Origin of the sequence: Fructobacillus evanidus (assembly GCF_963580165.1) — a bacterium.
GTDB classification, from domain to species: domain Bacteria; phylum Bacillota; class Bacilli; order Lactobacillales; family Lactobacillaceae; genus Fructobacillus; species Fructobacillus evanidus.
The window spans coordinates 115,343-230,685 of record NZ_CAUZLM010000002.1; the positions used below are offsets into that span (position 1 = coordinate 115,343).

Genomic DNA, 115,343 nt, shown 5'->3' on the forward strand with positions numbered 1-115,343 from the left:
AACCAACAGGGTTGGCATCCAGGAAGTAAAGGTATACTGGACCAAATTAATGGCGCTGACCGCAACAATCGCTACCAGCAATCCCCGCTTAATACTGGTTGCTTGTTTGGCCGGTTCTTCTACCATGCTTTGATTGGTGTGGTTTGTCAGGCCATCACGGTCCTGATTTAACTGGTCAATAATAACCGCTGCTTCCTGATAGCGTTTCTTAGAAATCAACCACCGTGGTGATTCTGGAAAACCACGACGGACAATCCAGAGTAATAGGGATAACCCACCAACGATGACAAACATCATCCGCCAGCTATAATGTGGAATCACATAAGCCGACAATAACAGGGTCAATGGAGCGGCCGAATTGGCGATCACCGATACTAAACCAGACCATTTTCCCCGACTAGCAATCGGTGCAAATTCATTAACCAATGAAAAGCCAGTTACGATTTCGGCACCCAAACCAATGGCGGCCAGAAAGCGCAGGACAATCAAGGTCCAAATATTTGGTGAAAGAGCAGCCAAGAGGGTCATTGACCCAAAAAGTAACAAGTTACTTTGATAAGCAATTCGGCGCCCAAAGTGGTCACCAATATAGCCAGCTAACAAGGAACCAAAGAAGAGCCCCATGAAACCAGCAGAGAGAAACATCGAACCCTGTGCCAGGGTTGCAAAGTGATTTTTCAACAAAACGGAATTAACGGCACTCACTAAGTAGACATCCGCCGCATCCAAGATCATCCCGGCAGCGACTAAAGTAAAAACCTTATAAAACAATGGGCTAGCACTACTGGTGTTCATCCGATTTTCTAATTGACTAACGCTTACTTGATCCATGGCTGCCCCCTTACACCAGCACCTGGCGCTGGTCTTCGTATGCCTGAATTTGGTCTGCATACTTCATGGTCAAATCGATATCATCTTCACCCTTTAAGAATTTTTCCTTCCACTGGGGGTTAATATCAAAATGAAAGTGACGATCGGCCATGGCAACGACCTGGTTAACGAGGTCGATTGTGATAGTTTCATCCGCAGCGACCGTCATCAAAATATCGCGGTCTGCCTTTGGCAACACAATCGGCAAGAGGCCATTTTTCGTCGCGTTCATATAAAAAATATCGGAAAAACTCCCAGCAATGACGGCCCGAAAGCCAAAATCAGTCAAGGCCCAAACGGCATGTTCCCGCGAGGAACCACTGCCAAAGTTATCGCCGGTAATTAAAATTGAAACGCCCTGATGGTCTTTTTGATTCAAGACAAAGTCTGGATTCTTTTGGCCATCAGCAAGGTAACGCCAATCCCAGAAAAGGTACTTGCCAAAGCCCGTCTTTAAAATATTTTTCAAAAATTGCTTGGGCAAAATCAAATCAGTATTGACACTATTAGCATCAATAACGGCTGCCCGTCCCACTTCTTTTACGAATGACTGCATCTTAGACCCCCATTGCCGATTCGGCTGTGTCATGAATCTTGGTAATATCCACAAAGTGACCGGCAATGCCGGCGGCTGCCACCATTGCTGGTGAAGCAAGGTGCGTCTTGGACCCCTTCCCTTGTCGACCAACAAAGTTTCGATTCGACGTTGAAGCGGCATGCTTGCCGGCTGGGATTTTATCCTCATTCATCGCCAGACAGGCTGAACAGCCAGGTTCGCGCCACTGGCAGCCCGCGTCCACGAAAATTTGCGCCAGGCCATCTTTCATTGCCCGATTGCGAATGGCCCGGCTGCCCGGCACAATCCAGGCCGTGATGTTTGGTGCCAGATGCTTGCCTTTCATGATCTTGGCAGCCTCTACCAAATCCTCGTACCGCGAATTCGTGCAAGAACCAATGAAAATATAATCAAGTGGGATTTCCTCGGCAGCCATCCCCGGATGCAAGCCGATATAGTCGTAGGCCGCCTGGTCGTCTGAATTCAAAATGGCCGGCGTCTTTTCATCAACAGCCATGGCCATTCCTGGATTGGTTCCCCAGGTCACCATTGGTTTCAAATCACTAACATCAAATTCAATCAAACGATCAAAAGCTGCTTCATCATCCGTTTTCAGTTGTGACCAAACTTCCTTGGCCTTTTCCATGTCCTTTGGCGCCCGCTTGCGGCCCGCCACATAATCAAAGGTGGTTTGGTCTGGTTGGACCATCCCGGTCTTCGAACCAGCCTCGATGCACATATTGCAAATCGTCATCCGCTCTGGCATCGACAAGTTTTCAATCGTCTCACCAAAGAATTCAATCGCATACCCAGTGCCAAAGGAAACCCCGTACTTGGCAATCAAAGCCATAATCAAATCCTTGGCATAGGTATTGGCGGGCAAGTGCCCAGTAACTTTAATGCCCATGGTTTTTGGTTTCATTTGCCAAATCGTTTGGGTGGCCATCACATGTTCAACTTCCGATGTACCGATTCCAAAGGCAATGGCACCAAAAGCACCATGGGTAGCGGTATGGGAATCACCGCAAACAATCACTTTGCCCGGTTGTGTCAGTCCGAGTTCTGGGCCAACAACATGGACAATCCCCTGGTCCTCATCCCCCACGGATGCCAAATCAACACCAAAGTCCTGACAATTTTTTCCCAAGGTGGCCATCTGCAACCGTGACATTTCGTCTTGGACGCTCTCAAGGTTCTTGGTAGGCACATTGTGGTCCATCGTCGCAAAGGTTAAATCAGGACGACGCAAGCGTCGGTTACTCGTCCGCAGTCCATCAAAGGGTTGCGGTGACGTCACCTCATGCACGAGGTGTAAATCAACATAGAGCAACTGTGGTTGCCCCGGTTCACCAGCGATGACGTGTTGGTTCCAAATTTGATCAAAAAGTGTCTGGCTCATGAGAAGACCCCCTCTTGCATCGCATTCATCACTTGCTCAGTCACCTCTTTGGTGGTCAATGTCCCACCCATATCAGGTGTTACCTGTCCCCGACGGATAGTCAACTCGACTGCTTCATCGATTTGCTTGGCTAATTTTTCCTGGTGAAAACTTTGGGACAACATTAGAGAAACTGTTTTAATCATCGAAATCGGGTTGGCAATCCCCTGACCGGCAATATCTGGCGCCGAACCATGAATTGGTTCGTACATTTTTGGACCGGTTGCACCAGCAGAGAGCGATGGAATCTGACCAATCGTGCCAGTAATTTGAGCAGCCTCATCGCTTAAAATATCACCGAACAAATTTGGGGTGATCAATACATCAAACTGGGTTGGATCCGCGACAATGGCCATTGCGGTGGCATCAACATAGCGGTAATCGACCATCACTTCGGGGTAGCGTTGCGCCACGGCTTGGCCAACTTCCCGCCAGAGCTTTGAGGTCGCCAGCACATTGGATTTATCAACAACCGTCACGTGCTGACGACGACTTTGCGCCAAGTCAAAGCCATAAACCATGATGCGCTCAATTTCGGAGCGGCTATAGTACATCGTGTCGATTGCCTGATCAAATGTTTTTGACCGTGGTTCGCCAAAGTAAGCACCAGAGGTTAGCTCGCGAACAATCACGAAGTCTGTTCCGCGGACAATCTCGGTCTTCAATGGCGATTGGTCAATTTGTGAGTCGGCAACCACTGTTGGCCTGACGTTAGCAAAGAGTCCCAACTCAGACCGTAGTGCCAACAAACCATCTTCCGGCCTTTTTGGACAGGCATTCCACTTTGGTCCACCAATGGCACTCAACAAAATGGCATCGGCACGCTTGGCTTGGTTAATCGTGTTGTTTGGCAATGGTTCACCAACCTGATCAATTGCTTGACCACCAAAGGGCAAAAATTCTGTTTCATAAGTAAAATCAGTTCCCTGAGTCACAGCGGCCAAGACATCCAAGCCAGCAGCCATGATTTCTGGTCCAATACCATCACCTTCAAAGACAACAATCTTTTGACGAGCCATCATTTTGCCACCACCCCTTCTGCTACTTCCTGTTCAGCTAAGGCAATCAACTGGTCGTCGGAAACGATGCTAACCTTTTCTGCTAGGGTCTTAAAGGCTGGGAAAAGATGGGCGATATTTTCAATCGGCATCTCATAGCCCAATTCTTTCAATTTGGCTGAAACAGCATGTGAACCAGACAATTTACCCAATGGCATGGAGGCACTGGCGCCAACCATGGCTGGTGACAAAATTTCGTAGGTTGCAGGGTTTTTCAAATACCCATCCTGGTGAATGCCTGATTCATGAGCAAAGGCATTCCGACCAACAATCGCCTTGTTCGCCGCAATTTTGACCTTCGAATAACTTTCGACTTGGTGGGCAATTTTAGTGGCTTGTTGCAAGTTCAAGCCAATCGCTTGCTGGCAGTGGTCATGGCGAACCTGCAATGTAACTGCCGCTTCAATCAAGTCAACGTTACCGGCTCGTTCGCCAATCCCATTGATGGTCCCTTGAATTTCTGTTGCGCCATGGGCAACTCCTGCCAAGGCATTGGCATTGGCCAAGCCCAAATCATTGTGCGTATGGGTTGACCAGGCGACCTGATCAAAAGCTTTAACATGGTCATGAAGGTAATCAAATAATTCACCATATTCTTCTGGCAAATCATAACCAACCGTATCTGGAATATTGATGGTCGTGGCCCCAGCCGCAATCGCAGCGTCAATACTTTCGACCAAGTAGTCCGGTTCCGTCCGAGTGGCATCTTCTGGTGAAAAGATGACCTTGTCGACGCGACTCTTGGTGTAGGCAACGTCCTCTTGAATCTTTGCAATAATTTCTGCCTTGGACATCTTTAACTTGGTCTCACGATGAATTGGCGAAGTCGCGATAAAGACATGAATCGTTTGGTGCTTGGCCTTCTTTGTGGCAGCAATCGCAGCATCAATATCTTTTTTCACCATGCGGGCTAGGCCTACCACTTCTGCCTCTTGAACCGCCTCACTCACAGCTTCAACTGCTTCAAAGTCTTCCGCAGATGCTGCCGGGAAGCCGGCTTCAATGGCATCAATGACAAAGTTTTCGAGGCTTTTGGCTAAAGCGACCTTTTCGTCAATCGAGAAATTCACACCGATTGTTTGTTCCCCATCACGTAATGTTGTGTCATAAAATCTAATCTGGTTTTTCATACTCTTCCCTCACTTTGTGAATAAAAAAACGGGCTAATCAAAATGACTAGTCCGCAAAGAGAAAAAAATGAATTGCCGTGGCTAGCCATTAGGATGTCCCCCCTAACAGCCAGCTAAAAACCTTGGCTCGTTAGGGGTTGCCCAACAAGCCAAGCAAGTTTGCGCTGTGCATGGTCTTAACAATCATTACGCCTTGGTTCTTCATGATTTTTCTCCTCCCTTAGATTCGTTATAATCATGATAATACCTTGCTCATTAGATTTCAATTAAAATATTAAGTTTTTATCATTATTTTCTAACTCAGGCCTAACATGGCCTTGGCATATGGAGACATCCTTTCAACCGACCAAGCCGGTTCCCAACGATATTCAATCTTAACTTCCTCGACACCATCAATAATTTTCAAGGCATCGGCGACCATTTCTTCTAAAGTGCCCATAATTGGACACCCAATCACGGTCAAGGTCATATTGACCAGGCACAGCCCCTGGTCATTTAAATCAATTTCATTAATAAAGCCCAAATTAACGACATCCACACGAAAGTCCGGGTCAATCACCTGACTCAAGGCCAACATGATTTCTTCTTTTTTTCCTGCATCCATTTTTTAACCCACCGATCCACTCATTTCAAACTTCATCAAACGGTTCAACTCCACCGCGTATTCCATCGGCAGTTCTTTGGTAAATGGTTCCACAAAGCCCATGACAATCATTTCGGTTGCCTTTTCAGCCGAAATTCCCCGGCTCATCAGATAATAAAGCTGGTCTTCAGAAACCTTGGAAACTTTAGCCTCGTGCTCCATGGAAACATTTCCGTTCAAAACAGTGTTATAGGGAATGGTATCTGCGGATGATTGGTCATCCACCAAGATAGTGTCACATTCGACGTGGGCAAAAGAGCCGGCCGAATCGCGACCAAATTTCACCGTTCCCCGGTAATCTGTTGACCCACCATCATGAGCAATGGACTTGGACACAATCGAAGAGGACGTATTGGGTGCATTATGAATCATCTTGGCACCAGAATCTAAGTTCACGCCCGCACCGGCAACAGCAATCGAAAGCATGGTCCCTCTGGCTCCCTGGCCATTCAAATAGACCGAAGGATATTTCATCGTTGTCTTTGAGCCAAAGTTCCCATCGACCCATTCCATTGTGGCGTTTTCCTCGGCCGCTGATCGCTTCGTTTCCAGTGAATAAACGTTATACGACCAGTTTTGAATGGTCGTATAGCGGCAATAGCCATCCTTTTTTACAATCACTTCCACCACGGCCGCATGTAGAGAATCCTCCGAATAGGTTGGTGCGGAGCAACCCTCGACATAGTCAACATGGGCACCCTCATCGACAATAATCAACGTGCGTTCAAACTGCCCTTCCTTTTCCGTGTTAATTCGAAAATAAGACTGGATCGGTGTCGTGACATGAACGCCCTTTGGTACATAGATAAAAGTTCCCCCGGACCAGACGGCCGAGTTTAAGGCAGCTAATTTATTATTGGTGGGCTTCACCAATGAACCCAAGTATTCTCGAACCAGTTCTGGATATTCCTGCACAGCCGTGTCGGTGTCCGTGAAAACAATTCCCGTCTTCTCAAACTCCTCTTTCATCCGGTGGTAAACCACTTCGGACTCATACTGGGCAGACGAGCCGGCCAGCCACTTTCGTTCGGCCTCTGGAACACCCAAGCGCTCAAACGTATCCTTTAATTCCTGGGGGACATCGTCCCAATCGCGGTATTTCCCGTTGGTTGGCTTGTTATAGTAATAGATTTCGTCAAAGTTCAGTTCAGATAGGTCCGGACCCCAATCCTGCATCGGCATCTTCAAATAGGCCTGGTAAGACTGAAGGCGAAAATCAAGCATCCAATCGGGCTCATTTTTCTTAGCCGAAATTTTACGAATAATGTCCTCATTTAGTCCCTGCCCAGTCGAATAGACCGCCTGGTAGTCATCGTGAAAGCCATGAGCATACTCCTCGTCGGCCCCGATGGCCGCCCGCGTTCGCTGCAGGTCGTCTTGTCGATCGATTTCCATTCTTACTCCCCCTCAATCTTAGCTATTAAATCAGTCGCCGCATGGCTGGCGAGAGTGGCGCACTTTAATCGGGTTGGAAACTGACGAACACCGGCCAAAGCCGACAATTCACCAAGGTCAACATCCTGAGCTTGCCCATCTTCAGACTCAACTGATTGGCTTTCGCCGGTCAAAAGGCCACCCTGGTCCTGACCCTGGCTCTGATCCGCCGTTAATAATTCAGAAAATGCCGCTAATTTTTTCCGAGCCGCTGGCAAACTTTGCCCAATCAGCTGTTCGGTCAGCATTGAAGCCGCAGCCAGCGAAATGGCACAACCCGCGCCATCAAAGGACATGTCTTGAATCTGATTTTCCAAAACAACCATTCGCACTTGTAGGACGTCCCCACAGCTCGGATTAAACTTTTCGACTTGCCGGCCAACCGAGGCTGGCAACGTCCGGAAATGATGCGGCTTTTTAGCATGGTCCAAGATAACCTGCCTGTATAAAATTCCTAAGTCTGCTTGATTCATACAAAGTACTCCCGGGCCTGACGTAGGGCCAAAACAAAGCGGTCAAGGTCTTCTTGGTTGTTGTAAAAGGCAAAGGTAGCACGAACGGCCGATTGAATGCCCAAATAATCCATTAATGGCTGGGCACAATGGTGGCCCGCCCGGACCTCAACGCCAGCCATATCCAACACCGTGGCAACATCATGCGGATGAACACCCGCTAAGTTAAAGGACAAAACACCATGGTGGTTTTTGGCGTCCTTTGGTCCATAAACAGTCAGATCAGGGATTTCTGCTAAGGCGGACAAAGCACCCGCCATCAACTCCTCCTCTTTGTCGGCGATTGCCGTTAATCCAACCTCGTTCAAGTAATCGACAGCTGCTCCAAGACCAATGGCGCCAGCAATATTGGGCGTCCCGGCTTCAAAGCGCCAGGGCACCTCTTGAAAGGTGGATTCCTCTAACGTCACCCGCTCAATCATTTCCCCACCGTATTGCACCGGTGTCATCGCCTCTAAGAAATCAGCTTTCCCATACAGCACTCCGATTCCGGTCGGCCCGAGCATTTTATGCCCGGAAAAGGCATAGAAATCAACATCTAAGTCCGAAACATCAATTGGAAAATGGCCGACGGCCTGGGCCCCATCAACAATGACCGTCGCCCCAACTTCATGGGCGAGCGCCGTCATTTCCTTGACCGGTGCCAGGCTGCCAAGGACATTGGAAACATGGGCAAAGGAAACAATTTTCGTCTGCTTACTGAGCTTGTTTTTAAAATCAGCCAGGTCAATTTCCCCGTCAGCTGTCAGGGAAACATATTGCAACTGAGCCCCCGTCGCCTTGGCCAATACTTGCCAAGGAACAATGTTGGAGTGATGCTCCAACTGGGTTAACAAAATTTCATCCCCAGCCTCTAGTTGATTGGGCCCATAGCCCTGGGCCAGCCAATTCAGACTTTCGGTCGTCGACCTGGTAAAGACGATGTTTTTGGCAGCAGTTGCACCAATCATGGCTGCAACCTTCGCCCGCGCGCCCTCATAACTAATCGTAGCCTCTTGTGAGAGCGTATAAACGCCACGGTGAACATTGGCATTTTCTCGGTCATAATAGGCCCGAATGCGGTCTAAAACCTGGACTGGTTTTTGGCTTGTCGCCGCCCCATCGAGGTAAGTTAGCGGATGGCCGTTGACCTGCCGCTTTAAAATTGTAAAGTCATCTCGTACCGTTTTCATCGTTTAACTTTCTTTCAATGGCTGCAACAACCTGATTTTCGACCTTCTGATCATGGATTTTCGCGAGGATTTCACCCACAAAGCCACGAACAACCAGCCGTCTAGCAACCTGTTCCGTCAAACCGCGACTCATCAAATAGTAGAGTTGCTGGTCATCGACCTGGCCAACCGAGGCCGCATGCCCGGCCGTGACATCACTTTCGTCAATCAAAAGCAACGGATTGGCCTCACCACGAGCGCGCTTAGACAGCATCAAGACCCGTGATTCCTGCTGGGCATCGGATCCTTTGGCGCCCTTGATAATCCGCCCCATCCCATTAAAAATCAGGCTCGAACTATTCAAAATCACTCCACGTTGGAAGATATGACCAACCGTATGCCGACCGATATTTTGGATTTCGGTGTTAAAACCTTGGACCTGCTTGCCCGCAGTAAACGCGGCCACCTCGGTTTCTGATTTGGCACCCTCACCAACAAGCTTGGTCGTCAATTGGCTAATCACGTTGCCATCGTTAAAGGCAGCGTTGACCCAGTTGACTTCCGCCTGGTTACCAACAACGGCCTGCCGGTTAATAAAGCCAGTTGTCTCCTGGTCTAAGTGGTCGAAGTTCACCATCGTCAGCTTGGCACCAGTGGCCGCCAAAACCTCAACTACTAAGGAAACATTGCTGATGCCGGCAGTAGCCGTCTCCAACTGACTGACGATTCGTGCCTGACTATTTTGATCGGCATAAATCACCACTCGGCCGACCAAGTCACCGTCTGCACCCAAATGAGCCAAAAAGAGATTCAAATTTTCAGCAACAGTCACCCCGGCTGGTAAATAGATAAAGAGACCCGTGTTAGCACTTTGCAGATTTTCTGCCGTCAAGCGGTCCTTTGCCTCGGCCACTTGGTCATAAACCTTTGCGACTAAGTCTGGGTAGTCTTGCTTGGCTTGCTTCAATGGTAGCAATAAAACGCCGGCCTCCGCCAAGTCCTCCGGCAAATCATAATACGTTTGGCTCAGTCCGGCCAACTCAATCCCGGCCTCCCCGGCTTGCGCCATCAAAGGATGTTCTGCCTGCCCTTGACCGGGCACTAAATCCGTCAGACCCCAATGTTGGAAACGAACCTTGGGAAAGTCTGGTAGGGGCAATTCTTCAATTATTTGTCTTTTGACCTCTTCCATCTCACACCACCGGTACATCTTCGTCTGTCAGCGTAATATCGAGTCCTAATTCATCACGAAGGGCCGCATAACCCTCACCTTCCAAACGCTTGGCCAAATCAGGACCGCCAGTCTTCACGATCTTGCCACCCATCATCACGTGCACATAATCTGGCACGATGTAGTCGAGCAAGCGTTGATAATGCGTAATCATCAAGGTGGCAAAATCAGCCGAGCGCATGCTATTAACACCCTTTGAAACAACCTTTAAGGCATCAATATCCAAGCCGGAATCGATTTCATCGAGAATGGCAATCGCTGGCTTAATCATTAGCATTTGCAGAATTTCATTGCGCTTCTTTTCTCCACCGGAGAAGCCTTCGTTCAAATAGCGACTGGCCATCTCGGCGTTCATCGACAAAAAGTTTCGCTTTTCTTCCAATTCCTTCATGAAAGTCATGACATCCACTTGGTCGTCATCGGCACGTCTGGCATTCACGGCCGAACGCATAAACTCAAAATTCGTAATACCTTGAATTTCAGCCGGATATTGCATGGCCAAAAATAGGCCAGCTCGAGCACGTTCATCAACACTCATTTCACTTAAGTCCTGGCCATCCAGCTTGATGGTTCCCTGGGTGATTTGATAGGCGGGATGACCCATAATTGTTTGTGATAAGGTCGATTTTCCAGTTCCATTCGGTCCCATAATGGCGTGAATTTCACCCGTATTAACCGTCAGGTTGACACCCTTTAAAATTTCTTTGCCGTCGATTTGAACATGGAGGTCTTCAATTTTTAACGTCTTCATTTATCATCCTATTCTCATAAATATCATTATTTTCTAATCATTATCAACTTATTTGGATTAAAATGCAAGAAGAGATGACAAGAGCCACAACCCCTGTCGATGTTTTCCATCGGCAGGGCCTTGCAGCCCCTAATTGTCAGTATTTTGTTCCAAAAAGTTAGAAACTTTTGAGCCACTTATTTTTCAAAGATAGTGGGCCGCTAATACTCTCTATCCGTCAACCAAAAAATCAGTGCACTAATTTATCCCAGATCACCACTTCACCCGAGTCAAGTGACTTGGGCACATCGATAATTCGCTGGTTGGCACTACCACGGAATTGGAGTGTCAAATCCTTTTCTTCTTCCAAGAATCGACCATCCACTAAGATATCAATTAGAGACAATAATTCCAGCTTGTCATCCGTTTCTTTCATCAACTCATCCCAGGTATAACCGGTCCAAGACCAGATATCCTTTGTGTGACCAAATTCCTGGCGAATTCGTTTGGCCAATTGGATGCAGACTTGGGTATTCAAGAAGGGTTCCCCGCCTAATAGCGTCAAGCCCTGGACATAGTCCTTTGATAAGTCTTCAATAATTTGGTCTTCGAGTTCCATTGAGTAAGGCTGACCATAATGGAAGTTTTGCGCAACCACGTTATAGCAACCCGGACACATAAACTTGCAACCAGAAACATATAAGGAGCACCGGACACCCTCACCATCGACAAAGTTAAAGGCCTTGTAGTCCGCAATAAAGCCTTGACTAAGCTCTTCTGCGGTCCATTCTTTGGGCATCGGATTGTTTGGTTTTCTGATAGCTTGCGACATCTGTAATCATCTCCTGTGTTAAATGCTTTGCTCGTGCTGCGATTTCAACGTGACGGCCATGGACCATTGGTCGCTGTTGCGGGTTACCTAGGTAACCACAGGTCCGCTTGACCACATCACACATCTGCGGATCATGGTTGCCACACTGTGGACAGGCAAATCCCCTGGCAGTTGCCTTGAAGTCTCCGGAGAAACCACACTTGAAGCACTTATCAATTGACGTATTGGTTCCTAAGTAGCCAACGTGGTCATAGGCCCAATCCCAAACAGCCTCTAAGGCTTGCGGGTTTTGACGCAAGTTTGGGTACTCACAGTAGTGAATAAAACCACCGGCGGCGTACTTTGGAAAGGCTTCTTCGAAGCTGATTTTGTCAAACGGCGTTGGATGCTTACGGACATCATAGTGGAAACTATTTGTGTAGTATTCCTTTTCCGTAATATCTTCAATCTTGCCGAACTTTTCGATATCGGCTTCGCAGAAAGTATCCGTCAACGATTCAGCCGGAGTGGAATAAAGGCTGTAGTGGTAGCCACTTTCCTTTTCCCATTCAACACAGTAATCATGCATTCGCTTGACGATTTCCTCGGCAAAGTCGTGCGCTTCTTGGTTTCCTTCCCAGTTTGAACCATAGAAGGCAGCAACCGTTTCGTACAAACCGATATAACCCAACGAAACCGTGGCCCGACCATTCTTGAAGACTTCATCAACGCTGTCCGTCTTCTTCAAACGCTTACCAAAGGCTCCATACATATACAGAAGTGGTGCATTTTCTGGCACGGCTTCCTTGGTTCGTTCAATTCGATAAGCCAAGGCCTGATGCGTCAAGGCAATCTTTTCATCAAAGATTTGCCAGAAGAGTTCCTTATTTTGCTTCGCAAAGAGTGAAATTCGAGGAAGGTTCACCGTGACAACACCCAGGTTCATGCGGCCGGAATTCACTTCTTGACCGTTTTCGTCTTCCCAACCTTGCAAGAAGGACCGGCAACCCATTGGCGTCTTAAAGGAGCCAGTGATGTCGATAATCTTGTCATACATCAGCAAATCAGGATACATCCGCTTCGTTGAGCATTCGAGTGCTAATTGCTTAATATCATAGTTGGGATCATTTGGGTTGAGGTTCAAACCGCGCTTAACCGTGAAAGTCAACTTAGGGAAAATGGCCGTCCGGCGTTCCTTCCCAAGGCCCTTGATTCGAATTTGGAGAATGGCCTTTTGGATTTCGCGCTCAATCCAGTTGGTTCCTAAACCAAAGTTAATCGTTGTAAAGGGTGTTTGTCCCTGAGAAGAATACAAGGTATTAATTTCATATTCCAAGGCTTGCATGGCATCATAGATGTCTTTTTTGGTCTTGGCCTTGGCATATTCCTCTTGCTTGTCTTCCGTGACCCAGTTCTTGGCATCAATTAAGTGCTTGTCATAATTCTTCTTAGCAAAGGGGGCCAACAATTGATCGATTCGGTTGGCCGAGCAGCCACCATATTGGGAGGAGGCGACATTGGCAATGATTTGTGACATCTGTGCCGTTGCCGTTTGAATTGAATTTGGGGAATCAACCCAGGCATTACCGATCTTATAACCATTGTTCAAAAGGTTATCAAAATCAATCAAACAACAATTAGTAGCGGGCGTCACCGGTGAGTAATCCAAATCATGCCAGTGAATGTCACCGCGCATGTGTCCTTTGGCGACCATCTTTGGCAGCATTTGCATTCCCAATGCCCGACTGGCAGCACCAGCTTCCAAATCACGTTGGGTATTAAAAACCCGACTATCCTTGTTCGCATTTTCGTGAACAACAGATGCATCCTTATCGAATAACTTTTCAATTCGCTTTTGAACATTAGAAGCATCGGCGAACTTTTGTTTGTCTTTTTCCCAGTACGTTTGATATTGGTTGATGGCTTCTTCTTCGCCATGCTTTTCTAAACAAGCATTCAAGAGCGTCCGAATTTCTGTAGTCGTGACCTTCTTGGTCTTTGCCAAAGTTTCGGTCAATTCTGCCATAATGGCTTGAGCAGTTTCTGGTGATAAATTCAGGTGTTCCAGGATAAAGTCGATCTTATAAGCATAAAAGGCCATTGCTTGGCCACTTTGCTTGATCACGGTTAGCTGTTTCAATTGATAATTTTCGATTGCCTGTACCATTCTAAATTACTTCCTCCTGTTTTTTGTTTTTTTGGGGTAACTCAAATACTACAACGATTTTGATTTTTAGAACAGATGTTCGTTTGTGAAAAACACCCCCTCAAGTGCTTTTAGTCTTAGGGAAAAAGGAGCTTAGAATGATAATTACCATTTGTTTACAATCAGAAAAAATTAGCAACAAAAAAATAACTATTTGTTATTGAAATTCTTCACAAAACCTTTTTAACAATGAACCAATTCTGCGTATAATAGAGAGAAAAAGGACGGAACTATGTACACAGACGATTCACTGGTATTGCATACTGATGCATACCAAATCAATATGATTTACACCTATTGGAAAGACAAAATTGATCAAAAGCCAGTGGTCTTTGAAGCCTATTTCCGCAAAATGCCCTTTGACAACGGCTACGTTGTTTTCACGGGGCTGGAACGACTCGTTAAGGCTCTAACAAACCTTCACTTTAGCGATGCTGATATTGACTACCTGCGGTCATTAGACCTCTATGAAGAAGACTTTCTGCTCTATTTGAAGAACTGGCGGTTAACGGCGACCATCCGCTCCGCATTAGAGGGTGAAGTCATGTTCAATCACGAACCGTTGATTCAAGTCGATGGCCCTTTGGTTGATGCCCAGCTGTTGGAAACGCTCTTGTTGAATATCATCAACTTCCAGACACTGATTTCAACGAAGGCAGCTCGGATTGCTTCTGTTACCGACGGTCAGCCATTACTTGAATTTGGAACAAGACGGGCCCAGGAACTAGATGCCGCCCTTTGGGGAACGCGCGCCGCTTACATTGGTGGCTTTGATGCCAGCTCAAACGTTCGAGCAGGGAAACTTTTCCATATCCCAATCTCTGGAACGCATGCCCACGCCTTGATTCAGGCCTACCAAAGCGACTATGAAGGTTTTCGGGCCTATGCCAAAACCCACCATGATGTCGTTTTCTTGGTTGATACCTTCGATACCCTAAAATCAGGTGTGCCCAACGCTATCAAAGTGGCCAAGGAATTCGGCGACAAAATCAACTTCCAAGGAGTTCGAATCGATTCAGGCGATATGGCCTACCTCTCAAAGAAGGTTCGGGCAATGCTCGATGAAGCCGGTTTCCCAGATGCGAAAATCTACGCTTCCAACGACCTGGACGAAAATACCATCCTAAATTTGAAAAGTCAGGGTGCCAAGATTGATGTTTGGGGCATTGGCACTAAGCTGATTACCGCCTACGACCAACCTGCCCTTGGTGCCGTCTACAAAATGGTCAGCATTGATGGACAAAACACCATTAAGTTATCCAATAACGTCGAAAAAATTTCCACGCCCGGTAAAAAGCAAATTTGGCGGATTACCGATAAGAAGGATGGCAAATCAGAAGGTGATTATTTGACCTTCTTTGGCCAGGACCCAAATCAAGTGGAAACACTCCACATGTTTGATCCGAACCACCCCCTGCTTTCCAAGGAAGTGACTGATTTTCAGGCAACCCCCATTCTCCATGACATTTTCGTCAATGGAAAATTAGTCTACGACCTGCCTGATATCAAAGCTATTAAGGCTTACGCCAAAAACTCACTGGACAATCTCTGGGATGAGTACAAGCGCATCTTAAACCCAGAAACCTATCCCGTCGATTTGGCACAAGATCTGTATGATGCCAAAAACGACTTAATTCAAACCATCCGTCAACAAATCAAGGAGATGAAAGCATGAGAGCCCTTCAAGCCAAAATTATCGCCGAACTACACGTGCAACCCGTTATTGATCCGCAAGCCGAAATTCGGCGGTCAGTTGACTTCTTAAAGCAGTACTTGACCCACAGTGCCTATCAAGGATTGGTCATGGCCGTTTCTGGCGGCCAGGATTCAACACTGGCTGGTAAATTAGGCCAGATGGCCATTGATGAGCTCAGAGAAGAAACGCAAGAAGATTATCAATTTATCGCTATCCGCCAGCCCTACGGCCAGCAACAAGATGAAGACGATGCCCAGGCAGCGCTTGATTTCATCAACCCTGATCAGACCGTTACGACCAATATCAAATCAGCGACCGACGCCATGGTTACCTCCTTGCGTGAGGCTGGTTTGGTCGTTGACGACTTGAGCCGGGGCTCGATTAAGCCCAAGATGCGCATGATTGCCCAGTATGCCGTTGCCAGAGAACACCAGGCAGTTGTGATTGGCACCGACCATGCAGCCGAGGCCATCGCCGGGTTCTTTACCAAGTACGGTGACGGTGGCACGGATATCAACCCCCTCTGGCGACTAAACAAGCGCCAAGGACGGGCACTGCTTGAAACCTTGTCAGCTCCCGCTCATTTGTACGAAAAGACACCGACAGCTGATTTGGAAGACGACCGACCACAGCTGCCAGATGAAGTGGCCCTAGGAGTCTCTTACAAGACCATAGACGACTATTTGGAAGGCAAGCAGGTTTCTACTAGCGACGCCGAGAAAATTGAATCACTCTACTTAAATAGCCAGCAAAAAAGGCACGAACCAATTACGATTTACGACACTTGGTTTTATTAATCATTAAGAACACAAAAAGGACTTCAGGATTTACCTTGCGGTAGAACCTGAAGTCCTTTTTAACTGTCTTTTTTGGACAAAGAAAAAGCAGAACTTTTTCAAGTTCTGCTTATCTTTGGAATCTCCCAAGGTCGCCTGATTAACTCAGTGCTCCCGCTCGGATTCGAACCGAGGACCTTGGGATTAAAAATCCCCTACTCTAACCAACTGAGTTACGGAAGCAATCCTGTGCCTTAGCACATTTATATATATTACCGAAGCAAGAGCAAAAAAGCAATACTTTTTAAAAAATATTTTTACTTTTTTATTGCTCCTCATCCCCATCAGACAAGTCATCCAAGTCATCTGAACCGGCTAATTCTGTCAGGTTATCTTCGATGGCTTCGTCCTTTTCAGCTTCGTCGTCATCTTCGGCATCATTGCCGTCACCAGTCTCGGCGTTGTGACCTTCAAGGTCATCAAAGTCATCGTCTTCTGGATCATCATCGTTATAGTCAATCACGTCGTCATCGGCTGATGCAGAATCGGCAAAGACGTTAACCTTCTTAGAGGCCTTCTTCTTCTTTGGCTTTTCTTCTTCATCATCAATTTCGTGAATTGATTCATCGATTGCATCGACTGGATACCATGAACGCAGAGCCCATTCGTTATTTCCCAAAGAAATAAACGAACCGTCAGTGTTCAAGTCCGTATAAAATTGTGACAATCGACTTTGGAAAGCATCCGTATCGATTTCCAAAAAGTTTTGGATGGCCGTTACTAAATCAGTAAAGGCCATGGCCTTCTTTTGTTCTGCTAAGATGGCCGTAGCGATTTCCACCAAGGACATCTCTTCCTTGAGTTGACCGTTTTCTAAATTTGACATGGCTCTCGTCCTTTCGCGCTTCTAACTAGTTGAGTATACTGGATTTCGGCCCAAATTGCAAGGCAACCTGGTATTGACCGACCACCTGATCATTGGCAGACAAGGCGTAAGCCAAATCTAACGACCCGACCTGCTTGCCTTCATCAAAGGTAAAGTCAAGCTGGTTAGTGTTGGTTGAAAGCAACATCATACCTGCCACCGTTTGATAGGGCTGGTGTTCAACCAAGCCAGGTTGAAAGACCATGCGCGTCTTCGTCACATTATGACGACTAAGGCTGATTTGATTTTCGGCAAGCTTAAAGATGACCTTGGTCTCACCCTCTTCATCAATCTTTTCGGTGTAGGCCAAATAGACGCTCTCACCCTTGATGGTCAATACTCCGGTCGTTTCAATGTCATAGCGCTCGTCACCGGCGTCTTGAAAGACCTGGTGACTGATTTTTACTTGTACTTCTTTTTGGCTCATTTAGTTAAAATTGCTCCTAATATTTTCACAAACAGCTAAAGTCTATTATAATAAGAAAAAGCACGAAGGGAAAGGTCAAATATGTCGGAAAAATTAGCACACGAAAAAGTCCTCCGCGATCCAATTCACAAATTCATTCACATCCAAGACCAATTAGTCTTAGACTTGATTAATACTCCCGAGTTCCAACGACTCCGCAGGGTTGAACAACTTGGTGTAACGGCCTTTGTTTTCCACGGGGCTGTTCATGACCGTTTTGGTCATTCCGTCGGCGCCTACGAATTAGCACGGCGAATTACCGACTACTTTAACGAGTATTATCGTACAACAACGCCTGGTGATGGCCTCTGGGATCCAGAAGAACAAATGCTCACGGTTGTCGCTGCCCTTTTGCATGACGTCGGTCATGGCGCCTTTTCACACACTTTTGAGCACCTTTTCCACACTAACCACGAACAAATGACCCAGGATATCATTACCGGTGATACTGAGATTAATCGAATTTTGCAATCTTACAGTCCTGATTTCGCCAACAAAGTTGCCTCAGTCATTGCCAAAACCTATGAAAATCCCCAGGTCGTCCAACTGATTTCCAGTCAATTAGACGTAGATCGAATGGATTACCTTCTGCGCGATGCCTTTTATACCGGCGCCACTTACGGTGAATTCGATATCGACCGGATTATGCGAACGATGAAGCCTTGCAAAACCGGGATTGCCTACGACATTGCTGGTATGCATGCGGTTGAAGACTACATTGTTTCCCGCTATCAGATGTACCTTCAGGTCTACTTCCACCCGGTTTCACGTGGGATGGAAGTGATTTTGGAGCACCTCTTGGGTCGCGTCAAGGAACTCCTTTCACAGGGACACAATACCGGTGACTTGGTTGGGCCTTTGCTAGCGCCCGTCTTTGAACCCGACCACGATTTGACCATTGATGAGTACCTGCGCCTCGATGACAATCTCTTTATGACGGCCATCAACGGTTGGCAAGACTATCCTGACCAAATCTTAGCGGACCTTTCATCTCGCTTCTTAAACCGCCGGCCATTTAAATCCATCCAGATTAATGAGCAATCAGCGCCCTACCTGGCTGAGCTCGAGCAAATCGTCAAGGACGCTGGGTTCGACCCAGAATACTATACAGCTCAAAATGACGCCTATGACCTCCCTTACGATGATTATAAGCCAAGTGAGAAGAAGCCACGGACCCAAATCGAGCTCGTTTTAAGTGATGGCAGCCACCGGGAATTATCACAGCTATCAGCCCTTGTCGCCTCCATTAAGGGGCGGGCTTCCTTGGACCAACGATTCTTTTTCCCCAAGGAAATGCTGAACAACGGTCCAGACGACCTTTTCTCCCAGGTTCACCAAAATTTCCGGTCACTAATTAAAAATGATACGTTCATCCCTGGTGAACATTAAAGAGGTACCATTAACGATGTTAATGGTGCTTTTTTTCATATTGAGCTAACATTCCAAAATGAACCAACAGTTCATTAGCCATTTCGCGCACTTCGGCAATTTCATCTTGAAAGTCTGTGACAATAAAATACTGAAGTAGATTACTAATACCACCTGAACCAAAATAATAAATTAATTTTGACCGTTGTTCCTGCCCGTTACCAAAAATACTTAAATTCCGATTTTCTAGAATCACCTGCTGTAGAAGATGACTTTTCCCCCGCTGATTTAATCGACTTAAAAATGCTTTATGTGGCTTAAAGTAACTATATATCGCGACAATCAAATCATCAAAATGAACGATTGTCTGTTTTGGTAATTGATAAAAATCTTGAATCAATTGTTCAATTCTTTCTTTTAAAAGTTCATCAATCGTCGAAAAATGACGATAAAACGTCCTTCTGGCGATGCCGGCTTCAAGGCAAACCGAACTAATCGATATTTTGTCAAATTCCTTTTCACTCATCAATTGGTCAAGTGCTTGCCAAAGCAAACGGTAAGTTTGTTGCACTTGAACCTGTCGCTTGATTTCCGGCTTACTATCTGTCATATTTTTCCTCTTTTTGTAGCAGTTATCCAGCTAATCTATCTTTTTTGACGGTAGTGGTATTATAATTGAAAATATTAAAAGTTACAAACGAGACTTTTAAGGAGAAGAAAATGTCAGAATACAAAATTCAATTTACCGTCGACGGACAAAAAGTAGACGAAACAGCCATCCGAGAAATGGAACTTAGCCGCTACCACCATGTTTTTGATGAATTTGTTGCTAAAAATATTCCAATTACGCTTGATCAACAAGTAATCCCAGCCGACCAATTAAAAACTTTGCCATTGAGTTCCGCTAAGAAAGCACTTGCTCAAACAAAGGAAGCCATCGGCAAAGAAGGAATGCTGAAATACTACCATGATGAGATTCATGAATCAGATGAAATGTGGAAAGAAATCGCTGAAAATGCATCACCCAAGATGCAACAAGCAATTGTCGAGGTTGAAACTGAAAATATTTCCTTGATTCAATTTATGCTTTTCAACCAATCGCTTGCCAAGGAAAATAACCTTTACCTTCCTTCAAAAATTCATCCAGAGCACTATTATTTCGATGCTGGCAAAGGTGGGACACAAACAATCGTTGAGACTTTTGGGATGTATCGGAAGCCATCATACTTGCACCTCGTTCCTGGTGACCACATTCAAAAACCCATCCCAACCGACAGTGACACTACCATGGTCATGCTTGGCCAAACCCTGTTAGCAGACACTATGGCAGATACTAAGATAATTGGGATGCACCAGTTGAAAAATAAGCCCAACGGTATGAAAGTGAAACTTGGTGTCTTTCTGCCTGAAAATGCACCAAAAGAAATCATCGAAGGTCATAAGTGGCATCTAATGGTTGAATTCAATAACGGTCTGCACATTGCGGCTGATAAGAAGGCAAATTTCCTTCAAAAAATCATTTTGGGACAAGCCATCAAGCAGATGGCTAAAAAGAATCAAAAATAAATGAAAAAAACCAGCTTCTCAAATGATGAGAAGCTGGTTTTTTACTAATTAAATTACTTTCGCTGATCAAGAGCAACCCATAATCATTTGTAGCTACAAAAGCGGACCAACTATATCGAGGAGCCAAACCGCTCAATCACGAGCCCAAATGATTCTTGAGTAGCAACCAACCATTAACAGCTTACTTCTGTGCCAACAAAGCCAAGGCACGGTCAACGTCAGCTGTTTGGTCAGTAATCGTCTTCATCCGGTTTTCAATCACCGCTTGGTCAATCACGATTTCGCGGGCCAAACCTGGTTGGTCCAACTTAGGCGTGAAGAAGGCCTTGAATTCAGCCAAGTTTTCCGCCGTCTTAAAGATCCGTGAGATCACCGTCACGTAAGATGAGAAGGACATGTCACCACCAAGGCGGTCTTCCAACCATTCCCAGTTATTCTTTACCCAGTCCCAGGCCAAAGGCTGACCCTTGTCGTTGCCCAAAACGCCTTGGAACCAACCACGGAGGTCTTGTGGCTTAATCACGTCGGCATTCTGGTAGTTAGCAACCAGCGTCTCCAACTGATTTTCATCCTGGCTCGTTACCAAAGCGGCTTCCAAATCAGACTTCAAAGCAGCCTCTGCCGTCTTTTGATAATCCGTCAAGAATTGGTTGAACTTTTCTTGCGTGTTGAAGTTTTGAATTTCGTTCTTCAAGACAACTGCGCGGCCATTGGCTGGCAACTTCGTCACATCCCCACCAGCCTGTTCAAAGACTTCATGGTCATGGGCAACCAAGTCAGCATTCTTGGCAAAGAGGGCTGCTGACAGCACTTCAGCACGCACCATTTCATCGTCAACACTTTCGCCGTCGCGCTTGTCAAAGCCAAGGCGGGCTAACTGTTGCTTTGAAAGGTCACCAACAAAGGTCTTCAAGTTCTTTTCCAAAGCAGATCCATCTGTTGCAAAGGCCTTGACTTGGCCAATGACTTGATAAATCAGTGATTGAACCAATTCAGACGTTGAGTCCGCCAACTTTGGCAAGACCCAAAGCAAATCAGCAAAGGATCCTTGACCAGCTTGGGCCAACAACAAGTTATTTTGCAAGAATTGGGCTTGTGAAATGGCGTTTGCCTTTTCCAAGTTGGCCACTTGTTCGGCCAAAAGTGTGTCATCGTATTGCACGATATAGTGGCCGGTATTGCCAACATTCAAGGTAAAGGCGCCATTGCTTTCACGCTTCAATGTTTCGTAGTCACCCAAGTCCATGCTTTCAGTCGTCAATAAATCAGGAGCTGAGGCAGCAGAAGCGGCCAACGGCACTTGCCAAATGCGGCTGTCGGCATTTGGCACAGCTGATTTGTCACCACCAATTGAGAATGGCTTTTGGCTAACCTTGACGCGACCATCTTCCACCTTGACGGACACAACTGGGTAACCCGGTTGTTCCAACCAAGAATGCATGATTTCGCCAATGTTCTTGCCAGAAGCTTCACCCAGGGCAGCCCAAAGGTCATCCCCGGTCGCATTGCTGTACTTCTTCTTGGCAAAGTATGCCTTCAAACCATTACGCAAGGCATCATCACCAATCAAGGCACGCACCATGACCAATAAGTGACCACCCTTGGCATAGACAATGGCAGGATCAAAGAGCGCATCAATTTCTTCTGGGTGCTTAACTTCGACGTGAACGGGTTGAACGCCCAAGATGGCATCACGCTGCAAGGCCTTTTGAACTTCGACGGCGTTGAAGGATTCCCAGATATGCCAATCGGGTTCCAAGAAGTCCGTTGCCACGTATTCCATCATGTTGGCAAAGGACTCGTTCAACCACAACTCATCCCACCACTTCATGGTGACCAAGTCACCGAACCATTGGTGAGCCAATTCATGGGCGACGATAGTGGCCACGTATTGCTTCGTTGCCGTTGAAGAGTTCTTTGGATCAACAAGCAAGCAAGCTTCACGGTAAGTCACAACGCCCCAGTTTTCCATGGCGCCGGCTGAAAAATCAGGCAAAGCAACTTGCCAAGAATGTGGCAATGGATAAGGTGTTTGGTAAAAGTCTTCGAAGAATTCAATTGACCGCTTTGCGATATCAAGTGAGAAGTCCAAGTTATCGGCAGGGTGTGCCTTCGTGGCAAACACTCCGATTTCAACCCCAGAGTTCGTCTTGGTCTTCTTGCTCTGCAAGTCACCCAAGGCAAAGCCTAAGAGGTAAGTGGACATCTTGACCGTCTTGTCAAAGTAATGCACACCCTCTTCGACCTTTTGCTCTGGCATGTTTGAAATAACTGATTCCTCTGGCTTTTCATCAAACTTAATGGCCAAAGAGAACGTTGCCTTTGCTTCTGGTTCGTCAATGCTTGGGAAGGCCTGACGGGCAAAGTAAGTTTCAAATTGTGTTGAAACCAATTGCTTGGCCTGACCATCGACGTTGTAATAAGATGGGTAAATCCCATTCATATTGTCCGTTAATGGTGCGTGGTAGGTGACCTCAACTTCAATTTCACCGGCCTGATCGGCCTTAAAAGTCACTTGATCCTGGTCATTATCCATTGTAAAGTCGACCGCTTGGCCATTGACCTTCAATGTCTCCACCACTAAGTCGTGTTGGTGTAATGCTAAATCAGTCGTCGTGACGTGACCCGTAATCGTCGTTTTTCCAACAATCAACTTATTTTCGCGTGAGATATCCAAAAACAAATCGTAATGATCGGGTTGGAATGTTTCATAAAGACGTGGAATTGCAGCCATGAGGCACCTACCTTTTATTAAAAATTTATTAATATAGAATTAACAATAATGCTATTATAACTAAAAAATGAGATAAAAGATAGTAAGCGGATGTGAAAAGGCGAACGCTTGCCTCATAATCTGGAAAGCCCTATAATTATTAGGAAGAAGACCTTTTCATGGTCAATCCATTTATGAGAAAGAGAAATACATGTCGATTTTACTGATCATCGCCTTGCTCGTGGGGGCCGTTGTCGCGGCCAACATTGTTCAACCCTTTATCAAACGTGTTCCAGAAGCACTAATTTTAATGGCAATTGGTGCCCTCTTTTCCATCCTACCAATCTTTCACGGCTTTCAAATCAACTCCGAGTTCTTTTTATTCTTGATTATTGCCCCCATCATGTTTCAAGAGGGGCAAAGCCACCCCTACAATACCATTCGAAAACACGCCAAAACTATTATCCAACTATCAGTCGTTTTGGCGCTTTTTACAGTCGTTTTAGTCGCTTTAGTCAACGCTAACTTTCCCACTAAGTGGCCACTGGCGCTTACGATTGCCTTGGCTGCCATCGTGGTCCCAACAGATGCCGTGGCTGTTAAGTCGATGACCAATGGCTTAACGATGCCTAAAGGTTTAAATCAATCACTGGAACTAGAATCTCTCTTTAATGATGCGACCGGGATTGTTTTACTTGATTTAGCCCTATCATTTTTCGAAAAAGGTTCACTGTCGCCTATAAACGGAATTGGCTATTTCTTATTCGTAGCAATCGGTGGGCTTTTAGTCGGTGGGCTCCTTTCCCTCCTTGTTGTCGCTTTACGGATGTATTTAAACTTCCACGCAACCTCTGCTAAGGCAACGACCATCCCCTTAAACCTTTTAACCCCTTTGTGATTTACATTGTTGCCGAGCACCTTGGCACCTCTGGTATCTTGGCCGTGGTCGCAGCCGGCTTAGTCCATAACTGGGAGCATTCAAAACTGCAACTAATCGCCACCGAGAGCCAAATCGTGACCGTCACCATTTGGCAAACCACAACCACCGTTTTAAATGGGATTGTCTTTGTGATTTTAGGGCTGGCACTGCCGGCCATTTTCAAAACAATGACCCACTTTGGCTGGATTAGTTCCCTGATTTTAATCGCTTTAGCTGCTGCCATCTACCTGGCGATGTTCTTAGGCCGCTTTCTTTGGGTGACCTTCCAAAATGATCAAAACCTAACTGAATTTTTCGGTAAAAAACGTACAAAAAACCGTCGGATTCGAGCCCGTCTCTTCGGCCTTTCAGGCGTACATGGGGCCGTTACCCTGGCCTTGGCAATGTCATTGCCAGCCAAAGTTAACGGTCGACCCCTGCCCTTCTTAGATGAAATTCAAATTGTGGCCACCCTCGTCATCCTAATTTCTCTGGCAGTTGCCAGCGTAGCCCTGCCACTTTTGCTGCAAAAGGAAACGGCAGACTTTAGTCCAGAGGAACTCGACCAGGTACGCAAGCAAATGATTGACACCGCCATCATTGCCGTCGAACAATCATCAGCAAAGCACGCCGTCAAAAAAGCGCTCAGTCAAACCTTGCAAACCCAAAAGTTTACCAATGGTCGTCGGCTGGCCCAGGCTGATTTTACAAAGGACGTCTTACCATTAGTCAGTGAAGTCTTCGATGAATTGAATAACTACATGGACTCCGACCATATCCAACAGCATTTCGATGAAAACACGATTGCCATTTATTCTAAAATCATCCAGCGAGGCCTGATTAATCCAGCTACCAAACGCCACCCAGTGATGAACTTCATTCGCAAGATGCGTAGACTGCAAAGCGAGATTCGTTTCCATACCAAGACACGAACTTTTACTCGTAAGCAACGTGCCCGCTATCAGCAAGAATTCCTGAAAACGCACCCCGAACAGCAGCAAATTATCGCTAACTTCCGTGATAATCGTCACGCTGTTTGGGCCTTAAACGCTGATACCCAAAACTATGCTGACCAATTGCTTGCCCAACACCTTGCCAAACAGATGATTAGTGGTCAAGAGACTACCAATATCGACCAGGTCAGAACTCTTTTAGACCGTTTCTTTGATTTAGTTGCGCACGATTACCAGCACGTTGATGTGACGGTTCCGGCCGAAGCCTATATTCAGGCATTTGGCCATGAATACCGTTTTGTCACCACCGAATTAGAGAAAAAAGCGATTTCACCCGCTTTAGGTGACCAGCTCTACCATGAAATCAATCAAGCGCAGACCCTGCAGTTGATGGATCTAACCGCTACTCCCGACTAACTATTTCACATAAAAAAACAGGTACTTCGCTTTATAGCAAAGTACCTGTTTTTTCTTAATCTTCCAACAGCCTTAATTGACCCCTAGCGTAACTTTTCGTAAATTGGTAGTAGTGTCTTTAGCGCTTGGATTAACGTCTCTGTCAGCTTCTCCTGACCCATTAGTGGTGAATCAGCCGGTATCTTCAGGCCAACCAAAACTTCAGCGGCTTTAACCTTTTCATACCGATCGACTGCATTGGCATAACTGGCCAATTCCTGATTTTCATTCACCATGTGGTTTAATGATAGGCAGTACTCACTTGGTAACTGAGTCACTTGGTCAGCCGCAGCCCGTAGCTTTGGCATCATCTCTGTCAAGTCCTTTGGCTTCATATTTTCCTCAACGGCCAAGTACAAATACAGGTTATCCGCCCACAAGCCCAACTCGAAATGAGGCATCATCTTATAACCCCGCTTATTGGGGGCAAAGGCTACCCAGGTGTTATCCGGGGCGTTGGTTTTGCGCATCTTATGCTTGGCAACGTGTGCATACCAGTCTTGCCCATCCTCTTTTAAAATCGGTAATGCCAAATCAGCGAAGGCCTCAAACTTGGGATCAATAATTGAGCGAATTTTATCCATCCGTCCAGCCAAAGTTAAATCATCAAAAACGAGAAAATCCTGTTGATTAAACATTTTCTTCCTCCTTCTCCTTGTCATCCTTGCTAAAAAATGGGAATTCCGTTAACCACGTCATCAAAACAAAGCCCACAACCAAAATCGTTGCCAAAAGGTCCAACCAGATTAAAAAGACGGCAATTGAAGCCAAGGACTGGTAAACACCAGACCGATGGAACTGGACATTAGCGAACCAAACAAACACTCGGTTTAAAAGCATCAATAATGATAGGTCAATCAAAGTCCCCACTATTGCTGCTAAAAAGGATGGCCGAGCAGCCTTCACCGGTAGTCTGTAATTCACCCAAATTAAAAATATCCACAAGCCAATAATGACCAGCCAGCGCGTTGGTGAAGCAATCACAATTCCGGTCCAGTGGTTAATCAGCAGCGTCATAACATTACCAATCAAGATGATAGCGGCAACGCTGACCAACATCACTAACAACCATAAAAAGGCCCATAGCCTTGACAGAATCGGCAAACCGACCTCTTCCTTGTCGGCAATTTTATTAAAGGTACTACGCAAAACAGCCAAAACTTGCGATAATGTCCAAACAATAAAAATCAGTGAAAAGGAAAGATAAGATTTCGTATTCGTATGGGCAACCGAATTGACAATTGGTGTTAAGAAATTGGCGATTGAGGATGGCAACATCTGCGCCAAAACCAGCACAACGTGTTCGGTTTTTAAATTCAATGCCGCAATCGTCAACACAAACATAATCAGCAGTGGAATCAATGTTAACACTACGTAGTAGGCAAAGGTTGGCCCAACTAGCGTTAACTGCGCACGAGCAAAATAAGTCACCAGGGCATCGACTCGGAAACGACGGTCTAGGTAGGCCCAGATTTTTTTTAAACGTTTTTTCATAAATCCTATTATGCCATAATTACAAGCAAAAAGACCTCACAGTTTGAGGTCTTTTTAAGTTAAAAAGCGCAATTTTTAAAAATTAAACAGATGGGATTTGACCCAAGGCGGTCTGAGCCGCCAAATTCAAAACAGACCATTGCCGGTCATAACCAGGTTGGAAGAAGAAGTCGGCTTCGGCCAAATCTTCCAAGGTCATCTTACCCTTAATTGCCAAGGCAATCGTGTTGGCATGAGCAGTAACATCAGCCTTTGACAAGACCTGGCCACCCAAAATTGCATGTGTCTTGGGGTTGAAAATTAACTTCACACTAATTTCTGGGTTGCCTTCCTTGACGAATTCAGGCCGGATGGTCGCTTCATACAATGAGGAAGCAATTTCTAAGTTCATCTTGGCGGCGTTGTTGGCGTTCACACCAGTTGTTGCCAAGTTATAGTCGAAGACTGGCAAAGCAGATGAACCATTGACACCAGCAAATGAACGCGCCGGCTTGTCCATCGTCATCGTTTCAATCACATAGCGTGCTTCACGACGAGCAGTTGAGGCCAAAGCAATGGGTGCTGGTTGACCAGCTGGCGCAAAGAGTGGCAAGATGGCATCACCAATGGCATAGACATCCTTAGCAGAAGTCCGCAAGTATGGGTCTGTCTTAATCCAACCGCGTTGGTCCAAGTCAACCGTTCCCTGCAAGTACTTCGTGTTTGGCTTAACACCAGCCGCAACAATGGCCAAATCAGCGTCAAACACTTGGCCAGCATCGTCCTTGACCTTTGCCAAAGTTCCATCGCCTTCAAAGGCAGCAACCGTATGACCGAGGTGTAAGTTCACTCCGTTCTTTTCCAATTCAACTCGAACCTTTTCAGCCAATTCAGCGTCAAGGTAGTTTCCCAATGGGCGGTCAATCAAGTCAATAACCGTGACCTTCTTGCCAGCCTTGGCAAAAACTTCAGCGGCTTCAATCCCGATGTAGCCAGTACCAACGACGACAACGGAAGAAACGGCATCGTCATGCAACTTATCATAAATCTTGGTTGCCCAATCACGACCGCGCATCAGATAAATGTTATCCAAATCAGCACCGGGAACTGGAATTGTCGCTGGCGTAACACCAGAAGACAAAATCAACTTATCGTATGAATCTTCCAAAACTTCACCGGTCGCCCAGTTCTTAACAGTCACCTTCTTGGCGTCCGTATCAATTCCGGTCACTTCATGTTGCGTCAAAACTTTGCCACCAAACTTTTCTAAGTCAGCTGGCTTAAAATTACGAACATCGTCGCGGTCCGTAACCTTATCTTCCAAGAATAATTCCATACCACAAGACATAAAGGACACAAAGTTGCCTGCTTCATAAACAGTCACTTGCGCATCTGGGCAACGAGTTAAAGCTTCATGAGCGGCTTCGTGACCACCATGAGAGGCACCAACAACAACAACTTTCATTTTCATCCTCCGTTAAAATAACTTCGATTTGCAATAACGAAACTTCACCTACATTATAAATTTTTTTCAGCATTAAGCCAAGGCTTTTTTAAAAAAATTCAGTTAGACCACTTTTATCCTGATTTGTCTTAAAACAGCTTACCAATACTAAAATGAATTGCAATCGTTAAGAGCCCAATCCAAATATTTCTAATCACTGCTCGCTTCACCATTCCCTTCGACAACCAAGCCGAAATCAGCCCCGTCAAAGAAACTGCGACAACCGTGGCCAAAATAGCCGCAATATATTGGTACTTCATTGGTGATAACAGCAGCGCTAACAGTGGTAAAGCCCCACCAAGCGCCGCCGAAAACGTTGAGGCAAAAGAAGCCTCAACTGGTGAAACATAATGACCAAGGGTCATATCATATTTGACGGACAAAATTGTTTCCAATGGTTTCTGCGTTAATAATTCGACCGCGATGGCCTTGGCCGTTTCGGCGGTCACACCTCGGTCTTCATAATAAGCTTGGACCGTTGCAATCTGTTCATCAAAGTTTTCCTTTAATGCTTCGCGTTCTCGGCCAACAGCCACCCGTTCACTATCTGATTGTGAAGAAACAGCCGCAAATTCCCCCGACCCCATCGATAAGGCACAGGCCAATAGATCTGATAGCGCCGCAATGACAATCACAAGCCGATTCGTTGTCGCTGCTGCAACTGAGAAAACGACCCCAACAACAGTTAGAATACCGTCGTTTGAACCCAAGATTCCTGCTCGAATCGCATTCAACCGTTCTTCCATTGTTTGACCGCTCTTTTTTTCCTCACGGCGGTCATTCACCATACTTAAAACATTTTTCATCTTTTTTCTCCCCCATTAGCGAAAGAGTGAGCCAATTGCCAGCGTCACAGCCATCGTTAAAATGCCGGATACAAGGTTTCGTAAGGCACCTCGAATGCGGTTAGCACCATTAATCACGGCTGCTAAATAACCCGTGATTAACAATGCCACTAAGACTGCTAAAAAGGTTGCTGCAATTCGCCACTCTGGTTTTGCTAAGCCCATCAACGTCATTGGAAAGGCTGCTCCGGTTGGGAAGGCGAAAAAAGAGACGATAGCGGCACCACCAGCAGAAACCTTGGAGTTTAGCGAAAAACCAAACCGTTCACGTACCAATGTTTCTAAAGGATCCTTTGCCATCATTTCTTTTGTCGCCTGCAAAGCCATTTCAGCTGAAATGCCATCAGCTTGATACTTGTCTTTGACAAAATTAAATTCTTTGTTGTAATCTTGGTCTAACACCTTCGATTCTTCTTTACGAGCGCGGTCCTGAGCATCTCTCGATGATTCAACCGAGACATACTCACCCATGGCCATCGAGACCATGCCAGCCAGGGTTCCTGCAAAGCCTGACAGCATCACTGCCGTCAGGCTTTGGCCCGCACCGGCCACTCCAATAATGATACCGGCAACCGACAGAATCCCATCGTTGCCTCCCATAACGCCCGCACGAACCAAATTGTTTTGGGCCATTAATGACTTCTTTTTCATTCTCAATAATCCTCCTTAATTAAGAATGGTTCTAATATAGTTTATCAGCTTCCTTTACGTTTGTCAAGCAATTATGTAGTTCTGATAACTATCTTTTCTAAGTCATTAATGACTTTTTTATTCTTATTTAATTATTTAGTTAAGAATAATCCCAGTGTAAAGCCATAACTTCTAAAATATTTGTCAAGAAGTCTTTGAATTGTTCTAATCACATGTTATAATCGTAATGTATTCGATACATTAGGAGGGGAAAATATGCTTGATCAGCTGAAATCCGTTTTACAGGAACACAAACTTAAGGCAACTAATCAACGGTTGACCTTGCTAGAGTACATGATGAGTCATGACACCCACCCTACGGCGGAAATGATTCATAATGACTTGCCAGATATTTCTTTAGCAACCGTCTACAATACTTTGGAAAAATTTGTTAATGCTAAATTAGTCGTCGTGATTGAGGGAATCTCAGACGGTAAGCGTCACTACGATGCTGCCTCTCATCCCCACTATCATGTCATTAATACGCAGACCAACGAGATTATCGATGCAGCCAACTTTGACCCTGCGCCCCTGATCAAGGCTGCCGAGGCTGCAACCGGTCTACAAATTACAGAGTATCGAATTGATTTGTACGGCATCAAACCAAATGCGAACGACTAATTAATCATTGCAACATAAAAAACCAGTACTGAAAATTTCAGTACTGGTTTTTTTGACGTTTATCGTTTTTTAACTGATTTTAACTTGGCTTATTCATAACGGTATCCCAGAAGGCATTAATGATTTCCTTTGAGATCCGACCATTGGTTCCATCCAAGTAGGAATTCAACCCTGGAATAGCCAAGGACATGGCAAATGGTTGTCCAGGAACATAGGCCACCATCGACTCAGTATAAGTCGAATGACCATTCGTTGTTGTTTCGGCAGTACCCGTCTTAGCGTAGACCTCGGGTGACAGACCGTGCAAACTAGATCCCGTGTTATGTGGATCCGAACCATTGGCAACTCGGTACATTCCATTCTTAATGACGTTCCACTGGTCAGTCGTCAAAGAAACTTGGCCTTGGAGTTCTGGTTGTGCCGTCCAAACGGTCTTTTGGTTTTTACCAGAAACATCACTTTGCAAGACCGAGCCAACCAAGTGTGGCTGGACTAAGTAACCACCGTTGGCAATCACTGAAACATAGCGAGCTAGCTGCATCGTTGTGTAGGAATCATACTGTCCGAAGGACTCGTACAAATATTTTCCAATATTGGCACCGGTTGTTGGACCACGATAGCCGGCCGTTTCACCGTCGATATCGATTCCTGTCTTCGTTCCCAATCCAAACTGAGCCAAACCATTGCGCAACGTTTGGAAAGCATCGGAACGAAGCTTCAACTGTTCACCTGGATAATAAGTCTGACCACCAATTTTCATTCCCAATTGAACAAAGTAAGTGTTCGAAGACCGCTCCAAGGCAGTTGGCGCATCAACGGCAACCGGACTTCCACCCTGGTTCCAGTATGAAGTAATATTTGGCGTTCCTTGAATTTTAATCGCCTGATCATACATCGTATTGTTCGTTGGTGTGACCACACCCTTTTGGAAACCAGTAGCCAAAATAGCTGGCTTAACAACTGACCCCATGACGATAGCAGCATTAATGTTTCCTAATGGATTAGCCGTCTTTGTCCCGGTCTTACTATCACGACTAACCCCGCCCATGGCATAAATTGCACCGGTGTAAGGATTAATAACAGTTGCATAAGCCCCCTGTACATCACCACTAGGTAAATTATCTTCCAAAATCTGTTGCACTTTCTTTTGGAAAGCGGAATTAATCGTCAGCTTCAATGAGTCACCGGCCTGACCCTCATACTTAATGTCAGAACTTTTGACACCATTCATTGTTGAAATCACTGTTTGCGATGGTGACCCCTTCAATAGCGATTCATATTGCTTTTCAAGGGCAAAGCTACCGACGGGTTCATTCTGTGAGTAACCCTGGGCCAAAAGTGTATGCAATCGGTCTTCAGGCAAACCAGTTGACTCATTAGTAACCGTCCCAACCATTGGTTCGAAATCATTTCCTTCAGGATAGTCACGAGAGAAAGATTCACCAATCTTGATTCCTGGCATATCAGACAACCGTTCACCAATCTCGGCTTGCGCCTTGTCGGAAACACCTGACTCTTGAATATAGGTTGTCGATAGTGCGTAGGCTCCGGACATCTTTTGGAAAATCATCGCCTGATTGGCATCGATATCCTTATCCAGATTATGATTCATCACGTACTGCGCTTGATAAGTACTCAATTGAGTAGTCGACCAACTATCAGCGGTCTTCCCATATTGCTTTTGCAACTTCGTTTGAATTTTTGTTGCTTCCGTTGAATTTGTTACGAGATAGTAGTCAGCCTTCGCCCGATCACTTAAACGACTAGTATCGATTGAAATGTACTTTGACAAAATCTTAGCCGTTTTAGCGATTTCAGACGAGGTTGTTGTCTTCCCTCTAGTATAGGTAACGGCCGCTTCGGGCTTATTACCGGTAATAACTTTCCCGGTACTGTCATAAATCAGGCCACGCTGCGCGCTGCCTAATTCAACGGTTTCATCGGACTTGCTAACCTCAGTTTCAAAGGCTGGTCCCTGTTTGATTGTCAGAAAGGCCAATTGAATAATCAATGCCATTGTTAAAGCAATGACAACACCTAAGAGTAACTTTAGCCGGGCCGGCAAGTTTGCTCTGGCGTCATTTTTATCACGGTCTTCAAGGTAAGGATTGCGCTTCATTAGAATTCTTTCCATCTATGTTCATTATGATTCTCTCTACTTTACCATAAAAAGCGAATTTATCGCTAAATTTCAATCGAATTTTGTTATTCTAGAGGCATGAATAATTACAGACAAATCGCTCAAAAATACCTTTTTTCACCGGTCACACTTTCCTTCCTTCTCCCAGTCATTTTAATGACTGCTTATTTTGCTGGTCGCGGGATGACCCCCTTTGGTTCTTCGACGATTTTAACGGTCGATTTAGGTCAACAATATCTGGATTACTTTGTCCAATTTAAACATACGCTCCTATCCGACCCCTCTGCCTTTTTTTATTCTTTTTCATCTGGAATTGGCGGCGATATGGTTGGTGAATGGTCTTATTATTTAATGTCACCATTTAACCTGCTCTTTTTATTGGCCTCAACCAAAACCATGCCCGTTTGGATTTTAGTCGTGACCGTATTAAAAATTGGTTTAGCCGGCTTCTCGATGGCTCTTTTAATTAAAAAGATGAATTGGCTGTCCGGTTATTGGATTCTGATTTTCGCCATTAATTACCCGCTCTCGGCCTGGTTTATTGCTAACGACTTAAACCTACTATGGTTAGACACTGCCGCCATCCTCCCCCTCCTCATCCTTTCATTAGAACGCCTCCTGGCCCACAAGGGCTCTGGTGCGTTTTTAGCGATGTTGGTGGCAACAATTATCACCAATTATTACATTGCCTGGATGGTGGGACTCTTCTTATTTCTTTATGTCCCCTTTCGCCTGCTTGATGGTCAAATCAAAGACCGACTAAAAATCATTTTTACATTGGTGAAATCAGGAATCTTAAGTATCTTTTTAACTGCATGGCTCTGGCTACCAACCTACGCTCAGCTGAAAATGGGGAAGACAACCCATAATTCGACCTGGTTATTCAAATTTGATAATAACCCGCTGTTATTATTCTTCAAATTAATGCCCGGTTCCTTTGATTTTGATCAAATGCAAACCGGCCAGGCTAATTTTTTAGTGGCGCCATTAATTTTAATTGCCCTCTGGGCCTTTTTTGCTAGCAAGAAGTTTTTACTTCGTGAAAAACTGATGGCTGCCCTGATTTTAATTGTCCTAATTTTAGCAACAACCTTTGCACCACTCATTTTACTTTTCCATGGTGGGCAATACCCCGTTTGGTACCCTGCCCGCTTCTCCTTTTTAATTTCCTTCTTTTTAATTGTTCTCGCTGCCAAAGGTTTTGAACCAGATTGGCAACCCAGCCTATTTGCCCGTGCTTTTTACCTAATAGCTGTTTTAGCGTTGACCATCTGGGGGGCTGACCAACTACTGAAGGTGACTTACCTGGACAAGAACGCCCTCCTCGGCTTTCTCTTTGGCTATCTGTTAACCATCCTGATTTTAATTGTGATGGATGGCAGTCAAGTGAAGATGTTGCTTCTATTAATTGTGACCACCGGCTATCTGATTTTCAATGCCGGCAAGACGTTAAACCACCTTTCCTACCTAACAAAGGCCACCTATGAGGCTGGCGTCACGCGACTGACAGCAGTCTCCAAGGCAGCCACTCAGCACGATGACTCTTGGTATCGCATCAGCCAAGGCCTCAGTCGGACCTATAACGATGGCTTTTCGGCCAACTTTAGGGCTGGTAGCCACTTTTCATCACTGCTTCCCGCCACTACTGCTTTGTTTTACCAAAATATTGGCCAAATCGAAGGCGATTCAAAAATTGCTTACGACAATGGGACAACCATTACAGATTCACTGCTGGCCTTTAAATACTTTATCCAAACAACTGGTCATTTAAGCACCAGTTCCGCCTATTTAAAGCAGAGTAACCGTCCCGACTACGATCGACAAAAGACTGTCGCTAGTGGCAAGAACTGGGCTCTCAAGAAAAATCCAACGGCACTTAGCCTTGCTTACGCCGCTTCAAATCAGGCATTGACCACTCCGCTATCCGTTCGTTACCCATTGGTCAACCAGGCGAACCTGCTCACCTACCTCGCAGGACAGCCAAACCAACAATTACTTTACAGAGAACCTTTCCAGGTTCTTAACACCGAAAATCTGACAACGACGGCTGATTTAACGGGGGGAACAATTCAAAAAATCAATAAACATAAGAAGGCCGTTTTGACCCTGGCCTACACGCCAACAACTAATGATTCTTACTACCTTAATATTGGTGGCGCAATCAACCTTGATTCAGTCGATCTTCGACTAAATGGTAAACTCTTGACCCAGTCAAGCTCGTACGACCATACCGTGGCCCTCAATCTTAATACCAACAAGAAGGACCAGCCTCAAATCTTAACAATTACCTTAAATGACGGGGCTAATTCACGTTACCTCGACGACTTCGCCATCTACTACTTCGATCAGCAAGCCGTTAACCAAGACCTAGCCAAACTAAAACAACATCCGCTTACCATTAAAAAGGCCAATTCGCGCAAAATTAGTGGTACGATTGTCACAACAGCCGACCAGCCCTTAATTATGACTAGTATTCCGGCTGCATCAGGTTGGCAGGCCAAGGTTGACGGCAAGGTGGTGAAAACAAAGACGGTGCTCCAAGGACTGATTGCCATTCCGACAACCCCTGGTAAACATCGCTTAACCTTAACTTATACACCACCACTGCTCGTGCCCGGTCTCTTTTTATCAATGCTAACAGTACTTCTAATCGCTGCCTATGCATCCTTTAAAAAGAATCGACGACAAGCCTTGCGCCGAGGCTAGGACCGTGATATATTCAACGTGCTGTATTTTTTGTGCTACATGGCACTGAAAGGAAGAGAACCATGGCGGAAGAAAAGAAATTCCCAATGACGGCTGCAGGCCGTGACAAATTGCAAGCGGAGCTTGATGACTTAATTACCAAGCAACGTCCAGAGATTACTAACCGCATTCAAATCGCACGTTCATACGGGGATTTGTCTGAAAACTCTGAATACCAATCAGCAAAGGACGAGCAGGCCTTTGTTGAAGGACGGATTGTTACCGTTCGCAAGATGATTGAAAACGCTGAAATTATTTCAGCTGACAACTCTGACAGCGACGAAGTGACATTGGGTAAGGAAGTAACCTTTAAGGAACTTCCCGATGAAGATCCCGAAACCTATACCATCGTTGGTTCCGTTGAAGCGGACCCAATGGCGGGTAAGATTTCAAACGAATCACCTATGGCTGCTGCCTTGCTTGGCAAGCATAAGGGTGACACTGTTAAAGTGCCATTGCCTAACAATGTTGAAATTCAGGTTGAAATTTTGTCTGTTAAGGCAAAGCAAGACTAAGCAAGAAAACCACTCAATTCAGTTTGAGTGGTTTTTTTCTGACGTTAAGATAAAATTAGCAAAGTAAAAGGCGGGTCCTTCCAAATGGAAGTGCCCGCCTTTTTGATTTATATTATGTTACTTATATGATGAGTTAATAAATTATGCGAAGGAATGGATGTTACCAATCAAGATGGCACCAACCAAAACCAAGAGAGTTCCGGCAATGATAAACTTCATTTGAGTAGAAGTCTTCTTTTCATGCAAGATGTAGATACCACCAAAGGTACCAACAACGATACTCAACTGTGACAAAGCAGTGGCAATTGTTTGACCAACAGCTGGGTTAGCAGATGAAATGAACATGAAAATGTTTCCAACGGCCCAAACCAAACCAGTTACCAAGTTCTTCCAAGTTGGCTTTGAGAACATTTGCTTTCCTTCGCGGAAGACGAAGAGCACGATAATCAATGAACCAATTACCTGACCGATGGCCTGAGGACCAACGATAGCCGTCATATAGTTCAAACCATGGCCAGCAGACTTGATGTTATCTGAAATGTAACCAATCTTTGACAAGAAGTTAGGCAAAACGAAGTAGAGCATGAAGCCTGCAGTTGACATTACCAAGTAGAAAATTCCCTTAGCATCAATCTTTGAAGGCGTTGCTGCTGTTTTATCTGGCTTTGAGATAAAGGTTGCACCAGTCACAACCAAAGCGATTGAGATAACCCCAACAATCCACATAGCTGCGTTCTTCCATTCTCCCAAGAGAGTGGCAGCCAACAAGGCATTCATGATGATTTGGCCGGCAGTTGACAAAGGCATTCCCAATGAAACACCCATTTCCTTGAAGAGCAAGAACTGGAAAACCATTCCAAGAGCCCAAACCAATCCTGACAGGATACCAACAACCCAGATTTCAGAACCAAGGTAGAAGCCATTTGGTATGACGAAACCAAAGAGTGTGACCATTCCGAAAATCAATGCTCCGATTGACATTCCGAAAGTTTGTTGTGAGGCAGATCCGCCCATTTTTGTTGATACGAGCCCGACTGAACCCCAGAACAAGGCTGGGAGCAAGGCAATTAAAATCGCAAAGTTCATAATGTTTAAGTTCCTTTCACTTATCTTACAAGCTATATTCTACACGAATGTAAACGGTTACACAACATTTTTTACAAAAAAATTTCATGAAATAATAAAAAGCCTGACAAAGCAGGCTTTCAAAGGTTAATTTTTATCGTATTGAGCTAAGTTCCAGTTTTCAATAATCTGGATAATCAGCTTTGGATAGCTAGGATCTGTGGCATAGCCGTCAGTTGACAATGCTTGAGCAGCGTCCTTGTAATTTTTGGCCGCCAAAACATCAGCAAACTGATTGGCATTCCAAGTATTACCATTGGCAATCGTCTTAGCGTGGGCCTTCATGGAATCTTGATAAGAATCGTAAACTGCAAAACGAGCATTCTTCGTCACTGTTTGACCGTTTTCGACCTCTTGGGTCTGCAGAACAACTGATTTACCAGCCGTTGTATCATCCGTCTTCACACCGTAATAGTTATTGTACTTCGTCGACAATGCAGAATCGTCCCAATTTGATTCGTGGATAGCCTGCGCAATTGAAATTGACGCCAAGATACCATACTGAGATTGAAGACTCTGGCTGTATGGTGCGATTTTCTTAATAAAGGCTAAGCGGCGGTCGAATTCTTTTTTACCACCATTCTCGGCTAGCAAAATGGCAGTCGATGCCGGAATTTTATTAGCTTTTAATTGCGCATAATAAGGCTTTAAAGTCTTATTTGTCTGCTTCAACATGGTCATCACCAAATCCTTGGCTGATTTTTCCTTCTTGAAGCGGTAGATTCCTGGATAAACAAAGTCATACAAATTTTGATCACTCTTAGCATTTAAGAACAACTGTGGATATTCTTTCTTAGCTTGAGCAATTAAATCGCTATCGCTATAAGCAGCTAACAAATCAGATTTTGACACATCAGCAGCATCGGCAATCGTTTGCGCCGTTTGGTCAGCAGTCTTCGTGTTGGAAATAAAGGTATAACCAGAAGACAAAACCGGTTCAGCCCCTGCTCCCTCTGTTAATTCTTGGTAAATCTCAGCAATATCTTGAACCTGTGACAACGGATAAGTGCCACCCGCAATATCTTTAGCCCCATACTTATTTGCATAACTAACAAAGTAGTGACTGTTGCGGATAATTCCCTCTTTTTGCAACTGCTCACCGATTTCCTTAACACTCGCCTTGTCCTTGACCGTCACCATCGTGACTGCGGTGTCATTTGGATTCTTTGCCTGATATCCCTGGCGATTGAACCAGAAGGCCCCACCAACTGCTAATAGCAAAACGAATAGGATCATGATAATTCGGAACCGCCAACTATGTTTTTTACGTTTCTTTGACGATTGCCGACGTTTTTCAAATTCCATCAGTAATGTTTCCAATCTTCAATCTTATTTCGTCCGGTTGACTCAACTTACACAGGAGTCTGACCAGCAACTCCTAGTATACTCCCCTTTTTAGGGAAATATAATTAAAAAAACATAACGAGAGTAGGCGTAACCTGTCCTCATTATGTTTTTCCTTAATTAAGTAAGAATAAAATTAAGCCATCAATTCTTGCACATCACGAGCAATCATCAATTCTTCATCAGTTGGTACGACCAAAGTCTTAATCTTTGCATCGGCAGCTGAAACATCTGCTTCTTCACGACAACCAGTGTTCTTATCCTTATCAATTTCGATACCAAAGTAACCCAGACGGTCAACGACTTCTTCTCGAACCCAATCAGCGTTTTCACCAATTCCAGCAGTGAAGACCAATGCATCAGCTCCACCCATTTCAGCAATGTACTGACCGATATAGCGAACAACACGATCAACAAAAATCTTAATGGCCAAGTCAGCCTGTTCGTTGTCCTTACGGGCAGCCAAGAGGTCACGCATATCACTTGAGACCTGTGAAATTCCCTGCAATCCTGATTTCTTGTTCAAGATTGTCAACATTTCTTCATTTGACAGGTTTTCCTTGGTTTGGATAAAGTTCACTAATGACGCATCCACATCCCCTGAACGAGTTGCCATTGTCACACCGGCTAATGGAGTGAAGCCCATTGATGTATCAAATGACTTGCCACCCTTAACGGCCGTAATTGAGGCACCGGCACCAAGGTGCAAGGTAATCAATTTCAAGTCCTTCAAGTCCTTACCTAAGATGTCAGCAGCGCGGCCAGCAACATAGCGGTGTGAAGTTCCGTGAGCGCCATACTTACGTGCGCCATACTTTTCATAGTATTCATAAGGCAATGAGTAAAGGTAGTTCACCTTTGGCATTGTCTGATGGAAAGAGGTATCAAAGACGGCAACAGAAGTTGCGTTTGGCAACAACTTTTGGAAGGCACGAATTCCCAATGCGTTGGCTGGGTTGTGCAATGGTGCATAATCAGCTAATTCATCAATCTTAGCCAAGACATCATCGTTCACCAAAACAGACTTATCAAAGTATTCACCACCAGCAACAACGCGATGGCCAACCCCAACGATTTCGCTAAAGTCTTGGATAATATCCAATTCTGACAATTTTTCAAGCATCAAGTTAATGGCAACTTGGTGGTCCTTGATAGCGGTAACAGTCTTAAACTTAGCCTTGTCACCAGATACCTCAACGTCAGCATTTTTGGCCGCTTGATCATTGGCCGCAAACTTGATCGTTACAATGGCATCATCCATTCCGATTCGTTCAATTAACCCTTGGGCGATTACTTGCTCTTGTGGCATCTCTAAGAGCTGAAACTTCAATGAAGAACTACCGGCATTCACTGCCATAATCTTTGCCATGAAAAAAATCCACCTATCTTTGTTTTTTAATTCATTTCTAACTTACTTTAGTTTACCCCAGGCTTGAATATCTTGCAAAAATTCTTGCAAAGCCTTTTGGTCCTTAACGGAAGGATACTGTCCCATCAAAACTTCTTGCTTTGGCAGCGCATCTTTCTTCCGCAAAACCAAGAATGCTTTCGCTTGTTCTTGATTTTGGAAATACTCAGCCGGCAGTGACAAGAATGCCTTTAACTGGGCTTTTTGTGAGAACAATTTCAGGATGGACTCATATCGTGGTCCTGTTAATAAATCACTTGGCACAATGAGGTAAATCCAACCATCATCCTTCACCAAATCCAATGACTTTTCAATCATCAGGTAGTGAGCATAAGATTGGCCATCTTGTTCTGGAAAAGCCGTGACGAAGTTTTCCGGTGCCTTGCTGGGGTAGTAACCAATTGGTAAGTCGCCAACCACAATATCGGCCGGTGATTCCCCTTCTTCTGAAAGACCAATAACATCCCCAAAAAGAAGTGTTGGGTCTTGCTTGAGCGCGACCGCTAACTCACTAGCCAAGGATAACTGCCCCTCATCGTTATCAATCCCCGTTAAGCGATGACCTTGAAGGTCATGGCGACTAAAGCTTTCCACAATTGTCCATAAGAGGTTACCAGTTCCAACGGCCATGTCAGTGATACTCATTTGTTCACTAGGATTAGCTGTCTGGTAAATCAGCTCGCCCAAAAGATAACCAATACCATCTGGGGTTAACTGAAGGTTTGCTGGCACTTTATCCTCTCGGTCAGCTTTCAAAACCAAAAGTTGTAAGATATTGCGTTGGTCACTAAGAAGCAAGCTTGACCAGTCAATTTCCTCTAAGGACTGCAGTGCTTTTTTAGAGTCATCAGCTAACTGGTCATGGTCGGAGCTAAGAATTTCTTTTTTATTCAGCCTCTCCAAAGCCATGACAAGGGCTGCTCGATTGGTCATTTTTTCTTGATTCTTCACCGTCACCACGGCTTGATCAATTTTTTCAAAATATGCAGGAATTTGTCGATTTATCATGGTCTTATTTTAGCCCTTTTTGCTGGTCTAGACAAGGCTAAGGGGTTAAAAGTGGTCGCCAATAATCCTGATTTTTACTAATAATTTTAATCTGGCCTCTTCCCGGTTCAACTAACCAAGAATCACCCTGAATTTGGCCAGCTTGTTGGTTATTTTGATGAAACAATCGTGACGCTTCAATTTGCCTTGTATCGATGGTCGTCGTTTCTAACAACAATAATTGACTATGCATTTTTTCGTGAAAAATTTTCGTCTGCAAAAAGAACATCAAACCAATGAGAGTTAATGCCAAGATGGTCGGCAACAGCAAGTAGGCTGGCTGATGATTTTTGTATTGGTATAGCTGGTTGTTTGCCATCTTTTACCCCTCTTCCACAACGACCTGTTTCGTCTTGGGTAAAAAAAGTGTACCACTCGCTTTCTCATGTCCATGAGAAGAAACGGTCAAAAATTGATAGGTTCCCAAATTATCGACCAACAAATCATCAATCCCGTGTAGCAAGAGCACGCGACCATGATGAGTCCCATCCAAAACTAAGTCATGCTTAGCAACTTTCAACGTAACCGGATCGCCAATGGCCTTCTTCAGCTGAATTTCATGTGCTTGAACTTGATCAAGTTGATACCCTTGCCGACCTAGCTGCGTTAAAGCTGCCTGAAAATCAGTTTGCAAATCTTTTACCGTCCCTTTTTTACTTTGCGGCAAAATAATCATTAACGCTTCAAAGACCATCGCTGCCACGACGAGGGCCATGATTGCTTCCACCATAGTAAACCCCCTCCGGCTACGTTTGCTTTGAATCGCCGTCATGAGTGCCCTCTTCCTTTGGTTTTGGTGTTTGGTCCACAAAAGACTGCCATCTCTCTAAAGCCTTTCGTTTTTCCTGATTGGCCGCCTTATTCTGTAAAATCAGTTCTCGCTGCTTCTTTTGATAATTGCGCAATGTTTCCAGTTCGAAAACGACAACACTAGTAATCAGTGTCAGCGCCATAATCCCCTCAACAAGGGCAAAGCCTGACGATTTTCTAGACTTTCTCGAAACGATAGGTACCACCTCCAAATTGGAAAATAAGACGCCAGGTACCCTGACCCTGGTGCCAGGTAATATGACCGGGGGCCACGTAGCCACTTGGCTTGATCACAACTTTTGTTGCCCGCTCAACTTTGCTTTTTACTGGGTAAGAAAGCACTGCTTGACCAATCACCAACTGGTTTGATTGAAAATCAAGAATACTTTCAACTCCTTTTGCTTGTGCTAATAGGCGGGCTCGCTGAAAATGGGCAGCAAATTGCTGTTGAAAATCTGCAAAACTCTGCTGATTTTGCTTCGGTCGTAAGGCGAGTCCAAGTCCGAGCAAGAGTGCTACTAGGCTCAAGACAATCACGGATTCCACCAAGGTAAAGGATTTAAATTTTAGCTTCATGGCCAGCAATCACAATTTTCAGTGCCTTTACCTTTTCAAGCTGTTCCTTGGTCAGATAATTTTCCTTTGCTAAATCATCCATTGTCACCTGTTTCTTTTCCGGGTGGTCATTCACGTACAAATCAACCTGTGTCTGTACGGTGGCGACCATTGCCTTTGCATGGGTTTGCTGCGCCTTATCTCGTTGTTGCGTTAAGTTCGGCAAAATCAGTAACATCAACAGACCAATAATGAAGAGCACTACCGTCGCTTCAATCAATGTGAAACCGTTTTTCTTCGTCGCTATCCGCCGATTTTTCGCTCGGACTGCTGCATAGCAAGCCTTTGATTGACAAATTTTACGATGTTCACGTTTAAGCCAAAAACGTTTGTGGGGTTGAAAAAAGGATCGCTGGTTGAATAAACCAATCTGCATCGTCTGGTTCATCGGATGGGACTGATGGTGACAGTAATCCCGAGGCCTTCCCGACAAACGGGACCTTCCGCCTGCTCCAGTTTGTGTGTGCTTAACAAAATTGAATGTTTGAATCATATCGACATTCCTCCTAAATTTTTATAGAGCGGTAATAGCATCGCAAGATATAACAAAACAATGGTCAGTCCAATCAGAGCAAAAAAGAGTGGTTGGATTAGACCCAATAGTCGGCTAACTTGGCGGTCAAACCGTTGAAATTCGCTTTTGGCATAGTAAGTCAAGTAGGTACCGAGTACCGGACCAGTAAAGCCCCTATCTAAGTAAGTTGCTAGCGGCTTTTTCAAATAAGACTGATTGCCAATCCAGTTTTGCAGAGTCTGACCGTTTTGCACGGCGTCTTGGGCTCGTTTGGCAATTGCCACAACCAAACCGTTTTTCTTAGCGGATAAGGCCGCAAAACGGTCAATCACATTCGGTAATGTGTGCCCTGCTAACAGCAAAATCCCCAGATGTTCCGCTAACAGATAAGTTAAGAGCGTCTGCATCAGCGATCCCAAAAAGGGCACTCGAGTGGCAACTTGAATTCGTTGTAGTGGTGCTAAACGCCTCAGTAAGAAAATCAGAACAACAATCATGACTAAGGCAAAGCCAAAGAGAAAAGCTAAGCCATGTAAATAAAAGAGAGCAGGATTTTCTCCCGTGCCTTGGCCTCCCTTTTGTCCGGCCGACAAAGCATGAAAAATCGGATAAAGATAGGTCTCCATCCCCACCACCAAGGATAATAAAAAGACCAATAAAATCACTGGATAAGTTAAAATCTGACGGAGCTTCTGTTTGTAGCGCAACACTTGGTCAAAGTTACTAGCCAATGCGGTCAGCGTTTGGTCGAAATTACCATGTGACTGTCCCAAATCAAGATAAATTCCAACTGAAGGACTTAACACCTTCCCCAAACTAGCAGCTAGTGGTTGACCATGCTCCAGCTGGCCACGAATGGTCTGTAACCTTTCTTGCCAGCTTGGATGGGCACTTGCTAAAACATCGAGGCTCAATGATAAGGCATAACCAGATGCCGTTAACTCACCAAGCTCAGCTAAAAAAAGAACCTGGTCACTTTCAGAAAAGCGAATTTTTCGTTTCGGATGCATCGATTAAACCTCCTGATTTCCTTGTCGGTAGCGTTTTAAACTTTCTGCATAGGGACGATGCTGAATCACTTCACCCGCCTGCCAGTTAGCCACCCCGTAGACGACCCCTAACTGGCCATCTAAGCCCGGGAGCAAGCGTTGATAAACCGTCTTGACCAAGGCTTGGTTCAACAATTGGCGGTCAAGGCCGAGGTTGAGTAGGCGGTCGAAAACAGCAATCTCAGAATTAGCGTGTAAAGTACTCAAAACCAAATGACCAGCTAAAGCCGCTTGGAGAGCGGCCTGAGCAGTCTTGGTATCACGAATCTCGCCAATTACTAATAAATCCGGTCGGTGACGCAGGGCCACCTTAATTAGGGATTGATAGTCAATTCCGGCCTGTTCGTTGACCTGTAGTTGTAAAAAAGCTGGCTGATAAATTTCAACCGGGTCTTCCACTGTTAAGACGACCTTGCCTGGTGACCAGGCCTCCAGCAAGCGGTAAAGGGTACTGGTCTTACCGGACCCAGTGGGACCAGCCACCAAGTAAAGGCCTGCACTGATTTTTTCGGCAACTAAGTCCACAAAGATAGCTGGCTCAAACCAGTGATTTTTCGACAAATCAGGATAAATCAGCCGTAAAACGGCGCTTTCTTGTCCCAAAAAATCCCCAACGGTTGAAACACGGACGAAGCCTTGACCAAAATCAAAGCGTCCTAGTTGTGGCCGCCGGCTCTCAGCCAAGTTCAGGCCCGCCCGGTACTTAATCACAGCCAAGGCCCTTTTTCCAAAGTCCGCTTCCATCACTGCCAAAGTTCTCACTTGACCCGAAATTTGTCCCCGTACCTGGTAATCGCTGCCTTCTGCTGGTAAAAAATAAAAGTCCGTTACCTTTTGTGTCTGTCCCCAGGTCAAAACAGCTCGAATCCAATCGGCGGGGTCTGCTCGTTCATGTTCAGGCCAATTTGCTATTTTCTTGATCATGGTGACCTCCTTTCATCGCTAGTGAGTAAGACGACCAGGTCAGCAAAAAATGGCTCAATCAAAAAGCGTTCGGGTAGCTAATTTTTTACTGCATCGCTACTTATACGCACTATTGGATTAGACGGAGAAATCTTTGAAGAAAAAAAGAAGTCAAAATCCTCGATTGGCCTGACTTCTAGTAGAAAAAAAGACCGAATTCAATGGATTCGATCCTTTAAATAATACTTATTAATTTTTACTAATTTTTTTCTTGGCTCAAAGCCGCTGCGAAAGTATTTTCCAACAGAGTGGCGATGGTCATCGGACCAACACCACCTGGAACTGGTGTAATGAAGGAAGCTTTCTTTTCGGCCGAAGCGAATTCGATATCACCGGTTGTCTTGCCGTCCACAACGTTCATCCCAACATCAACCAAAACGGCACCATCCTTGATTTGGTCACCAGTAATAAAGTTAGCAATCCCAACCCCAACAACAACGATGTCTGCATCCTTTAAGACATCCAAGAGCATTTCACGTGGTGTGTAACGGTGAGCTAACGTCACCGTTGCGTTCGCGTTGTTCAACAAAGCAGCCATTGGGCGACCAAAGAGTTGAGAACGGCCAACGACAACAGCCTTTTTCCCATGCAAGTCGATGTCATAGTGCTTCAACATCGTCATCACCCCTTGAGGAGTGGCTGCTACGGCGTATTCACCAGGTTGGTCACCAAAGAGCATCCCTTGGTTGAAAGCACCTAATCCATCAACATCCTTTTCTGGGGCGATGGCTGAGAAAACTTGTTGGTCGTTGACGGCTTCTGGCAATGGTGCCTGAACCAAAATACCAGTCACGCTTGGATCTGCGTTCAAATCTGCTACAATCTTTAAGACGGCTTCTGTTGTCACATCGTCAGCAACCGCAATATCTTCAGTGGCAATACCAACCTTGGCTGCTGCTCGTTGCTTCATGCCAACATAAAGACGTGATCCATCATTTTTTGGATCAAAAACAACCGCTAACTTTGGACTCAACCCCGATTCCTTGACCTTGTCCGCCAGTGCGATTTTGAGGTCCTTTGACAGGGCCTTTCCGTCTAAAATAGTTGCCATTATGTTTCTCCTTGTTCCTGATTTTCCGAACGTTTTATTATAAAATATCTTTGTAAGACCATTTTATCAGAATAAAACCGTTTTTTGTTTACAGAAAGGTAATTTTTTATGTCTGACAACCGTATTTCTTGGGATCAATACTTTATCGCACAAGCTGCCATCCTCTCAACCCGGTCAACTTGTACTAGGCGGCACGTTGGTGCCATCCTTGTGAAAGACCATCGCATTATCGCCTCTGGTTACAACGGTGCCGTTTCTGGTACCCCTCATTGTACGGAAGTTGGCGACTATATCGTTGATGGTCACTGTATCAGAGCCGTTCACGCTGAACAAAACGCCCTCATGCAAGCCGCCTCAATGGGCATTGCCGTTGAGGGGTCAGAGGTCTATGTAACCGACGTTCCCTGCGTGCAATGTACGAAACTTTTACTTCAAGCAGGCATTACCAAGATTAACTTCATGCGCGACTATCGTAATGACGATTTCGCGGAATCCCTCTTAGAAGAAAAAAACGTTGCCCTAGTCCAAGTTCCCTTTGAAAAACAGACGGCAGAACAAATTAACCTCGCCCAATTTATTAAAGACTAAACCCAAGAAAAAGCAAGGAGGATTCCTTGCTTTTTTGCTATACTGAGAAGGACGAATTTTTATTAAAGGGGACTTACTCATGAGTCAAAACGAACAAACTTACCTCGATCTGGCCGCTAAAATTTTGAACGAAGGCCACTACAAGGACGATCGGACCGGGACCGGAACCTATTCCATCTTCGGGACACAAATGCGCTTTGACCTCCAGGAAGGCTTTCCTCTTTTAACCACTAAAAAAGTTTTCTTCAAGCTAATCAAATCAGAATTGCTCTGGTTCTTGCGCGGTGATAATAACATCCGCTTCTTGTTGCAAAACAATAACCATATCTGGGACGAATGGGCCTTTAAAAACTGGATTGAGTCCGATGAATATAGCGGACCAGACATGACTGATTTTGGCTTACGTTCACAAACCGATGCCGAATTCAATGCCCTCTACCAGAAACAAAAGGACATCTTCGTCGACAAAATCTTAAACGATGATGACTTTATGGAAAAGTACGGGTATATCGGTGAAGTTTACGGTAAGCTCTGGCGGTCATGGGCATCTGTTTTGCCCGATGGTGGCACCACAGACCAAATCAGCAACTTAATCGACCAAATCAAGAACAATCCGAACTCTCGGCGTTTGATTTTGTCTGCTTGGAATGCCGAAACGACGCCCCAGGCACCACTACCATCCTGCCACGTTTTGTCACAATACTACGTCAGCGAGGGTAAGCTTTCAGCACAACTTTACCAACGCTCGGGTGACTTTTTCTTAGGTGTTCCTTTCAACATCGCTTCTTACTCGCTGTTGATTCACATGATTGCAGCCCAAACCGGTCTGGAAGTCGGTGACTTTGTCCACACTATCGGCGACACCCACATCTACAAGAATCACGTCGACCAGGTCAAAGAACAAATCAGTCGGCCAATGCATCCATTGCCAAAACTTTGGTTGAACCCCGAGGTCAAGTCAATTTTTGACTACACCATGGATGACATTAAAATTTTGGATTATGAATCAGAACCGGCTATCCGCGGTGCGGTTGCGGTTTAAGCAAAGCTATTCACTTCCGATTAGCATTAGAAGACAAAACGGCAGTGACCATCTCATTTTGATGGTCACTGCCGTTTTTATTATTCTTTAGGGCTGCGCTGATTTTTCATCACGCTTTTCACGAGCGATATCCCGCTCCATAATCTTTTTCAAATACTTAGCCGTATAAGATTCGGTGTTTTTCGCCACCTTTTCCGGTGTCCCAGTGACCAGAATCTTACCACCGCCGGCACCACCCTCTGGGCCCAAATCAATCAACCAGTCGGCTGACTTAATCACGTCCAGGTTGTGTTCGATAACGACGACCGTATTGCCGGCATCAACCAGGCGGTTCAAAACCGTTAGCAGGCGGGCAATGTCATCGGTGTGCAAACCAGTTGTTGGTTCATCGAGGATATAAATCGTCTTCCCATTTGTCCGACGATGTAACTCAGAAGCCAACTTCATTCGCTGTGCCTCCCCACCTGATAGGGTTGTTGCGGACTGGCCTAATTTGACATAGCCCAAACCAACATCATTGATTGTTTGCAAGCGACGCGCAATCTTTGGAATTGGTGCAAAGAAGTCGAGGGCTTCCTTGGCCGTCATATCCAAGACCTGAGAGATCGTCTTATCCTTATAAGTGACTTCCAGCGTTTCGGAGTTGTAGCGAGTGCCACCACAGACCTCACAGGCCACGTAAACATCCGGTAAGAAGTTCATCTCAATCTTGATGACCCCATCACCGCGACAATTTTCACAGCGGCCCCCCTTCGTATTGAAGGAGAACCGTCCCTTGGAATAGCCACGAAGCTTGGCCTCATTTGTTTGGGCAAACAACTCGCGAATATCATCGAAGACACCCGTATAGGTTGCAGGATTCGACCGTGGCGTTCGACCGATTGGCGATTGGTCGATGTCGACCACTTGCTCTAGGTTTTCAATTCCTTCAACCGAACGGTAAGCACCGGGCTTATTCGAATTCTTGTTGAGCTTTTGCTTCAAAACCCGTTTCAAAATGGTATTCACCAGTGTCGACTTACCCGATCCAGAAACCCCCGTAACGGCCACAAACTTCCCTAATGGAAACTTCGCCGTAATGTTTTTCAGGTTATTTTCCTTTGCTCCCCGAATAACAATTTCTTCGCCATTACCCTTGCGACGAGACTTCGGTACCGGAATATAACGCTTTCCTGAGAGGTACTGACCAGTCAAAGATTTGGGATTCTTCATAACTTCGGCCGGTGTGCCAGCAGCCATAATTTGGCCACCAAGCGATCCAGCCCCAGGACCAACATCAATCAAATAGTCGGCGGCCTCCATGGTATCCTCATCGTGTTCAACGACAACCAGCGTATTGCCCAAATCACGCATCGACTGCATCGATGCTAAGAGTTTGTCATTATCACGCTGGTGCAAACCAATCGATGGTTCATCCAAAACGTAGAGAACTCCAGACAGGTTTGAACCAATTTGCGTGGCCAATCGAATTCGCTGCGATTCCCCACCGGACAAAGTTGAAGCTGACCGAGACAACGTCAGGTAATCAAGACCAACCGACCGTAAGAAGCCAAGTCGATCTTGAATTTCCTTTAAGATGGGTTGGGCAATTTCTTGGTCTTGGGGGCCAAAGGTCAAATCAGCAAAATAAGCCAATTCCTCATTAACCGGCAAATTCGTGACATCACCAATATTGCGGCCACCAACCTTGATGGACAAGGCCGCTGGATTCAACCGGTACCCATGACATGCTGGACAGGTCAGTTGCGTCATATATTGAGCCATCTGGTCCCGGGTGAAGTCAGAATTAGTTTCCTTATAACGGCGGGAAACGTTGTTCATCACCCCTTCAAAAACCTGGTCAGCATCACGAACACCACCAAAATCATTTTGGAAATGGAAGTGGAATTCCTTTTCACCCGACCCATACAAAATCAGGTCCTGGTCCTTCTTTGGCAAGTCCATAAAGGGCACATTTTGATCAATGCCAAATTGTTCACAGAACTGTTCCAACAATGCGGGATAGTAATTAGAAGAAATTGGGTTCCAAGGCGCCAGAGCACCCTGTTTCAACGTCAAAGTATCATCTGGCACGACGAGGTCTAAATCAACCTCCTGAGTCGCCCCAAGCCCCTGACAAACAGGACAAGCCCCCATCGGCGCGTTGAAAGAAAAGAGTCGCGGTTCCAACCGACCAACCTTAAAATCTTTCAGGTCACCCAAATAGTGATCTGAGAACCGCAATGGCGCAGGAACTTCCTCGTCACCACGGCCAACCGGTTCCAAAACGACTAAGCCACCCGCTAGGTTTGTGGCCGCCTCAATCGAATCGAAAAGGCGGGACCGGGCATCAGCACGCAAAACAATTCGATCCACCAGAACATCGATATCATGGAAACGATTGCGTTCCAAAGCGAGGTCATCAACTGTATCAAGTTCGACAATCTCACCGTCAATGCGAGCTCGTAAATAGCCCTGCTTTTGCATCTGGGCAAAGGCCTTCTCGTGAGTTCCTTTTTTGTGCTGGATAATCGGCGCAAAGACCTGCAAACGGGTCCCCTCCGGTAACTCTTTTTGAGCGTATTCGACCATCTGATCAATCGAATGAAGGATTTTCGTCCCATCCTTGGGGTCGTCAGGCTTCCCCACACGAGCAAACAACAAACGGAAATAATCCGAAATTTCGGTTACCGTTCCCACCGTTGACCGCGGATTATTCGAAGTTGTCTTTTGATCAATGGAAATGGCCGGTGAAAGGCCATCAATGGAATCGACGTCGGGCTTATCCATCTGCCCCAAAAATTGGCGGGCATAGGCGGACAATGATTCCACATAGCGACGCTGACCCTCGGCATAGAGGGTATCAAAAGCGAGAGAAGACTTTCCAGAGCCGGATAAACCAGTCACAACCGTGAGAGATTCCTTTGGAATATCAACATCAATATTTTTTAAATTATGGGCACGAGCCCCGCGAATTTCAATTTTATCTTTCGCCATAAAATCCTCTTTCATGGTCAAACGAGCACCAACCCGCTTGGCCAGTTCACCCCTGTTTTATCACATCGGTGACCTGAGGCCAACCCTTACCGGCCGGCCCGTTTCCTTAATTTCATAATATTATCGCGAATCTTAGCAGCCGTCTCAAAGTCTAAGCCCTTCGCCGCAGCCTTCATTTGGCTAGTGAGGTTTTCCAAAATTTCGGTCTGATCTGATTTTGGCAAATCAGCAAAGTCGACTTGCGTCAAGTCAACATCTTCAACCTCTTCAGCCGCCTTACTTGCACTAATTAAGTCGCGAATTTCCTTTTTAATTGTCTGTGGCGTAATGCCATGCTCCTTGTTATAAGCCATCTGAATATCACGGCGGCGAGCCGTTTCATCCATGGCTTCCTGCATGGAGCGTGTCACCTTATCGGCATACATAATCACGTGGCCATTTGCATTCCGGGCAGCTCGGCCAATCGTTTGGATCAGCGAGCGTGGATTACGCAAGAAGCCTTCCTTATCAGCGTCCAAAATGGCTACCAGAGAAGTTTCAGGGACATCAATTCCTTCACGCAACAAGTTAATGCCGACTAGCACATCGTACTTGCCCAAACGTAAATCACGGATAATCGCCGTTCGCTCAAGCGTCTTAACATCGGAATGAAGGTAAGCTACTTTGATACCAACGTCCTTCAAATAGTCCGTCAAATCTTCTGACATCCGCTTCGTCAACGTGGTAATAAAGACACGCTCATTTCGTTCAACTCGTAGGTTAATTTCACCCACTAAATCATCGATTTGGCCCATCACTGGGCGAACTTCAACTTCTGGATCAAGCAAACCGGTTGGTCGAATAATCTGCTCGACAATATCACGCTTTGGCACCCGAGAAAGTTCGTAATCACCCGGTGTAGCGGACATATAAATAATTTGATTAACGTGCTTTTCAAACTCTGGAAGCTGCAGAGGACGGTTATCCAGTGCTGAAGGCAAACGAAAACCGTAATCAACTAAAGTCTTCTTCCGGGCGCGGTCACCATTGTACATCCCACGAACTTGTGGCATCGTCACGTGACTTTCATCGACAACAATCAAAAAATCATCGGGGAAGAAATCAAGAAGGGTAAATGGTGGTTCCCCCTCTTTGCGACCGTCCATCCAGCGTGAATAGTTTTCAATACCAGATGTAAAGCCCATTTCATTCAACATTGCTAAATCATATTCAGTTCGCTGCTTGATTCGCTGGGCTTCCAGGAGCTTTCCCTCTTTTTCAAACTCCTTGACCTGGTCTTCCATTTCTTGGCGAATACCAACCAATGCTTCCTTCATCCGTTCATCATCGGTCATGAAGTGTTTAGCTGGGAAAATGGCGACATGGTCACGTTCCGAGACCACCTGCCCGGTCAAGGCTGAAATTTGTCGAATACGGTCAATTTCGTCACCGAAAAATTCGACTCGCATGGCCAATTCATCCTGGGAAGCCGGGAAGATTTCAATCACATCGCCTCGCACTCGGAAGGTTCCACGCTGGAAGTCAATATCGTTACGGGTAAATTGAATGTCAATCAGGTCGCGCATCAATTGGTTGCGCCCATATTCGTTACCGACTCGCAGAGAAATCACGTGGTTCTGATATTGGTGAGGGTCACCCAAACCAAAGATTGATGATACTGAGGCGACAACAATCGTGTCATTGCGTTCAAACAATGAAGCCGTTGCCGAGTTACGCAACTGGTCAATTTCATCATTAATCGCGGAATCCTTTTCAATAAAGGTGTCCGAAGAAGGCACATAAGCTTCTGGCTGGTAGTAATCATAGTAGGAAACGAAGTATTCAACCGCGTTGTGTGGAAAGAATTCCTTTAATTCTGAATAAAGCTGACCAGCCAAGGTCTTATTATGTGACAAGACCAAGGTTGGCTTATTATTTTGGGCAATCACATTGGAAATCGTAAATGTTTTTCCGGTTCCAGTTGCCCCGAGCAATATTTGCTCTTTGACGCCATTTTTTAAACCCTTAACAAGCTTATCAATGGCTTTTGGCTGATCACCAGTCGGTTGGTACTTTGAAACAACTTCAAAGCTTTGATCCTTTTGCGGTGTAATCAAGATAACTCCTCCTCGCCTGGTAAAAAATCACTCAGGGATATTATAACAAATATAACAAAAAACGAACACATGTTCTATTACTTGAACGTGTTCGTTTTCCTGTTTTGTTTTTTATTTTAACTCCGGTGCATCCGTTTTGTAATCCGATACAGTCGATTGACCATTACGCAAGGCCAAAATTGAAGTTGGACTCGACGACTGACTCGCCTTCAACGCTTTTAGCGTATTGGCTTTCGTGTAATCATACGATTTTTTATCAATCTTATGGAAGTTCCAACGGTTCTTATCAAAACGTAGCAAATCACCGGTAATCACTTTATCAGAATTTGACAGCGACTCGTCAACGTAAGATTGAACCCGCTGGGCCGTTGCCTTTAACGCTGGATTACTATCAATGGACAGTTTTTGACCAGTCTTACTATCGAAGTACTGATTCTTATACTTCGTATAGGTTGGCGTCGTCCAATCACCATCACGGAAAGCCACAATTTGTGGATTCTGAGTCGACAACAGGTCATGGCCGAACATCGTCATACCGTCCGTTGAGACCCCAAGAAGGTTCATCAAGGTTGGCATCATATCGATTTCACCACCATAGGTATCGTTGATACCACCTTGCAAGCCCGTTGCGTGAATCATGAATGGCACCTTTTGGAACTGGGCCAAATCATAGTCACTAACAGAACTCTTACCAAGCAGCTTCGCAATGGCAGGCTTATGGTTTTCAGAAATACCATAGTGGTCACCGTACAAGACAAAGACTGAATTATCATACAACCCTGCTTGCTTAAGGTAAGCCATCAGTTCACCGAAGGCTTCATCAAGGTAGTGGGCAGTCTGGACATAACCATCAACTGTATTGTCACCAGTCTTCGTGGCTGGAAAATCAGTATCTTCCTTATCCATTTCGTATGGATAGTGGTTCGTCACCGTAATTAACTTGGCATAAAATGGCTGAGGTAACTGCTCGATGTACTGAGCAGTATCCTTCAAGAAAATCTTATCCTTCATGCCGTAACCGACGTTATAACTTGGATTATCGCTATCCTTATAGAAGTTCTTTGAGAAGAAGTAGTTATAACCAAAGGACTTATAAGTATTGTTTCGGTTCCAGAAGGTTGGCACATCACCGTGGAAGGCAGCTGAAGTATAACCTTGTTGACCCAGGATAGCCGGAATTGCTTCAAAGGTATTGCTTGATCCGTACTTGGTCATGGCAGATCCGGTTGAAAGTCCATACAAGGAATTTTCCTGCATCATTTCAGCATCAGATGTCTTTCCTTGACCAACCTGGTTGTAGAAGTTATCAAACGAAAGCGTATTTTGATCGTGATAGAAGGCGTTTAAGTTTGGTGTGACTTCACGGCCGTCCACCTTGTAATCAATTAGGAACTGCTGGAAGGATTCAAGATGGATGACAAAGACATTCTTACCCTTTTCGGTTCCCGTATAAGAAATATTGGCTGGAACGGAATTTTGCTTCAAGAAATCTTGAACCTTTTGTAAATCAGCCGCACTGGCTTCCTTACGAGACTTGTTTTGATTATTGGTTTGCCAAGCATTAAAAGCTGCATATTCATTCAAGCCTAAGTATTTGACAATATAGTTGTTATCAAATGAACGCGTCAACAAGCCGGATCGGTCAACCGAAGCCACTCCAAAATCAACCAACATTAAAACAATTCCCAAAACGGTTGTTAAAATGGCATAGCGCTTTTGAATGGCTTGCTTATCGATGGGCCAAAGCTTAAAGAGTAAGACAACGGCCATGACAACCAAGTCGACATAAACTAAGAAATCGGTTGGGCGAATAATGGCCGCAATCGACTTCCCAAGATTATTTCCCGTTGATGAACCCGATCCCATAATCCCAAAGGATAAGAAATCAGAAAATTCACGATAATAAAGAATGTTGGCAAATAGCCAAATGGTCTGAATTAAATTCATCACCCAAGCTAAAATATAGGCCACTTTCCCACGGAAGTAGAGCGCAATCCCGAGCAAAATAATGGCCGTTGGGATTGGGTTCAAGAAAAGCAAGAAATCTTGGATTGGTCCTTGGACTCCCAGGGAAAAATTGATGTGGTAATTAATATAGGTCTTTAACCACACAAAAAAAAGGTTCAAGACAAAAAAGCCACTAATACTAGTCCAAAAAGCCTTGGTATTCTTCAACTTTTGCCAGAGCTTGTTTGGCTTGAATGCATCTTTGAGACGAGCTAACATATCGGTTTTCCTCACAAAACTTAAAAGGTATGTTGAATATCGAAGAGGAGGTCATAAATCTCGATGGCGACCAAATCAACATCATCAAATTTATATTGCTTATTGCGCCGGTGTTCTTCGATTGTCCAAACCTTGTCTTCTTGATCAAGGGTTACCTTTAAAACCTCTAAACCATAGGAATCAAAACGTCGAACTTGAAAACGCTGGTCCGTTGATTTTTCCATGGCAAAGAGCCGGTTTAATATCGTTGTTAAAACACTTTTACTGGCTAAATCATCCATTCTTTGTCACTCCTTTTGTTGCTTTGCCAACCGTTGTTCCTTATTAGGAATTACATAGGCTAAAATACCAGCAAAGAGACAGAAGTAATAGGTAATGATTCGCCAAATTAAGATAACCAAGACTAAAGTCGCTGGGTTCTTAACGAAAGGCGTAAAGAGAAGTTGAAAGGACAACTCTGCTCCCCCAACACCACCTGGAATTGGAAACAACGAAATGACCATCACAATCATAATGTTCATTGTTAAAATCAGCCAGGGGTTAACGGAGCCATAACCAAAGGCCCTAATAACAAAATACGGTACCAGGTAAAAGGCAATTAATTGTAGAGCCGTCCAAAGCGTTGCCACACAAAGTGATTTAGCTGAGCGGGCAACACGTTTTGACTCCTGATGGAAATTATTGACCTTATCTTCTGCTGTGTCAACTAATTTTTTAACCCGACTAGCACTCATAAACTTTTGTGCAGCACGACCAGACCATTCAACAACCTTCAAAGACAGCTTTGGCCAAAACATCACCAAGAGCAGGCCAATAATCACAACGGCATGGATGGCGATGGCAAAAGGAATGAAGGTAGCAAAAGTTGGGTCAACGTTTTTGTAAATAAATGAGTCGGCAGCCACATAGCCAACAATAAAGAACAAAACGACCACAACCTGATATACCAAAAACTTCATTAAGGTCACGGACAAAGCCCGACTTCCTTCGATTTTCCCTCGAGTTAATGCATATAGTTGCGCTGGCTGTCCTCCAGAGGCAAAGGGCGTTAACCCAATCCCCAACTGGTTGAGCAACGGCACTCGGATTAAAGTTCCCCAAGTGGTGTTTTTTCGGTCAACAGAACTAAGCAGCGATCTAGTCGCCAATGCCTCAAGCACCAACGAAAGAATCATCGTCAACAATGCCAGAACAAGAAAATGCCAGTCCAAGACTTTCAGTGCGGCCTCTAACTGCTTTTCACGGCCATTTAATTCCCTCGTCAAGTAATAGATAGTTAAACCTGTTAAAACAAGAACAAGTAAGGCCGATAATTGGTTTTTTTTGGATTTTAAAACGTCCATCAAGAATCTCCTAGGACCGATTCGTCGACCAAGCTGGCACAAGCGCCCCGTCCTGGTCAGCGTTAAATGACAAGGCGCGATTCTCTAAAACCGCTTGATAAACCTCAGCAAGAATTTCTCCAACTCGGTTTAAATCTCTTTCTTGTGCAACTTGGAAACCAGCCTGCGTCAAATCTGATTTTTCACCGGCTAAAATGGCAACCATTTGACGGTCAAAGTCTTCTAAGTCTTCAGCCTTATAGCTATTAACGCCGTCCTTCAGCCAAGAATCATAAACCGGAATATCACGTACCAGGAGGCGTTGCTTAGAGGCCAAGGCTTCTAAGACGACGATTCCTTCTGTTTCTTCATAGGATGGATACAAGAACAAATCAGCCCCAGCAAAAGCCCCTAAAATCACGTCCCCCGATAAGTAACCAGGGAAAATTAGGTTTTTGGGATGTTCGCCACCAAAGACAACCCGGCGAATCTTACGTGGCAAGATGGCGGGGTTGGTATGACCAAACCAAATAAAGGTAACTTCTGGGTGGCGCTTGGCTAACTCAACAAAGTCGAAAATTCCCTTGCGCTCAAAGAACAGACCGACAGACATCACCACTTTCTGACCTGGCTGGATATCAAAGTAATCCTTGTAGGCTTGAATCTTTTTGGGATCGTTTGCATATTTACTCAAACGGATTCCATTTGAAACTGGATAAATTGGCTGTGTGAGGCCATAGTTTTCCAAAAGTGACTTTGAATACGGTGTTGGTGTAATCAAAGCATCGGCTTGGCCATAGAGCGCCACCAAGTACTTCTTATACAAGGGAGCAATCAAGTTTGAGGCAAAGAATGAATTGCGAAAGTCTTCGTAGGTTGAATGGGCGTGGTAAACCACCTTTTTCCCCATTTTATGCGCCTTCTTGACCATATACATCGATTTCACACCATAAGTGTTGATATGCAAGATATCATAGTCCGTACACTTGGGGTCAGTCGTTACCTCAACATCTTCAATTGGTGCCAGCGCTTCTTGTTGCAAGCGCATGGCCCGACCGATGCCTGATTTGGCAATTAATTTTTGGTTTTCAAAATATAACAGAACCTTCAAGTTAGCTTCTCCTAAAGGGGTTGCGTAAGAGACGTTTGATATAGCCGACTTCTTCATCCGTTAACTGGTCTGAATCGTCATCATCGTCATCATGGTGGTAATCTTGCAAAACCTGGTCATAAAAGTTAAAGACTCGGTTCGCAAAGGTTGTTGCGTCAACATTTTTTACTGCTGCTGCTCGAATTTGATCATCGGCGGCTGTATCAGAATGTTGTAAATAATATAATGTGGCGGCTAGGAATTCGTCGTAATCGTCAATCAAAGTCCCAATCGCCTTGTCTGTCACCACTTCTTCCAAATAAGGTGAACGAACGGCGACAAAGGGCCGGTCAGCAGCCAAGGCTTCAATAAAAGTCAACCCTTGTGTTTCACTATCGGATGAAGAAACGAAAACATTGGCCATTCGATAATAGTCACCGACCTGGTCATGATTAATCATGCCCGTAAAAATAATGGCATCCTGCAAGCCCATGTCTTCGACCTGTTCTTCCAGGGATTTCTTGGCTGGGCCGTCTCCAGCAATCATGAGCTTTGCATCCGGAATCGTCTGCAGAAGTTCCGAAAAGGCGGAAATCGTCAAAGCAACATTTTTTTCAAAGGCTAGCCGTCCCAAAGACAGAATCACCGGCTGATTTTCGGCCAAACCGTACTGCTGACGAATATCGTGATGAGTTTCTCTTTTTGGAATCGCCACACCGGTTGGAATCACTGGAATTGGAATCGTCACACCATAACTAAGCAGGCTTTCTTTGACCCGCTCAGAAGGAGCGATGACGCCTTCCATTCCCTTCAGGTAAGCCTTGACAATGTGGCCGACCGCACTAGGTCGGATTAGCATCCCTTTTGCCACATAATGTGTGTAATCTTCATATTGCGTGTGATAAGTATGAATAACCGGAATCTTTAGCCGTCGGGCCACATACTTGCCGATTAAGCCCAATGAAAATTCCGTCTGGGTGTGCACGATTTCCAGGCCCAAGTCACGGGCAATTTCAACAGCTTGAATCAAACCACGAAAAGTCAATCGGCGATCCTTGAAGCCAAAATAGGGCATCGATGAAAAGCGATAAATCCCCTCTTCAGGTGTCTGCTTGTCCACCTTGGGATCGGTGGTCGTAAAAATATAAACTTCGTGACCCTGGGCCTCCAAAGCATTTTTTAAGGTTTGAATTGAGGTGGCGACACCGGAAACCTGTGGAAAATAAGTATCCGTAAATAAGCCAATTTTCATAGGAATCTCCATTGCTCGTTGCTTTGCCCTTGGGCATAGTACTTTTAGTATACCATCTCGATGAGGTCGTTCCAAATTCTGCCCCGGAAAACGGTTTCGATTTAAGACCGCTAAAATCTCTATTCAAAGACCATTTGGTTGGTATACAGTTCGGCATAGAAGCCATTTTCTTTGACCAATTCCTCGTGGGAACCACGTTCAATGACTTGACCATCCTTCAAAACGACAATTTGATCAGCAGATAAGATTGTCTTAAGACGGTGAGCAATCACAAAGGATGTGCGGTTGGCCATGACGTTATCCATTGCCTCTTGAATCTTTTCCTCGGTCACCGTATCAACGTTTGACGTTGCTTCATCCAAGATTAGCAAATCAGGATCCGTCAAGATTGTCCGAGCAATCGAAAGAAGCTGCTTTTGTCCACTGGAGAAGAGGTCTTTTTCAGGGGAAATTTGTGTATCGTATTGATCCGGCAAAGACATAATAAAGTCATGGATTCGTGCTTGCTTAGCAGCCTCTTGGACTTCTTCTAAGCTGGCATCCGGTCGACCATAGCGGATATTATCCATGATTGACTTCGAAAAAACAACTGATTCCTGCAAAACAATCCCAACGCGGTCACGCAAGGAATAAAGGTCAAAGTCTTGTAGCTTTGTCCCATCATAGGTGATTTCACCGCCCGACAGGTCATAGAACCGATTTAACAGGTTCATCACAGTCGTCTTACCAGAACCCGTTGGTCCCACCAAAGCAACCATCTGGCCCTTTTTCACCGTAATGGAAACGTCTTTTAAAATTTGTCGATCGGGATTGTAGGCAAAATCAACATGCTTCAAGGCAATCTCGTTCTTGAGCGGACCAGCAATCTTTGTCCCTGCGTTGGCTTCATCATCCTCCTTTTCAACTTCCGTAATCCGGTTGGCACCCGTTACGGCCAGTTGTAAGGCGTTATAGATAGTTGTCAATGAGGTGATCGGTTGGAACAGCTGCTGTGAATAGTTAACAAAGACAACGACTAAAGCCAAACCAGAGGCCTTGTCCATACCATTATGCAAAACTAACCAAGAACCAAAGAAAATCACAATTGCTAAGTTCAGCAAGGAGAAGCCTTGCATTAAGGGGTTCAACAGGCCGGAATAAAACTGGCCCTTTTGGCTCGCTACCCGGACCTGATCGTTAAATGGTTCGAACTTTTCAATCGAATCCGCTTGGCGGCCTTCCGTTAACAGAACGGTTTGCCCGGCCAACTGTTCATTAATATAGCCGTTCATGTCAGCCGTTGCCGCCTGCTGGTGGTTAATTTGAACCTGAGCATACTTGGCAATCAACAGGGCGCCAATAATGGCAATCGGCGTTGAAGCCAATGTCACCCACGCCATCGTTGCTGATTTGGCAAACATCATCCAAATCACACCGGCAAAAAGCAGTGCTTGGGAAAAAATCTGGAAAACGGCGTTATTCATGGCCGTAAAAATATTATCTAAATCAGAAGTAAAGAGTGATAAAACTTTTCCGTCCTGGTGGGTATCAAAGTAGCGCACTGGCATTTTTTGCAGCTTGCCAAACAAGCCGCGCCGCATCACGCCCACTGAATCAGACGAAATTTTGGCAGTCATAAGACCAGAAATTAGCAAAGCAAATTCGGTCAACACATAAAAAGCAATCATGGAAAAGACGGCCACATAAAAATCATGTAGGGATCCATGACCACCAGGCGTTAGCGAGGCAACCAAATAGCGAGTCAAAGACGAAATGGCATCCCCCAAATAAAGTGGTGCCTTAATCTGCGCATAAGTTGCCACTAAAATTAAGAGCAACGAAATGAACAGGGCCCGCCAGTATTGCTTTAAATTTTTAACAAAGTAAGCAAGTGCTGTTTTAATTTCAGCCATGGTTGTCCTCCTTTGCTTTTTGACTTTGGTAAATATCTTGATAAATTTCAGACTGGTCGAGAAGTTCTTGGTGGGTTCCAGCCCCAACAATCTGCCCCCGGTCCATGACCAAAATCTGATTGGCATGGATAATTGAGGCAATCTTTTCGGCAATAATTACCTTCGTAGTGGCCGCAAAGTCCTTGGCTAATGCCTCTTGAACCAGCTTTTCTGATCGAGCATCCAAGGCAGAGGTTGAATCATCCAAGATTAATAGACTCGGATTTTTAACCAAGGCTCTGGCCAGCGATAACCGTTGTTTTTGCCCACCGGAAAGGTTGGAAGACCGTTCCGAAACTTCTTGACCAAAGCGGTCGGGATATTGGTTAATAAATTCACTGGCTTGGGCCTGGTCGGCCGCCTTTTCTAAATCAGCCAAACTGGCATCTGGCCGTCCCATCTTTAAGTTGTCTTCAATCGTGCCGGAAAACAAAACTGGCTTTTGCAAAACAATTGATAGGTTGTGATGTAGCGTTTCTTGGTCGATGTTCTGTAAGTCTTGCCCATCGATGTCAATCTGGCCCGCACTTGGCTGGTACAAACGTGCCAGCAACAACGCCAAAGTGGACTTTCCGGACCCCGTTGATCCAACAATTCCGAGCGTTTGGCCAGCTGGCAGGTTAAAGGAAATATCGCGCAAAACCTGCTTGTCATCATTTGGATAGGCAAAAGAAAGGTCACGAACGTTAATGGTCCCATTTAATCGCTTAACTGTCCCATTTTCAGCGTTTTCATGAATATTAATGGTACTTGGCTCAGCCATCACCGCCCCAATTCGCTTCAAAGAAACTAGACCACGAGAAGCCATGTTGGAAACCATCCCCATCATCAGCAGTGAGAACAGAATCTGATTTAAATAGGTGATAAAAGGCGTAATTTTTGCCAATTCGTCGGGGTTCTTCAAAATGGTTTGCGAAACCAATAGCAAAGCAGCAGCAATCGCGATATAAGAAATCAGCATATAAACCGGCGTCATTAATGAAAAGATATAAGCAATCTTTTGGTTTAAATCCGTCAATTCCTTAGTACTGGCTGCAAAGTTGTCTTCTTCTTGCTTTTCTTGGTTAAAGGACTTCACCACACGGACAGCTGAAAGGCTTTCCTGAGTAATGGTATTATTCTTATCCAAAATATGCTGGAACTTGCCAAACAAGCCGCCCATTTTCCCAAAAATGCGCCCCGTTGTCAGCATGATTAAGACAATCATTAAGGCAATCACCCACCATAAGCCGGGCATGGTCCAAATGGCCAATACCAAGCCACCGGCAAATAAAATTGGCACACGTAAAATGATTTGCATCAACTGCATGGCAAAGCGTTGAACCTGGTTAATATCGTTAGTTAACCGAATGACCAAGTTAGCAGATGAAAACTTTTGAATCTGCGTTAAAGAAAACGACTGAATCTTTTCGTATTCTGCTCGTCGTAAATCGGCCGCAACACTTTGGGAAACTCGGGAAGCAAAAAAAGTGCCAGAAACCCCGGCGACCATGCCAACAACAGCCAGTGCCAAGAGCCAGACCCCGTTATGGAGAACAGCTTGCGAATTATCAGCAATGATGGCCGATAACATTCGCTTTAAAAACTGCGGCTGCAATAATGTTGCCGTTGCCATCGTCACGACTGCTAAAACAGCGCAGGTGATTTGCTTCCAATAAGGCTTGGCATAATGTAATAGTAAATTCATCAATTCTTCCTCATCATGACTTTGGGGCAAATCAGCATTCCTTGGAATTTTTTTGTCCCTTTTTACTGGTAAAAAGACCCTCCCGAATTATTTGGGAGGGTCTAAGACAATTGTTTGTTTGCGTTAAACAAAACGAGTCATGTCTTAATCTTTTGCTTCGTCCTTTGCTTCATCAGCGGCGGCATCGTCAGACTTAGCTTCTTCAGCTGGCTTAACTTCTTCAGGCTTAGCTTCTTCTTCAGGCTTAACAGTCCGAATAGCAGTTGCTTCAAAAGTCAAGATAACGCCTTCGGCGTCCAAGTCAACAGTCTTTGCTTCTTCGTTGACAGCATCGACAACAGCATGCAAACCACCGATGGTAACAACCTTAGCACCCGGCTTCATGTTGCTGCGCATTGCTTGTTGGCGTTGTTGTTGCTTCTTGCTTGTCCGTGACATCCACCAAAGCATGACAACGAGAATTAATAGAGGGAAAAGTAAATTAGACATAATAACATCCTTTATTTGAGTTTAAACTATTGTAACAAATTTTTAGAACAAACGTGCGTTGGGTTTATTATAACCATAATCTTCCATGACTTGCTCGCGGAATTCCAAGAGGCGGTCTTCTTCAATGGCAGTCCGCATTTCTTCCATTAAATTCAACAGATAGCGTAGGTTATGCTCAGAAGCAATCTGTGCTCCCAGCAATTCATTGGCATTAAAGAGATGGTGCAAATAAGACCGCGATAGGTTTTGATAAGGACTATAAGATGGTAAATCATATTGCGCTAGATTGCCAAACTGATTTGTTCGGATTGGATTTTTTGAATAATATTCCAAATCAGGATCAATGGGTGAAAAGTCATTCTTATACTTCGAATTCTTAATCACCACTCGACCGCGCTTGGTCATTAGTGTTCCCTTACGGCCGACTCGCGTTGGTAAGACACAGTCAAACATGTCCACCCCGCGGATAACAGAATCGATTAGGGAATCAGGAGCAGCCACCCCCATCAAATACCGGGGCTTGTCTTCCGGTAAGATTGGCATGGTAAAGTCCAAGACTCGGTTCATTTCTTTCTTTGATTCACCAACGGATAAACCACCCACGGCGTAACCTGGCAAATCCATCTTGACTAATTCCTTAGCGGATTCAGTCCGTAAATCACGAAAACCAGCTCCCTGGACAATTCCAAACAAAGCCTGAGTATCGGTCTTCTTGTGATACTGTTGTGCCCGGTCCGCCCAGCGCAATGACCGTTGCATGGAATCCCGGATATACTCATAGGTTTCAAAATAAGGAATCGCTTCGTCCAGTTGCATCATCACATCAGAACCCAAATTGTTCTGGATGCGCATGGCTACTTCTGGTGACAAAAACATCTTGTCGCCGTTCACGTGGTTACGAAAGGTTGCCCCCTCTTCACTCAACTTACGCGAATCGGATAACGAGAAGACCTGAAAGCCACCAGAGTCAGTTAAGATGGCCTGATCCCAGCCCATATACTTGTGCAAACCACCGGCCTCGGCAATTAATTCATCCCCGGGACGGACCCATAAATGGTAGGTATTGGCCAAGATAAACTGTGAACCAATTTCCTTCAATGTTCGATTGTTCACACCCTTAACGGCACCCTGCGTTCCAACCGGCATAAACATTGGGGTTTCAAAGGTTCCATGGGGAGTGTGTAACCGGCCACGACGTGCACCGGTATGTTTTTCAGTATGAAGGTGTTCGTACCAAACGGCACCCTTTTGCTGTGTCATATTTCACCTGCTTCAAAAAATTTTCACTATGCCCATTATAACACGGTCCATCTTGGAAGCGGCTAATGCGCAAATTAGTCTGAAAAACGACCCGCCAACACCATTATTGAGTGTTATGATACTATTGTTAAATTGACTGTAAGCTAAAAACGAGAAAGCTGGTTATATAATGGAGCAAAATTATATCGCTCGGATGCGAGCAAAAGTTGGTCACGAAGGCATGATTTTCCCTTCTGCCTGGGGCGTCCTTTGGAATGAAAACCATGATGCTATTTTATTAGAAAAGCGTGGTGATTCAAAGAATGGCTACGGCTTCCCTGGTGGTTTCTTGGAGTACGGTGAATCACCAATGCAAGCCGTCGTCCGTGAGTTTAAAGAAGAAACAAACCTGGACGTCGAAGTGGTCCGCCTCTTAGGCGTTGCTAGCCACGTGACCGATAAAAATTCCTGGGGTGATGCCCAAGAGACCTTGTCAATGGGCTTTGAGGTCCGCTTGGTACCCGGCGCCAGCGCAGCTGATTTGGTCGTTGATGGCGATGAAACGTTGGCCGCCGACTTTATTCCGGTTAACCCAAGGCCAGAAATGTTTGTTCCCGCTGCTGCGGAAACGCTCGAACGTGTTTTGACTGAAAATGAAGCAAGCAACCGACCTTGGTTACGCGAATCTGTTTCAAACAAAAAGGCCTAAGGCCTTTTTTATTTTGTCCTGAACCCTTCATTTAAAACTAACAAGAAATTGAATCAAAATTTGAATAAATCAGCCTCCGTCACACCTAATTCGTCTGATAAACCTTCACACCCGTGTTCTTTAATATTTAAAAATAATCTTTAGTTTATTTTAGTTAACTGCCCTAATTTTGTATAACATTTTAAAATAATGATTGTTATTTTTAAATTATGATATAATTTAGGTGCTAGGAACGTGGTGGCAGTATCCTTATATGAATACTTGTCTTAATTCCTACTTCTATTGTTCGACATTTGGTAAACAGGATTCTTTCGTGTAATCAATGAGTTCCTAACTATATTTCTAGCACGTTTCCCGAAAAAATTCATTTCTTATTCCACCCTGTTTACCTTTCCATTAATTCTTTCGCTGCCACCAAGTTACTAGCCACTTTTGGACTGGAAAATACCAGTCCTTTTTTGGTGCTAAGTTTCTCTAATTTTTTTGACCCCTAACTTCCTCTGGAATTTTTATTGCTGACGTCCGTTGCATTCTTTTGCTGCTGAAATCTTCTTCACTTTTTGTCGCTAACGTCCATGCACTTTTTTTCTTTCAAGCACCTTCTGCCCTGCATTTTTTGTTAAAGACTGGTAGACTACTATTAATTAGTGTCACTCTGATTGAAAGTTTGTATCTTGAACTTTCGCAATCCCTTGCGGGTTTTGCCAAATATTTTATTTGAAAGCTGGTTTTTTTCATGATTGCAATTTTCTATGGTTTCCTAATTGGTTGCTTTGTTACCTTGATTGGTGGCGGAGGTGCCACTTTTTACCTTGGGGTTTTAACCTCGACTTTAGGCATGTCGACAGTCGTCGCTGTCCCAACCTCTCTCTTAATTGCTGTCTTCGCCCTCTTTTCGGGCATGGTAACACAGTGGCGGTTAAAGAATATCGAAAGTAAGCTTGGTAATCGATTGATTATTGCTGGGATTCCAGGCATCATCATCGGTACCGCCGTTTCCCGATTTATTCCCGTCGCCGTTTATAATATCGGCGTTGGGATTTTGCTAACAGGCATGGGCCTGATTGTGGTCATCAAAAATTTCCGCAAGAAAAAAGAAAACGAAAAGCCCAATGAAAACAGTAAGGTTGCCCCACTCTTTGGCCTGATTTCTGGCCTCATGGTTGGTTTCGGCGGCCTATCAGGTGGCTCAGCCACCGTGGCGGGCCTGTCAATTATGAATGTTCCTGCGGTTAAGGCCGCTGGTACGACAACCTACGTTCTATGGGTCTTGGCTGTCGTCGGGCTCATCAGCCACTTACTGAGTGGTGGTCCCATTTCTTGGACAGCCGGCCTCTACCTGATGATTGGTGGCGTGGCTGGTTCGATTCTGACACCCCTCGTTCTCAAACAATTCGATCCAAAAAAGATTAACAAGTTTTTATCGCCCTTTATCGGCTTTGTGATTATGTACTTTGGTATTCGGTTGTTCTTTTAACAATACAGAAAAGGAAACCACTGATTAGGCATCCCCTGATCGGTTGTTTCCTTTTTTCATTTAAGATATTCAAACAAGCACCTGATATAAAAACAGATAGTCTGTCAATTCATGGTGAGACCACCATCGACTGTAATGCACTGGCCAGTCACATTATTGGAGAGTCTTGAAGCTAAATAAAGGGCCGTTCCAGCCACATCGTCTGGGACAGTTAATCGCTTGGTTGCCGATAGCGCCAGCAACTGTTCACGCACGTCATTACCAGTGGCGCTACTCGAATCCGTCGGATAAGTCAGCCCAGGTGCAATTGTATTCACTCGAATACCAAAAGGCCCAAGATCTTTTGCTAATGCCCGGGAATAGCCTAATAAGGCAGCCTTTGCGGTAATGTAATCATGGTACGGGACCGTTGGCTGTTGAACAAGATTACTAGTCATCTGAATAATCCGACCAGACTGGTTTGCCTTTAACAAAGGTAAAGCAGCCTGGTTGACATTGTAGGCAGCCTTGACTGCCCCCTCAAATTGTTCCTGATAGTCATTCCACGGCATCAATTCTGCATGAAGACGGGTTTTGGGATTAAAACTGTAGTGTCTTAGGGCATTATTCACAACGATATCCAAACCAGCAAAATTATCATCGATCGTCGTCATCATTTTCTGCACTGCCTGCTCATCGCAAACATCCGCAGCTAAAGCTACTGCTTGTCCCCCAGCTGCTTGGATTTCTTGCACAACTGCAGCCGCTTTTTCCTAATTTTTCAAGAAATTGACGATAACGAGTGCGCCCTCAGCAGCAAATTGTTTGGCAATGGCAGCGCCGATTCCACGGCTAGCACCAGTCACTAGTGCCACTTGATTTTCTAATAGCATCTTTACCACTCCACATCTAGATCCAAGTGTTCAGCCAAACTTTCTGCACTTGACTCAATATCCGTAAACCGCAACAAATCTAATAAATTAAAATGACCATCATGGTGCCAACCAGGCCGCGCCCGAGTCATCTCACCTAAAGCGGTAATTCGGCACAGACCCGCTTGACCCAAAACATTCGTGATTGATAACAAACGTTTTGGTGCTACTGCGACACCGGCAGTTTGTAAATACTGACGATAGGGTTTTAAGTAGTTCGGCACAGTCAGTAAATCATCAACAGCCACTACATGCACAAACCGATTTAATGGTGAACTCGTAAAGGTTGGCTGATCGTGGTAAACAACGGTCCAATCTGTCTTTTTCGGACTAGAAAAGACCGTCAAGCTGTCATCATCAATTGCTTCTAATTGAAATTGCGCACGTAAACGGTTAATGGCTGTTGCCTGTTGGTCATCAAGACTCGCCCGGGGCCATCGTTGTTGCTTGCTGGCCAAATCAGCTGCTAACGCACTGGCAAAGTCCTTTGGCAACAAAGCACCACCGCGTTCAACGAAAATACACTGTGGCGACAGACAGCTTTGCTGGTCATAAATCGCTATGTCCGCACCCGCCCGATTAACGGTGTCTTGGTAACGGTCTGTCGCCAATGACTCTTGGCCAACCAGGGCAAAGCTGATTTTATAGCCATAATGCAAAAATAAATGGCCGTCCGGCACTAATGCCTGAACCTTCTTCACAGATTGGTCGGAACCATAAGCAATCGTAGCATCCGTGTTGGCCGCGGCCGCCTCTTCGACTGCCGGTTTGCTCCCCCCCTTCCACGGAAAAATCGCCAAACAGCCCGCTAACCTCGGTTCCACTTCTAATAAACTTTGGCCAAAGAGCACCGGAAAAAGTGGTTCAGCAAAGGAAGTTTTCCCAAAGCTAGCTGACTTTACCAACAATGTCATCACAAGTGACCAAACCTGAAGGCCCGGAATATTACCGGAAAAAACGTGAAAACTTGTCTTAGGGCCATAGGCCTTCGTCAAGCTCCCTGATGCTTGTGGCTGAAAAGCATCCAAAATCGCTGGATTTGCCAATTCCGTATTTAAAAACCGGCGCAACTCTTTGGTACGAAATAGGCGCGTATAACGCCTGATTTCTAAGTTAATGGTTTCCTCGCTGTATCCCGTAATGACCGGTAATAACTTTAATGCCAACTGACGCTCTTTGTACTCCGGATTCGTCCATTTTTCGGCGGCAGCACTAATTATCGTCACGATTTGTTCAACCGAAAGTTGACTTAAAAAAATCTGCTGATGGTCTTCCAACGCCTCAATGGTCGCTTTGACTTCTTCCTTCGTCAAATCAGGATACTGTAAGTCATAGCGTTGATTGCCCACCAAAATCGACCAGGTTTCCAATCGGTCAAATTGACTCTCGTTTGGTGCCAAGAACAAGTTAATTTTTGTTGTCTCTACTTCTTCAGCCATTAAGACCTCTTTCATACCTGATTGGCTTGCAGTAGTTGATCAATCGAAATCGAGCACCCCTTCGCACCCGCCCCCGCGATTCGACCGAGCAAGGTAAAGCCAGCTTCATCCTGGACTGCTAAATCTTCTGTTAAAATCCCCAAACATGAGTTCCAGTTCGAAAGGTCATAATAGGCCAAAACACCCTTTTCTCCAGGCGCAACCGGTTCCAAGGTATCGGTATCTAAAATTCTGACGCGAACCCATGCCGGTGTTTGCTTACTATAGATTGGGTCCAGCCCCTGGCTAAGGTGCCACAAGTTCTGATCATAGCACTGTGAACTGATTTCCGTCATGCCATACATATTCAAATAATAGTCACGACTAACACCAAAGGCTTCTTTCAAATCAGCTAGCAGCTGGTCTTCGCTTACTTGACGTGACTGGCCTTTGAACCCACCAGTATCAAAGATTCGACTTTTTTCAGCCAGGTGAAAGACCAACTTCTGCTGTTTTAGGTAATCCAAAAGATGGACGTAGGAAAAACTAGCGCCTAATAGCATCACGGGACGCTGGTCCTCTTCTGCCACCTTCAAAGCAGCGACCACGCCCTGGTAATCGATGCCGTCTTCGTCGACATACGCTCGACTGTGTTGGTCACCAAATTCGGCAATGGCGCGACTAACATAATGAGCCAAAGAAGAATTTTCTAAGTGTTCTTCATCCGGGAAAAGACCAATAATCGTGATTCGATCAACATCTGGGAGAACATACTGTTTGAAAGGTGCTTTCATCGATTCATTCCAAACAGCAAAAGTTGGATGGTAGCTATGACTACGGTGGTTTTTATCCGTTGTCCCACTCGACATAAAAACAGCCTCGTCCGCCGTAATTGACGTTGTTGACAGCGTTAACTTCTTGTATCCCTGAATCGGCATTAATGGAATGTCTTGCCACCGATGGACCATTAGTGGACTTTTTCGTTGCTGTTGCGCATATTTTTTATAGGGCAAATTATGGTCAAATTGATATTGAAACAAATCAAGGGCCAGCCGGTTAAAATCCTCATCGCTTTCACCATGCCCGTTCATGACCTGGTACTGATTAATAAAATTCAGAATTTCTTCTTGAATCGTTGCAACTGCTGAATCACTCATGATTCTTTTCCTTTCCAAAAAATCCTGGGACGACAATTAATAGAATATGCAAGGTCACAATTGACAAGGCACCAACTAAGATGCTATTTGAAAAGAGTGATTGATAAATACCCGAAAAGCCTTTTGCATAAGATGGCAAGGCAATGGCCAACAACAAAGACAAACCAATACTCATCCGTGTTGCTTCGCTCTTATCAGACTTCTGCAGAGTGGCAAAGCCCGTCGTCAACAAAGTCGCCGCTGCCGGCAAAAACATTCCACCAATCACTGGTGCTGGGGTCAAAGCCAGAACTGCTGCAAACTTCGGCACGAACCCTAGTAAAATCAGCAATCCCCCAGCCAATAGAATTGGCTTGCGAGAATGAACCCCCGTCAACTTCATCACCCCTAAGTTTTGGGCAAACGCAGTGGTTGGAAAACCACCAATCAAAGAGGAAAGCATGGAGCCACCCGCTTCACCAGCAATGCCACGACTAATACGCTTTGAGCTTAATTCTTCTTTGGTAACATCGGCGGATGCTTCATAAACACCCAAAGCTTCAATCACCGCCACTAAATAAGCGATGAAGAAGGTCAAGAAAATATCCCAATTAAAACGAAATAGTCCATACGGGAACAAGCGTGGTAGACCAAAGAGCGGTTGGCTTTTGACGCCTGACAGGTCAATCATCCCCAAGCTTGCGGCCAAAAGATTGCCCACCACAAGGGCCAACAAAAAGGAAAACTTACGCCAGTAACCGCGGCCAAACAACGATCCCAAGACAACAATCAAAGTGGTCACAATGGCCACCAGCAAAACATTCGGTGATGCAAAGCCCTTTGTTCCGGGCGTACCCCCTAATAATTCTGACATTGTAAAACTTGAAAGCGAAACGCCGACCAAAAAAATAATGGTCCCGGTAATCGCAGGTGTCAGCTTCTTGGCTAAGCGATGAACCCAGCCAAATAACGACATCAGCAAAACAATAAAGCCACTGAGAAAGACGGCACCACCGGCGGCTGGTAATCCCCCAGTTTTACCAGCGCTAATCATTAAGGCGTCAAAGGCCGCTGAAGGGCCTTGCACAATCGGTAGCCGCGCTAATTTTGAAGCCTGAAAAATCGTCACAAGACCAGATGCCAAAAAAATGGCACTAATCAAATTCGTCGACAAAGCTAACGAGAGGCCCGCAGCCGAAGCAACGAAAATCGGATCCAGCCAAACATTGGAAACAAAGATGTGTTGAATACTAATCAATAGTGTCTGACCGGTGCTTAATGGCACCTCTTCTTGGAAACTTTCTTGCTGCTGATGGTTCTGTTGAATCATTCTTTCTCTCCTAAAATTTAATTCATCAATCCACCCTGTCCGGTCTTTACCAGCAAAAGAAAAAGGTTGAATTCATGATGAACTCAACCTCAACCAAAAAGCCCTTAAAAAAAGACCCCTGTTATCGATATTAGTTGCATTCCTACGCTGGTATTAACCAGATCAGGTACATAGGGTCTAAGACATTTCTGTCTAATCTCAGCGTGATGCTCCCCTTGCGAATTAATTAATTTTTTTCAGTATAGCATGAAATTGAAAATTAGAACAAATATAAGACACTTTTGTTCAACCTAATTTAAAACGGTTCTACTAATAGCAAAAGTCAAAGTGCGATCAACAAAAGTCAGACAAATACACTACCAGCAACAACTCTCACCTTGATGCCAATCACTAATCCCTTTTAGCTGTTTGCAATGGCACTCTATTTTGACCAATGCATTAACCTTCCCCAACCGTTACATCATCAACAGCAGCGCGGATTTCCTCGGCGTATGCCTGTAGCTTTGCCGGTGCATTTTGACCATTGTCGGCCACAATTTGGACGCAGGCAGATCCAATAATGACCCCATCGGCCAATTCCGCCATTGCTTGCGCCTGGTCGGCGGTATGCACGCCAAAGCCAATGGCAACAGGCACATCCGTAACCGCCTTAATTTGTCCAACAACTTCCGCTAAATTAGAAGCAAAGGACTCGCGAGTGCCCGTCACCCCCAGAGAAGAAACCAGGTAGATAAAGCCGGTCGCCTCTTTGGCAATCATCGGAATGCGCTCACCAGACGTCACCGTAATCAACGGAATCAAATCCAGACCGTGCTTGTCAGTAAAGGGAGCCAATTCTCCCCGTTCTTCATAGGGCAAATCAGGAATAATCAGGCCATCAACACCGAACTTTTCACAGTCGGCGGTAAAACGTTCATAGCCATACTGGAGAACAATATTTAGGTAGACCAAGAAAACAAGGGGCACCGCTGTTTGTCGTCGAATTTCCTTCACCGCCGCAAAAATTGATTCAATCGGTAAATTATGGTCGCGCAGGGCCCGCAAATCGGCCGCCTGAATAACGGGACCGTCGGCGACTGGGTCAGAAAAGGGAATCCCAATTTCAACGACATCAGCACCACCTTCAGCCAAGGCTACAACATTGTTAACAGTCGTTTCCATGTCTGGGTCATTAGCAGTGACGAAGGCAATAAAGTTTTTATGATTTTTAAAACTTTGACTAATTTTACTCATGAATTTCAACCCCCCGGTACTTGGCAATCGCTGCCACATCCTTGTCGCCACGGCCAGATAATGTGCAGACAATGACCTGGTCTTTTGGCAATGTTGGCGCTAATTTTTGCACATAGGCCACGGCATGGCAGCTTTCAATCGCGGCAATAATCCCCTCCTGCTTGGCAATGTACTCAAACGCAGCCACCGCCTCATCATCGGTGATACCAACGTATTGGGCCCGGTGTTCGGCAGCCAAGGCGGCGTGTTCTGGCCCAACTCCTGGATAATCTAACCCAGCCGAAATCGAATAAACCGGGTTAATCTGGCCACTGTCATTTTGCAAAAAGAGCGACTTCATGCCGTGAAAGACACCCAACCGGCCTTTTTCGATGGTCGCCGCCGTCAAGTCAGTATCAACGCCCTTGCCGGCTGCCTCCACCCCAATCAACTCAACCTCGGGATGGTCGATATAGTGGGCAAAACTACCGATGGCATTGGAGCCACCACCAACACAGGCAATCACCTTATCGGGCAAGCGCCCCAATTGGTCCTGGATTTGTTGCTTGGATTCCTGACTAATCACACTTTGAAAATCACGCACCATCTCCGGATAAGGATGAGGGCCGGTTGCCGAGCCCATCACATAAAACGTGTCCTCAGGTCGGGCCGCAAAGTCTTGCAGGGCGGCATTAATGGCATCCTTCAAGACCATTGATCCGGAGGTCACGGCATGAACCTTGGCCCCAAGGAGTTCCATCCGATAGACGTTCAAACGTTGGCGATCCGTGTCCTCCTTCCCCATAAAGACTTCACATTCCAGGCCAAACAAGGCAGCAATCGTTGCCGTGGCCACCCCGTGTTGACCAGCACCGGTTTCGGCAATCAAGCGTTTTTTGCCCATTCGCTTGGCTAACAATGCTTGGCCAATCACATTGTTAATCTTATGAGCCCCCGTGTGGTTCAAGTCCTCGCGTTTGAAATAAATTTGAGCGCCACCAAGGTCTTCCGTCATATTCTTAGCATAGTACAACAGCGATGGTCGGTTGGCATAATTAGCCAATAGGTCAGCCAATTCCGCCTGAAAATCAGGATCGTCCTTCGCTTCCTGGTAAACATCGGCCATCTTATTCAACTCATTCATCAGAGTTTCCGGTACATATTGGCCACCATACTCTAAGAACCGACCGGCTTGTTTCTTTGTCTTGTATTCTGTTTCCATTACTTTCCCTCCTCTTGATGGGCAATGGCTACCAGTGCCACCATCTTGTTTAAATCTTTGTACCCCTTTGTTTCCGCCCCAGAACTCACATCAACAAAAGCGGGCTGATAAAGCTGCAGTAAATCGCTGAGATTATTAGGTTGAATTCCGCCAGCCACAAATAAATGAGTCGGTGTTAAACCGGCTAACCGCTGCCAATCTAGTCGCTGACCAGATCCAGCACCAGCATCAACCATTAAAAAATCAACTAGGTCGAGATTACTGGCTAGCTGTTCGTCCAAACGGCCACTAAAATTGGCTAAAGCCAAATCACTGACTGGGTGTTCGTCCGAACTCCCATTAATTTCGGCTAAATTCAAATCGCTGTCTAGACGCTCTGTCAAGCCGTCATTTCCCTTTTTTAATCGACGCAGCCGAAGCTGATTTTGCCAGCCCTTAGCCTGGTCAATGGCATCATCACCGACCAAAGCTTGGATAATCGGCACACCGGCCTCCCGCAACCGCCGAACTTCGTCAATCGGTCGCTGACCATGCAGCTGAATCATTTGAATCGTCCCCGTTTCAACCAATCCCAAAATCATTTCAACCGGTTCAGCAACGAAAACGCCGACCAGGGGAATCTGTTCAGCCAGCGCCTGGCGCACTACTAAAGCCTCTTCTGCCGTGACCTGGTGGCGACCGGGAGCAAAGACTACCCCCACCAAATCAGGGCGCGCCTCGTTGGCCATCAAGGCCTCTTCCTTGGACATCAAGCCACAAATTTTAATCTTGGTCATGGGCCCGCTCCCCCAGTCCTGCTTCAATAAAGGCTTTTGGATCAGCCGCCTTCATCAAGGCCTCCCCGATAAGCACACCATTGATTCCTAAGGATTGCAGGTGCACAATATCTGACGGTTTTTTCACGCCACTTTCGGCAATAAAGGCAACGGAATCGGGCACCAAATCAAAGAGTCGTTGGCTGTTGTCAAAGGAAACCGTAAAATCCTTCAAGTTGCGGTTATTAACCCCAATCATCTTGGCACCGACGGCCAGTGCTTGGCTGATTTCATCCTCGTCGTGTGCCTCAACTAAAACAGCCAGTCCTAAACTTTCAGCTAAGTTCAAATAGGCTTGCAAGTCCTCTGGCGACAAAATGGCCACAATCAACAGAATAATGCTCGCGCCCGCCACCTTTGCCTGATAGATCATGTAGGGGTCGATAACAAAGTCCTTCCGCAAAACGGGGCTAGTCATCGCTGGTGCAATCTCAGCCAAATAGTCTAATTTTCCCAAAAAGTAATCCGGCTCGGTTAAAACCGAAATGGCCGTTGCGCCGGCTTGATCATAGGTTTGGGCAATTTCTTGATAAGGAAAATCAGTCGCAATCAAGCCCTTGGAAGGCGAGGCCTTTTTGACCTCGGCAATCACGTGAATCCCCGGTGCTAAAAAACGGTCGTAAACGTCCTGCGGGTCTGCCACCGGCAGTGCTTCTGCCTGCGCTTTCAAATCAGCTACTGGCACTGCTTCTTTTTCTTTTACGAGCCGTCTTTTGGTGGCGGCCACTAAATCATCTAGAATCATTCAACGGCCTCCACAGTGGTTAAGGTTGTCAGCAAATCAGCAGCCCGACCATCATCGAGGGCCTCCTGGGCTAATTTCACACCCTCTTCAATCGTAATGGCTGGATTAACGGCATTCAGGCCAATGGCCGCGTTCAAGACCACGATATCGCGCTTGGCTCCCCGTTCCTCACCAGCTAAGATGGCCCGGGTAATGGCCGCATTCTCCTGTGCCGTCCCACCAACAATCTCCTCTTTGGTTGCCCGGGTCAAGCCGAAGTCCTCAGGAGTAATCGTTTGGAACTGAATGTTGTCACCCCGCAATTGCACTAACTTGGTTGGCGCTGAAATGGAAGCTTCATCGAGACCGTCCGTTCCATACAAAATGTTGGCTGACTGGACACCGAGCTGGTGCAAAACCTGAGCCATTGGTTCCAACAACGCCCCATCATAAACGCCCAAAACCATTTGCTTAGGTTCGGCTGGATTGGCCAATGGTCCCAAGACGTTAAAGATAGTCCGAATACCCAAACCGCGGCGCACAGGGGCCACATACTTCATCGCTTGATGGTACTTTTGGGCAAAAAGAAAGGTAAAGTGGTTATCCTTTAGCATTTGTTCGGCCTGGTCAACCTCCTGGTTAATGGGGAAACCAAGGGCCTCTAAGACATCGGCAGCACCACTCTTTGAAGATGTGGCTCGGTTGCCATGCTTGACCACGTCATAACCCAGACTGGCGATGACCAAGCCCGCCGTTGATGAGATGTTAAAGGAATTGGAATGGTCACCACCGGTACCGACGATGTCCAAGCCCGCTGGTTGCTTAGGGAATTCTAAGGCTGCTTGGCGCATGGCTTGGGCAGCCCCAGCAATTTCATCGGCCGTTTCACCCTTCGCCGTTAAGGCCGTCAAAAGGGCGGCAATCTGAATTTCTTCGGCTTGGCCGGTCATGATTTCGCTGATAACCTCGGCTGCCTCATCGAACGTTAAATTTTGCTGTTGACTGACTGTTTGAATGGCTGTTTTAATCATGGTTCTTCTCTCCCGTATATGCTAAGAAATTAGTAAAAATTTGTTTGGCGGCCGCTTGGTCCGTCATAATCGATTCGGGGTGAAATTCAACCCCGTAAACGTGGTTCTCTTCATCGGCGACCGCCTGGATAGTGCCATCATCGGCCTGGGCAGTCACGGCTAAGTGATTGGGGATGGTGGCTGGATCAATCATCAAGGAATGGTAGCGCCCAACCGTAAAGGTTGTCGGGCAACTGGCTAAAATGCCCGCCGATTGATTGCCCTGCTGGTGAATCAGACTCGTCTTCCCGTGCATAAGAGGAGCCGAGACAATCTTGGCCCCATAAACCTCGCCAATCGCTTGGTGCCCGAGGCAAACACCGAGGACGGGCACCCGCCCGATGGCCGCTGCCAAAACGGTATTGAGGTTCCCGGCCTGATTTGGCCGACCCGGTCCCGGTGATAATATCAGCCCCTTCAACGTTGGCTCGTCCAGGTCCTCAACGCTTACCTGATCATTTTTCACCACCTTGATGGTCTGCTTGGTCAACTTGCCAATTTCTTGGTAGAGGTTATAGGTAAAGCTGTCATAATTATCAATTAGTAATAGCATCGGCCGCCTCCTTTGTGACCAAGTCCAACATCAACCGGCTTTTATTTTCAAATTCTCGGTACTCTTCCTCCGGGCTACTGTCAGCAACAATCCCGGCACCAGCATGGACAACCAGGTGCTGATCCTTTTGGTAGGCTAAGCGAATGCCGATGCAGATATCGAGGTCGCCATCAAAACCAATCGTGCCAATGCCACCACCGTAAATGCCCCGCTTGCGGTCCTCCAATTGATTGATAATCTGCATGGCCGAAATTTTGGGCGCCCCCGATAACGTTCCAGCTGGTAAAGTCGCCGCCAGAATATCGACAGGGGTTAAATCAGCCTGGGCTTGGCTTTCGATTGTCGAACCAAGGTGCATCACATTTGGAAAGTAAAGCAGGTGGCGCAGTTTCGTAACGGCGACTGTGCCAAATTGGCTAACTCGACCCAAATCATTGCGCCCCAGATCAACTAACATATTATGTTCCGCCAGTTCTTTTTCACTGTGCTGCAGTTCCTGGGCAAAGAAGCGATCCTCTTCTGCTGTTTTCCCCCGCCGCCTGGTACCCGCTAGCGGATACGAGAACAACCGGTCGCCGGTCTTCTTAATCAATGTTTCCGGTGAAGCCCCGGTTGCCTGATAATCACCGTTCTCAAAGTAGAACTGGTAAGGCGACTGTGGGCCATCCTGAAGCCTGGTAAAGACACCAGGTAAAATCTTCCGGTTACCCGTTTTTGCTAGGTAAGGATTGGATAAAATCAGCTGAAAGATATCACCGGCATGGATGTGTTCTTTCGTTATTTGTACTCGGTCGCTGAAGGCGGACCGCGTAAATTGATTGATAAATGTTAATGTTGGCTGGATTTGAATTTCTTCACCCTCCAACGACTCATTCAAAGTTAACGCCGGCTTGCTTTCAATCTCGGCTTCCTTAAGTGACTCATGGTTGAAGCCATCCTGATTTTCCTGCTCGGCAACTGCTAAATCATTTGCCTGAACCCGATCCATGATTTCATCAGCCTGGTCCGCCAAATCATTTAGTTCTTGTTGAACCTTTTCAAAGTCGTTCTCAAGCCGGTCGGACGCCACCGTTTGGCTTAAAATCAGTTCTTTGGTCTCGTGCCGATAATTAGCAACCACCTTTGGTAAAAATAATTCGAAATCCGCTAAACCAAGATCATCTTGGGCCGGTGCTAAGTGAACATCGGGGTGATAGCGGACAAAATCATAGGCGAAGTAGCCAATCAACCCGGCCACAAAGGGGATGGTATCAGTCACCTTTGGAATTTTGTACTGTTGATAAAGCTGATTTAAAAAGGCAATTGGGTCACCTTGCTTGGTTTCAACTGAACCATCTGTGTTCGTCACTTGGATTTGACCATCACGACCGGTAATCGTTTGCTCAAGCGAGAGGAAGAAGGTGGTCACGCCCTCACGTTGAAAGATCATCGTCTGATCCTTGGTTGTCCCCAGTTCCTTCACCAACACCACTGGGTCAAAATTGCTTATTTTTTTGCTAACAATCACTGGCAGGAAGGGATATTCTTGGCCATATTGCTTTAGGTCTGTCTGATTCAACTCTTGGTCACCTCGTTTCGTTTTTTCAACTAAAAAATCCGCCCATAACAACGCAATTTATGCTTTGTTAAGGACGGAATTTCTCCGCGGTGCCACCTTAATTAGACTAAAAAACTGATTTCTTCGACAAAAAAGCCGACGAAAAAAGTCCTTAGCCCCTCCTTAGCGAGATACCAACATATCCCCGACAACTGACGTATGCCTGACGTTTCCCCATACTCGAGCGAATACTCTTTCAGAAGAACCCTCCGTGGTCCATTTAACTGCCTGCGTTCCATCACCTTCCCAGCATCGGCGACTCTCTTAGCGTGCACAACAATCTTGATCTCCACATCATTGGTTTTTATGGACGAACTATTTAATTGCCCTCAGTTTAATCACTAAATGAAAAACTGTCAAGGAAAATGAGGATTATTTTCATTTTTTAGAATTAAAAAAGAAATCAATCCAAGAAATAGCCATCAATAACCGACCTTTTCTTGTTATATAGTCTATTATTTAGCCATCACACAAAATGAACGAAAAAAAGAATAAAATGAGAAAAAAATGATAATAACTCTTGCAAAAACAAATTTCTTATGTTTTAATTAAAGCAACTTAACGGAAAGGGATTCCAACAATGAAAAAACCATCAGCACAAATGATGAGTCGTTATTATGGCTTTTATTACTTTAGATAGCACGTCCAATTCTCGATGCGGACGTGCTCAAGCGTACGCATCTAGGTAATAAAGTCATCTTTGTGTTGGCCGACTAGATGTAACACCTAGTCGGTAATCGATGGCAATCATGATGGAATCTTTTCTTTCTCACTGTGAGCAATCAGCCGACTAGGTTAATACCTAGCCGGCTTTTTTATTTAAATCAGAAAGGAAGAATCACATGACAAGAATTGATGGACACACCTACTTAATTGGCTTGATGGCCTACCCCATCCGCCACTCCATGTCACCAACCATGCACAACACCGCCTTCGAGGCCTTGAACCTGAACTTCGTTTACCTGGCTTTTGATGTCCCAGCCGAGAAACTCAAGGATGGTGTCGCTGCTATCCGAACCTTAGACATGCGCGGTTCCAACGTTTCAATGCCCAATAAGCAGGCCATCATCCCCTACCTCGACAAGCTCGATATTTCGGCCGAGCTCAACCAAGCCGTCAACACTGTGGTCAACGATAACGGCGTCTTAACTGGTTACACCACTGACGGTGTCGGCTTCGTCACTGATTTAAAGAAAAAAGGCCATGAAGTTGCTGGAAAAAAGATGGTCTTAATTGGTGCCGGTGGTGCCGGAACACCGATTGCAACCCAGTCCGCACTCGATGGTCTCATCGAAATCAGAATCTTCAACCGCCACGACGGCCGCTTCGACCACGCACAAGAAACCGTTGACATCATTAATGAAAAAACCAATTGCCAGGCCAGCTTAACAGACCTCGCTAATCAAGTGGCTTTAAAAGAAGCCCTTGCTTGGGCCGACATCTTCTGTGATGCCACTGGCGTTGGCATGAAGCCACTGGAAGATCAAAGCCTTGTCGAAGATTCAACCTGGTTCAAAAAGGACCTGGTCGTTTACGACACAGTCTACGCCCCAAGAGAAACCAAGCTTATGACCATTGCCAAGAACGCTGGCGTCGACCACGTATACAACGGCTTGGGCATGATGATTGAGCAAGGCGCCGCCGCTTTCAAACTTTGGACCGGCCAAGACATGCCAATCGACCTCGTCCAAGCAGCAATTGAGGAGAAGGACCAACAATGAAAACACTAACCTGTCACAATACCATCATCGGGGAAAACGACCAAAGTGCCATTGCCCTCCCGATTGTCGCAGCCAACTTAGCCGAACTGAAAGAGCAACTGCCGGCTATTAAGGAAAGCCAACCTGATTTAGTCGAATGGCGGATTGACCACCTCGACCACACGCCAGAATTAAAGGACTTAAAAGAGATTCGAGCCGCCCTAACGGCTGGCCTAGGTGACCTTCCCATTATCGCCACCTTTCGAACACAAGGTGAAGGCGGTGCCATGCCCCTTGAAGAAGCAGCTTACGGCGACCTTTTGGCTAGCCTAGCTCAAAGTGATTTTGACCTAATCGATGTCGAAGTTGACCACGACCAAAAATTGGTTGAAAAGGCCATCCAAACTATCCATGATCAGAACCGCCAAGTGATTGCCAGTTACCACAATTTCCAATCAACCCCAACCAACGCCTTTTTACAAAATCAATTTGAAAAAATGGCCAACTTGAAGGCAGACATGGCCAAGATTGCCGTTATGCCAACCACCAAGGCCGACGTTTTACGCCTCTTAACCGCCAGCCAAACCGCTCAGGAAAGCCTGGCCATCCCCATCGTCACAATGGCCATGGGGGAACTTGGCAAAATCAGTCGAATCGCCGGTCAACTAAGCGGGTCAGCGATTACCTTCGCCAGCCTTGATGAAGCCAGCGGGTCAGCTCCCGGCCAGCTCACCATCGCTCAAATTCGTCAAGTCTTTCAGCTACTCTAAGGAGAAATCGTTATGCAAACTTCCCGTCTTCGTCTCAAAGCCGGCCTCTTCACCAACTACCTGGTCCACGGCTTTGGCATGATTATTCTGACCCAAAACCTGGTCACCCTGGCCCACCACTGGCAATCCACTTTAACAGTTGCCTCCTTTATCCTTTCTGGAATTGGTATCGGCCGCCTCATCGCCTACCTGATCATGGGCTTTATCTCTGACCGCTTTGGTCGCAAGACAACCCTCTTAATTGGGATGGTTACATACCTGATTTTCTTCGTGGTAACACCGCTAAACCAATCGGTTGCCCTGGCCTACGGTCTGGCTATCTTGGCCGGTGTAGCCAACTCAGCTCTTGACTCAGCAACCTACCCACTTTTGGCCGAAATCAACCAAAACGGCACTAGTAACAGTGTCCTCCTGAAGGCCTTCATTTCCGTCGGCGAATTTATCTTGCCATTAATCGTTCTCTTCTTGAACGAGCAAAAGCTTTGGTTCGGCCTATCATTCTTAGTTCCAGCCGCCATCTTGCTGGTCAACCTCGCCAACGTTCTCACGATTAACGTGAAAGATGCCAAGGAAACGACCGCTGTTGAAGAGACCGCCGGTCTCAAGCTCGGCTTTGCTAAGAAATCAGCCTTGACCGCTGGCCTCTTTGTCTACGGTTATACCTCAATGGCCGTCATGATTTGGTTTACCCAATGGATTACCATCTTCGCTAAGAAAATTGACTTCACGGCCGCCATGGCTCACTTCCTTCTTTCCCTTTACAGTCTCGGTTCCATCAGTGGCGTGATCGTCGTGGTCATCTTACTAAAGCGACTGACCATTAAAAAAGAACTCTTTCTCACATTAAATGCTGTTTCATTACTAGCCATCACCACGATTACCCTGAGTACCAACGAAACGGTTTCGGCCATCGCCGCCTTCCTTTTTGGCTTCAGTGCTGCTGGTGGTTTGATGCAAATCGCCTTGAACACTCTTTTGTCCATCTACCCAAAGCACAAGGGGATGTTAACGGGTCTCTTCTTTATCTTTGGTTCCTTAGCTTCCTTCTCAGTGCCAATCATTACCGGCCTAATTGTGAAGAATCCAAACATAAATTTGATGGCCGGTGACATTCTGGTCGCCTTAGTTGGTCTGGCAGTCGCCGTGATTATGTTCTGGGCCTTGCCAAAAGAAAAGCGGGCGAACACTTCGTTAGCCGATGCACGAGAAGACATTAACCGCATCGATGCACAACTCATCGACCTCCTCGAGCAACGCTTCGCCGCTGTTGATGATGTGCATAAGTTCAAGCAAAATGGGCAAATTGCCATCAAAGACCTCGATCGCGAACGGCAGGTCCTCGACAATGTTGCCAAGAAAACCAAAAATAAGGACCTAGTGGCTTATAATCAAGACATTATCCAAACCATTATGGATAATTCCCGCAAGTACCAGGCATCACTGAAATAAGAACAAGCTGGTGGCTCACTCACTTTCAATCATTCGCCACCATCGTAACTACCACTACCCACAACCAATCCAGAGACAGAAAAGGAAAAACATTATGCTCACATACTTAACCGCTGGTGAATCACACGGACCGGAACTTTCAGGAATCTTGACAGGCATCCCCGCTGGTCTAAAGCTCGATATTGACGAGATTAACGCCGCCTTAGCTGCCCGTCAGGGTGGCTACGGCCGTGGTAACCGGCAAAAGATTGAACATGACCAGGTGATTATCACTGGTGGTGTGCGCCACGGCAGGACGCTTGGTTCTCCGATTGCCTTAACGGTTAAAAATCGCGACCACAAGCAATGGTCTGAAATCATGAACCCTACCTCAGAAGAAACGCCAGAAAACACCCTCCGGTCCGTTAGTCGCCCTCGTCCCGGCCATGCTGATTTGGTCGGTGGGATGAAATATGGTCACCGCGACATGCGAAATGTTTTGGAACGATCATCAGCCCGCGAAACGGCCATGCGGGTTGCCATCGGTAATATCTGCAAGCAAGTCTTGCAAGCCTTAGACATCAAGATTGTCGGCTATGTCGAAGCCATTGGTGGCATCCATGCCGAGGGTAGCCAGCCCACGGATGTTGACCAAATCGAAAAGTTGATTGCCCAAAACGACTTGCGTCTCACCGAAGAAAACCAGGTGACAGCCATTCACGAGTTAATTGATACGGCCAAGCGCAACGGCGATACTTTGGGCGGTGTCATTCGAGTGGTGGCCGAAAACGTGCCAGCCGGCTTAGGATCTTATGTCTCTTGGGATACGAAATTAGATGCCAAGCTTGCGGCAGCCGTAATGGGGGTCAACGCCATGAAGGGTGTCGAAATCGGCGACGGCTTTGAAAATGCCGAACACCCCGGGAGCCAGGTCATGGACGAAATTGACTGGCAAGAAGGCCAAGGCTTTTCCCGCAATTCCGACCACCTGGGTGGCTTTGAAGGTGGCATGACCAACGGCATGCCTGTCATTGTTAAGGCTGCAATGAAGCCCATTCCAACGTTGTACAAGCCATTGCAAAGTGCCGACATCAATAGTAAGGAAGTTAAAAAGGCCACGGTGGAACGCTCCGATACCACCGCGATTGTACCCGCCTCAATTGTGATTGAAAGCGTGATTGCCATTGAATTGGCCAAGGCGATTACCGATACTTTCGATGGTAGCAACCTCGCCCGCTTACAAAAGCAAATTGCGGACTACCGTCTCGAACTCAAGAATTTCTAAGGATAAATCATGGCAGAACAAGATCGAACAAAATTAACCGGACGCATCACCGTTCCCGGTGACAAGAGTATCTCCCACCGCAGCATTATCTTTGCAGCGATTAGCACGGGCGTGACAACGATTGATAATTTTTTGAAATCAGCTGACTGCCTGTCCACGATGCAGGCCTTCAAGGACTTGGGAGTCAAAATTGATGAACGAGACGGCCGGGTGGTGGTCACCGGTGTTGGTCTACATGGATTGACCAAAAGTGACCAGCCCCTGGACATGGGCAATTCCGGCACGTCAACTCGGTTGATTACCGGGCTCTTGGCCGGCCAGGACTTTGATTCCACATTGGTCGGGGATGCTTCACTTTCCAAGCGGCCAATGGCCCGGGTCACCGACCCGCTCAGCCAGATGGGGGCTGATTTTACCAGCACTGAAAACCACCTACCATTAACGGTCTTCGGTCGCCCCCTCCACGGGATTCATTACCGCCTGCCGGTGGCTAGTGCCCAAGTCAAAAGTGCCATCATCCTCGCCGCTCTTCAGGCAACAGGCGACACCGTGATTGAAGAACCAACGGCTTCAAGGGACCATACGGAACGGATGTTAGCCGCCTTTAGCCCGGCCAGTATTGACCGAGAAGGCCACAAGATTACCATTCACCCTGGCCATCCTCTGACCGCCCAACACGTCACCGTTCCTGGTGATATTTCCTCTGCCGCCTTCTGGTTGGTTGCGGGTGCGATTGTACCTGGTTCTTCGATCACAATTGAAAATGTCGGAATTAATCAAACGCGCACTGGCATTCTCTCAGTTCTCAAGCAAATGGGTGCCCAACTGACCATCCAAGAACGCCCCCAGGCCAACGAGGAAACGGAACCATCTGCCGATATTACCATCACGGCCTCGGCACTCAAGCCCTTTGAAATCGGTGCTGAAGAAATCCCCGCCCTTGTTGATGAGGTGCCCCTCTTAGCCCTCTTAGCGGCCAGAGCCGATGGCGTCAGTCGCATTACCGGCGCAGAAGAATTACGCTTCAAGGAATCTGACCGACTAGCGGTCGTAGCAGAAGAATTCCATAAGCTCGGCATTGCCATTGAGGAATTACCCGACGGCTTCGTAATTGACGGTCGCAAGAGTTGGCAAGTGCAAAACACTGATTTGGACAGCCACCAAGATCACCGAATTGCAATGACCCTCAAAATCGCTTCCCTACTGGTTCCAGAGGACGTGACGATTCGAGACTTTGACGCCGTTAATATTTCTTACCCCAGCTTTTTAGCTGACTTGCAACGATTAAGGAGTTGATCAAATTGAAAACTGTCTTTATCAACGGGTTAGGGCTGATTGGGGCCACCATGGCCAGGATCATCAAAGCCGCTAACCCGGCCACAACCATTATTGCTTTTGATCCAAAACAAGAAAATATCACCACGATGGTGGACGATGGCGTTGTTGCTTCGGCCGTCGACTTTGAAACGGGAGCCAAGCAGGCTGATTTAATCATCCTAGCCACACCCGTTTCCGGCATCTGCTCAAGCCTACGCCAGTTGGCCGAGCTTGATTTAAAATCAGGTGTCCTCGTGACCGACGTCGGCAGTAGCAAGGAAACCATCCTAGCTGCCGCTGAGCCGCTCATGAACCGTGGTGTTCAATTCCTAGGTGGCCACCCGATGGCTGGTTCCCACCTAACAGGAAGCAAGAATAGTCGGCTAGACCTCTTTGCTAATCATAGCTTCTTCTTGGTGAATGGGAACGCCAGCCCAGCCACCATCAAGGAATATCAGGCGCTCTTGGCTCCTGGTCAGTTACACTTTAGCTCTCTGACTGCCAAACAACACGACCAACTCGTTTCAGCCACTAGCCACCTGCCCCACATGGTTGCCTTTGCCTTGACCAACACCATCATCCCTGAAGTGGACGATATGGCCATCGACCCTGGCATTCCTTCTGGCGGTCTTCTAGACACCACGCGGATTGCCAAGGCCGACCCTGACATGTGGACCGCTATTTTCACGAGCGAACGCGCTGATTTATTAGCACAAATTGATCAATTTCAAAAGCAACTAACCCGGTTACGGACCGCCATCGCGGTGGATGACCAAGACAGTATTCATGATCAACTACAGGCCGCCAATGAGGCCCGCCTACGATTGGAGGAAAAGCGATGAGAATTACCTTAATTGGCTTTATGGGCTCCGGCAAAACCACGGTCGCAAAAGAACTCAGCCAACAGTTGGCCTTACCAAACAACGATCTCGATACCCTCATTGAGCAGGCTGCGAGCCTGACCATCCCCGCCTACTTCGAACAGTTCGGCGAGGCCCACTTTCGCCAACTTGAACAAAGGGTCTTAGCCGAGGCACTGAGCCTGGAAGGCATTCTTTCAACCGGTGGTGGCACCCCGGTTCAGGTCAGCAACCAGGACCTACTAAAAAATCAGGATGGCCCCGTCATCTTCTTGGATGCCAGCGACCAAACCATTACCACTCGCCTCTTGGCCGATGGGGTCGCTAGTCGCCCACTCTTTCAGCAACTGGGGATGGACGGCCTGCTAGAGCTCAAGCAGACGCGCCAACCAATTTACGAAAAAATTGCCAGTGAAATCATTACCGTCGATGGCAAACAACCGGCTGAAATTGCCGAAGAAATTATTCATACAATCAACGTCAGCATTTAGGAGGATTGACGATGGCTACTATTCATACCTTAGGACCAAAAACAACCGACAGCTATAAGGCCGCAAAGCACCTGCAAGATGAGGACCCTGACTATCGGGGCCTCACGATTACCCTGCATGAAAACTTTGAGGACGTCTACCAGCACTTAACTGATTTTACCGGTGATTATTTTTTGGTCCCAACCGCCTACCAATCGGACAATGGCGACAGTTGGACAAGAAATAACTACCGCTACCTCAATCATCTGACGATTCAGACGACCTTCGCTTTGCCAACCATGCCGATGTTGTTAACGGAAAACCAAGCGTTGAAAAACAAAAAAGCCATCCTCCATCCGGCAACGATGGAGCTGATTCAGCAATACATGATTGATAGCCACCAAAACCTTGCCGTCGACTTCGTGCCCAGCAAACCCTTGGCACAGACAGCCTTCGAGGAAGGTGGCTACCAATATGCCATCTTCAGTAAGCAATCCTTCCTCCCCCACGATTCATTGACCATCATCAAGGAATACCACCCCGAGATGGTCTGGTGTCTTTATCAAATCAAATAAAAAAATCAGCATCCACTCATACAAAAAGACCGACTTTCCAGTCGGTCTTTTGTTTACGATTTTATTTGGCAGCGGAATGTTTTCTTTGGGACTGATTTTTGAAATAAAAATAAACCAACCAAAGAACCATAAAGACAGTAAAGTACACCAGCATATCCCAAGTTCCCGTCACCACGTTACTCATCGAGCGAGCATCGCGTTCGGTCTCAATCCGAATTCCTAGCGCGGTTTCTGTCACTCCGCTTTGGGAAATATTAAACATTGCAACAAAGAAATCCATCAACAGCAGTCCCATAAAAATGAGTCCGCCCTTCGTCACTGGCCATAAATATTTTTGCATTCTAATCACCTCATTGCTATTAAATTTGGCTTTCGCTTGCCACCATTATAAGCAATTCGGTTTGCAAAATTTATTCCCATTTGGCATAAATTTACGGGTCTCAGTGTTATAAAATTAAGGGTTTATTTCAAGTTTTAATAGCGCTGTAGAATTAAGAATTTATTTCAACCTTTGTCGTCACTCAATTCCATTCACTATTTAGTCGATTAGGCCTTCTTTTCGGCTACCAAAGCAAAAAAATCTTGGAAAAGCTTTTCCTGATTTTCATAATCCGACCAGAAGGTTTCCGGGTGCCACTGGACACCATAGACGGCCAAATCAGGATTTTCAATTGCCTCAATCACGCCATCATTGGCCCGCGCCGTGACCTTGAACCCATCCGCAACCTTTTTCACTGCTTGATGGTGCTTGGAGTTCACGAAGGGGTGAGTCCCCTGAGATTTGGCCACAAAACTTCCTTCCTCCACATTGACGAAATGAGTTGGAAAAGCTGAATCCGGCACCTGTTCGTGACGAATTGCTTCTTGCTCATATTGTGAGGACAAATCCTGGTAAAGCGTTCCACCAAAGGCAACATTAATGATTTGAATTCCACGGCAAATTCCCAAAACAGGTTTGTTTTGCCGCACACTTTCTTCAATGACCGCTTTTTCAAAATCATCGCGTGGCACATACGTTACGCCAATGTGCTGGTGCGGGTCTTCACCATAAAGGTGGGGTGAAACATCCGGCCCACCCGGAATGATAATAGCATCCACCATCCCAACCATCTCTTTCGCCATTTCTGGCTTGGCAATCGGTAAAATCATCGGAACCACGTCGTGTTTAACCAAAACGTCCACTAGGCGTTTTTGAACGTAATCGGCTAACTTCAATCGGCTCGGGGCCGTTTGTTGCATATTTGCATCTGCTGTAATACCAATTTTCATCAATCCGTCCTCTTTTCAAGTAAAATAAGTAATTTTGATTATAGACCAGTTGGGTAAAAAAGGAAAATGTTGTCAAAAAAAGACTAGCAATTACGCTAGCCTTTTCTACTAATCAGCCCAATAAGTGTTAATCAACGATCCCGTACTGTTAGCACAAGTTTGAATACCAAGGGCATGTTGTCCGGACATCGAGGCAACAGTGCTATATGAATTCAATCGATCCATATTCGATAAAATTTGGGTAATATGCAGCGTCCGACCATTTAAAACAATCGGTGAACCAACTGTTAATGACTTCAAAGAAATCCCTGCCTGACTAGCTGCTTCGGCCAAATAATAGTTTGGCAATTGTGTCCATTGAAAAACATATGATGTCCAAGACGGCGTCTTTTCACCATTGATTCCTGAAAAAGCTTGAATGTCAAAGTGCTGACCAGCAAAATTCATGCCATCTGTTCGGCTTGTCGCTGACACTTGACTCACACTACTTGTCGTGGATTGCACATCTTGACTGGTGTTTTGTACCGAAGATGTGACACTACTACTTTGATTAGATTCGCTTGCTTGTTTCTCAGTTTGATCAGTACTGCTTAACTGGCTAGCATCATCTTTGTCCTGATTGCTACTACTGTGAACAGCTACAACCGTTTTTTGATTCTTCGCAGCTTTTTTTCTTTTTTTACCGAACTAGTAGCATGAACTTTTTCAACATGACTACTAGTATTATCTGCCTTAGCATAGGCAGTGAATCCTATCAATACAAAGGCGGTAACCGTAAGTTCCAATAGAACACGGAATTTTCGTATCTTAAAAATCTGACGCATTAACTTTTTAACCCCTAAACATAAAAAAAATAAATCAACGAAAATTAGTATATCATCGATATTGTGATAAAACTTTCAATAATCTAAGATGTCTTGAAAGCGCAAGTAGGCTGCAATTTAAGGATTAGTTTGGTGTCGTTTCATCACTAAAAGTTAATATAATTACAAGATAGAGGCATTGTTTCAGAATTTTTCTCAACAAAAAAACGACCTTTCGGTCGTCTTAAAAAAGCTATTTATCGCTTATCTTTAAATAAAATTTGATTAGTTCAATTATCTACCTAGCTTTTACAACCAAAATTCTTTAAATAAATCATAGTGTCTCTTATTTATAGGTAATAAGGTGTGAAACCCCATTAATCTGACATACATCTAAAGCGAGCGGATAGATGGGTGTTGCAGTGAACTCGGAAGAAACCCCATTAATCTGACATACATCTAAAGCGACGTGAGGCAATTGCTGAACCGACTGGAAGGAAGAAACCCCATTAATCTGACATACATCTAAAGCCTACCGCTCAATAGTTACAAGACACATACTAAGTAAAAAGTACAAAATCTTGATCAATATAGCTTGTTTTAAATGTTTCATCATTAATGACGCTCTCCCTGCTTAAGTTCAGAGATATAAGATTAATGCCTTCAGCTAAAAGGCATTGATGGAGTTGATTTAATTCTGACATATCACAATACAAAGATAAGTTTGTTAATAGCAAATATCGCTCTTCATTTAACATCCCCATCGTGTGTACTATATCTTCTATTTTATCAAATATCGTATTCACATTGCTTTTTTCAACAGTAATATTTTGTGATTTTATAATTTTTTCTAAGTTCCATTCGCTTTCAATTCTGAATGGCAAATTACTATCAATAATTTCTTCAGCCAGAAGTGATTGCAACTCCAAACTTAAAAGATAAGCTCTATCACGTCGCTCATCTGATATTGCTGTTTCCAAAATAGTCGGAATAAATTTACTATAATAGTTCCTAATATCACCACCTCCGACCGGATCACCCAGAAACATCCCTACTTTATTCAATGCCTTCGGTTGATGATTTTCACTGTAAACAATCTTGTCTCCTACTCCAACTCTGATGGCTTGAATAACACGGTTATACAGCTGAGCATCGGCAAGGGTGATTAAATTCAATCCTTCATTTATTTGAACCGTTCCAACGCCTTCAATATTCAATTGTCCAATAGTCATATCACAATCACCTTATCGTCTCTATTTTTAATATCATTTTTTGGTTCTCCAACAAGAAAATGAATACTTGCGTATTGTTTTTCAGTCACCTGCAAAGTTTGAATTAATCCATCCTTTGGCACAAAAGCCTTAATTCGCTTTTCCAATAAATTCGCCGCTTTCTGGTTAGTAACTACGCGAACATAAATGCTTTCTTGCATCATTAAAAATCCTTCACTCAACAAAGCTTTTCGGAATTGACGATATGCCCTTTGCTCTATTGATGTTTCCACTGGTAAATCAAACATTACAATCAATCGCATAATTCGATACCTCATAAAACAAACTCCATTTCAGGCAGTAATTTTGTTTCAGAACTTAAATACTTTAAACATGCTAATACGTGCTGCTGAATTGCTTGTGCCAGTTCAACTTTCTTTCCGTTATAGTTGATTGTTTCGTTCAAGACATTAATCAAATTTAGCTTCAAATCAAGTGATAACGATAAATTTTGCTGTCTTAATACAACCCGATCGATATAGGGGCGAAACGGTTCCATTAAATCAGATGCTAAATTAAAAGCATTGCTTCCGCTTTGATGATGGACACCTAGCTGGGTTAAATACCCGGCCGCGACAATTTCACGACTCACAGCTGATAATAAAATTGAATAACCATAGTTTAAGTGAGCATTGATTAACAGTTCTTCATTAGACCTTTTGAATTCCTTACCGTACATTCTTGGAAAATACTGCCTGGCAGCTTGGCCTTCAATATTTTCTGGATCCCCTGACTTCACTTTGGCAGATAACTCCTGTAGTTTCAAAAATTCAACTTGTACGTCTTTTGGTAATGCCTGATGCTGATTTATAATTTTAGTCGAGATTATTTTTTGCCATAATTGTTTTTTCAGATCATCCGTCCACGAAATTTGTTTTTGCAAATTAGTATTTTGGTGAACATTTTCATGGTACCCACCATATTCACCAACAGGCATCCCCTTTTCATCACAGGTAATGATTTTCACGTGTTTCTTATTCAATTCGTTAATAGCATACGATGTAATCACCGATCTCGTGTTGCCCAATATTAATACTCGAATATCATCAATTGGGATTTGAAAAGATTCATGTTTCGTTTGAACGTTAATATCGTTCATTTTAAAATTGATCTTTGCATGTTCATTAATTAATACTGTTCGCCAAGCCATTTTTTCTCCCCTTTCACGTTCCGATGTGATACAATTAATTTGTGGTTAGCTACCACGTGAAAAATTTGTTTAGCTAACAAATTTTTCAAGGAAGAACCCATTAATCTGACATACAGGGTTAAAGTAACGCAAGGGCTTATGCCCGAGCTTCATGATCTGAAAAGATGGCCTTATGGCCTTTTTTATTTGTCTTTATTTAACAAAAGGCACCGCTTATTGAATAGCGGTGCCTTTTACTTTACTTATAGTAAATCCGAAATTTTAACTCTTTTTTCGAAAATACCTGTTGTAGATTGGTAAATAATTTCGGTAGTATCTGACAATTTAATCCCACCACGTTGTCGATAATCTTTCCAATCTGCTGATTTCTTATCAATCATTTTAACAGGCTTCTGTTGCGCCGCGTCTAATTGCAGGGCTTTTAAAATCACCATTAAAATATCAAATTTATTTTCTACAGCAATAAATTTATCTCTAATATTAACTAACTTTTTTAAATCTAATTCGTAAAACGGGAATCGTTTTAGAATTGCAGGACTAGTCAAAATATCAAAACCTTTAATCAGGTCCTCATCCGAGGAATCCTTGTTTAACTGACTTATTAAATCAGCTTCTTCCGTCGGTAACCATAATTGTTTTGCATTATGATAAAACTCATATGAAGTTAAATATATTAAGTTCCCATCATTGTTTACCAACTGTCCGATTGCTAATTTATTTATCAAAATCTTTTCAAACTTTTTAACCTCTGGACGTTGTTGCACATATTCTGACAACTCAATTTGTCCAGATTTAATTTTTTCAGCTGCCGAGATAGTAACCTTCACTAACTGATTTTTCCCATTAGCTCGGACCAATGTCATATAAGCAGAATAAGGGTAAGTATAGCCACCATATAGCGATACATCTTGGCGCTGCTTATTAGTTCCAATTAACTTAGCTTTAGGATCAACTGCATAAATGGTTTCTTTATTTAATGCGCCATTATCTTTGCCATTGCGACGGGTAGTCAAAATGTTCTTAAAGTTCATGACATGGCGAAGATATTGTGTATCATCTTCCGACCAGTTTTCATTTCCTTTAGCCATTGTTCCGACGACAAATCCGAAAGGCTTTAAACGTCTTACCTGGCTACTTGAACTTGATTGACGCAATTCTTTCAGGTACGTATTAGTATAGTAATCAAACTCATTATAAACGTTCGCACCATCACGGTCCGGATAACGGGCCTGCATATACTGACCGGCTGCAGTAATTAACAAGGCATCAAAAGCATGATGGAATGAATTGATTTCACGATGCTTTTTAACCGCTACCAAACGACGCATGTCGGCAGTTATTTCAGAACGAATTGCGACTGCCTTTGTTTGATCAAACTCGCTTTCAATTAATGAGGCAACGTTTTTAATAATTTGACGAGTTTCCACCAACTGACGAGCAATAAAGCCTGTTTTCTGCCCTTCAGAGTAGTCACCGCCCTTTGTCAAACGGTCATACTTCTTTTGTGAAATAAAGCCAGCGTTTTTCAAGTTTTTCCATAAGCCTCCGGCTGCTAACTGTACTTCTGTTGTATAAGTGGCAGAATCTGATTTTCGTGCATTTTCAGGACGAGATACCAAAACCCGGTTATCAATCGAATCATCCTTGGTATAAGCTTGAGGAATAATATGGTCAATATCATAATCTGTTGATAACTTATCGATATTAATTGGTTGACCAGTATACATATCCTTCCCTTGTTGGAGGAAATACAAGTAAAGCCGATCACCAATGCGTTCACTTTGAAGACCGTTCTTTTGGTTCTCCAATTCTGCCTTTAGTGCTTTTACATCATCCGACAAAGTTTTTGATTTATACAAATCCTTCAATCGGTTGTATCGAGAATTTGTCCGAACTGAATTTTGTGTTTCCTTAGCAAATTCCAAATAAACGCGATTAGGTTCCTCTCCCATCGCCTTTTGAATATCAAAAAGAACGTTGAAAGCTTGTTTGATACCTCGCTTATTGGCGGGAGCTGTAGTCAACGCATCGATCCTATCCTGAATATTATCTGCCGTTTCAGCCGTATTTTGTTCTTGAATCCATTGCTGAACACCAAACTTATTATCGGTGATAATCGACATGAAATTCTTAGATGTTGTCTGTAACTTATCCAGAATAGAAACCTTGTGTGAACCTTCCTGAATAATTGGTGTCGATAACAATTTATCCGATAGATTTCCCCAACCAGTGTAGTGTGTCTTAGCCAGCTTTTGAACTTGATCATCGGACAAATCTAATTTTTGTAATTCACGTTCCGCAATTTTTGCATCCTCAAAGACTGTCTGGATTTTAATGACATTTTCCAACAATTCTTGATTTGATGGGTTTTCCATAAATTCTGCATCAAAAGTTTTACTTAAATCAATATAACTGGACAGGTTGCTATTAAACTTTGTTTTGTCAGCCAAACCAACAATTTGAATCTCGCCCATTCCTTGAGAAAGATAATAATCCTTAATAGCTTTTTCGGATACAGTTTTTTTAGATTTAAATAGATCCTGAATTAATACATGCTTTGTCTTGTCATCAATTTTATGACCATTAATTTTTACATTATTCAATTCATTCAAGACCGTAAAAAGCTGATACTTCAGGGAATTTTTGGGCAGTGTTGGCTCACCAATTAAATAAGTATCCGTTCCGGTCAAACGATCAATAAAGTCCTGAGCTGCTTGATCGCGATTGAAAACTTGATCAAAGTTCCATGGAGTTACTTCACTTTTTTCATAACCCTCATTGCGCTTTACCCAATGATTTGTGGCATCTCCACCGGTCTTTTCAACATCGGCCACCGTAACCATTGGACCAACATAGTAAGGTACTCGAAATTTAACTAGCTCAACTAATTTATTAATTGTTTCACCAGCTTTATTTGTAAACGTATCGAGCAGAAATGGATAATACTTCCCTTGATTTTCGATGATTTTTTCTAATTCTGCAAGATGAAGCTGGTATGGAATCACCGAATTTGCCTTTGTGCGCTGTTTTGGCAAAAAGTCATGACTTTCAATTCGTTGTTGAATTTCAACCAATACATCATCTGCCAAATCAGCATTTTCTAATAGGGCTTTCATTCCCTTATCAGTATCATCTTTCAAAAATGCTGTATAAATTTTGGAAAAATCTTGATGAGAAAGGCCTTGCTTTTTAGCAATTTCCTTAACCAATGTCCGATCTTTAGTATGTTGCTTATACCGTTTAACCATCGCTGCTGAAACTGATGGTTGATCATCTAATAAATTCATCAGTGTGAAGCCATCGAATGCTTGTCGAATAGCGTTAAACAATTCCATTTCATCATCATCTAACGCATCTACAATAACCTGACTTTGTTCATCAAAGTTTTCACTATCAAGCTTTAATTTCCATGCTTTGAGCTCATCGCCACTAAGTTCACGATTAAAGACTTTTGTAAAATCAATGGTATTGCCAACAATTCCTGCTAATATTTCCTGAATCGCTTTTTTATCTTCCTTCGTATCAAATGAAAAATCTGATAATAAACGCTCTGCTTTTGCTTTTTTTGACAAACCAAAACCAGCTTGACCAACCAAGACGTCTGCCATTTTCTGTGCGTCATTCAACGACCAGATAAAACCCTTCGCTTCTGCATAATTTTGAATGGCTTGCTGAAATTCTAGGGGATTATAGCTATCCCCAATTGTCATTTTAGACTGTGAGTTCAGAAAATGACCCCGATACTTAACAATATGATGCATCGCTAAATAAATCTCTCGCAAATCAAACTTACGATCCTCAGTCATCAATTTTAAGCGCAAATGATAAATTGTTTGAAATTTTTCATGAAAATTTTGAGTTTCCTGTTGAGTCGGAAAAAGATAGCCACCGTAATAATGAGCCTTATTTACTTCGTCCTTTGGGTGAACGTATGAATATTTTAAACGGGCAAAAAAGTTTTCATCAATCATTCCGATTTTATCAGAAAAAATATTTTCTAATAGTCGCAAGCGCCACTTACGGCGTGATAATCGACGACGAGTCGTTCGGTTTATTCGCCGATCAGCTGCAGGCTGAGCTGAATCAAAAAGGCGTACGCCAATTAAGTTTTTACCTTTAGCTCGAGCTAATTTCCCTTCATCCGTCAAAACTGCCCAGCCAACTGATCCGGTTCCGATATCAAGTCCTACATTGTAACCCATTGCTTTCTCCTGTAACTTTTAGCTAAATAATATTTTCACATTCACTATTGCTTCTATTTTACATTATTTTTTTCTAATTTATATCATTGAATACATCTTTTCATGTTCATCTAATTTAAATTAAAAAATTTATCAACAAAAAAACGACCTTTCGGTCGTCCTTTATCAAAGTCATATTTAAATTATTTTGAATCGCTTTGTTCCGCCTCATCGCTAATATCGCGACGACCAAAACCTGTATCCGGCCGTTCGTCAACAACCCGACGCTTACCACTACGGACAATGTAAACGATCACTGCCGCGATAATCAATGAAAAGATCCAGTGATGTAGGAAGAAACTCAACACTAACAAAATACCAACTAAAATTAAAAAGTATGAAAATACATTTAAAGTGAACCGGAAGAGTGAAACAATCCCCCAAATCACTAATATTAAGCCAAATAATAAGAACACGTTTTATACCTCGTTCAATATACTAATCGTAACTTTATTGTAACGTGAATAGATTAAGCGGGGATATAATAACACCGTTATCGCACCTGGCTCACCAAGTAATCCTGGTAGGCCTGTCGATTTTGCTTCACGCATTTCTTCAACAATTTTTCAAAGTAATCGGCTGGACTTGTTCCAATCACGGGGTTTTCCCGCCGGCTTAAAGTCGTATGAACAAAATCACCATCATCAAAATCTAAAAAGTTTGCTGCAATAGTCTTGGTGTCTTTAGTCTCTTCTACGACCTTGTAGTGCTCGATTTCATCAAAGTTCTCAAAAAAGTAAAGGTTGCCGTCAGCATCAGCATGGTCCAAATCGTAAAACAGATACTCCGTCTTCACGTCGATAAAGAGGCCGTCACCAAGGTTTAAAGCATTTTCATCCTCGAATTGCTTCTTTAGATAGTCATGAACCTCTTTTGGTGTATGAACATCAAAATCAAAAGAATCATCAGCCATTTGGTTTTGTTCAGCCAACGCTTGGTTAACCTCATGGTGTAACACTGCCCGAAGAACTCGACGGCGTTGCGCTAAATGGTGTCCCTTCACAATTGCAGTCAAAAGAAGCAAACCAATAATAGTCAATGAAACCAAGAAAAACATTCTAACTCTCCCAAACAATCAAAAATCAGGACCTTTATAGACCTGATGTTCAACTGGACCTAATAGATTTGTGCCGGCTATTTTAAACAAGGCCGGTAACTAACTCCATTAGTTTAACTCTCTTGTTGTCAGTTTGTCTATCATTCTGATAACAATTTATTGAACTTATGTTCGCCCATCAAAATAAAGCGCACGTCAATTAGTCACTCGTCCCCGCAATTCCTGGCTGATCATCACTCTGGAGAGAACTAACATCCGGATGCAGAGATGAAACTTGTTGCGCTAAAATGCCTTCAAAATAGTCGGCTGGGCTAGTCCCCAAAACATCATTGGTAGCCTTACTTAATTCAATATCAGCAAAGTTGTACCGGCCCATATCCGTAAAATGAACGCCAATCACCTTAGTTTCCGCCGTTTCTTCTCGAATCTTGTATTCCTGCACGGCAGAAAAATTTTCTAGCAAGTATTTCCGTCCCCGCTCCTCGGCATCACCTAAATCAAGAAACATTTGTTCATTTTTTGTATCAATAAACAGACCATCCCCCAGGTTTAACGGATGATTTTCTTGAAAATTTTGCCAAGCTTGGTCACGCCGTTCAGCCGGTGTCAGTTCAACTGACTGAGTAATGGCAATTGGTTCCATTGGGGTTTCATCATGCGCAGTGTCGATTACTGTTGGGCTAATTTCTGCAGTATGATCATCACCTACCTGCTCCACATCAGCTTCATCATCTGAGTGCCGCGAACCATAGATCCAGCCAAAAATCAGAATCGCCGCAATTACCAGAACAGTCAATAAAATTCCCGTCTTGTGATCCAAAACAAAGTTCAAAATGTTCAGGGCAATATAAAGCAAAATCAGATATGGCAGCATTTCGATAATTTTCATCGAAAGCCAAAAAGAAAACCAAATGCCAATCAGCACAATTGCAATCAAACCAATAATAACCATCGTTATGCCTTCTCTCTAAAAACTGTTATTTGATGGCCAGCAGTCTGCCAACAGTAACATTTACTCCTGATTTTAACGCTAATGATTCTAATTAATCTATTACACTTTGTTTTCATTTTGCCAAATAAAAAACAATGCCCGTCTTGGACATTGCCAAATTTGTTCAAATTAGTTCATTGTCAAACCGCCGTCAACCGTCACGTTTTGTGCCGTCAGTCCCCGACCCTGATCACTACCGAGAAAGAGGACAGCCTTGGCAACATCACTTGGTTCCGTCACTTTTCGCAACGGCGTTGTTTGCTTGATGTAGTCGAACACTTCCGGTGTTGTGACCGCACTAGCATCCGTTGTCTGCAAAAGACCACCCGAAACCATATTGACGTTGATGCCAAATTCGCCCAATTCAACTGCCAAATTGCGGGTAAAACCAATCATGGCAGCCTTGGCCGTGGTGTATTCATGGTAAGCCACAACGGGATTTTGGAATAAATTAGTCCCGATATTAACCACTTGACCAGCTTTTTGCGCCATCATTTGTGGTAAAGCACTTTGCGTCACATTAAAGGCTCCCTTCAATGTACCATCGATTTGCTCCTGATAAGAATCCCAAGTCAAATCCTTAAAGAGCTTCTGTGCCACGGGATCAAATTTAAAATTGATGAGGGCGTTGTTCACAACCGTGTCAAGTGAACCAAATTTAGCAACGGCTTGTTGCACCATTTGATCAACCTCGGCCCGATTCCGGACATCAGCTTGAATAGCCATAGCGCGGTCCTGTCCAATTTCTGCTACCAATTCTTCGGCCTTCTCTTGACTGTGATAATAATTAATCACCACTTGGAATCCATCTTTCGCGAAAGTGCGTGAAATTTCTGCTCCCAGGCCTCGGCTACTTCCCGTAATCAAAACTGTTTTCGACATTCCTCTACCTTTCCTTTTAGAAAGGCATCTCAGTGACTGACCTTATGCCGTTTGCTGCAAATAAAAAGGTGCTTTCTAGATAGAAAGCACCACTAAAAAATCATTAGCAATGACACTTTCCTCCGCTAGTACTAACTAGTTCAGGTTCAAAGGGTTCTTCTCAGTCAAATCGACGCCCCTAGCGTTGCTTATATTTTACCATATGAAATCAGCCATCAACCATATTTTAGACTGATTTTAAAATCAAACATTTAACGGCTTAATAATGACTGATATGCCAGCCCAAATCCTTTAAATTTCATAAAAAATCAGCTCTCATCATTGAAAAATGAATCGCTTTACTTACAATGGGGATAGAGAGTTGATTGAAAGAACGGAGGGGAACCTATGAAAACAAAAGTCATTAGTGCGAGCACCTCTAGAGGCTTTGAACAAAATTTAAATGCCGCTATCAGCAATCTAGAAGCCCAAGACTACGAAGTGCTGTCGATTTCACCTTGGTCACTCACCTATCGCGCCATTATTCTATATAAGTAATCTGATTTTGTATGAAAGGAAAATAACCTGATGAACGATAAAAACAAAGAAAACGAAGATCAACAACCACGAGACACGCTCTACACACGCCCATGGTTCATTATTATCGGCATCATTGCCGTGCTGAGCATGGTTGGGTACGTTGCCCTGCTAGGCTAAATTACTACTAATACCAAATCAGTATTGAATTGGCCTGCTTTAACAACATCAAATAAAAAATAAAGCCCACCGTTCAATAACGCTGGGTTTTATTAGTAGTGTCAGTCAGTTATCTTCCTTGAAAAAGTAACTCTTAGTTAGCGTAACGACCATTAATAAATGTTAATTCATTGCTATGGTTGTTTGATCCATAAGCTTTTACAAGCGCAATCACAAAATCAACAAAGGGCCAAATGCCCAAAGTAATCCATGAACCGATGAAAAGCTTGAACAAACCTAAACCGATTTGTCCCCGAATAAAGCGATCAACACCAAAGCCACCAACCAAAAAGTTGCAAACCCAAACAAAAACATGCTTGTTCACAGTGTTAATTTTTGCATTGCCGTCATATACAGTATCCATATATTTTTTCTCCTTATGTTTCAAGTAATCTGATTGAGAATATCCAACTACAATTCTATCATTTATTTTACTTTATTTACAGAGAGGATGTCGTTTTGAATACGATGTTTTCATAAATCAGCCACACAGCATAACGGGAAATAGACATAAGAAAAGCCCCAGAATATTATCAACATTCTGAGGCTCAAATTAAGATGAATAACAACTACTTATTTTTAGCAGCTTGGCCATCTTTTAACAAGAAAAATGCTAGGACGGCGGCAACCGTCAAAATAGACGCCGAAACCAACATCACACTGTTCATTCCTGCGTAAAATGCTTGCGAAGTCGCATGCCGAAGATCACTCACAATAGCCATTGGCGCTTTTATATCTTGTGAGATTATGCCATGACTTGAAAAAGGTCCTTCTGCCAATAACTGATTTTTGATCTTTTCAATGCTTGCTAAGTGGACATCAAGCGAATTGAAGAAGGTATGCAGATGACTGTCATATGCCTTACTCTGAGACAATCCTAGGATTACGACCCCAAATGATGTTCCTAACTGCATAAAGACATTGACTAAGCCAGACACCATGCCAATTTCATCCGGTTTTGCATCCGCTAGTGCTGCATTATTCAATAATGGATTGACAAGCCCGTTTGATACTCCCAGCAAAATCAATGGCAAAATCAGTTCCTGATATGAAAGCTGAGTTGTCATGGCATTAGCAAAGAGTAGTAGACCGACAGCACCCACTAATAAATTAATCGCAATGGTCCGACGATTTGAAAACTTGTTAGTTAAGTAGCCGGCAACTGGCCCTAAAATCAAACTCCAAATCGTCATCGGTACCTGACGTAACCCGGTTTCAAAGGCTGCATATGACAGCGCATTTTCCATCATTGATGTGATGAAAATTTGCATCGCATAAACGCCTGATCCCAAGGCAAAGGCAACAATAATAGAACCAACAAAATTTTTATTTTTGAACAGAGATAAAGCCATCATCGGCTTTTCGATTCTAGATTCAACGATGATAAATAGTACTAACAGCACAACAGCCGCCATTAACCAAAAGGCAATCTGTGGATTAAGCCACGATAATTGGGCGTGATTTTCCTTTTGGATTAACCCATAAACAGCAGAAAAAATGGCTGTCGATGATAAGATCATTCCCCAAAAATCAATTTTCTGACCTTCACCATACTTAGGCGTCTCCTTTGTTGTGAAATAAACTAAAATTCCCGCCAATATACCAATTGGAATGTTCACATAAAAGATTGATGGCCAGCCAAACGATTCTGATAAAATACCACCAATTAAAGGACCTGAAACGGTTGAAATGCCCATCACCGATCCTAAAATACCTAAGGCCATCCCCCGTTCTTTTCCATCAAACAAGGAAGCAACCAATGCTAGCGCTAAACTCATTAAGCCTGCGCCACCAAATGCTTGAATCACTCGACCAATATTTAAAATCAGTAGTGATGGTGCTAAGCCATTAATGGCTGAAGCCAACACGAAAATCACCATACTAATTAAATAGATTCGTTTACGGCCATACATATCACCTAATTTTGCAACAATCAAGATGACCACCGCATAAGAAATTGTATAGGCACTAATCACCCATTGAACGTTGCTAAAGTTGGTCTGAAAACTTTCAGCCATAATTGGCAAAGCAACATTCACAATGGTTACGTCTAACAAACTCATAAAGACACCCAAGGATAGGGCAAATAATGCCCACCATTTCCTTGAATTACTTTTTACTGTATTACTCATTTTGTAATTCCTTTCCGATACAAGTAACAAGTAATCAGAACGGCTAATGTCATTAACAATGAATCACTTCATGATGATTTGTTGAATAAATCTTATTATTAGAGCAGCCCAACTACTCCAATTCGTATTCACGTAATCATTTTCGAAAGTAAATTTTTTGCGGCCTTTTCACTTTCATATTGCTTTAACAAATGAATCCGACGGCTAATTTATTAAAAATCAACCGAACAAGTTTCATCTCCTGATTGCTTTTATCGAAATGAAAGCAAAAAAAAAGATGATTTCTGAATGTGTTTCTAGCATTCGCTAAAAACAGCTCATTCAACAAATCATACATAAGCTAAAGCCTTTTTCTGATTACGTCAATAAATAAGATTTATCGACTAGATTTATAGTTTAACGAAAAAAGTGTCATTTGACAAGTTTTTTAAAATTTATTTGAGTGAGAATGTAAAAACTAAGTAGCTCACTAAATTTATTTTTCTCAATCACTCTCATAGTTAGTCAAGTTGGCTGGACACGAAATGTAAAATATGTTTTACTATCTTTGTAAAATACTTTTTACATAAATGGAGCATAAGATGGAAAATCACATTCACAATCGACGAAAAGCACTAAAACTATCACAAGATGAATTAGCCCAGCTCACCCATGTTACTCGGCAAACAATCAATGCCATTGAAAACAACAAGTACGACCCTTCATTAGAACTTGCCTTTAATTTAGCCGCAATTTTACAGACGACGGTGCAAGAATTATTCATTCACGAACAGACGCAGGAGAAAGAAAATGACTAAGACGCAAAAGATTATTCGCTTTACCTTTTTGATTAACCTTATCTGGCACACAATTTTAGTGGCAGGATTACTTGGTACTTTCTTGCAGTGGTCACAAGCCTATTTACTTCTGTTACTTGCTCTTATCATTTCAGCCTACCCAAGCCTATATTTACCAAAAAAATATGGTATAAAGGTGACTAATCAGTATGATCCTTTTTATTTCATTGAAGATGAACGGGAAAAGAACATTGCTTTCAAGGTCCACAGCAAAATCTTTGTTTCCTATTATCTGATTATCGGATTCGGTTTTGGAGTCCTCGCCAACGTCTTCTCGGACAGCGTTACTTCAGAATTTAAAATCTTTTTGGCGACCGCTTGGTGCACATTAGCACTCTTTTTACCAAACATCCAATACTATTTTCTTTGGAATCGTTACGATCAATAAGAACCGAAAAGGTCCACCGACTGTCACCAAAAGAAAAACATTTATAGCCTCAGAAAAAATGAATAAAAACGATGGACAAGAATTAATAGCATTACGATACAATAAGAAAAACTAAAAAATCCCACTATGGGGCTTGTCCGCTTCAAAAACTTATTTTAAATTTTAAAGGAGAAAAACATGTTCGCAATTATTGGATTAGCACTCGTATTTATTGGTATTATTATTCTTATTTTTGGTAGCATTGCACCTCTATTAAGGCTTTACTTCGGCGACAGAAGTGTAATTTCCCAACTTATCTGGGGCTCTTTGATTTTTATTTTAGGCGCTATTATCCTGCTTATAAATGCTATCTATATAAGCTAAATCATTACTGGCTCTTTTTTAACCTCAATAAGAAATAAAACTTTTTATATCAAGTTTTATGCCAAATCCATTATGCACAAAAAATAGCCAAATCGCATGGTTGAGCGACTTTAATAAGTGATGACGGTCTGTGGCAACACTACAATCGATAAGAGATAGAAAAAAGACATCCCTTCGGAATGCCTTTTTTCTTCGTTATAGCCCCAGAGGGAGTCGAACCCTCGATTCCGCGCTGAGAACGCGACGTCTTAACCACTTGACCATGGGGCCATGGTCAACAATACTTAAATAGTTTACTAGATTATTGACTACTAGTCAATTAGTTTTTTTGTTCTTTCTAATTAAGTTAACTATTATAAATGCTGACAGAAAGAATAATCATTCCTTCTAGTTGTTTATAAGTCTAGCCGGCATGTCAGCCCGCACGCAATACCCATTTTAACCATCTTCAACGCTCGCCTTCATCAGGTTCGAACCCAGAGACAAACTGTGAGATAATGAGGGTATTCGAGCAAATGATGAATTCTGATTTTTTTGCGCTAACTAATAAATAGCTGTCCCTCAAGCGGCGGACAAACATCATTAGTCAACACAAGCATCAAACTCTCTTCATCCATTTGACTCATGTATGTTAGGAGCATATCATGATTACCATTTCCCACCTATCAAAAGCATTCGGCAGCCACCAAGCCGTTTCCGACCTCTCCTTTACCCTCCAACCAGGTGAAGTTCTCGGACTAATCGGACAAAATGGTGCCGGCAAAACCACGACTTTTCGGATGATTTTGGACTTTATCCAGGCAGATGATGGCACCATTGCCTGGGATAACCACCCAATCGACGACAATTTACGTAGGAAAATAGGCTTCTTACCCGAAGAACGTGGTCTCTATCAAAAGCAGACAGTTGAAGAACAGGTCGTCTACCTGGCCCAACTTCACGGTATGGAGAAGAAGGCCGCTAAGGCTGCCCTTAGAGACTGGATGGACCGCTTACAAGTCGTCGGCGAGCCCAGTGACTTGGTTCAGTCCCTATCAAAGGGGAATGCCCAGAAAATTCAAATGATTATGGCGCTGATTTTTGAGCCAGAATTTATCATCCTTGATGAGCCCTTCTCAGGCTTAGATCCCGTCAATGCTGCCATTTTTATGGACGAAATTAAGCGTCTCAAAGCCCGCGGTGCCATGATTATTTTTTCATCGCATAATATGGACAACGTTAGCCAAATCTCGGATCAATTACTGATGCTCAAAAAAGGTCGAACCGTCCTTCAGGGGCCCGTTCAGGCCATTCGTGAGTCCTTTGGCCGGACCCGCCTCTATGTTGAGGCCCCTCATTTGACGAAATCAGACTACCTGGCGATGGCCGGGGTCATTCACGCCGAGCCCAAAGATAGCGGCTATATGCTGACACTTGCCTATGAAGCAGCTGGACGACAAATTTTTGAGGCGGTAACCAGCAATGGCTACATCCCCGCCTTCTCACAACAGCCACCAACCCTGGCCGAAATCTTTAAAACGGAGGTCAGCACCAATGACTAATCCCACACTCCTAGTTGCCAAGCATACTTATCTCACCCGCCTCAAGAAAAAATCTTTCTGGTGGTTAATAATTTCACCGATTCTTTTAATCGCTGCTGCAGCCCTCCTTGGCTTTGGTATTAGTTACTTCTCAAACGACCAACCAGCAAAGGTAGCTATCATCGGTCCCAGTACCAGTCGTGAAGCCATTAGCCAATCGGCCAGCAAGATGAACATCAAGGTCTCATCAATCACCGATGAACAATCCGCTCAATCGGCCTTGAAAAAGCAGACAATCGATGGCATCCTGACCCTAAATGATGGTCAAGGCACATTAGTCACCCAGCAAAAAGCACCAAAAATTGATAAGGATCAATTACAAGCGGTCCTCAGTAAACTTTTCTTGACCACACAAGCTGAAAATTATGGTCTGACTGAAAGACAAACTGCAGCATTGATGACCCCCTTTAGTCTCAAAACAACGGTCCAAAACCAATCCAATAATCAACAGAACACCGATAATAACCAGGATGCAAAGGCAGCCATCTCGGTTGCTGTCACGATTATCGTCTTGCTGATTGTTTCGACCTATTCTTCCTTAATCGGTAATGAAATTGCTAACGAGAAGTCATCACGAATTATGGAAACCCTGCTAGCGGCTTCATCAGCCCAGGCGCAATACTTTGGCAAACTCCTTGGTATTACCGGTCTCTTGGTTACCCAGCTGCTTTCCTATGTCGTGCTCGGGGTAGGAGCGAACCTTTTTGGTCAACAAATTACGGTGGTGAAACAGGCGCTTTCCTACCTAACCGCCCTGACCCCGGCTTTTCTGATTTACACGTTGGTATACATCATCGTAGCCACTGGCCTTTACCTAATTTTGGCAGCCATTGCGGCTTCGTTAGTCAACGACAACTCGCAGGTTTCTCAGGCCATGGTTCCCGTGACCACCCTGGCCATGATTCCCTACGTTGTTGGACTAGCATCCGCCTCAAACGGTGGCAATAACGTCGTCGTTCGAATTTTTGCTTACATCCCCTTCATGTCGCAATCAACGATGCCCAGCCTCCTCGCCAACCAATACGTTAACTGGTGGCAGGCTCTTCTGTCACTGACCATTTCGCTAATTGCCCTCGTGGCCCTGGCTCAATACGGACAAAAGCTCTACGCTAAGAACGTTTTGTCATACTCGGATGAAAATATCTTAAAGCAACTCTTAGCCTCCTTTAAACGCTCTTAAGCGGTCAAATTAGCTTCACCGCCCCCCAGTAACAGCGCACACAAAAAGCGACCCAAGTAATCAAATTGATTACTTCGGGTCGCTTTTAATTTGCCATCAGACCGGAGTCAAACGACACTAATATTGTTACTTAAACCAAGCGTTGACTTGTGACTTGTGCGAGCTAATCCAGTCATCGGCAGCCTTTGTAGGCGTCTTACCGTTTTGGATATCAAGCATCACTGTCTGCATGTCTTCCTTCGTCCAGTGGAACTTCTTCATCACCTTATAGACATCAGGGTTCGTTTGCTTCAAATTCTTACGAACAACAGTATTAATTGATTCTTGTGAGCCCATCGTTCCCTTTGGATCAGCTAAGTACTTCAACTTATACTTGTTGAACATCCAGTGTGGTGACCAACCAGTCAAGACGATTGGCTGCTTAGCCTTGTAGGCCTTATCCAAGGCTGAAACCATGGCACCAGATGATGACGCCTGCAAGTTCCAACCAGAAAGGTTACCGTAAGAATCAATCGTCTTTTGTGCGGCAGCCATAACACCGGCACCAGGTTCAATACCCGTGATGGTCTTGTTGGCCTGATTTGTCAAATCAGCAATTGAGTTGACATTCATATAGTCTGGTACAACCAAACCTAACTTAACACCAGTCAAATTAGGGCCAAGCAAATCAACATCATTCTTATACTTAGCGTACAAAGCCTTGTGCGTATTTGGCAACCAAGCTGAGACAGTGGCATCGGTTTGCTTGTTAGCAACTGACTGCCAGTTCACAGCGTTATCAAGTGGCGTAATCGTCACATCATAACCGTGCTGACGCATTGCTTCAGCCAAGACGTTCGTTGAGGCAACTTCAGAATCCCATTCAACATAACCAATGTTAACTTTCTTTCCTGAGGCTTGGTGAGCAGTGATGCTGCCGGCAATTCCAGCAATAGCAATCACTGCCAGCATTGCCCAAGTAGCTAATTTACGCCACTTTGGCAACTTAGGTGCGGAAACGGGTTCCGTGTTCATTCGTTGCACAAAACGGTCAATGATAATGGCCAAGATAACCAAGGCGATTCCATTAACGAATCCTGAACCAACATCAGCGTGTTGGACGGCTGACAAGACACCACGACCAAGTCCTGGTGCACCAATCATCGAAGCCGTCACAACCATTGACAAGGCCAACATAATGGTTTGCTTAGCACCGGCAATAATGGTGTTCTTTGCATTTGGCAATTCCAACTTGAACAACTTTTGCCAAGTCGTTGCCCCGAATGAGTCAGCAGCTTCGACCAAATCAGTTGGCACCTGTTGCAAACCAAGATAAGTAAAGTTCACTACTGGTGGCAAGGCGAAGATGACAGAGGCGAAGGCCCCAGGTACAACTCCGATACCAAAGAAGGCAACGGCCGGAATCAAATAGACAAAGGCTGGCATGGTCTGCATGAAGTCCAAAATGGGCTTAATCACCATGTAGGCTTTTGGCGACTTGGCCGTCCAAATTCCCATTGGAATTCCGATAACCAAAGAAACGACCGAGGCCATTAAGACCAGTGTCAGGGTCTGCATCAAATCAGACCACAATCCTTGGTTAGCAACCAAAGCCAAACCAAGCAAAATAAAGAGTGGTTGACCATATTTCTTAGGCGTCAATAACCATGAGATCAACGCCAAGGCGATGATAAAAATTGGCATTGGAATCGCTGTTAAGAAATTCGTAATGCCATCCATCGTGGATGAACCACCATTTTGAATGGCGGTAAAGAACCCAGACAGATTCTTTGTCAACCAGTTAACTCCATCGGTTACCCAGGAATCGAGTGGGAGTTTGGCAACTGATAATAAATTAATCATTATTGTCTCCTTCCGTTTGGGCTAACGCTTCAATGACGGCACCACGAATGATAATGCCGTGGAGCTTCTGATTTTCATCAACAACAGCCACAGGTGTGTGGGCATCATAAATGATTGGTAAAATATCCGAAACAACCGTGTCGGGCGTTACCGTTGGCATGGCCGTAATCGCTTCACGCAAAGTCGTCTTTTCGCGACGAGCAGCTACTGCCGCATCAGAAGTGACATACCCAACAAATTTACGATTGCTATCGACAGCAACCATACCAGAAACTTCCTCTTCCGACATGCGGTGCAAGGCAACGTTTGGCCCATCAGTATCGGCGTTAACCGTCAATCCAGGAATCATGATTGATTCCGCATTCAAAACCTTTGAACGATCAACATCTTCAACGAAGCTTTCAACATAATCGTTAGCTGGATTAGTCAAAATTTCTTCTCCAGTACCGATTTGTTGCAACTGACCATCCTTCATGATGGCAATCCGGTCACCCAAACGCAAAGCTTCGTTCAGGTCGTGGGTGATGAAAATAATGGTTTTCTTCACTGTTGCCTGCAAGTCCAAAAGTTCGTCTTGCATTTCGTGTCGAACCAATGGATCCAAGGCAGAGAAAGCCTCATCCATCAAGAGAATGTCGGGGTCATTCGTTAATGCCCGTGACAAACCAACTCGTTGCTGCATCCCTCCAGAAAGCTGTGAAGGATACTGGTCCTTAAAGGACAAAAGTTTTGAGTTTTCCAAGGCCTTTTCGGCACGTTCGCGCCGTTCTGCTGCTGGCACACCTTGGATTTCCAAACCAAATTCTGTGTTTTCCAGAATGGTCCGGTGTGGGAATAAAGCGAAATTCTGGAAGACCATCGACATTTTCTTCCGACGAATATCCAGCATTTCTTTCTTGTTGTAATGAGTAATGTTTTTCCCATCCAAAAAGATTTCCCCACTGGTTGGCTCAATCAGCCGGTTCAGCAAACGAATTAACGTTGATTTCCCGGAACCTGAAAGCCCCATGATGACGAATATTTCGCCCTCATTTACATCAAGGTTAATGTCGTAAACACCAACCGTTGAGCCAGTCTTTTCAAAGATTTCGTTCTTAGATTTATTTTCTTCAACCATCTTCAAAGCGGCCTTTTGGCGCTTTCCAAAGATTTTGGTTAAATGCTTAATCTGAACTTTTGGCATAAACCCTCCTATGAGTTGACTATCCTGCTCATTTAAAATAAACTAGATAAGTGACCACCGTCGTGGTTTTTAGCGGTGGTCAATAGTGACCACTCTACTATCATACACTAGTGGTCACTTTTGTCAAATTAGAATATTTATTCACTAATTCTTTTTAAAGGACGCCGGTTATGCCGAAAGTTAAAGAACCTCGTTATCACCAAATCGCTCAGGAAATCGCTGAGCACATCGTTAATAAACAATTTCTCGTTGGCGAAAAGCTCCATGCTCGGTCAACTTTAGCCGCAACCTTTGGCGTTTCAGCTGAAACCGCCCGCAAGGCGATTTCAGTCTTAGCCGATCTTGATATTGTCAAGCCCGTTCACGGTTCTGGCGTTGAAGTCCTGTCTCGAGAAAAGGCCCGCGAATTTCTTGATCAGGCAAAGGAAAGTCGTGACCTGCAAACCACTCATGGCGAAATTAAAAGCCTAATTGCCAAGCAAAAAGAGGACTTAGCTAATTTAGACGAGGCCTTCTCACTCCTATTGGACCAGACCCAACGAGTGCGCAAAAATAATCCTATGTCGCCCTACGAATTTATTCCTGAAGCCGACTCACCGATGCTCAACCAATCGATTGGTTCTTTGAACATTTGGCAAAATACTGGAGCAACGATTATCGCCATTCTCCACGAAGACGAAATCATCTTGTCACCCGGTCCTTATGCTAATATTCTTCCCGGTGACACGATTTACTTTGTTGGCTCCGATAAAACGGTTGAAGCCATCCACCAATTCTTTGCTGTTTAACAAAGCATTCTCTTTAAAAATCAGCTATTAGCTATTGAATAGTAACGCACCAATTAGACAAAAAAACTAGAAACCCCTTCGCACCCATGCGCGAATTTGGTTTCTAGTTTTTATTTTGTCTTACTTTAACCGGTCGTGGTAGACCTTACTTTGTTCTTCATAGCCAGGCTTATCCAAAAGGGCAAACATAGCCGTCTTGTAAGCTTCAACACCTGGTTGGTTGAATGGGTTGATGTTAAAGAGGTAACCTGAAACACCCACAGCTAATTCAAAGAAGTAAATTAATTCGCCCAAACCAGCTTCATCTTGACGATCCAAGTGAACAGCCAAGTTTGGCACACCGCCATCCACATGGGCCAAAACAACGCCAGTTGCAGCAGTTTTATTGACTTCTTCCAATGACTTTCCTTCCAAATAAAGTAAGCCATCTTCGTTATCACCAGTCTTAGGGATTGGCAAATCGTGCTTTGAATGGTCAATACGAACAACCGTCTCAAAGAGGTCGCGACGACCTTCTTGGATATATTGACCAAGAGAATGCAAATCAGTTGAGTAGTTGGCTGATGAAGGATAAATACCCTTTTGGTTCTTTCCTTCTGATTCACCCATCAACTGCTTCCACCACTCTGACAAATATTGCAGAGATGGTTCCCAGTTAGCCAAAATTTCGGTTGTATATCCCTTGTCGTAAAGAATCCGACGGTAAGCCGCATAGGCTAAGGCCGGGTTTTCATGGACATCATCGCTACTGTAAGTCTTTTCGGCTTCAGCTGCACCGGCCAAAACATTTTCAATATTAATGCCGGCAACGGCCATTGGCAACAAGCCAACGGCTGACAAAACGGAGAATCGGCCACCAATGCCATCAGGGATAACCAAGGTTTGGTATCCTTCAGCGGTTGCTTCGTTCTTCAAGGCACCCTTCTTAGCATCTGTGGTTGCCACGATACGTTCCTTAGCACCCTCTTCACCGTACTTGGCTACCAAGCGTTGCTTAAAGAAACGGAAAGCAACGGCAGGTTCCGTCGTAGTTCCTGATTTTGAAATCACATTAACAGAGAAATCTTGGTCCCCAATTACTCGGTCCAATTCATCCAAAGCCATTGGTGACATCGCATTACCGGCAAAGTATACCTTTACCTCATCGCCCTGGACTAATTCGTTATGCCAAGGTGACTTCAAAAAGTCGATGGCCATTCGTGATCCCAAATAAGAACCACCAATTCCAATGACTACCAAAACTTTCGAATTCTTTTTAATTGCGTCCGCCGCCTGATGAATTGGCGCCAAGCTAGCTTGGTCTTGGCTCGATGCCCAGTGGAACCAATCGGTAAAATCAGCCCCCGCACCGGTTTTGTTCACCAATGTCTGATGCGCAAAACGCACCTGATCCTTAATTTCATCTAATTCGTTGTCTGCAACGAAGTTCTGTAAACCGTTCGAATCAAAATGGATTGCTGCCATGAAGAATACCCCTTTCTGTCCGGAAAGTAAACGCTTTCACTGTTTTTATTATAGCACTCTTTACGGTAATGTTAACGCTGTGACTAAAAATTAGGCAAACTTTTTTTAAACTATTTTTTAGTCGTTGCCGTTACAACTTGTAAAGGAATTTCCTTATCCGTGTCTGAAAGACCTGGCAAGAAAGTGGCCTTCAATTCCGGTTTGGCATAAGTCACCACGTCAGTACTCTTTTCATCGGGACGAGACTTCAAATCCTTTAATGACTGAATCTTTAATGACTTTTTCGGACTGGTCCAGTAGGTCTTGCTTGCTGCTACTTGTACGGCAACTGATTTACTCTCCCCATCAACACCAACAGTCTTGTGGTTCGTCAGTTGCTTACCTGTAGCATAGGTATGAGCCTTCTTCTTAGCCAAGACCTGGTTAACCATATCAATTGTCGTTTGGAACCGTTGCTTGGTATCTGTATAATCGGCGGCATTGTTAACAACTGTCAAGAACTCATGTCCCTGTTGGTCAACCACATAACCCGTGAAACAAGCACCCGCTTCTGGCGTTGAGCCCGTCTTCAGACCAAGGATTTTCAGTCCGTTTTCATTATCCAAACCTTTGACAATGTTGGCAAATGCTTGCCCAAAATCAGAAGTTTCCGTCACCTTAACGGTCTTGTTTTTTGTATAGGTAATCGTTGGACTAGCCGTCACCGTCTTCAAGGTCGGATCCATGGTCATAATCTTTTTGGCAATTTCAGCAACCTGCATCGCTGATGCATGGTTTGCTGCCGAATCAGAAGCGGAAGTAACCTCGTTATTATTATAAGAGTCGCCGTTCGTCAAACCGGCACCATTATACCAGGCAGTTCCCTTTAAGTTCAGGTCACTGGCCAAAGATTCAAGGGTTTGTTGCGCCGTTTGTCCCGGCTTGGTTAAGGCGGCTGTTAGGGTTAATGCCGCATCATTGGCCGAATTAGTAAACATCGCCCAATACAAGTCGCGCACCGAAAGCTTATCGCCCGTCTTCATATTCAAATGCGAAATGGCATCCGCATTTTGTGCCGAAAGATCAGCATTCGCCTGCACTGTTACCTGGTCAGCCCATTTCAATTGGTTATTTTCAATGGCTTTCAAGATGCCATAGGCCACCAACATTTTACTCTCAGAAGCAATTGGCGCTTGCTTATTCGCATCCTTTTCCCCCAAAACTTGGCCGGATGTCAAATCGATCACCACGGCCGAAGTGGCATCAACATTTAAACTTACCGGTTGGTCTTTGGTTGACTGAATTGATGATTTGACGTCATCTGGTGTCAAGAAATATAGACCCGCACCCAGCAAGGCCAGCACCAAGACGAGGATGGCAATCAGGATAACCCAAAACCGCCCCCGCTTTTTCTTTCTGTTGGCGGCCTGTAACCGATACATTGGCTTTTCACTCATAACTCTATTCTTCTTTCACTTGTTTCAGCGGGAGGGTCATGACGAATGCCGTGGCCGTCTCATCTGATTCGACTTTTACTTGACCGTTGTGCTGGTCAATAATGCCTTTCACGATGGCGAGACCTAGGCCCGTACCACCAGTCTTGTTGTTGCGCGATTCTTCCACTCGATAAAAGCGCTCAAAAATATGGTTGGCCGAACTAGCTGGAATGGCAGGACCATCATTAATGACCCTAATTTCCACCAAGCCATTTTCCTTGACCTGACCAGTTAATTTAATAAAACTAGCGCCTTGACCATATTTCAATGCGTTTTCCACCAAGTTAATCAAAACCCGGGCTAATTTGTCCGAGTCACCAGCCATCACAATCACACGTGGGTCCAAATTAGTCGCAAAGCGCAGGTGCCGATTTTCTGCCTCCATGGCATAGTTCGCTAGGACCTGATCAAAGAGGTCGCCGAGCGAAAAATCAGTGATATTCAGGCTTACCTGCGTTGTTTGCAACTTGGCAAACTCAAAGAGGTCTTCAACCAGTGTTTTCATCTGGTTGGACTTATGATAGGCCGTTTTTAAATATTTCGCCTGGTCTTCCTCAGACAAGGGAGAGTTAGGCGCCACTACTAAGCCCAGGTACCCAATAATCGCCGTGAGCGGTGTCCGTAGGTCATGAGAGATGTTGGTCATCATCTCATCCTTCGATTTTTCAACAGCTAACTGCTCTTCATGGGCCAAATTGAACTCGGCCACCACACGGTCGACCAAGGCCGTTAACTGTCGGGCTTGGTTGCTATAGGTCGGTAACTGCCGCTTTTCCTGATTTTCAGGCAAATCCGACTCATCATCACCAGCCGATTTGTAATCAAGGTCAGGATGATTGGCAAGACTGTATAGCTGCTTCGTCAGGTTTAGCAACAACAGCCGTTCACGGCTACGCCGCCACAGGTGAATCAACCATATCATCAATAATAGTAGCCAAACTATGTAAAAAAAAGGCCAGCTTTCCCGAGCTGACCAATTCATTTTGTCTTTTAAGAGGTCAAAGGCCAGCGCCCAAGCAAGGCCAAACGAGGTCAAGGTGGCCAAAATTAATGACAAAACGGTTTGTGCCAGAATTGTACTTTTCTTGACCATGATTAGCTCACTTCAATCTTGTAACCAACACCCCAGACAGTCTGGATAACCTGGTCACCATGTGTTGCTTCTTCTAATTTATCACGCAAATGGGAAACGTGCACCATGACCGTCTTAGCAGAAACAACGGATTCCTGTTGCCAAACGCGCTCAAAGATATCATCCGCAGAGAAAACGCGGTTTGGATGAGAGGCCAAAAGGTATAAAATCCCAAATTCTAAGGCAGTTAAATTCACCAGATCACCACTGGTGGTCTTCACCTCGTGAGAATCCTTGTTAATAACCAAAGAGGCCACCGACAAGACATCCGGCTTTTGCTCTTGGACCATGTTTTGAGACCGCCGCAAAAGCGAACGAATCCGCGCCATCACTTCCAGAGGATTAAAGGGTTTTGTGACGTAGTCATCGGCTCCGGAAATCAGTCCCTGAATCTTATCCATATCAGAAGACTTAGCCGAAAGCATCAAAATTGGAATATGTGTGTCCTTGCGAACAGCCTTCAACACCTCTAAACCAGACATATTGGGCATCATAATGTCCAATACCATTAAAGCAACATCCGGGTTAGTATTTAACTTTGAAAGGGCTTCTTTCCCATCTTGCGCAATCACGGGTTCGTAGCCTTCGTTTTTCAAGTAAATTTCTAATAATTCAGCGATTTCTTGATCGTCGTCGACAACTAAGATTTTCATCCCTTACTCCTTCTGATTTGCCTCATCTACCCGAGCTTGCTGGGACAACTTTGAGATGGCCAAAATACCACCGTGCTCCAATCCAGCGTGCTTACGGTTCAACAGGTATGCCAACCAAGCCAAAGCCAAGACCAGCACATTACCAAAGAGTGGCAAGCTTGGGTTAACTACTGTCGGAATAAACATGAAGGCCGTGACACCGGCAACCCAAAGAATAGCAACAATGATTAACAACAACCAAGTTGGCATCTTCTTCTTAGGGTTCTTCTCCTTTGGATTAGGCACCAAGCGTTGCATTGCCAAGGTATAAATAGCACCACCCCAGAATGACAGCAAGAGCATCGAGACAACGCCGATTCCCTGGCTTTCGCTTGAGCTCTTGCCAAAGCTCATCGTAACGGCGAAAAAGCCAGACAAGAACATGACCAAGACCAAGGCCGTATCAGTGGCCAAGAATGTAAAGGAATAATCGTGGAACTTCTTAGCTAAACGACGGGGATTCAAATACTGTTGCAAAAGTTGAGCCGGTGACCCATACATCTGCACAGCTGTCTTGCCGGCCTTTTGACCGACGTAAAGCTTTTCAGAAACTGTTTGTACAATTTCTTCCTTGCGCTCGTCAGTTAGCTTATCAGTTTCCGCCAAGCCCTTTTTAAATCGGAAAATAAAGTCTTGATTCTTCTTGCTTAATTGGGAATCTACTTGAGTCATCTTACTGTCTTTCGTCCTTTAAATGTATTATACGTTGAAACGGAATTCGATAATATCGCCGTCCTGAACGTCGTAATCTTTTCCTTCTGATCGCAACTTACCAGCTTCTTTAACGGCCTTAACAGAACCGTATTCATCCAAATCAGCAAAGGCAATCGTTTCTGCTCGGATAAACCCACGTTCAAAGTCAGAATGGATAACGCCAGCAGCCTGAGGTGCCTTGTATCCAGCCTTAAAGGTCCATGCACGCGTTTCTTTACCACCAGCGGTAAAGAATGTCCGCAAGTCTAATAAGTGGTAAGCAGAGCGAATCAGCTTGTTCAAACCAGGCTCCTGAACACCAGCCAATTCCAAATAATCGGCCTTTTCGTCATCGTCTAGTTGTGCAATTTCTTCTTCTGCATTCGCTGACAAAGCAATCACTTCTGCCTTTTCGGAATCAGCGAAATCCTTAATTTTTTGGTAGTAAGGTGAGTTCGTTGGATCAGCCATGTCGTCTTCTGCGATATTAGCCACATAAAGCGTTGGCTTTGATGTCAACAAGAACAAACTCTTCACGACCTTTTCTTCTTCTTCTGAGAAGTCAATCGTCCGCACAGCCTTACCAGCTTCCAAGACAGGCTTAATCTTTTC

The 115,343-nt window shown here is 44.7% G+C and carries 106 protein-coding genes, 2 tRNA genes, 1 pseudogene and 2 riboswitches (2 of these 111 running past the window's edge); of the genes and pseudogenes, 29 read left to right on the forward strand and 80 right to left on the reverse strand.

What is annotated here, in order from left to right; translation table 11 throughout:
• The 13 genes from AABI08_RS01950 to nrdD all read right to left on the reverse strand — a co-directional run.
• Nucleotides 1-831, reverse strand: partial view of an MFS transporter gene (locus tag AABI08_RS01950; RefSeq protein ID WP_338343412.1) — the 5' portion only. It extends 474 nt beyond the left edge of the window; the window shows 831 of its 1,305 coding nt (coding positions 1-831); its start codon is at nt 829-831; its stop codon lies beyond the left edge, outside the window.
• 10 nt (nt 832-841) lie between these two features.
• Nucleotides 842-1,426: a 3-isopropylmalate dehydratase small subunit gene (gene leuD / locus AABI08_RS01955; protein WP_338343413.1), complete on the reverse strand. Its 585-nt coding sequence runs from the start codon at nt 1,424-1,426 to the stop codon at nt 842-844.
• Nucleotide 1,427: 1 nt separating this feature from the next.
• Nucleotides 1,428-2,825, reverse strand: a complete 1,398-nt coding sequence (gene leuC / locus AABI08_RS01960; RefSeq protein WP_338343414.1) for a 3-isopropylmalate dehydratase large subunit — start codon at nt 2,823-2,825, stop codon at nt 1,428-1,430.
• Complete coding sequence (leuB, locus tag AABI08_RS01965) at nt 2,822-3,886, reverse strand: 3-isopropylmalate dehydrogenase (protein ID WP_338344137.1); 1,065 nt, start codon at nt 3,884-3,886, stop codon at nt 2,822-2,824. The genes leuC and leuB overlap by 4 nt, the downstream gene beginning before the upstream one ends.
• Nucleotides 3,883-5,052, reverse strand: coding sequence for a 2-isopropylmalate synthase (locus AABI08_RS01970; protein WP_338344139.1), 1,170 nt, complete (start codon nt 5,050-5,052; stop codon nt 3,883-3,885). The genes leuB and AABI08_RS01970 overlap by 4 nt, the downstream gene beginning before the upstream one ends.
• 295 nt (nt 5,053-5,347) lie before the next feature.
• A complete protein-coding gene (locus AABI08_RS01975; protein ID WP_203619303.1) occupies nt 5,348-5,656 on the reverse strand; it encodes a metal-sulfur cluster assembly factor in 309 nt (102 codons plus the stop codon).
• A gap of 3 nt (nt 5,657-5,659) precedes the next feature.
• On the reverse strand, nt 5,660-7,090 hold the full coding sequence (sufB, locus tag AABI08_RS01980) for a Fe-S cluster assembly protein SufB (protein ID WP_338343417.1): 1,431 nt from the start codon (nt 7,088-7,090) through the stop codon (nt 5,660-5,662).
• Nucleotides 7,091-7,092: 2 nt separating this feature from the next.
• Nucleotides 7,093-7,602, reverse strand: coding sequence for a Fe-S cluster assembly sulfur transfer protein SufU (sufU, locus tag AABI08_RS01985; RefSeq protein WP_338343418.1), 510 nt, complete (start codon nt 7,600-7,602; stop codon nt 7,093-7,095).
• Nucleotides 7,599-8,813, reverse strand: a complete 1,215-nt coding sequence (locus AABI08_RS01990) for a cysteine desulfurase (RefSeq protein ID WP_338344142.1) — start codon at nt 8,811-8,813, stop codon at nt 7,599-7,601. Before AABI08_RS01990 ends, sufU begins: the two co-directional genes overlap by 4 nt.
• The gene (gene sufD, locus AABI08_RS01995) at nt 8,794-9,984 is read right to left on the reverse strand and encodes a Fe-S cluster assembly protein SufD (RefSeq protein WP_338343420.1); all 1,191 of its coding nucleotides are present in this window, start codon (nt 9,982-9,984) and stop codon (nt 8,794-8,796) included. The genes AABI08_RS01990 and sufD overlap by 20 nt, the downstream gene beginning before the upstream one ends.
• A gap of 1 nt (nt 9,985) precedes the next feature.
• A complete protein-coding gene (gene sufC, locus AABI08_RS02000; RefSeq protein WP_059393622.1) occupies nt 9,986-10,774 on the reverse strand; it encodes a Fe-S cluster assembly ATPase SufC in 789 nt (262 codons plus the stop codon).
• A 229-nt stretch (nt 10,775-11,003) separates the two neighbouring features.
• A complete protein-coding gene (nrdG, locus tag AABI08_RS02005; protein WP_338343421.1) occupies nt 11,004-11,585 on the reverse strand; it encodes an anaerobic ribonucleoside-triphosphate reductase activating protein in 582 nt (193 codons plus the stop codon).
• Nucleotides 11,521-13,731, reverse strand: coding sequence for an anaerobic ribonucleoside-triphosphate reductase (gene nrdD / locus AABI08_RS02010; RefSeq protein ID WP_338343422.1), 2,211 nt, complete (start codon nt 13,729-13,731; stop codon nt 11,521-11,523). The genes nrdG and nrdD overlap by 65 nt, the downstream gene beginning before the upstream one ends.
• Nucleotides 13,732-14,002: 271 nt before the next feature.
• Here nrdD and AABI08_RS02015 point away from each other — a divergent pair, with 271 nt between their 5' ends.
• A complete protein-coding gene (locus tag AABI08_RS02015) occupies nt 14,003-15,445 on the forward strand; it encodes a nicotinate phosphoribosyltransferase (RefSeq protein WP_338343423.1) in 1,443 nt (480 codons plus the stop codon).
• A complete protein-coding gene (gene nadE / locus AABI08_RS02020; RefSeq protein ID WP_338343424.1) occupies nt 15,442-16,263 on the forward strand; it encodes an ammonia-dependent NAD(+) synthetase in 822 nt (273 codons plus the stop codon). Before AABI08_RS02015 ends, nadE begins: the two co-directional genes overlap by 4 nt.
• A 148-nt stretch (nt 16,264-16,411) precedes the next feature.
• Here the strand turns inward: nadE and AABI08_RS02025 are convergent.
• The 3 genes from AABI08_RS02025 to AABI08_RS02035 form a co-directional block, all read right to left on the reverse strand.
• Nucleotides 16,412-16,485 (reverse strand) — tRNA-Lys (locus AABI08_RS02025).
• 82 nt (nt 16,486-16,567) lie between these two features.
• A complete protein-coding gene (gene rpoE, locus AABI08_RS02030; protein ID WP_338344144.1) occupies nt 16,568-17,128 on the reverse strand; it encodes a DNA-directed RNA polymerase subunit delta in 561 nt (186 codons plus the stop codon).
• 25 nt (nt 17,129-17,153) lie between these two features.
• Complete coding sequence (locus tag AABI08_RS02035) at nt 17,154-17,594, reverse strand: YwiB family protein (protein ID WP_338343426.1); 441 nt, start codon at nt 17,592-17,594, stop codon at nt 17,154-17,156.
• Nucleotides 17,595-17,675: 81 nt separating this feature from the next.
• On the opposite strand from AABI08_RS02035, the gene AABI08_RS02040 reads away from it, so the two are divergent.
• Nucleotides 17,676-19,022: an HD domain-containing protein gene (locus AABI08_RS02040; RefSeq protein ID WP_338343427.1), complete on the forward strand. Its 1,347-nt coding sequence runs from the start codon at nt 17,676-17,678 to the stop codon at nt 19,020-19,022.
• Nucleotides 19,023-19,041: 19 nt separating this feature from the next.
• On the opposite strand, the gene AABI08_RS02045 is transcribed toward AABI08_RS02040, so the two are convergent.
• Entirely contained in the window at nt 19,042-19,611 is a 570-nt protein-coding gene (locus AABI08_RS02045) for a TetR/AcrR family transcriptional regulator (RefSeq protein ID WP_338343428.1), read from the reverse strand.
• A 110-nt stretch (nt 19,612-19,721) separates the two neighbouring features.
• Here AABI08_RS02045 and AABI08_RS02050 point away from each other — a divergent pair, with 110 nt between their 5' ends.
• Entirely contained in the window at nt 19,722-20,567 is an 846-nt protein-coding gene (locus tag AABI08_RS02050; protein ID WP_338343429.1) for a hypothetical protein, read from the forward strand.
• Between the two features lie 181 nt (nt 20,568-20,748).
• On the opposite strand, the gene AABI08_RS02055 is transcribed toward AABI08_RS02050, so the two are convergent.
• Nucleotides 20,749-23,301, reverse strand: a complete 2,553-nt coding sequence (locus AABI08_RS02055; RefSeq protein ID WP_338343430.1) for a M1 family metallopeptidase — start codon at nt 23,299-23,301, stop codon at nt 20,749-20,751.
• A gap of 190 nt (nt 23,302-23,491) precedes the next feature.
• Here AABI08_RS02055 and AABI08_RS02060 point away from each other — a divergent pair, with 190 nt between their 5' ends.
• Together AABI08_RS02060 and AABI08_RS02065 are read left to right on the forward strand one after the other, a co-directional pair.
• Nucleotides 23,492-24,178, forward strand: a complete 687-nt coding sequence (locus AABI08_RS02060; protein ID WP_338344147.1) for a cation:proton antiporter domain-containing protein — start codon at nt 23,492-23,494, stop codon at nt 24,176-24,178.
• The gene (locus AABI08_RS02065) at nt 24,175-25,569 is read left to right on the forward strand and encodes a cation:proton antiporter domain-containing protein (RefSeq protein WP_338344150.1); all 1,395 of its coding nucleotides are present in this window, start codon (nt 24,175-24,177) and stop codon (nt 25,567-25,569) included. The genes AABI08_RS02060 and AABI08_RS02065 overlap by 4 nt, the downstream gene beginning before the upstream one ends.
• A gap of 83 nt (nt 25,570-25,652) precedes the next feature.
• Here AABI08_RS02065 and AABI08_RS02070 read toward each other — a convergent pair whose 3' ends face one another.
• From AABI08_RS02070 to AABI08_RS02090, 5 genes are all read right to left on the reverse strand, one after another.
• Nucleotides 25,653-26,246 carry a DUF1054 family protein gene (locus tag AABI08_RS02070; protein ID WP_338343432.1) on the reverse strand — a complete coding sequence of 198 codons (594 nt, stop codon included), beginning with the start codon at nt 26,244-26,246 and terminating at the stop codon, nt 25,653-25,655.
• A complete protein-coding gene (locus AABI08_RS02075; RefSeq protein ID WP_338343433.1) occupies nt 26,239-27,102 on the reverse strand; it encodes a YihY/virulence factor BrkB family protein in 864 nt (287 codons plus the stop codon). Before AABI08_RS02075 ends, AABI08_RS02070 begins: the two co-directional genes overlap by 8 nt.
• 82 nt (nt 27,103-27,184) lie before the next feature.
• Nucleotides 27,185-28,552, reverse strand: coding sequence for an FAD-dependent oxidoreductase (locus AABI08_RS02080; protein WP_338343434.1), 1,368 nt, complete (start codon nt 28,550-28,552; stop codon nt 27,185-27,187).
• Nucleotides 28,553-28,674: 122 nt separating this feature from the next.
• A complete protein-coding gene (locus tag AABI08_RS02085; RefSeq protein WP_338343435.1) occupies nt 28,675-29,391 on the reverse strand; it encodes a VIT1/CCC1 transporter family protein in 717 nt (238 codons plus the stop codon).
• Nucleotides 29,392-29,406: 15 nt separating this feature from the next.
• Nucleotides 29,407-30,081: a VIT1/CCC1 transporter family protein gene (locus AABI08_RS02090; protein ID WP_338343436.1), complete on the reverse strand. Its 675-nt coding sequence runs from the start codon at nt 30,079-30,081 to the stop codon at nt 29,407-29,409.
• Nucleotides 30,082-30,336: 255 nt separating this feature from the next.
• Between AABI08_RS02090 and AABI08_RS02095 the strand changes: the two genes are divergently transcribed.
• Nucleotides 30,337-30,741, forward strand: coding sequence for a Fur family transcriptional regulator (locus AABI08_RS02095; RefSeq protein ID WP_338343437.1), 405 nt, complete (start codon nt 30,337-30,339; stop codon nt 30,739-30,741).
• A 79-nt stretch (nt 30,742-30,820) separates the two neighbouring features.
• Here AABI08_RS02095 and AABI08_RS02100 read toward each other — a convergent pair whose 3' ends face one another.
• Nucleotides 30,821-32,860 carry a peptidoglycan D,D-transpeptidase FtsI family protein gene (locus AABI08_RS02100; protein WP_338343517.1) on the reverse strand — a complete coding sequence of 680 codons (2,040 nt, stop codon included), beginning with the start codon at nt 32,858-32,860 and terminating at the stop codon, nt 30,821-30,823.
• A gap of 99 nt (nt 32,861-32,959) precedes the next feature.
• On the opposite strand from AABI08_RS02100, the gene AABI08_RS02105 reads away from it, so the two are divergent.
• Nucleotides 32,960-35,587 carry a YfhO family protein gene (locus AABI08_RS02105; RefSeq protein WP_338343438.1) on the forward strand — a complete coding sequence of 876 codons (2,628 nt, stop codon included), beginning with the start codon at nt 32,960-32,962 and terminating at the stop codon, nt 35,585-35,587.
• A gap of 62 nt (nt 35,588-35,649) precedes the next feature.
• Complete coding sequence (greA, locus tag AABI08_RS02110; protein ID WP_252773603.1) at nt 35,650-36,141, forward strand: transcription elongation factor GreA; 492 nt, start codon at nt 35,650-35,652, stop codon at nt 36,139-36,141.
• 141 nt (nt 36,142-36,282) lie between these two features.
• On the opposite strand, the gene AABI08_RS02115 is transcribed toward greA, so the two are convergent.
• The 12 genes from AABI08_RS02115 to AABI08_RS02170 form a co-directional block, all read right to left on the reverse strand.
• Complete coding sequence (locus AABI08_RS02115) at nt 36,283-37,227, reverse strand: GRP family sugar transporter (protein ID WP_338343439.1); 945 nt, start codon at nt 37,225-37,227, stop codon at nt 36,283-36,285.
• A gap of 126 nt (nt 37,228-37,353) precedes the next feature.
• Nucleotides 37,354-38,571 (reverse strand): glycoside hydrolase family 73 protein, encoded by a 1,218-nt coding sequence (locus AABI08_RS02120; RefSeq protein WP_338343440.1) that lies wholly within the window; start codon nt 38,569-38,571, stop codon nt 37,354-37,356.
• Nucleotides 38,572-38,746: 175 nt separating this feature from the next.
• Entirely contained in the window at nt 38,747-39,979 is a 1,233-nt protein-coding gene (locus AABI08_RS02125) for an acetate/propionate family kinase (protein ID WP_338343441.1), read from the reverse strand.
• Between the two features lie 42 nt (nt 39,980-40,021).
• Nucleotides 40,022-41,026 carry a class I SAM-dependent methyltransferase gene (locus tag AABI08_RS02130; RefSeq protein ID WP_338343442.1) on the reverse strand — a complete coding sequence of 335 codons (1,005 nt, stop codon included), beginning with the start codon at nt 41,024-41,026 and terminating at the stop codon, nt 40,022-40,024.
• A 37-nt stretch (nt 41,027-41,063) separates the two neighbouring features.
• A complete protein-coding gene (locus tag AABI08_RS02135; protein ID WP_338343443.1) occupies nt 41,064-41,384 on the reverse strand; it encodes a hypothetical protein in 321 nt (106 codons plus the stop codon).
• A 3-nt stretch (nt 41,385-41,387) separates the two neighbouring features.
• Nucleotides 41,388-41,795, reverse strand: coding sequence for a hypothetical protein (locus AABI08_RS02140; RefSeq protein WP_338343444.1), 408 nt, complete (start codon nt 41,793-41,795; stop codon nt 41,388-41,390).
• Between the two features lie 16 nt (nt 41,796-41,811).
• Nucleotides 41,812-42,018 carry a hypothetical protein gene (locus tag AABI08_RS02145; RefSeq protein WP_338343445.1) on the reverse strand — a complete coding sequence of 69 codons (207 nt, stop codon included), beginning with the start codon at nt 42,016-42,018 and terminating at the stop codon, nt 41,812-41,814.
• A 34-nt stretch (nt 42,019-42,052) separates the two neighbouring features.
• Nucleotides 42,053-42,451, reverse strand: a complete 399-nt coding sequence (locus AABI08_RS02150) for a hypothetical protein (RefSeq protein WP_338343446.1) — start codon at nt 42,449-42,451, stop codon at nt 42,053-42,055.
• Nucleotides 42,435-42,737 carry a competence type IV pilus major pilin ComGC gene (comGC, locus tag AABI08_RS02155; RefSeq protein ID WP_338343518.1) on the reverse strand — a complete coding sequence of 101 codons (303 nt, stop codon included), beginning with the start codon at nt 42,735-42,737 and terminating at the stop codon, nt 42,435-42,437. The genes AABI08_RS02150 and comGC overlap by 17 nt, the downstream gene beginning before the upstream one ends.
• A gap of 242 nt (nt 42,738-42,979) precedes the next feature.
• Complete coding sequence (locus AABI08_RS02160; RefSeq protein ID WP_338343447.1) at nt 42,980-44,014, reverse strand: type II secretion system F family protein; 1,035 nt, start codon at nt 44,012-44,014, stop codon at nt 42,980-42,982.
• Between the two features lie 3 nt (nt 44,015-44,017).
• On the reverse strand, nt 44,018-44,977 hold the full coding sequence (locus AABI08_RS02165) for an ATPase, T2SS/T4P/T4SS family (RefSeq protein ID WP_338344155.1): 960 nt from the start codon (nt 44,975-44,977) through the stop codon (nt 44,018-44,020).
• A 238-nt stretch (nt 44,978-45,215) separates the two neighbouring features.
• Nucleotides 45,216-46,067, reverse strand: a complete 852-nt coding sequence (locus AABI08_RS02170) for a bifunctional 5,10-methylenetetrahydrofolate dehydrogenase/5,10-methenyltetrahydrofolate cyclohydrolase (RefSeq protein ID WP_338343449.1) — start codon at nt 46,065-46,067, stop codon at nt 45,216-45,218.
• Nucleotides 46,068-46,175: 108 nt separating this feature from the next.
• Here AABI08_RS02170 and AABI08_RS02175 point away from each other — a divergent pair, with 108 nt between their 5' ends.
• Together AABI08_RS02175 and AABI08_RS02180 are read left to right on the forward strand one after the other, a co-directional pair.
• Complete coding sequence (locus AABI08_RS02175; protein WP_338343450.1) at nt 46,176-46,655, forward strand: deoxycytidylate deaminase; 480 nt, start codon at nt 46,176-46,178, stop codon at nt 46,653-46,655.
• A 79-nt stretch (nt 46,656-46,734) separates the two neighbouring features.
• On the forward strand, nt 46,735-47,697 hold the full coding sequence (locus AABI08_RS02180) for a thymidylate synthase (protein ID WP_338343451.1): 963 nt from the start codon (nt 46,735-46,737) through the stop codon (nt 47,695-47,697).
• 87 nt (nt 47,698-47,784) lie between these two features.
• On the opposite strand, the gene uvrA is transcribed toward AABI08_RS02180, so the two are convergent.
• From uvrA to tgt, 11 genes are all read right to left on the reverse strand, one after another.
• Nucleotides 47,785-50,673, reverse strand: coding sequence for an excinuclease ABC subunit UvrA (gene uvrA, locus AABI08_RS02185; RefSeq protein WP_338343452.1), 2,889 nt, complete (start codon nt 50,671-50,673; stop codon nt 47,785-47,787).
• Between the two features lie 86 nt (nt 50,674-50,759).
• Nucleotides 50,760-52,769 (reverse strand): excinuclease ABC subunit UvrB, encoded by a 2,010-nt coding sequence (gene uvrB, locus AABI08_RS02190; protein ID WP_338343453.1) that lies wholly within the window; start codon nt 52,767-52,769, stop codon nt 50,760-50,762.
• A 111-nt stretch (nt 52,770-52,880) separates the two neighbouring features.
• The gene (locus tag AABI08_RS02195; protein WP_338343454.1) at nt 52,881-54,995 is read right to left on the reverse strand and encodes an LTA synthase family protein; all 2,115 of its coding nucleotides are present in this window, start codon (nt 54,993-54,995) and stop codon (nt 52,881-52,883) included.
• A gap of 20 nt (nt 54,996-55,015) precedes the next feature.
• Nucleotides 55,016-55,276, reverse strand: a complete 261-nt coding sequence (locus tag AABI08_RS02200) for a DUF1797 family protein (RefSeq protein WP_047975370.1) — start codon at nt 55,274-55,276, stop codon at nt 55,016-55,018.
• A 6-nt stretch (nt 55,277-55,282) separates the two neighbouring features.
• The gene (locus tag AABI08_RS02205) at nt 55,283-56,338 is read right to left on the reverse strand and encodes a lysylphosphatidylglycerol synthase transmembrane domain-containing protein (RefSeq protein ID WP_338343455.1); all 1,056 of its coding nucleotides are present in this window, start codon (nt 56,336-56,338) and stop codon (nt 55,283-55,285) included.
• 10 nt (nt 56,339-56,348) lie between these two features.
• Nucleotides 56,349-57,428: an LTA glycolipid anchor biosynthesis glycosyltransferase, IagA/BgsA family gene (locus AABI08_RS02210; RefSeq protein WP_338343456.1), complete on the reverse strand. Its 1,080-nt coding sequence runs from the start codon at nt 57,426-57,428 to the stop codon at nt 56,349-56,351.
• Nucleotide 57,429: 1 nt separating this feature from the next.
• On the reverse strand, nt 57,430-58,659 hold the full coding sequence (locus tag AABI08_RS02215; RefSeq protein ID WP_338343457.1) for a glycosyltransferase family 4 protein: 1,230 nt from the start codon (nt 58,657-58,659) through the stop codon (nt 57,430-57,432).
• 119 nt (nt 58,660-58,778) lie between these two features.
• The gene (locus AABI08_RS02220; RefSeq protein WP_338343458.1) at nt 58,779-60,551 is read right to left on the reverse strand and encodes an ABC transporter ATP-binding protein; all 1,773 of its coding nucleotides are present in this window, start codon (nt 60,549-60,551) and stop codon (nt 58,779-58,781) included.
• Nucleotides 60,544-62,277, reverse strand: a complete 1,734-nt coding sequence (locus AABI08_RS02225) for an ABC transporter ATP-binding protein (protein WP_338343459.1) — start codon at nt 62,275-62,277, stop codon at nt 60,544-60,546. Before AABI08_RS02225 ends, AABI08_RS02220 begins: the two co-directional genes overlap by 8 nt.
• Nucleotides 62,278-62,421: 144 nt before the next feature.
• Nucleotides 62,422-62,766, reverse strand: a complete 345-nt coding sequence (gene yajC / locus AABI08_RS02230) for a preprotein translocase subunit YajC (RefSeq protein WP_421823471.1) — start codon at nt 62,764-62,766, stop codon at nt 62,422-62,424.
• A gap of 42 nt (nt 62,767-62,808) precedes the next feature.
• Complete coding sequence (tgt, locus tag AABI08_RS02235) at nt 62,809-64,026, reverse strand: tRNA guanosine(34) transglycosylase Tgt (RefSeq protein ID WP_338343460.1); 1,218 nt, start codon at nt 64,024-64,026, stop codon at nt 62,809-62,811.
• A 169-nt stretch (nt 64,027-64,195) separates the two neighbouring features.
• Here tgt and AABI08_RS02240 point away from each other — a divergent pair, with 169 nt between their 5' ends.
• Together AABI08_RS02240 and AABI08_RS02245 are read left to right on the forward strand one after the other, a co-directional pair.
• Complete coding sequence (locus AABI08_RS02240; RefSeq protein ID WP_338343461.1) at nt 64,196-64,714, forward strand: NUDIX domain-containing protein; 519 nt, start codon at nt 64,196-64,198, stop codon at nt 64,712-64,714.
• A 736-nt stretch (nt 64,715-65,450) separates the two neighbouring features.
• A complete protein-coding gene (locus AABI08_RS02245; RefSeq protein ID WP_338343462.1) occupies nt 65,451-66,191 on the forward strand; it encodes a sulfite exporter TauE/SafE family protein in 741 nt (246 codons plus the stop codon).
• A gap of 104 nt (nt 66,192-66,295) precedes the next feature.
• Here the strand turns inward: AABI08_RS02245 and AABI08_RS02250 are convergent.
• The 11 genes and pseudogenes from AABI08_RS02250 to AABI08_RS02300 form a co-directional block, all read right to left on the reverse strand.
• Nucleotides 66,296-67,063 (reverse strand): annotated as a pseudogene (locus AABI08_RS02250) (SDR family oxidoreductase).
• Nucleotides 67,064-67,065: 2 nt separating this feature from the next.
• On the reverse strand, nt 67,066-68,541 hold the full coding sequence (locus AABI08_RS02255; RefSeq protein WP_338343464.1) for an acyl-CoA reductase: 1,476 nt from the start codon (nt 68,539-68,541) through the stop codon (nt 67,066-67,068).
• An 11-nt stretch (nt 68,542-68,552) separates the two neighbouring features.
• Nucleotides 68,553-69,677: a LuxE/PaaK family acyltransferase gene (locus tag AABI08_RS02260; RefSeq protein ID WP_338343465.1), complete on the reverse strand. Its 1,125-nt coding sequence runs from the start codon at nt 69,675-69,677 to the stop codon at nt 68,553-68,555.
• Nucleotides 69,670-70,986, reverse strand: coding sequence for a solute carrier family 23 protein (locus AABI08_RS02265; RefSeq protein WP_338343466.1), 1,317 nt, complete (start codon nt 70,984-70,986; stop codon nt 69,670-69,672). Before AABI08_RS02265 ends, AABI08_RS02260 begins: the two co-directional genes overlap by 8 nt.
• Before the next feature lie 122 nt (nt 70,987-71,108).
• Nucleotides 71,109-71,212, reverse strand: a riboswitch (TPP riboswitch).
• Between the two features lie 212 nt (nt 71,213-71,424).
• Entirely contained in the window at nt 71,425-72,219 is a 795-nt protein-coding gene (gene trpA / locus AABI08_RS02270; RefSeq protein WP_338343467.1) for a tryptophan synthase subunit alpha, read from the reverse strand.
• Nucleotides 72,212-73,420: a tryptophan synthase subunit beta gene (gene trpB, locus AABI08_RS02275; RefSeq protein WP_338343468.1), complete on the reverse strand. Its 1,209-nt coding sequence runs from the start codon at nt 73,418-73,420 to the stop codon at nt 72,212-72,214. Before trpB ends, trpA begins: the two co-directional genes overlap by 8 nt.
• Entirely contained in the window at nt 73,420-74,196 is a 777-nt protein-coding gene (locus AABI08_RS02280) for a phosphoribosylanthranilate isomerase (protein WP_338343469.1), read from the reverse strand. The genes trpB and AABI08_RS02280 overlap by 1 nt, the downstream gene beginning before the upstream one ends.
• Nucleotides 74,183-74,980: an indole-3-glycerol phosphate synthase TrpC gene (trpC, locus tag AABI08_RS02285; RefSeq protein ID WP_338343470.1), complete on the reverse strand. Its 798-nt coding sequence runs from the start codon at nt 74,978-74,980 to the stop codon at nt 74,183-74,185. The genes AABI08_RS02280 and trpC overlap by 14 nt, the downstream gene beginning before the upstream one ends.
• Entirely contained in the window at nt 74,977-75,990 is a 1,014-nt protein-coding gene (trpD, locus tag AABI08_RS02290; RefSeq protein WP_338343471.1) for an anthranilate phosphoribosyltransferase, read from the reverse strand. Before trpD ends, trpC begins: the two co-directional genes overlap by 4 nt.
• Nucleotides 75,983-76,582: an anthranilate synthase component II gene (locus AABI08_RS02295; RefSeq protein WP_338343472.1), complete on the reverse strand. Its 600-nt coding sequence runs from the start codon at nt 76,580-76,582 to the stop codon at nt 75,983-75,985. Before AABI08_RS02295 ends, trpD begins: the two co-directional genes overlap by 8 nt.
• Nucleotides 76,566-78,140: an anthranilate synthase component I family protein gene (locus tag AABI08_RS02300; RefSeq protein WP_338343473.1), complete on the reverse strand. Its 1,575-nt coding sequence runs from the start codon at nt 78,138-78,140 to the stop codon at nt 76,566-76,568. The genes AABI08_RS02295 and AABI08_RS02300 overlap by 17 nt, the downstream gene beginning before the upstream one ends.
• A gap of 881 nt (nt 78,141-79,021) precedes the next feature.
• On the opposite strand from AABI08_RS02300, the gene AABI08_RS02305 reads away from it, so the two are divergent.
• The 8 genes from AABI08_RS02305 (at nt 79,022) to AABI08_RS02340 (ending at nt 86,584) form a co-directional block, all read left to right on the forward strand.
• A complete protein-coding gene (locus AABI08_RS02305; protein ID WP_338343474.1) occupies nt 79,022-79,900 on the forward strand; it encodes a shikimate dehydrogenase in 879 nt (292 codons plus the stop codon).
• Nucleotides 79,897-80,649, forward strand: a complete 753-nt coding sequence (gene aroD, locus AABI08_RS02310) for a type I 3-dehydroquinate dehydratase (protein WP_338343475.1) — start codon at nt 79,897-79,899, stop codon at nt 80,647-80,649. The genes AABI08_RS02305 and aroD overlap by 4 nt, the downstream gene beginning before the upstream one ends.
• Before the next feature lie 12 nt (nt 80,650-80,661).
• Complete coding sequence (locus tag AABI08_RS02315; RefSeq protein ID WP_338343476.1) at nt 80,662-82,098, forward strand: MFS transporter; 1,437 nt, start codon at nt 80,662-80,664, stop codon at nt 82,096-82,098.
• Nucleotides 82,099-82,192: 94 nt separating this feature from the next.
• Nucleotides 82,193-83,362 (forward strand): chorismate synthase, encoded by a 1,170-nt coding sequence (gene aroC / locus AABI08_RS02320; protein WP_338343477.1) that lies wholly within the window; start codon nt 82,193-82,195, stop codon nt 83,360-83,362.
• 9 nt (nt 83,363-83,371) lie between these two features.
• The gene (gene aroA, locus AABI08_RS02325; protein WP_338343478.1) at nt 83,372-84,658 is read left to right on the forward strand and encodes a 3-phosphoshikimate 1-carboxyvinyltransferase; all 1,287 of its coding nucleotides are present in this window, start codon (nt 83,372-83,374) and stop codon (nt 84,656-84,658) included.
• Between the two features lie 5 nt (nt 84,659-84,663).
• Entirely contained in the window at nt 84,664-85,521 is an 858-nt protein-coding gene (locus tag AABI08_RS02330) for a prephenate dehydrogenase (RefSeq protein ID WP_338343479.1), read from the forward strand.
• On the forward strand, nt 85,518-86,030 hold the full coding sequence (locus tag AABI08_RS02335) for a shikimate kinase (RefSeq protein WP_338343480.1): 513 nt from the start codon (nt 85,518-85,520) through the stop codon (nt 86,028-86,030). Before AABI08_RS02330 ends, AABI08_RS02335 begins: the two co-directional genes overlap by 4 nt.
• Nucleotides 86,031-86,041: 11 nt before the next feature.
• Nucleotides 86,042-86,584 carry a hypothetical protein gene (locus tag AABI08_RS02340; protein WP_338343481.1) on the forward strand — a complete coding sequence of 181 codons (543 nt, stop codon included), beginning with the start codon at nt 86,042-86,044 and terminating at the stop codon, nt 86,582-86,584.
• Between the two features lie 61 nt (nt 86,585-86,645).
• On the opposite strand, the gene AABI08_RS02345 is transcribed toward AABI08_RS02340, so the two are convergent.
• The 11 genes from AABI08_RS02345 to AABI08_RS02395 all read right to left on the reverse strand — a co-directional run bounded on the left by AABI08_RS02345 (nt 86,646) and on the right by AABI08_RS02395 (nt 98,248).
• Nucleotides 86,646-86,924: a hypothetical protein gene (locus AABI08_RS02345; RefSeq protein WP_338343482.1), complete on the reverse strand. Its 279-nt coding sequence runs from the start codon at nt 86,922-86,924 to the stop codon at nt 86,646-86,648.
• 206 nt (nt 86,925-87,130) lie between these two features.
• Nucleotides 87,131-87,853: a gamma-glutamyl-gamma-aminobutyrate hydrolase family protein gene (locus AABI08_RS02350; protein ID WP_338343483.1), complete on the reverse strand. Its 723-nt coding sequence runs from the start codon at nt 87,851-87,853 to the stop codon at nt 87,131-87,133.
• Nucleotides 87,854-87,961: 108 nt separating this feature from the next.
• Entirely contained in the window at nt 87,962-88,336 is a 375-nt protein-coding gene (locus tag AABI08_RS02355) for a hypothetical protein (RefSeq protein WP_338343484.1), read from the reverse strand.
• Between the two features lie 880 nt (nt 88,337-89,216).
• A complete protein-coding gene (gene csn2 / locus AABI08_RS02360) occupies nt 89,217-89,888 on the reverse strand; it encodes a type II-A CRISPR-associated protein Csn2 (protein WP_338343485.1) in 672 nt (223 codons plus the stop codon).
• Nucleotides 89,885-90,190 (reverse strand): CRISPR-associated endonuclease Cas2, encoded by a 306-nt coding sequence (gene cas2 / locus AABI08_RS02365; RefSeq protein ID WP_338343486.1) that lies wholly within the window; start codon nt 90,188-90,190, stop codon nt 89,885-89,887. The genes csn2 and cas2 overlap by 4 nt, the downstream gene beginning before the upstream one ends.
• An 11-nt stretch (nt 90,191-90,201) precedes the next feature.
• Nucleotides 90,202-91,077, reverse strand: a complete 876-nt coding sequence (gene cas1 / locus AABI08_RS02370; protein WP_338343487.1) for a type II CRISPR-associated endonuclease Cas1 — start codon at nt 91,075-91,077, stop codon at nt 90,202-90,204.
• A 242-nt stretch (nt 91,078-91,319) separates the two neighbouring features.
• Nucleotides 91,320-95,279, reverse strand: a complete 3,960-nt coding sequence (gene cas9, locus AABI08_RS02375) for a type II CRISPR RNA-guided endonuclease Cas9 (RefSeq protein WP_338343488.1) — start codon at nt 95,277-95,279, stop codon at nt 91,320-91,322.
• Between the two features lie 182 nt (nt 95,280-95,461).
• Nucleotides 95,462-95,734, reverse strand: a complete 273-nt coding sequence (locus AABI08_RS02380) for a hypothetical protein (RefSeq protein ID WP_338344166.1) — start codon at nt 95,732-95,734, stop codon at nt 95,462-95,464.
• Nucleotides 95,735-95,811: 77 nt separating this feature from the next.
• A complete protein-coding gene (locus AABI08_RS02385) occupies nt 95,812-96,375 on the reverse strand; it encodes a hypothetical protein (RefSeq protein ID WP_338344168.1) in 564 nt (187 codons plus the stop codon).
• A 199-nt stretch (nt 96,376-96,574) separates the two neighbouring features.
• Complete coding sequence (locus AABI08_RS02390) at nt 96,575-97,327, reverse strand: hypothetical protein (RefSeq protein WP_338343491.1); 753 nt, start codon at nt 97,325-97,327, stop codon at nt 96,575-96,577.
• Between the two features lie 168 nt (nt 97,328-97,495).
• Nucleotides 97,496-98,248 carry a 3-oxoacyl-ACP reductase gene (locus AABI08_RS02395; RefSeq protein WP_338344170.1) on the reverse strand — a complete coding sequence of 251 codons (753 nt, stop codon included), beginning with the start codon at nt 98,246-98,248 and terminating at the stop codon, nt 97,496-97,498.
• Nucleotides 98,249-98,348: 100 nt separating this feature from the next.
• Nucleotides 98,349-98,438, reverse strand: a riboswitch (TPP riboswitch).
• Between the two features lie 197 nt (nt 98,439-98,635).
• Between AABI08_RS02395 and AABI08_RS02400 the strand changes: the two genes are divergently transcribed.
• Both AABI08_RS02400 and AABI08_RS02405 read left to right on the forward strand, forming a co-directional pair.
• Nucleotides 98,636-98,785 carry a hypothetical protein gene (locus AABI08_RS02400; RefSeq protein ID WP_338343493.1) on the forward strand — a complete coding sequence of 50 codons (150 nt, stop codon included), beginning with the start codon at nt 98,636-98,638 and terminating at the stop codon, nt 98,783-98,785.
• Nucleotides 98,786-98,815: 30 nt separating this feature from the next.
• Nucleotides 98,816-98,944, forward strand: coding sequence for a hypothetical protein (locus tag AABI08_RS02405; protein ID WP_255360197.1), 129 nt, complete (start codon nt 98,816-98,818; stop codon nt 98,942-98,944).
• 133 nt (nt 98,945-99,077) lie between these two features.
• On the opposite strand, the gene AABI08_RS02410 is transcribed toward AABI08_RS02405, so the two are convergent.
• Nucleotides 99,078-99,347 (reverse strand): NINE protein, encoded by a 270-nt coding sequence (locus tag AABI08_RS02410; protein WP_338343494.1) that lies wholly within the window; start codon nt 99,345-99,347, stop codon nt 99,078-99,080.
• 205 nt (nt 99,348-99,552) lie between these two features.
• Nucleotides 99,553-101,115, reverse strand: coding sequence for an MFS transporter (locus tag AABI08_RS02415; protein WP_338343495.1), 1,563 nt, complete (start codon nt 101,113-101,115; stop codon nt 99,553-99,555).
• Between the two features lie 581 nt (nt 101,116-101,696).
• Between AABI08_RS02415 and AABI08_RS02420 the strand changes: the two genes are divergently transcribed.
• From AABI08_RS02420 to AABI08_RS02430, 3 genes are all read left to right on the forward strand, one after another.
• Nucleotides 101,697-101,912, forward strand: coding sequence for a helix-turn-helix transcriptional regulator (locus tag AABI08_RS02420; protein WP_338343496.1), 216 nt, complete (start codon nt 101,697-101,699; stop codon nt 101,910-101,912).
• Complete coding sequence (locus tag AABI08_RS02425; protein WP_338343497.1) at nt 101,905-102,339, forward strand: hypothetical protein; 435 nt, start codon at nt 101,905-101,907, stop codon at nt 102,337-102,339. Before AABI08_RS02420 ends, AABI08_RS02425 begins: the two co-directional genes overlap by 8 nt.
• 177 nt (nt 102,340-102,516) lie before the next feature.
• The gene (locus AABI08_RS02430; RefSeq protein WP_338343498.1) at nt 102,517-102,702 is read left to right on the forward strand and encodes a hypothetical protein; all 186 of its coding nucleotides are present in this window, start codon (nt 102,517-102,519) and stop codon (nt 102,700-102,702) included.
• Nucleotides 102,703-102,900: 198 nt separating this feature from the next.
• Here the strand turns inward: AABI08_RS02430 and AABI08_RS02435 are convergent.
• A tRNA-Glu gene (locus AABI08_RS02435) sits at nt 102,901-102,972 on the reverse strand.
• 374 nt (nt 102,973-103,346) lie between these two features.
• Here AABI08_RS02435 and AABI08_RS02440 point away from each other — a divergent pair.
• Both AABI08_RS02440 and AABI08_RS02445 read left to right on the forward strand, forming a co-directional pair.
• Nucleotides 103,347-104,243 carry an ABC transporter ATP-binding protein gene (locus AABI08_RS02440; RefSeq protein WP_338343499.1) on the forward strand — a complete coding sequence of 299 codons (897 nt, stop codon included), beginning with the start codon at nt 103,347-103,349 and terminating at the stop codon, nt 104,241-104,243.
• The gene (locus tag AABI08_RS02445) at nt 104,236-105,462 is read left to right on the forward strand and encodes an ABC transporter permease (protein WP_338343500.1); all 1,227 of its coding nucleotides are present in this window, start codon (nt 104,236-104,238) and stop codon (nt 105,460-105,462) included. Before AABI08_RS02440 ends, AABI08_RS02445 begins: the two co-directional genes overlap by 8 nt.
• Nucleotides 105,463-105,588: 126 nt before the next feature.
• Here AABI08_RS02445 and AABI08_RS02450 read toward each other — a convergent pair whose 3' ends face one another.
• Together AABI08_RS02450 and AABI08_RS02455 are read right to left on the reverse strand one after the other, a co-directional pair.
• Nucleotides 105,589-107,304, reverse strand: a complete 1,716-nt coding sequence (locus AABI08_RS02450) for an ABC transporter permease/substrate binding protein (RefSeq protein WP_338343501.1) — start codon at nt 107,302-107,304, stop codon at nt 105,589-105,591.
• Nucleotides 107,297-108,487, reverse strand: coding sequence for a quaternary amine ABC transporter ATP-binding protein (locus AABI08_RS02455; RefSeq protein WP_338343502.1), 1,191 nt, complete (start codon nt 108,485-108,487; stop codon nt 107,297-107,299). The genes AABI08_RS02450 and AABI08_RS02455 overlap by 8 nt, the downstream gene beginning before the upstream one ends.
• Nucleotides 108,488-108,657: 170 nt before the next feature.
• Here AABI08_RS02455 and AABI08_RS02460 point away from each other — a divergent pair, with 170 nt between their 5' ends.
• Complete coding sequence (locus AABI08_RS02460) at nt 108,658-109,275, forward strand: GntR family transcriptional regulator (protein WP_338343503.1); 618 nt, start codon at nt 108,658-108,660, stop codon at nt 109,273-109,275.
• 120 nt (nt 109,276-109,395) lie between these two features.
• On the opposite strand, the gene AABI08_RS02465 is transcribed toward AABI08_RS02460, so the two are convergent.
• From AABI08_RS02465 to ychF, 6 genes are all read right to left on the reverse strand, one after another.
• Entirely contained in the window at nt 109,396-110,739 is a 1,344-nt protein-coding gene (locus AABI08_RS02465) for a glucose-6-phosphate isomerase (protein ID WP_168778020.1), read from the reverse strand.
• A 110-nt stretch (nt 110,740-110,849) separates the two neighbouring features.
• Nucleotides 110,850-112,175, reverse strand: a complete 1,326-nt coding sequence (locus tag AABI08_RS02470; RefSeq protein ID WP_338343505.1) for a D-alanyl-D-alanine carboxypeptidase family protein — start codon at nt 112,173-112,175, stop codon at nt 110,850-110,852.
• Nucleotides 112,176-112,179: 4 nt separating this feature from the next.
• On the reverse strand, nt 112,180-113,307 hold the full coding sequence (locus tag AABI08_RS02475) for a sensor histidine kinase (protein WP_338343506.1): 1,128 nt from the start codon (nt 113,305-113,307) through the stop codon (nt 112,180-112,182).
• 2 nt (nt 113,308-113,309) lie between these two features.
• Nucleotides 113,310-113,999: a response regulator transcription factor gene (locus tag AABI08_RS02480; RefSeq protein WP_047975531.1), complete on the reverse strand. Its 690-nt coding sequence runs from the start codon at nt 113,997-113,999 to the stop codon at nt 113,310-113,312.
• Nucleotides 114,000-114,002: 3 nt separating this feature from the next.
• On the reverse strand, nt 114,003-114,710 hold the full coding sequence (locus AABI08_RS02485) for a DUF1129 family protein (RefSeq protein ID WP_338343507.1): 708 nt from the start codon (nt 114,708-114,710) through the stop codon (nt 114,003-114,005).
• 27 nt (nt 114,711-114,737) lie between these two features.
• A protein-coding gene (gene ychF, locus AABI08_RS02490; protein ID WP_338343508.1) for a redox-regulated ATPase YchF crosses the window boundary here: on the reverse strand, nt 114,738-115,343 show its 3' portion. It continues 495 nt past the right edge of the window; the window shows 606 of its 1,101 coding nt (coding positions 496-1,101); the start codon falls outside the window, past its right edge; the stop codon is at nt 114,738-114,740.

Bases quoted from the DNA above. Each gene is read 5' to 3' on its own strand.
- AABI08_RS02455 (WP_338343502.1), bottom strand. From the start codon at position 108,487: ATGCCAAAAGTTCAGATTAAGCATTTAACCAAAATCTTTGGAAAGCGC.
- AABI08_RS02095 (WP_338343437.1), top strand. From the start codon at position 30,337: ATGCTTGATCAGCTGAAATCCGTTTTACAGGAACACAAACTTAAGGCA.
- AABI08_RS02215 (WP_338343457.1), bottom strand. From the start codon at position 58,659: ATGAAAATTGGCTTATTTACGGATACTTATTTTCCACAGGTTTCCGGT.
- AABI08_RS02465 (WP_168778020.1), bottom strand. From the start codon at position 110,739: ATGGCAGCAATCCATTTTGATTCGAACGGTTTACAGAACTTCGTTGCA.
- AABI08_RS02405 (WP_255360197.1), top strand. From the start codon at position 98,816: ATGAACGATAAAAACAAAGAAAACGAAGATCAACAACCACGAGACACG.
- AABI08_RS02305 (WP_338343474.1), top strand. From the start codon at position 79,022: ATGACAAGAATTGATGGACACACCTACTTAATTGGCTTGATGGCCTAC.
- AABI08_RS02080 (WP_338343434.1), bottom strand. From the start codon at position 28,552: ATGAAAATGAAAGTTGTTGTTGTTGGTGCCTCTCATGGTGGTCACGAA.
- leuC (WP_338343414.1), bottom strand. From the start codon at position 2,825: ATGAGCCAGACACTTTTTGATCAAATTTGGAACCAACACGTCATCGCT.
- AABI08_RS02315 (WP_338343476.1), top strand. From the start codon at position 80,662: ATGCAAACTTCCCGTCTTCGTCTCAAAGCCGGCCTCTTCACCAACTAC.
- AABI08_RS01990 (WP_338344142.1), bottom strand. From the start codon at position 8,813: ATGAAAACGGTACGAGATGACTTTACAATTTTAAAGCGGCAGGTCAAC.
- AABI08_RS02205 (WP_338343455.1), bottom strand. From the start codon at position 56,338: ATGGACGTTTTAAAATCCAAAAAAAACCAATTATCGGCCTTACTTGTT.
- nrdG (WP_338343421.1), bottom strand. From the start codon at position 11,585: ATGTCGCAAGCTATCAGAAAACCAAACAATCCGATGCCCAAAGAATGG.
- trpD (WP_338343471.1), bottom strand. From the start codon at position 75,990: ATGATTAAAACAGCCATTCAAACAGTCAGTCAACAGCAAAATTTAACG.
- AABI08_RS02400 (WP_338343493.1), top strand. From the start codon at position 98,636: ATGAAAACAAAAGTCATTAGTGCGAGCACCTCTAGAGGCTTTGAACAA.
- AABI08_RS02035 (WP_338343426.1), bottom strand. From the start codon at position 17,594: ATGAGCCAAAAAGAAGTACAAGTAAAAATCAGTCACCAGGTCTTTCAA.
- AABI08_RS02410 (WP_338343494.1), bottom strand. From the start codon at position 99,347: ATGGATACTGTATATGACGGCAATGCAAAAATTAACACTGTGAACAAG.
- AABI08_RS02240 (WP_338343461.1), top strand. From the start codon at position 64,196: ATGGAGCAAAATTATATCGCTCGGATGCGAGCAAAAGTTGGTCACGAA.
- AABI08_RS02260 (WP_338343465.1), bottom strand. From the start codon at position 69,677: ATGAGTGATTCAGCAGTTGCAACGATTCAAGAAGAAATTCTGAATTTT.
- trpC (WP_338343470.1), bottom strand. From the start codon at position 74,980: ATGATTCTAGATGATTTAGTGGCCGCCACCAAAAGACGGCTCGTAAAA.
- AABI08_RS02195 (WP_338343454.1), bottom strand. From the start codon at position 54,995: ATGTTAGCTCGTCTCAAAGATGCATTCAAGCCAAACAAGCTCTGGCAA.
- AABI08_RS02385 (WP_338344168.1), bottom strand. From the start codon at position 96,375: ATGTTTTTCTTGGTTTCATTGACTATTATTGGTTTGCTTCTTTTGACT.
- AABI08_RS02115 (WP_338343439.1), bottom strand. From the start codon at position 37,227: ATGAACTTTGCGATTTTAATTGCCTTGCTCCCAGCCTTGTTCTGGGGT.
- cas9 (WP_338343488.1), bottom strand. From the start codon at position 95,279: ATGGGTTACAATGTAGGACTTGATATCGGAACCGGATCAGTTGGCTGG.
- cas2 (WP_338343486.1), bottom strand. From the start codon at position 90,190: ATGCGATTGATTGTAATGTTTGATTTACCAGTGGAAACATCAATAGAG.
- AABI08_RS02100 (WP_338343517.1), bottom strand. From the start codon at position 32,860: ATGAAGCGCAATCCTTACCTTGAAGACCGTGATAAAAATGACGCCAGA.
- sufU (WP_338343418.1), bottom strand. From the start codon at position 7,602: ATGAATCAAGCAGACTTAGGAATTTTATACAGGCAGGTTATCTTGGAC.
- AABI08_RS02165 (WP_338344155.1), bottom strand. From the start codon at position 44,977: ATGATCAAGAAAATAGCAAATTGGCCTGAACATGAACGAGCAGACCCC.
- aroC (WP_338343477.1), top strand. From the start codon at position 82,193: ATGCTCACATACTTAACCGCTGGTGAATCACACGGACCGGAACTTTCA.
- AABI08_RS01975 (WP_203619303.1), bottom strand. From the start codon at position 5,656: ATGGATGCAGGAAAAAAAGAAGAAATCATGTTGGCCTTGAGTCAGGTG.
- AABI08_RS02345 (WP_338343482.1), bottom strand. From the start codon at position 86,924: ATGCAAAAATATTTATGGCCAGTGACGAAGGGCGGACTCATTTTTATG.
- greA (WP_252773603.1), top strand. From the start codon at position 35,650: ATGGCGGAAGAAAAGAAATTCCCAATGACGGCTGCAGGCCGTGACAAA.
- AABI08_RS02050 (WP_338343429.1), top strand. From the start codon at position 19,722: ATGTCAGAATACAAAATTCAATTTACCGTCGACGGACAAAAAGTAGAC.
- AABI08_RS02485 (WP_338343507.1), bottom strand. From the start codon at position 114,710: ATGACTCAAGTAGATTCCCAATTAAGCAAGAAGAATCAAGACTTTATT.
- AABI08_RS02340 (WP_338343481.1), top strand. From the start codon at position 86,042: ATGGCTACTATTCATACCTTAGGACCAAAAACAACCGACAGCTATAAG.
- AABI08_RS02395 (WP_338344170.1), bottom strand. From the start codon at position 98,248: ATGTCGAAAACAGTTTTGATTACGGGAAGTAGCCGAGGCCTGGGAGCA.
- AABI08_RS02175 (WP_338343450.1), top strand. From the start codon at position 46,176: ATGTCTGACAACCGTATTTCTTGGGATCAATACTTTATCGCACAAGCT.
- AABI08_RS02170 (WP_338343449.1), bottom strand. From the start codon at position 46,067: ATGGCAACTATTTTAGACGGAAAGGCCCTGTCAAAGGACCTCAAAATC.
- trpB (WP_338343468.1), bottom strand. From the start codon at position 73,420: ATGGAAACAGAATACAAGACAAAGAAACAAGCCGGTCGGTTCTTAGAG.
- AABI08_RS02070 (WP_338343432.1), bottom strand. From the start codon at position 26,246: ATGTTTAATCAACAGGATTTTCTCGTTTTTGATGATTTAACTTTGGCT.
- aroD (WP_338343475.1), top strand. From the start codon at position 79,897: ATGAAAACACTAACCTGTCACAATACCATCATCGGGGAAAACGACCAA.
- AABI08_RS02090 (WP_338343436.1), bottom strand. From the start codon at position 30,081: ATGAAAAAGAAGTCATTAATGGCCCAAAACAATTTGGTTCGTGCGGGC.
- AABI08_RS02475 (WP_338343506.1), bottom strand. From the start codon at position 113,307: ATGGTCAAGAAAAGTACAATTCTGGCACAAACCGTTTTGTCATTAATT.
- trpA (WP_338343467.1), bottom strand. From the start codon at position 72,219: ATGAGTAAAATTAGTCAAAGTTTTAAAAATCATAAAAACTTTATTGCC.
- AABI08_RS02120 (WP_338343440.1), bottom strand. From the start codon at position 38,571: ATGGAATTTGAAAAACGTCGGCAATCGTCAAAGAAACGTAAAAAACAT.
- AABI08_RS02335 (WP_338343480.1), top strand. From the start codon at position 85,518: ATGAGAATTACCTTAATTGGCTTTATGGGCTCCGGCAAAACCACGGTC.
- cas1 (WP_338343487.1), bottom strand. From the start codon at position 91,077: ATGGCTTGGCGAACAGTATTAATTAATGAACATGCAAAGATCAATTTT.
- AABI08_RS02450 (WP_338343501.1), bottom strand. From the start codon at position 107,304: ATGATTAATTTATTATCAGTTGCCAAACTCCCACTCGATTCCTGGGTA.
- AABI08_RS02280 (WP_338343469.1), bottom strand. From the start codon at position 74,196: ATGACCAAGATTAAAATTTGTGGCTTGATGTCCAAGGAAGAGGCCTTG.
- AABI08_RS02440 (WP_338343499.1), top strand. From the start codon at position 103,347: ATGATTACCATTTCCCACCTATCAAAAGCATTCGGCAGCCACCAAGCC.
- AABI08_RS02015 (WP_338343423.1), top strand. From the start codon at position 14,003: ATGTACACAGACGATTCACTGGTATTGCATACTGATGCATACCAAATC.
- sufC (WP_059393622.1), bottom strand. From the start codon at position 10,774: ATGAAGACGTTAAAAATTGAAGACCTCCATGTTCAAATCGACGGCAAA.
- AABI08_RS02140 (WP_338343444.1), bottom strand. From the start codon at position 41,795: ATGGTGGAAGCAATCATGGCCCTCGTCGTGGCAGCGATGGTCTTTGAA.
- AABI08_RS02045 (WP_338343428.1), bottom strand. From the start codon at position 19,611: ATGACAGATAGTAAGCCGGAAATCAAGCGACAGGTTCAAGTGCAACAA.
- AABI08_RS01970 (WP_338344139.1), bottom strand. From the start codon at position 5,052: ATGAAAAACCAGATTAGATTTTATGACACAACATTACGTGATGGGGAA.
- AABI08_RS02055 (WP_338343430.1), bottom strand. From the start codon at position 23,301: ATGGCTGCAATTCCACGTCTTTATGAAACATTCCAACCCGATCATTAC.
- uvrA (WP_338343452.1), bottom strand. From the start codon at position 50,673: ATGGCGAAAGATAAAATTGAAATTCGCGGGGCTCGTGCCCATAATTTA.
- csn2 (WP_338343485.1), bottom strand. From the start codon at position 89,888: ATGACTATTGGACAATTGAATATTGAAGGCGTTGGAACGGTTCAAATA.
- AABI08_RS02135 (WP_338343443.1), bottom strand. From the start codon at position 41,384: ATGGCAAACAACCAGCTATACCAATACAAAAATCATCAGCCAGCCTAC.
- leuB (WP_338344137.1), bottom strand. From the start codon at position 3,886: ATGATGGCTCGTCAAAAGATTGTTGTCTTTGAAGGTGATGGTATTGGA.
- tgt (WP_338343460.1), bottom strand. From the start codon at position 64,026: ATGACACAGCAAAAGGGTGCCGTTTGGTACGAACACCTTCATACTGAA.
- AABI08_RS02430 (WP_338343498.1), top strand. From the start codon at position 102,517: ATGTTCGCAATTATTGGATTAGCACTCGTATTTATTGGTATTATTATT.
- AABI08_RS02390 (WP_338343491.1), bottom strand. From the start codon at position 97,327: ATGGTTATTATTGGTTTGATTGCAATTGTGCTGATTGGCATTTGGTTT.
- AABI08_RS02480 (WP_047975531.1), bottom strand. From the start codon at position 113,999: ATGAAAATCTTAGTTGTCGACGACGATCAAGAAATCGCTGAATTATTA.
- yajC (WP_421823471.1), bottom strand. From the start codon at position 62,766: ATGTCTAATTTACTTTTCCCTCTATTAATTCTCGTTGTCATGCTTTGG.
- AABI08_RS02295 (WP_338343472.1), bottom strand. From the start codon at position 76,582: ATGCTATTACTAATTGATAATTATGACAGCTTTACCTATAACCTCTAC.
- AABI08_RS02130 (WP_338343442.1), bottom strand. From the start codon at position 41,026: ATGATAAATCGACAAATTCCTGCATATTTTGAAAAAATTGATCAAGCC.
- aroA (WP_338343478.1), top strand. From the start codon at position 83,372: ATGGCAGAACAAGATCGAACAAAATTAACCGGACGCATCACCGTTCCC.
- AABI08_RS02075 (WP_338343433.1), bottom strand. From the start codon at position 27,102: ATGAAAAAACGTTTAAAAAAAATCTGGGCCTACCTAGACCGTCGTTTC.
- AABI08_RS02425 (WP_338343497.1), top strand. From the start codon at position 101,905: ATGACTAAGACGCAAAAGATTATTCGCTTTACCTTTTTGATTAACCTT.
- AABI08_RS02415 (WP_338343495.1), bottom strand. From the start codon at position 101,115: ATGAGTAATACAGTAAAAAGTAATTCAAGGAAATGGTGGGCATTATTT.
- AABI08_RS02265 (WP_338343466.1), bottom strand. From the start codon at position 70,986: ATGATTCAACAGAACCATCAGCAGCAAGAAAGTTTCCAAGAAGAGGTG.
- AABI08_RS02125 (WP_338343441.1), bottom strand. From the start codon at position 39,979: ATGGCAAAGATTATGGCAGTGAATGCCGGTAGTTCTTCATTGAAGTTT.
- AABI08_RS02085 (WP_338343435.1), bottom strand. From the start codon at position 29,391: ATGAAAAATGTTTTAAGTATGGTGAATGACCGCCGTGAGGAAAAAAAG.
- AABI08_RS02460 (WP_338343503.1), top strand. From the start codon at position 108,658: ATGCCGAAAGTTAAAGAACCTCGTTATCACCAAATCGCTCAGGAAATC.
- rpoE (WP_338344144.1), bottom strand. From the start codon at position 17,128: ATGTCAAATTTAGAAAACGGTCAACTCAAGGAAGAGATGTCCTTGGTG.
- AABI08_RS02145 (WP_338343445.1), bottom strand. From the start codon at position 42,018: ATGGCGCTGACACTGATTACTAGTGTTGTCGTTTTCGAACTGGAAACA.
- nadE (WP_338343424.1), top strand. From the start codon at position 15,442: ATGAGAGCCCTTCAAGCCAAAATTATCGCCGAACTACACGTGCAACCC.
- AABI08_RS02350 (WP_338343483.1), bottom strand. From the start codon at position 87,853: ATGAAAATTGGTATTACAGCAGATGCAAATATGCAACAAACGGCCCCG.
- AABI08_RS02105 (WP_338343438.1), top strand. From the start codon at position 32,960: ATGAATAATTACAGACAAATCGCTCAAAAATACCTTTTTTCACCGGTC.
- leuD (WP_338343413.1), bottom strand. From the start codon at position 1,426: ATGCAGTCATTCGTAAAAGAAGTGGGACGGGCAGCCGTTATTGATGCT.
- AABI08_RS02470 (WP_338343505.1), bottom strand. From the start codon at position 112,175: ATGAGTGAAAAGCCAATGTATCGGTTACAGGCCGCCAACAGAAAGAAA.
- AABI08_RS02200 (WP_047975370.1), bottom strand. From the start codon at position 55,276: ATGGATGATTTAGCCAGTAAAAGTGTTTTAACAACGATATTAAACCGG.
- AABI08_RS02150 (WP_338343446.1), bottom strand. From the start codon at position 42,451: ATGAAGCTAAAATTTAAATCCTTTACCTTGGTGGAATCCGTGATTGTC.
- sufB (WP_338343417.1), bottom strand. From the start codon at position 7,090: ATGGAAATCGATCGACAAGACGACCTGCAGCGAACGCGGGCGGCCATC.
- AABI08_RS02225 (WP_338343459.1), bottom strand. From the start codon at position 62,277: ATGAATTTACTATTACATTATGCCAAGCCTTATTGGAAGCAAATCACC.
- AABI08_RS02220 (WP_338343458.1), bottom strand. From the start codon at position 60,551: ATGGCTGAAATTAAAACAGCACTTGCTTACTTTGTTAAAAATTTAAAG.
- sufD (WP_338343420.1), bottom strand. From the start codon at position 9,984: ATGGAAGAGGTCAAAAGACAAATAATTGAAGAATTGCCCCTACCAGAC.
- AABI08_RS02245 (WP_338343462.1), top strand. From the start codon at position 65,451: ATGATTGCAATTTTCTATGGTTTCCTAATTGGTTGCTTTGTTACCTTG.
- AABI08_RS02255 (WP_338343464.1), bottom strand. From the start codon at position 68,541: ATGGCTGAAGAAGTAGAGACAACAAAAATTAACTTGTTCTTGGCACCA.
- AABI08_RS02420 (WP_338343496.1), top strand. From the start codon at position 101,697: ATGGAAAATCACATTCACAATCGACGAAAAGCACTAAAACTATCACAA.
- nrdD (WP_338343422.1), bottom strand. From the start codon at position 13,731: ATGGTACAGGCAATCGAAAATTATCAATTGAAACAGCTAACCGTGATC.
- AABI08_RS02040 (WP_338343427.1), top strand. From the start codon at position 17,676: ATGTCGGAAAAATTAGCACACGAAAAAGTCCTCCGCGATCCAATTCAC.
- AABI08_RS02160 (WP_338343447.1), bottom strand. From the start codon at position 44,014: ATGCATCCGAAACGAAAAATTCGCTTTTCTGAAAGTGACCAGGTTCTT.
- AABI08_RS02445 (WP_338343500.1), top strand. From the start codon at position 104,236: ATGACTAATCCCACACTCCTAGTTGCCAAGCATACTTATCTCACCCGC.
- AABI08_RS02180 (WP_338343451.1), top strand. From the start codon at position 46,735: ATGAGTCAAAACGAACAAACTTACCTCGATCTGGCCGCTAAAATTTTG.
- AABI08_RS02060 (WP_338344147.1), top strand. From the start codon at position 23,492: ATGTCGATTTTACTGATCATCGCCTTGCTCGTGGGGGCCGTTGTCGCG.